The following is an 89195-nucleotide window of genomic DNA, read 5'->3' as shown; positions in this document are numbered from 1 at the left end:
GGGCGCGGCGCCAGGCGCCACAGCGAGGTGATCTCCACCGCCCGGGCCAGGTGCAGGGGGTCGTCCGGGTGGTGGGCGCGGGGGTGACGGGGTGGGGTGTCCAGTCGGGCGCGGACGTGCAGGCCGGACGCGGTGAAGGCGGCCAGCAGCTCGGCGCGGGTGCGCAGACCCAGGTGTTCGGCCAGGTCGGACAGGATCAGCCAGCCTTCCCCGGCCGGGGTCAGCCGGTCCCGCAGGCCGGTCATGAAGCCGTGCAGCATCGCGCCGTCCTCGTCGTAGACGCCCTGTTCCAGCACGGAGGTCGGGCGGGCCGGGAGCCAGGGCGGGTTGCAAACGATCAGGTCGGCCCGGCCCCCGGGGTGCCCCGGGGGGTAGAGGGTGGGGCCGGTCACCTCGATGCGGTCGGCCAGGCCCAGCCGGCGCGCGTTGGCGCGGGCGCAGGTGAGGGCGCGCGGGTTGCGGTCGGTGGCCACCACCCGCCGCACGCCCCGGCGGGCCAGCACGGCGGCCAGCACGCCGGTGCCGGTGCCCAGGTCGAAGGCCGTGCGCACCGGGCCCGGCAGGGGTGCCTGTGCCACCAGGTCGACATACTCCCCCCGGACCGGCGAGAACACCCCGTAGTGCGGGTGGACGCGGGCCCCCAGGGCCGGAACCTGGACACCCTTGCGGCGCCACTCGTGCGCGCCGATCACGCCCAGAAGCTCCCGGAGCGAGACCAGCCAGGGGCCGAGGCCGAGCCCGGGGCGGGAGCCGGCGGACGGGGGCGGGCCGTACGCCTCGGTGCAGGCCGCGCGGACGTCCGGCGCCCGGCGCAGGTCCAGGGACCGGCCGTCCGGCAGCAGCACCAGCACCCGCCCCAGCACGCGGGCGCGGTGCGCCCGGGCGCGGCGGTGTTCGGCGAAGGTACGCGCCGGTGGCGCCGTCCGGTCGATGTGGCGGGCCATCGCCCGCAGCAGCTGCCGCGCCTGTGGGAAGTCGCCGCGCCACAGCAGTGCGGTGCCCTCGCGGGCCAGCCGGTGGGCGGTGGCGGCGTTCATGCGGTCGCCGTCACCATGGCCGTCACCATCGCCCGTGACGACGATGCGGTGCGGCGGCGGGGTGGCGTTCTCGGAGTGCCAGTGGGCGCTCCGGGTGATGTGGTGCTCGGTCCAGTGGATGATCGTGGACACGGCTGGGGAACTCCTCGTGATCGAACGTGCGATGGCCTGCACGAAGAGCACTTCGACGAGGAGGGGGAGGGGTGACCTCGGTTCGGAGTGGGCTACCGCTCCCGCGTCGAAGTGCGGGAGTCCATGTCGCCCAGAACCATGCCCATCATCATTCTTCTTCTGTTTCCTTTCAGCTGTTCCGGCCGCTTCAGCCGGTGATCCACAGGATCAGCAGGCCGACCACACCCAGCGCGAGCGGGGCGAGGGTCTCGTAGGACCAGCGGACCGTGACCTCGCCCTGTGCGCCCGCGTCGCCCGCGTGCCGCTCGGCCAGGTCGCGCAGCTCCGCCACCGCCACATCGGAAGGGGCGGTACGGGGCCGGTCCGCGTCCTGGCCGATCCGGTCCCGGCCGCCGCCCATGCCGAGCAGGCCACCGCGCGGCTGCTCGCCCGCGGCAAGGCGCTCGTTGTGACGCGTGGCCTTGCCGCGGGCGCGCAGGGAGACCGGGATCGCCCACAGCTGGTACGTGGCGCCGCCCGCCGTCAGCTCGCAGGAGTAGGCCGCCTTCACGCTCTCCACCGTGGCCCAGGGGGCCACGATGGTGCGGAACGGGTTGCGCACCCGCAGCCGCTCGTCACCGGCGTAAACGGCCGGGCGGAAGGTGAACGCGCTGACCAGCGGCACCACCAGCAGCAGCGCGGCCACGGCGATCACCGGCGTACGGCCGTCGCCCCGCAGGATGGCGTCCCCGCCCAGCCAGGCGGCCAGACCGGTCAGCAGCACACCGGCGGCGAGTGCCGAGCCGGAGCGGTAGACGCGGTCGGCGTACTTCTGGGGCTCACTCGTCATGGCCCCGATTGTGCCGGACTCATCCCCCGACCGGTCCTGTGAGGTGTTCGCTCTGCGGGAATCCGCCTTACGGGAGGTCGATGGTCTGTGAGTCGAAGATCAGCTCACCGTCCTCGTCGTACCCCTTGATCACCGGATCGCCCGTCGGCGCATCCTCGGCGATGCCCGCGACCACGAAGTATCCGGAGTCGAGGATCGCGTCGTGGGTGGCGCCGGCGTAGGTCATGGTGACCCGCCCGACCTGCGGGTCGATCATCCCGTAGTTAGCCCAGCGGAACGGCGGGGCCCACTCGTCACTGGCGTAGTGCCGGCCGGCATTGACATCCGGGGCGACGAGCCAGCCCAGCTCGTCCATCTCCACCGACCGGCCGACGCTGTGCTGCACGTTCTGGAATGCCCCCGCGCTGTCGGTGGCGCAGGTCAGCTGGTGGTGCTCCTCGGCCGTGGGATCGTCCGTCACGGCGAGCACCTGCCGCCGCGCCTCCGGGCCACGGTTGGCGTCGCCCTCGCCCTGCCAGGCGAGCAGGATCCGCAGGCTGTCGATGGCGGGAACGGGCCTGGACCACTCCGTGTCGGGGTCCAGGTTCGCGCCGAGGCCCTCGGCGAGGCAGGCTTCCAGGCTCTCGGTCGCCTGCTCCAGGGTGATGCCGTCGAGCAGTTGCCGCTCCGGGTCGGACGGGGGCAGCGGGTGGTCCGCGTCATCCGGATCGGCGGTCACCTCGTGCGATTCCTCGTCGGTCGTCCCGCCGGTCGCCCCGCCGGTCGCCCCGCCGGTCGCCCCATCGGTCGCCCCGGGGGCCTCCGCCGGGGGTGCCGCGGGCAGTACGCCGGTGGCGCCCGCCCCGGGATCGCTGTCGCCGCCCGCCTGCGCGGCGATCGCGAAGCCGGGCACGGCCACCAACACGGCCAGGCCCGCGCCCAGCACCACCCTTCCGCGCCGCTGGGAGGCCCGGCCCTGCTGGGCGATCCGCTCGACGGGGGCCTCGGGCGGCACCATCCCCTCCGCCCGCTCGGCCAGCAGCTCACGCAGCCGACGTTCGACCTCGGTCTCGTTCTGGTTGGTCATCTCCAGCTCACTCTCTTCTTTCGCCCTGCCCACTTCTTGGCCCCGGCCTTGGTCCTGGCCGTGGCCTCGATCTCTCTCCCGGCACCGCCCACCCTCCGTCCGGGCGGTGCCGGCCGGCCCTCACCGCAGGGCGGCCACCGGGCTGTGCTGGACCAGCTGCCGCAGCTTCGCCAGCGCCTTGGCCGACTGGCTCTTGACCGTCCCTTTCGAACAGCCGAGCGCCACGGCCACCTCGGCCTCCGACAGGTCCTCCCAGTACCGCAGCACCACCACGGCCCGCTGCCGCTTCGGCAGCTTCAGCAGGGCCGCCTCCAGCAGTGCCCGCTGATCCGCGCGGGCCAGGTCGTCGGGCGCGGTCAGCACATCCGGTGGGATGTCGGTCAGGTGCTCACGGACTCGCCGTTTGCGGAACCGGTCGTGGTGGCAGCTCACCAGCACCCGCCGGACATAGGCGTCCGGATTGTCGCTGGCTCGCACCCGCCGCCAGGAGCGGTACACCTTGGTGAGCGCGCTCTGTGCGACGTCCTCGGCCAGGTGTGCGTCACCCGTCAGCAGGTAGGCCGTGCGCACCAGCCTGGGCCAGCGACTGCGCACAAACCCCTGGAACTCTTCCTCGTCCTCGGGCTTCATCTCCGCACCACCTCTTCAACCCTTCACCCCCTCGACCACCACTTCTCGCGATTCGGTTGCCCACCCGGAGCAGCGAATCCGGCGGATCCGGGGGTGGCCTCCCACTACGCGCGTAGATATGCTCGGCTCGTGAGCATGCCACCCACTGCCCCGGCCCCCGCCGCCCTCGCGGACGTCACCGCCTCCGACGCGGCCCTGCGCCGCTACCTCCACGGCCTCCCCGGCGTCGACGCGGTCGGCCTTGAGGCCCGTGCCGCCACCCTCGGCACCCGCTCGATCAAGACCACCGCCAAGGCGGCGGCCATCGATCTGGCCATCTCCATGATCGATCTGACCACCCTGGAGGGCGCGGACACCCCCGGGAAGGTGCGCTCGCTGTGCGCCAAGGGCGTGCGGCCCGACCCGACCGCCCCCGGCGTGCCTCATGTCGCCGCCATCTGCGTCTATCCCGACATGGTGGCAACCGCCAAGGAAGCGCTGGCCGGCACGCCCCTGAAGGTCGCCTCCGTCGCCACCGCCTTCCCGGCCGGCCGCGCCGCCCGCCCCGTCAAGCTCGCCGACACCCGCGACGCCGTGGCCGCCGGCGCGGACGAGGTCGACATGGTCATCGACCGGGGCGCGTTCCTCGCCGGGCGCTACCTGCATGTCTTCGAGGAGATCGCCGCCGTCCGCGAGGCCGCCGGACCCGCCCATCTGAAGGTCATCCTCGAAAACGGCGAGTTGTCGACCTACGACAACATCCGCCGCGCCTCCTGGCTGGCGATGCTGGCCGGCGCGGACTTCATCAAGACCTCCACGGGGAAGGTATCCGTCAACGCGACCCTCCCCAACACCCTCCTCATGCTGGAGGCCGTGCGCGACTTCCGCGCCGCCACCGGCCGCCAGATCGGCGTGAAGCCGGCCGGCGGCATCCGTACCACCAAGGACGCCATCAAGTACCTCGTGGTGGTCAACGAGACCGCGGGCCCCGACTGGCTGTCCCCCGACTGGTTCCGGATCGGCGCCTCCAGCCTGCTGAACGATCTGCTGATGCAGCGGCAGAAGCTGGCCACCGGCCGCTACAGCGGCCCCGACTACGTCACCGTCGACTGACAGCATCCGAGGACGCAAGGACACCACGAGACTGATGAGCATCTTCGCGTACGCACCCGCGCCCGAGTCGCGCGCCGTCGTCGACATCGCCCCCTCCTACGGCCTGTTCATCGACGGCGAGTTCCGACCCGCCGCCGAGGACAAGGTCTTCCCCACCCACTCCCCCGCCACCGAGGAGCAGTTGTCCGAGGTCGCCCACGCCGGGGCGGCGGACGTGGACGCGGCGGTCCGGGCGGCCCGTACCGCCTTCGGCCCCTGGTCGGCGCTGCCCGGCGCCGAGCGCGCCAAGTACCTCTTCCGGATAGCGCGCCTCCTCCAGGAGCGCTCCCGCGAGCTGGCCGTGCTCGAAACCCTCGACAACGGCAAGCCGATCCGCGAGTCCCGCGACACCGATCTGCCGCTGGCCGCCGCGCACTTCTTCTACTACGCGGGCTGGGCCGACAAGCTGGCGTACGCCGGTTTCGGCCCGGAGCCGCGCCCGCTGGGGGTGGCCGCCCAGGTCATCCCGTGGAACTTCCCGCTGCTCATGCTCGCCTGGAAGGTCGCCCCGGCGCTGGCCACCGGCAACACGGTCGTCCTCAAGCCCGCCGAGACCACCCCGCTGTCGGCGCTGTTCTTCGCCGACATCTGCCGCCAGGCCGGACTGCCGCGCGGCGTCGTCAACATCCTCACCGGGGACGGCTCCACCGGCGCCGAGCTGGTCGCCCACCCGGGCGTCGACAAGGTGGCCTTCACCGGCTCGACGGAGGTCGGCCGGGCCATCGCCCGTACGGTCGCGGGCACCCACAAGCGGCTCACCCTCGAACTGGGCGGCAAGGCCGCGAACATCGTCTTCGACGACGCGCCCATCGATCAGGCCGTCGAGGGCATCGTCAACGGCATCTTCTTCAACCAGGGCCATGTGTGCTGCGCCGGATCGCGGCTGCTGGTCCAGGAGTCGGTGCGCGACGAGCTGCTGGACGCGCTCAAGCGGCGCATGGAGACGCTGCGGGTGGGCGATCCGCTGGACAAGAACACCGACGTCGGCGCCATCAACTCCGCCGAGCAGCTGGGCCGCATCCAGGAGCTGGCGGCGGCCGGTGAGGCGGAGGGTGCCGCGCGCTGGTCACCTGCCTCGTGCGAACTGCCCGCCCAGGGGTACTGGTTCGCGCCGACCCTGTTCACCGATGTGCAGCAGTCGCACCGCATCGCCCGGGAGGAGATCTTCGGCCCGGTGCTGTCGGTGCTGACGTTCCGTACCCCGGAGGAGGCGGTGGCCAAGGCGAACAACACGCCGTACGGCCTGTCCGCCGGCATCTGGACGGAGAAGGGCTCGCGAATCCTGTCGGTGGCGGACAAGCTGCGGGCGGGCGTGGTGTGGGCCAATACGTTCAACAAGTTCGATCCCACGTCGCCGTTCGGCGGCTACAAGGAGTCCGGCTTCGGGCGCGAGGGCGGCCGGCACGGTCTGGAGGCGTACCTCAATGTCTGAGAAGAAGAAGACCGTGCAGACGGCGCCGACCGTGCAGACGGCCCCGACCGCCGCGCGCCTCAGCGTGCTGAAGACCTACAAGCTGTACGTCGGGGGCAAGTTCCCCCGCTCCGAGAGCGGACGGGTGTACGAGGTGACCGACTCCCGGGGCGGCTGGCTGGCCAACGCGCCCCTCTCCTCCCGCAAGGACGCCCGTGACGCGGTGGTCGCCGCCCGCAAGGCGTTCCCCGGCTGGTCGGGCGCGACCGCGTACAACCGGGGCCAGGTGCTGTACCGGGTCGCCGAGATGCTCACCGGCCGCCGCGAGCAGTTCGCCGCCGAGGTCGCCGACGCCGAGGGGCTGCCGGCGGACGCCGCGCTGGCGGCGGTGGACGCGGCCGTCGACCGCTGGGTCTGGTACGCGGGCTGGACCGACAAGATCGCGCAGATCGCGGGCGGCGCCAACCCGGTGGCCGGACCGTTCTTCAACCTGTCGGTGCCCGAGCCGACCGGCGTGGTCGCGGTACTGGCGCCGCAGCGCTCCTCGCTGCTCGGCCTCGTCTCCGTCCTGGCGCCGGTCATCGCCGGCGGCAACACGGCGGTGGTGGTGACGAGCGCGAAGGCGCCGCTGCCCGGGCTGTCGTTCGCCGAGGTGCTGGCCACCTCCGACGTGCCGGGCGGGGTCGTCAACATCCTCTCCGGCGACACGGCGGAGCTGGGCCTTCCGCTGGCGGCGCACCAGGACGTCAACGCGCTCGATCTGGCGGGCACGGTCGGCGATCCGGAGCTGGCGGTACGGCTGGAGACGGCCGCCGCCGACAACCTCAAGCGGGTGCTGCGGCCCACGCCCCCCGAGGACTGGACGGCCGACCCGGGCACCGGCCGGCTGCTGGCGTTCCTGGAAACAAAGACCGTCTGGCACCCCATCGGCGTCTGAACGGCGCGCATACGGGACAATGGGGTCCCGTGACCGTTACGCCGCGCACCCCGCCGATACCACCCACGTCGCAGGCGGACCCGGAGCCCGGACCCCGGGCCCGGGTCATCCTGCTGACCGGCCCCTCCGGTTCCGGGAAGTCAAGGCTCGCCGTACGCTCCGGGCTGCCGGTGCTGCGGCTCGACGACTTCTACAAGGAGGGCACGGACCCCACCCTGCCCCCGCTGCCGGACGGCTCCGGTGACACGGACTGGGACCACCCGGCCTCCTGGAACGCGGCGGCGGCGCTCGACGCGGTCCGGCGGCTGTGCGTGGAGGGCAGGGCCACCGTTCCCGTGTACGACATCTCCACCTCCGCCATCACCGGCAGCGCGCCGCTCGACCTGGGCGGGGCTCCGCTGTTCGTCGCGGAGGGCATCTTCGCGGCCGAGATCAGCGCGGAGTGCGGGCGGGAGGGCCTGGCGGCGGACACGCTGTGTCTGCGCAACCGGCCGCTGACCACCTTCCGGCGGCGGCTGGTGCGCGATGTGCGCGAGTCGCGGAAGTCGCTGACGTTCCTGCTGCGGCGGGGGTGGAAGCTCATGCGCGCGGAGGGGCGGATCGTGGCGCGGCACGAGGCGCTGGGCGCGTACGCGTGCGGCCGGGACGAGGCGCGGGCGCGGATCGCCGATCTGGTCGGAGGCAGCCGTCGTTGAGTAGGCGATCGGCGTACGCGAGTGTCAAGTTTTGTACACTACTCAGCAGAGTTATGTACTCTGCTCGACATGAGTGACACCTATGCGATGACGGAAGCCCGCGCGAAGTTCGGCACGCTCATCCGCCGGGCTGCGCATTCCCACGAGCGCATCACCATCACCGACCACGGCCATGCTGCCGCCATACTGATCAACCCGCAGGATCTGGCGGATCTGGAAGAAGCCCTGGCCGTGTCCGAGTACCAGCGCCAGAAGGCCGAGGGCACATTGGTGCTCATCCCCCACGAAGAGGCCCGTCGCAGGCTCGGGTTGGATCAGGACAGCAGCGAGTGAACTACCGAGTGGACTGGAGTCCGGGAGCACTCAACTCAGCCGCCCGTTTCCTCAAGGAAGATCCCGAAGGCCTCAGGCAGGTCTTCGCCTCTGTCGACCTCCTGGCAGCTGATCCCCGGCCCGAAGGCAGTGCCCCCTACGGGTCCAACGACCTGCGACGCATCAAGATCGGCCGCTACCGCGTCATCTATGAGGTCCAGGAGCTGACCATCAGCATCGGGGTCATGACCCTCGGCTGGGTGCCCTGACCCGACCGTGCAGACTTCAGCGGGGTCCGGTGCCCCCCAGGCGCCGGACCCCGCTCGGTTCCCCCGTGTTTCCCCCGTTTCCCCTTTCCCTCGGGTTTCCCCGCGTTCCCCCGTTTCCCCTGTTTCCCCCGATCCCTCAGGCCACCAGCTCGCCGAAGGACTCCTCCTGGTCCCGCCCCATGCTCAGGGAGCGGTCCTCGCGCAGCCGGCGCAGGGTGCGCCAGATGCTGCTCTTCACGGTGCCGACGCTGATGTTCAGCGTGTCCGCGATCTCCGGGTCGGTCTGGCCCTCGTAGTAGCGCAGCACCAGCATCGTGCGCTGCTGTTCGGGCAGCCGCGCCAGCGCCTGCCACAGCACGGTGCGCAGCTCCGTGCCGCGCATCGTGTCGTACTCGCCCGGCGCCTCGGGCAGTTCCTCGGTCGGGTACTCGTTCAGCTTGCGGCGGCGCCACGCGCTGATGTGCAGGTTGGTCATGGTGCGGCGCAGATAGCCGCCGACCGCCGCCTTGTCGGTGATCCGCTCCCAGGCGCGGTACGTGGACAGCAGCGCGCTCTGGAGCAGGTCCTCCGCCTCGTGCCGGTCACCGGTGAGGTGGTAGGCGGTTGCGTACAGGGAGGCGCGGCGCTCTTGCACGTAGGCGGTGAACTCCGCCTCCGTGACCCCCTCGCGCCGCGCTCCCCGCACGGTTCCCCCGGTTCCCCCGATCCCCCCGTTCTCCCCCGTCTTCCCCCCCACCGTGTCCACCGCGCTGAGGTGCGCCGGACGCGGATGACCGATGCCGCGATGACCCCCAAGCCTGTTCGCGACGCCGGACGATGCGGTCGACGACGTGTTCCCCGTCACGTCGCACCGCACGGGAACCACGGAGGTGCGAGCGCGCGTCGTACCGATGACTGCCGTGTTGCTGATGCTGTGCAGTGCGCTCATCCCGCTGCCCCCATCGTGTTGCCGTGCCGTACTCGGTGCGTCGGGGAATACATTGCCCGGCCAGTTTCATGGGCCCGTCCCCCAACTGTCACAGCGGTGTCACAGGGCCGCCGGCTCCGTTCCGGGAACGCACGGTCGAACTCCCCGGGGTCCATAGGCCACAATGAGCCGCGTGGCTTTCCTGTTGCTGATCGAGGACGACGAGGCGGTACGTACCGCCCTGGAGATGAGCCTGTCTCGCCAGGGGCACCGCGTGGTGACCGCCGCTACCGGCGAGGACGGTCTGACGCTGCTGCGCGAGCAGCGGCCCGATCTCATCGTTCTGGACGTCAACCTGCCCGGAATCGACGGATTTGAGGTCTGCCGTCGCATTCGTCGCACGGACCAGCTGCCGATCATCCTCCTCACCGCCCGCAGCGACGACATCGATGTCGTCGTCGGCCTCGAATCCGGCGCCGACGACTACGTCGTCAAACCCGTACAGGGCCGGGTCCTGGACGCCCGCATCCGCGCCGTCATGCGGCGCGGCGAGCGCGAGTCGCACGACGCCGCCACCTTCGGCGCCATCACCATCGACCGCGCCGCCATGACCGTCACCAAGAACGGCGAGGACCTCCAGCTCACCCCCACCGAACTGCGCCTGCTGCTCGAACTCAGCCGCCGCCCCGGCCAGGCACTGTCCCGGCAGCAGCTGCTGCGCCTGGTGTGGGAGCACGACTACCTCGGCGACTCCCGCCTGGTGGACGCCTGCGTCCAGCGGCTGCGCGCCAAGGTCGAGGACGTGCCCTCCTCCCCCAAGCTGATCCGTACGGTGCGCGGCGTGGGCTACCGGCTGGACGCCCCTTCGTGACCCGCACCCCGACCGGAACCCGGCGCTGGGGCCGGCTCATACGCCGCGCGCTGCGCCTCACCTCGCTGCGGCTGCGCCTGGTCACCGTCTTCGCCCTGGTCGCGCTGGTCGCCGCCGTCTCGGTGTCGGGGATCGCGTACTGGCTCAACCGCGACGCCGTCCTCACCCGCGCGCAGAACTCGGCGCTCAAGGACTTCAGCCAGGCGCTCGGCGACGGCGCGGGCGGCCTCCCCGAGCACGCCGCCTGCGAAATGCTGCGCGACATGGGCACGATCATGACCAGCGGCAACCAGACGTACCAGGTGGTGCTGGTCGACGAGGGCGGCCCGGACGGCGACTGCGTCATAGAGACCGCCCCCAAGAGCTTCCGGCTCGACATGATCCCCGTCTCGCTCAGGGACGCCGTGCACCAGGAGCGCGACGACACCGACGCCCCCTACCACCTGTACTGGCAGCGGGTGGAGATCGACGGCGACCCGTATCTCATCGGCGGCGCCCAGGTCATCGACGGCGGCCCCACCGGCTACCTGCTCGCCTCCCTCATACCGGAGCGCGACGACCTCAACTCCCTGGCCTGGTCGCTCGGCATCGCCACCGCGCTCGCGGTGATCGGCTCCGCGCTGCTCGCCCAGGCCGCCGCCACCATGGTGCTGCGGCCGGTCGCCCGGCTGTCGAACGCGGCGCGGCGGCTCGGCGAGGGCAAGCTGCACACCCGCCTTGAGGAGCGCGGCGCGGACGAGCTGGCGCAGCTGTCCCGTACGTTCAACGCCGCCGCGGCCTCCCTGGAGCACCGGGTCGAGGATCTGCGGGCCCGGGAGGCGGCCAGCCGGCGCTTCGTCGCCGACATGTCGCACGAGCTGCGTACCCCGATGACCGCGATCACCGCCGTGACGGATGTGCTGGAGGAGGAGGCCGACAGCCTCGACCCGATGATCGCGCCCGCCGTCCAGCTGGTGGTGAGCGAGACCCGGCGGCTGAACAGCCTGGTGGAGAATCTGATGGAGGTCACCCGCTTCGACGCGGGCACCGCCAAGATGGTCGTGGACGATGTCAACATCGCCGACCAGCTCACCCACTGCATCGACGCCCGCGCCTGGCTGGACGCGGTCGAGCTGGACGCCGACCGTACGATCACCGCCCGGCTGGACCCGCGCCGCCTCGATGTCATCCTGGCGAATCTGATCGGCAACGCCCTCAAGCACGGCGGTGGCCGGTCGGTACGGGTCTCGGTGCGCGAGGAGAGCGACCCGGCGACGGGGCGGGACGACGTGGTGGTGGAGGTCGCCGACCAGGGGCCCGGCATCCCGGAGGAGGTGCTGCCGCACGTCTTCGACCGCTTCTACAAGGCGAGCGCGTCGCGGCCCCGCTCCGAGGGCAGCGGTCTCGGCCTGTCCATCGCCCTGGAGAACGCCCATCTGCACGGCGGCGAGATCTCGGCGGCCAACGCCCCGGGCGGCGGCGCGGTGTTCACCCTGCGGCTGCCGCGCGAGGCGCCCGGGGAGCGCGGCGACGACGGAGAGGAGCGGACCCCGTGAGGGCACGTACGGGCCGGGCGGGACGGCCTGCGGTACGGATACGGGTGCGGGCGCTGGCGCAGTCACGGGTACGGTCGCGGTCGCGGGTGCGGGTACGGTCCGGGGCGCTGCTGGCCGCGGCGGCGATCGTCGCGCTGGCCGGCACCGCCGGGTGCGGTATCCGCCCCACCAATGTGCCCGTGGACGCCGGGCCCGCCCCGTCCCGGGCCAGCTGCGACACCACGATGAACGCGACCGGCGAGAGCGGCGCCCCCGGCACCGCCACCGACACCACCTCGGTGTATCTGGTGTGCGGCACCCGGGTGGAGGCCGTAGCGCGCGCCGTCGACACCGCCGCGGCCGGCCAGGACCGGGTGGCGCTGGCCGCCGCCCTGCTGACGGAGTTGCAGAACGACCCCGGCGAGAACGAGCGGGCGGCCGGCTTCACCAGCGCCGTACCCCTGGGCCTCACGGTGAGCGGACCGGTCGGGGACGACCCCGGCACGGTGCTGCGGCTGAGCGAACGCCCCAGCGAACTGTCGGCGTTCGCACTCGCACAGATCATCTGCACTTTCGCGCAACTGGAGCAGCTGGGCAACGGCCACGCCGTGGTACTCGGCGGCCCCGCCGACTCGCCCGATCCGCGCCCGCAGACCTACCCGTGCAGCGCGGCGATGCGGCACAGCCCCGAGTCGGCTCCCTCGGTGGGCCGCTCCCTGTAGGAGCCGCCCGTGCGGCCCATCACACTCGCCCGGAACCGGAACCGCTGCGGGGGGCAGTGGCGTCCTGAGATCCGTGCACCGTCATCACGGCGGCCCGGCCGGGCCCGCCAAGCGCGAAAGCGGTCATCGCGGCGAGGCCCGCGACCAGAAGGTCGACCCGAGGGTACGGGTGACGGCCTTCCTGCTGCTCACCTGCTACCTCGCCGTCGTCGGCTGGCTGATGCTGCGGCCCCGCACCGTGATGTGGGTCTCACCGCCCAACCTGGAGCCGTTCGCGACCATCCGGGCCGACCTCGCGGCCGGTCCGGGGCAGGCGCTGCGCACCATCGGGGCAGGGCTGGCGGTCTTCGCCCCGCTGGGGGTGCTGCTGCCGCTGCTGGGCCAGCGGCTGGGCGGCTCGCGCTTTGTCTCGCTCTTCCGCACCGTGTTCGCGGCTGCGATGATCTCGCTCGGGATCGAACTCATGCAGTCGCTGGAACCCACCCGGGTCGCGGATGTGGACTCGCTGCTGCTGAACGCCTGCGGGGTCACCCTCACGCATCTGCTGTGCTACGGGAAGCTGCGGGACCTGCTGCTGCGCGACACCCGGCCGCCGTCGCCGTCCCCGCGCGCGGAGCCCGACACCGTGCCCGCGCCGATCGGCTCGGCGGCCCCGTTCCGCCGTCCGGAGGCCCGCCGCAGCACCCACCGGGTCGCCCTGACCAGGGCGCCGGCCACGGCCACGGCCACGGGCGGCGCGGGGATCGCCGCCCGCTGATGAGAGCCGGTGCCGAGCCGGTGCCGAGCCGGTGCCGACCGGGTCCCGAGCCAGTGGTGCTGTCGGGGCCGGCTGTGTGTCAGTGCCGGCTGCCATGATGCGCCCGTGAAGCCGATAAAGACTGTTCAGGGCCTGTGGGACCGCATGCAAGCGCGGGACTGGGCCGGGGTGCGTGAAGCGCTGGCCGAGGATGTGGTCGTGGAGTGGCCCGTCAGCGGCGAGCGGATCGTGGGGCGGGAGAACTTCGTGCGCATCAACGCGGAGTATCCGGAGGGGTGGTCGATCCGGGTGCTGCGCATCGTGGCGGACGGCGCGGAAGTCGTCTCCGAGGTGGAGGTCCCGCACGAGACCATGGGCGTGCACCGGGTGGCCTCGTTCTGGACGGTCCGGGACGGGCGGATCGTCCGGGGCCGTGAGTACTGGAGCGAGGTGGGCTCCGATCCGGCGCCGCAGTGGCGGGCCGGGTATGTGGAGCGCGTCTGACCTGCCCGGGGACAGCGGAAAGGGCCGCGCCCCGCGTGCGTACACGCGCCGGGGTGCGGCCCTTTCGCCGGGTGGATCAGAGCAGGCCGCTGCCGCTGAGGGCGCCGGCGGGGAGGCCGCCCAGCAGGCCGCTGGTGGCCTGGTTCAGCACATCGCCGTTGCTGCCCAGCAGGGCGCTGGGGTCGGTGGCGCCGTTCAGCGGCTTGGTGACTTCCTGGAGGCCCGCGGCGGCGTTGTCGCCGTTACCAGTGAGACCACCGGCCACATCGCCCAGCGGCACGGCCTTCACGACCTGGCCGGTGGTCCCGGCCACCAGCTGCTCGCCCAGCGCGTGGGCGGAACCGGCACCGGTGGCGGCGAGCGCGGCACCGACGGCGGCGGCGCCCAGGGTCTTCACGGTTGTGTGCTTCATGAGTCACTACGTCCTTGCGTGGGGTGGGATGTCAGCGGCGAGGGCCCGAGGGCGAACGTAGCCACTGAAAGCCCGCGCCGCAAAGGATCGAAATGTCTCGCGCGTCCCGCCCGCCGGTCGGATCAACTGCCTTTTCCGGTACGTCCATCCGCCGCACCGCCCCGTCATCCGACCAGGTCAGGCGGGGTTTTCCGACACGGATGGGAACAGCCACTCGGAGCGTAGTGCGGCATATCCCGGCTTGATCACCTCATTGATCATGGCGAGACGTTCATCAAAAGGAATGAACGCCGACTTCATCGCATTCACCGTGAACCACTGAAGATCATCGAGGGAATACCGGAACGTCCGTACGAGATGCTCGAATTCACGGCTCATGCTCGTGTCGCTCATGAGCCGGTTGTCGGTGTTGACCGTCACCCGGAACCGGAGCCGCCGCAGCAGTCCGATGGGATGCTCGGCGTACGAGGGCGCCGCACCCGTCTGGAGGTTGGAGGTCGGGCACATCTCCAGCGGAATCCGCTTGTCGCGCACGTACGCCGCCAGCCGCCCCAGCCGCACCGTACCGTCCTCCGCCACCTCGATGTCGTCGATGATCCGCACCCCGTGGCCCAGCCGGTCGGCGCCGCACCACTGGAGGGCCTGCCAGATCGACGGGAGCCCGAACGCCTCGCCCGCGTGGATGGTGAAGTGGTTGTTCTCGCGCTTGAGGAACTCGAACGCGTCCAGGTGCCGGGTGGGCGGGAAGCCCGCCTCGGCACCGGCGATGTCGAAGCCGGCGACGCCTCGATCGCGGTAGCGGTTGGCGAGTTCGGCGATCTCGAAGGCCCGCGCGGCGTGCCGCATGGCGGTGAGCAGGGCCGCGGTACGGATCCGGTGGCCGGTCAGCGCGGCCCGCCGTTCGCCTTCGCGGAAGCCCTCGTTGACGGCCTCGACCACCTGCTCCAGGGTGAGCCCGTCCTCCAGATGCTGCTCGGGGGCGTAGCGGATCTCCGCGTACACCACCCCGTCCGCCGCCAGGTCCTCCACGCACTCGGCGGCCACCCGTACGAGCGCGTCGCGGCGCTGCATCACGGCGCAGGTGTGCGCGAACGTCTCCAGATAGCGCGGCAGCGAACCGGAGTCGGCGGCCTCGCGGAACCAGGCGCCCAGCTTGCCGGCGTCGGTGGCCGGCAGCCGGTCGTAGCCCTGCTCGGCGGCCAGTTCGACGATGGTGGCGGGGCGCAGCCCGCCGTCGAGGTGATCGTGCAGCAGGACCTTGGGGGCGCGCCGGATCTGTTCCCGGTCCGGCGGGGTGGTCTGAGTCATCCCGGCACTGTAGCGCCTACGCGCGTAGATGGGGTGGACGGACGCCGTCACCCGGGCGCCGCGTGATCCGCTCCGGCCCGGCCCGGGTCCGTACCGGCCGGGTCCGTACCGGCCGGCTCCGTACCGCCCGGCTCCGTGCGGCCCGAACCGGCGAACCGGCCGCGCCGCCCCAGCAGGAACCGTTTGAAGTCGGCGACCGGCCGGGTGTCCGGGTGCCCGGCCAGCCAGGCGACGCCGATCTCGCGCACCGCGCGCGGCGCCGTCACCGCCAGATCCCGCGCGCCGGGGCGCGGCACCATCGGCGGCGGCAGCAGCGCCACCCCCAGCCCGGCGGCCACCAGCCCGCGCAGCGTCTCCGGCTCCTCCCCCTCGAACGCGATCTTCGGTATGAACCCGGCCCGCGCGCACAGCACATCCGTCAGCTTCCGCAGCCCGTACCCCGGTTCGAGGGTGACGAACGCCTCGTCCGCCGCCTCCGCCAGCCGCACCCGCTTGCGCCCCGCGAGCCGGTGCCCGGCCGGCACCACCAGGAACAGCCGCTGCTCGTCCAGGCGCCGGGTCACCAGGTCGGGGGCCTCGGGGATCGGCGAGGTGAGACACAGGTCGAGCTGGCCCAGCCGCATCCGTTCGATCATGTCCTCGCCGTAGCTCTGGACGAGCGCGAACCGGACCCGGGGGTGGTCCTGGCGGAACTCCCGGATCAGGGCGGGTACGGTCTCCGGGCCCATGGTGTGCAGAAAGCCGAACGCCACCTTGCCGGCCGCCGGATCGGCGTCGGCCCGTACCGCCTCCGCCGCCCGGCCGATCTCGCCGAGCGAGCGCTCCACCGAGCGGGCGAAGGCCCGGCCCGCCGGGGTGAGGCTGACATTGCGGCCGTGCCGGGCCAGCAGCGCCACCCCGAGATCGGCCTCCAGGCGGGCCATGGCGCGGCTGAGGGTGGACTGGGGCACGCCCAGCTCGCGGGCGGCCTGGGTGATGTGCTCGTGGCGGGCGACGGCGGCGAACTGGGCGAGGCGCGGGCTGAGCAGCGCGGCCCACGCCTCGGGCGGGACTTCGGCGCCCGGGCCTGTTACGTGGATGTCTTTTCCGTTGCCCGGATATGACATGGACCCCCACCACCTGTACTGATGCACTGGAGCATCAATCATCGCAGCTTTGTGCATTGGACGCATGAAAGGCGGCGTCCTAATTTTGACGACATGCCCACCGCAGCAGCCACCAAGGCGTCGGCCACCGCCGACCCCGCCCTATCCCCGACTCCCCCGGCCACCGCGACCACCCCGGCCACCCCGGCCCGTGTCTCCCACGTGCGCGTCAACCTCGCACTGTTCGCACTCGGCGTGGCCACCTTCGCGCTGCTGTTCTCCACCCAGGCACTCCTGCCCGACCTCGCCACCGCCTTCTCGGTGGCCCCCGGACAGGCCAGCTGGACCATCTCGGCCACCACCATCGCCCTGGCCGCCGCCGTCCTGCCGCTGAGCGCGCTCAGCGAACGCTTCGGCCGGCAACAGCTGATGACCCTCTCCGTGACCGTGGCGGTGGCGCTCGCCCTCGTCATCCCCTTCGCCCCCGACCTCACCACCCTGATCGCGCTGCGCGCCCTCCAGGGCGCGGCCATCGCCGGCATCCCGGCCTCCGCCGTCGCCTACCTGTCGGAGGAACTCGACGCCCGCTCCACGGTCGGCTCGGTCGGCCTGTTCATCGCGGGCAACAGCGTCGGCGGCATGCTCGGCCGTATCCTCACCGGCTGGGTCGCGGAGGGCTGGGGCTGGCGTACGGCGCTGGGCGCGGTCGCCGTCCTCGCGCTCGCCGCCGCCGTGCTGTACCGGCTGCTGCTGCCCCGGGCCCGCCACTTCACCCCCACCCCGCTGCGGCCCCGCGCGCTGCTGGGCACCGTACGCGCCCACCTCTCCCAGCCGCTGCTGGTCCGGCTCTTCTCGATCGGGCTGCTGCTGATGGCGGCCTTCAGCGCCGTGTACACGGTGATCGGCTTCCGGCTGGTGGCCGAACCGTTCGGCCTGTCCGCCGGGCTGATCGGCTCGGTCTTCGTGATCTACCTGGTGGGCACCGGGTCCTCGTCCATGACCGGCCCGATGGTCGAACGGCTGGGCCGGCGCGGCGCGCTGTACCTGGCCATCACCACCGTGACCGGCGGACTGCTGCTGAGCCTGGTCGACAACCTGGTGACCGTACTGCTGTCCCTGGTGCTGATCACCGGCGGCTTCTTCTTCGGCCACGCGGTGGCGTCCGGCTCGGTGAGCCGGGCCGTGACCCACGGGCGGGCCCAGGCGTCCGCGCTGTACCAGGTGGCGTACTACCTGGGCAACAGCGTCGGCGGCACCGTCGGCGCGGTGATCTTCCACCAGGCGGGCTGGCAGGGCGTGGTGGCCTTCGGCCTGGCCGCGCTGGTCACCACGGGCGGCATCACGCTGTACGCCACCGGCCGCGCCCGGGTGGTACGCCGGCGCACGGCGGCGGCCCTGACCGTCTGAGGACGGGACGGCGCGCCCTCCGGTCTGCTAGCGTTCCCGTCATGAAGCGCGCTGCGATGACGACGACGCCGGAGAGTGTCCCGGCGCGCTGACCGATGTCTGAGTCCGAAGCCCCGGGGCGAGTGCCCCGGGGCTTCGCCGTGTGGTCACTCGCCTCCCTCACTGGAGGAGACCACCGATGCCCAGCCCGCTGCCCAGCCCGCTGCACGACCACCGCACACTCGGCCGCGAGCTGAACCTGTTCGACTCCGACCCCCTCATGGGCGCGGGCCTGCCGTACTGGCTGCCGGACGGGGCGGCCGTACGGCACGCGCTGGAGCGGTACATCCACGACGCCGAACGCCGGGCCGGCTACCGGCACGTGTACTCGCCGGTGCTCGGCAAGCGCGAGCTGTACGAGATCTCAGGACACTGGGCGCACTACCGGGAGGACATGTTCCCGCCGATGGAACTGAGCGGCGGTGAGGAGGTGGTGCTGCGCCCCAGCCTGTGCCCGCACCACGCGCTCATCTTCCGCTCCCGCTCGCACAGTTACCGCGAGCTGCCGCTGCGGATGGCGGAGCTGGGCGGGATGTACCGCGCCGAACTGTCCGGCGTGCTGGGCGGACTGACCCGGGTCCGGGCGATCACCCTCAACGACGCGCACATCTTCTGCACCGTCGACCAGGTCGCGGGCGAGGCGCGGGCCGCGCTGGAGATGATCCGCCGGGCGTACGAGGCGCTGGGCATCCGGCCGGTACGGTACCGGCTGTCGCTGCCGGGCGAGGGCGGCAAGTACGTGGCGGCACCGGAGATGTGGCGCCGGTCGGTGGCCCTGCTGCGGGACACCCTGGACGGGCTGGGCCTCCCCTACGAGGAGGCGGAGGGCGAAGCGGCGTTCTACGGCCCGAAGATCGACGTCCAGATCGCCGACCCGGCCGGCCGGGAGTCCACCCTGTCGACCGTGCAGGTCGACTTCCACCAGCCGGAACAGTTCGATCTGCACTACACCGGCCCGGACGGGGCCAGGCACCGCCCGGTGATGGTCCACCGCAGCATCATCGGCAGCGTGGAACGCGCGGTGGCCCACCTGATCGAACACCACGGCGGGGCGTTCCCGGCCTGGCTGGCCCCGGTCCAGCTGTCGGTCCTGCCGGTGAGCGACGCCCAACTCCCGGCCGCCCAGGCACTGCTGGCGCGGGCCCGGGACCACGACCTGCGCGCGGAACTGGCGCCCCCGTCCCGGGGCACCCTCTCCGCCCGCATCCGTGAGGGCCGCCTGATCCCCTACCAGGCCATCATCGGCCCGAAGGAGGCGGCGGCCCACCAGATCTCCCTGCGCCTGCGCGACGGCACCCGCCTCCCCCCGGAACCTGCGGCGGAGGCGGTCAGGCTCCTGGCGGCGGGCTGTGCCGGTGCCGGTGCCGGTGCCGGTGTGTAGCGGCACCCGCTGCCGCGATGCGGTGACGGTAGGGGCGAAAACGCGGGAGATGACCCTCCCACCGGCGTGTCGCGCGCATTGACGTACACAAACGAGAAGCGAAGCCCCACCGATCACCAAGCCGACACAACGAGTGGGAAGTGATCGGTATCAATCAATGCTGTTCAAGTCCCCGACACGCTCTCGATGGGAGTGCCGAAAAACTGTCATTGGGGGCCTCTAGCCTGGGGGCGTTGCTGCTGAGTGCCCGGAAGGTGGGTGTGACCGTGGAACCAAGCGAGATCGCCGAGGTTCTGAACCGTCCGATGAGCCAGGAACTCCTGGCTCGCGACCTGACCCGGCTGGCCTACACCGCCAGGGACGGCACGCCCCGGGTCATCCCGATCGGCTTCGTCTGGAACGGCTCGGAGATCGTCATGTGCACATCGACGAACGCCCCGAAGCTGCCTGCCCTGCGCCACGATCCGGCCGTCGCCCTGACGATCGACACCGAGGTGCACCCGCCCAGGATTCTGCTCATTCGCGGTCGGGCCGAGCTGGATGTCGTCGAGGGCATCCCGGACGAATACCTCCAGTCCAGCGGCACCTACACGATGACACCCGAGCAGCGGGTCGAGTGGGAGGCCGGCGTGCGCTCGCTCTACGACGGCATGGTCCGGATCGTGGTGACTCCGACCTGGGCAAAGCTCATCGACTTCGAGACGACCCTCCCGAGTGCGGTTGAAGAACTGATCCGGCGGCGGGACGAACGGCAACAAGACTGAACACCACAAGATCATCGCGGCAGCGGGTGCCGCTGCACACCCGCGTCGACCGGCGGCCCCGGGCGTCGGCGGCGAAACGGTGAGCGGCCCGCGTCAGGCCGGGCCGGTGTCATCCGGTCACAGTCGGCGCAGCGAAACACCAGTCCCCCGCCGCCGCCTTGTCGTGACACCAACCACGAACCGGCGGACAGGGCATGGGGGAGCGAGACACCAACACACAACGGACCCGTGCCGCGCGCACCCGCAGCCGCCAACCCCACCAGGAGTGACCTCGGCACCCGCCGCACAGAGCAGCCGCCCGCGATGCGCCCGCGTCAGTGCGCGGCCTTGAGCCCCACCACTCCCCCGACGATCATCGTCAGAAACACAATCTTCGGCACGCTCACCGATTCCCCGCCGGTGGCCATGGCGTACGTGACCGTGAGGACCGCGCCGATGCCCACCCACACCGCGTAGGCCGTCCCGATGGGAAGGTCGCGCATCGCGTACGCGAGGCCCGCCATGCTGCCGACGAGCCCAACCCCGAAGACCAGGGACGGACCGAGTCTGCCGAAGCCCTCGGACTTACCCAGGGCGGTGGCCCACACCGCTTCCAGCACACCCGAGATCACCAGAATCAGCCATGCCATGACGAGCCCTCCTGCGGGCCGTCTTGTCGCACACCGGGTACGGCACCCCTCGTCCGGAAGCCGCCTGATCGGCGGCTCCCTGCCAACGTCTCACACCCGGCATGACCGGGCAACCATCACCCCTCACCGAGAGCCGCGAGCAGTTCCCGCTCCCGGGCGGCGCTGAGGCCGGCCCGGCGCGGGCGGTCAAGGCCCTGTTCGCGTTCCCAGCGCAGCACGTCGGCCAGCAGCTCGGCCCGGGGCCGGTGCCGGAGCCCGGCCGCCCGCGCGGCGGCACCGCTGCGGGCCGAGAACCCTTCCCAACCCGCCGCCACCAGCCACATCGGCAGCGACTCGTCCCCCATGTACTCGGACACACCCTTCGCGAGCAGCCACTCCGAATCGGCGGTGACGACCCGCCCGGTGTGCCCGCCCACGGCGCGGGAGAGTTCGATCCACTCGCTGAACGGCAGCACCGGACCGACCGCGTCGTACGTTCCGGTGGTCCCGGCCGCCGCCGAGTCGAGCAGCCAGCCGGCCAGGTCCCGGACGTCCACCGTCTGCGTCGGCAGGCCGGGGGTGTCGGGCACGAGCATCGGCCCGCTCCGATCGCGCGCGGCGCGGGCCGCCCAGTAGCCGGAGCGTCCGGTGTGGTCACCGGGGCCGCCGATGAGTCCGGCGCGGGCGGTGAGCAGCCGGTCCCCGACTGCGGCGGTCGACGCCTGCTCGCAGGCCACCTTCGACTCACCGTACAGCGAACGGTCGGTCTCGTCCCGGTCGGTCGGCGGCAGCAGGGCGGCCCGCTCGTCCGCGCCAAACGCGGCGTGGGAGGCATACGCGCTGCCGGAGGAGACGTACGTCCAGTGCCGGGCCCGGCCGCCCAGGGCGTCGAGCGCCCCGCGCACGAACCCCGGCTGCCAGGACACCTCGATGACCGCGTCCCAGTCCCGGCCCAGCAGCGGCCCGTACGCCGAAGGCTTCCGCCGGTCGCCGGCCACCAGCCGGGCCCCGGCGGCCACGCCCCCGCTCTCCCCCCGCGCGAGGCACGTCACCCGATGCCCGCGCTCGACCGCCTGCCGCGCCACTTCCCGCCCCACCCAGGCGGTTCCGCCCAACACCAAGATCTCCATGCGATGCAGCCAACCAGGGCGCTTGCCGCGAATCCAGGTCCTTAGCTGTCAGCAGAGGCGGCGCCGGGAGCCACGGCACGCCGGACGGCATCGTGCAGCAGGGCGCGGCGCTGTTCGTGGAGTTGGTCCGCTTCGCCGGCGGTCGCCGCGCAGACGTTGCTGACCGGCGACCAGGCCATCGACATGGCGATGGCCATGGCCATCAGGTCGAACGGTTCCCCCTGCCGTACGAGGCCGGCGGCCTGGGCGTCGGTGATGCCGTACTGGGCGAACTTTTCGGTGGCCACGTCGAGGATGCGCTGGTACGTGGCGGCTCCGCGCGTGGTCAGGGCCTGCTCGGGCATGTGGCCGGCCCCGACGTCACCCGCTTCCGGGCGGGCGACCCGGTCGCTGTGGGCAACGTCGTCGATTCATGCGGCGAGTGCGCGATGTGCCGGCCGGTCAGGAGAACTACTGTCACGCGTTCCCCGTCCTGACCTACGGCGGAACGGACCGGCAGGACGGAACGACCACCCAGGGCGCGTACGCCCGTGAGTACGTGGTCCGGGAAGCGTTCGCCTATCCGCTCCCGGAGGGCCTGGACCCGGCCGGCGCGGCGCCGCTGCTGTGCGCGGGGATCACCGTCTGGGAGCCGCTGGACGCGCTCGGGGTCGGCCCCGGCAGCCGGGTCGCGGTGGCCGGGCTCGGCGGCCTCGGCCGCCTCGCGGTCAGACTGGCCGTGGCCCGTGGCACGGAGACCACGGTCATCAGCCGCACCCCCGCACGACGTCGACCCCTACCTGCGGCTGGTCGCCATGGACGGCACCCTCAGCCACCTCGGCGACCTCGGCACGGTCACGGTGGAGGTCATGGACCTGCTGACCGGCCGCAAGCGCCTCAGCTCCTCCGGCAGCGGAGGCCGCCCCGCGACGGCCGTGCTCCTGGAGTTCTGCGCGGAACACGGAGCCACCGCCGAAATCGAACTCCCCCCTCCACCAAGGTGAACGAGGCCCTGACCCGCCTCCAGGCCAACGACGTCCGCCACCGCTTCGTCCTGGACATGTCCGACCTGGACACCACGGCCAACCAGACCTGAGAACGTCCCTCCCGGCCTCGTCTCAAACCGCCGTGATCTGGAGGATGTACACCCGTTCATGCCGCGGAACTACCTGGTAAACGAACATCCCGCCGAGGACGATGGCGTCGCCGCCCTTGACAGTTCCGCCCTGATAGCTGGTGCCGTCCAAGTAGAAGGCGGCTGCCGCGTCGACCAGCTCCCCCGCCTTCTTCTCCACCTCGATCACCAGCGCCGGCGGAACCCCCTCCACCACGTACTCCTCCGTGGGATCGTACTCCCAGGCCCAGCTCACTCGGCCGACTCGCGTGCCTCGTTGATGACCGCGCGCAGCTCGGTCATCGCGGCCCGCCATTCCGGGTCGTCCCGATCCCGGGTCTGCACCGTACGCTCAGCGGCCTGACGGCGAGCAGCCAGTTCGGGGCGGCGCTCGATTTCCACCTCGCCGGCCCAGATCGTCAGCCAGCTCTGGATGGGACCAATGGCCCCATGCTCTGCTGCCAAGCTGAACGCCTCGTTCTTCTGCCGCTCCATCTCCACCAGCCGATGCGGCGCGATACGGGCCAGCGCCACTCTCAGGGCATCCGGCGTCCGAGGCGGGCGCGAGATCAGTTCGCCGTCGGAGAAGGAATCCGACTGTGCGCTCATGGCATCTCCTTGCGTGACGACGTGCCGGTCGAAGCGTAGCGGTATCGGCGAAGGCGATCAGTGATCGATCTTGAGACCGCTGAGGAACGCCTGCCAGGCGGTCGGCAGAAAGGTGAGGTACGGACCGGTCGGGGTCTTGCTGTCACGGACGGGGATGGTGTCGGGGAAGTCCGCCGTTACCTCGACGCAGGACCCGCCCGTTGAGTCGCTGTAGCTGCTTCTGTGCCAACCGGCGGCGCTGAGCCGCCGTTGGGAGATGTGCGGCACGGTAGCGGCCCTCCATCACGGATCGGATCAGTTCGAGCGATTGATGAGGCGGCAACGCCTGCGCCCGAATCCGATCGTAGCCCCTGGCAAAGGACACCACTTCTTCTCGCTTTTCGATCAGACGGCCAAATCCGTGCCCCTCTTGGTAGGCCGTGTCCTTCCCGTTGGGCAACGTCAGCATCATGAGTGAGCACTCCATCGATGGATGCCCGCCCGAGCTGAAGGGCAGCACCTGAATGGTGAACCTGGGGTCCTCCACAACCTCCAGCAGCCGGGCGAGCTGTCCGCGCATGACCGGCGCGCCTCCAAGGCCCCGGGCCAGAATGGCTTCGTCCAGCACCATGGTGAACTCCACAAGATCCTGGTCCTTGAGCCTCGGCTGCCGTTCGATGCGGGCCGTGACGCGCTCCTCCAGTTGTTCCTCCGACTCCAGATTCGGGTCGAGGCTCAACAGCGCCCTTGCATAGTCCTCGGTCTGCAACAGACCGTGGACCACCCCCGGCATGTACACGCGGATGCGGGTGGCGACGGCCTCTTGCTCGATGTGCCTCCGCACCCAGTCCGGGAACGCCTCCCGTCGTACGTGCGGGGTGAGGTCGGTCAGCAGGCCGTCCGTCTCCAGGAGTTCGTCGAGCCTCGCGGACAGCTCAAGCGTCGGCTTCGCGCCCGACGCGAGTTCGAGCTGGGCGATGCGGGAGGCGACCACCGGGATCTGGGCGCCGAGCCAGCGTTGGGTCCAGCCGTGGTCCAGGCGGGAGCGGCGCAGGCGGTGGGCGTACAGGTTGCTCATTGACTCGTTGGGGTCAATTGCTTTGGCCATGGCGTCACTTCCCTTGTTTACGGCTGCCCGCCGTTATGCCCTCGACTCTGTCGAGGCTAGCCGTCGCGCGTTGATGCTTCACAGGAAAGTGAAGCGAAATGCCCCTGGAGGGTGATTACTTCTCATGGCGGTAAAGTCCGAGATTCATCAACTGTGCGCGGAGCTAAGGAATGAGCTGACGCGGGTGGGGGTACATCTGCCCGCTGTGATGCCCATGGCTGAGCTGAACATCGACTCCCGCGACGACGGCGGGCCGGTCACGCTGATCTGGCTGGGGACCTGCCGTCCCCACACCGCGCGGCGGCTGATCGAGGTGCTTCGTGGCGGAGAGTGAGCAGCAGCGGCGCTGGCAGGAACTCCTGCGAAAGCTCAGGGAGGCGAATGTGCGCAGTGTGCTCCACCGGACGTTCAAGAGCGGAGGTACGCGGTGAGTGTGCGGCGGTTGCTGCGGTATATGAACTGGACGCTGGAGCCGGATGTGGAGCCGGACTCCGAGCCGACCAAGTTCGCGATGCGGTGCGCGGTATGCCGTAAGAAATCACCGGTGTCGGTGGAATTCGAGGCGCTCAGCCGCTGGGTTTTTCAGCATGTGGGGCGGAATCCGTCCCATCACACTTATCAGGAGATCATCGTCCGCCCGTGGCGGGCGTGGATGGGGCAGCCGCCGGTGCGGTAGCGGCGTCGGCGGCGTCGGCGGTGGCGGCCCGGTCGTACGCGGTGCGGGCCGCCGCGATCGCGTCCTGGTGGGTTTCGGTCCAGATGACGAGGGACTGGATCGCCTCGTGGAGGGTGCGGCCGAGCGTGGTCAGCTCGTACTCGACGCGGGGCGGCACCACCGGGTACACCGTCCGGTTGACCAGGCCGTCGCGCTCCAGTTGACGCAGGGTGACGGTGAGCATGCGCTGGCTGATGCCGTCGATGTCGCGGCGCAGCTCCATGAAGCGCATGGTGCGGTGTTCCAGGAGCGCGACAACCATCAGGGACCACTTGTCGGCGACCCGGTCGAGGATCTGCCGCACCTCGCAGTCCTCCCGGCGGTCCCACTGGAGTGCCTGGTCAGGGAGGGTGCACCGGGTTTCTTCTGCCATAGTTCCCCAGGGTGCCGCAGCCCCGGCCGGGGATCAAGAATCGGCCGGTTCCAGCAGCAGCCGCGCGTAGCCGGCCATGGACCGCTGGTAGCGGGGCAGGTGGGGAGCCAGGGCGGTCAGGGCGATCGAGACGGCCTCCCGTTCGCGGCCGACGCTGGTCAGGGCGAGGGCCAGGGTGGCCCGTACCGCGTCGTCCAGGTGGTCGGAGCCGGCCGCCAGTTCGGCGGTCAGCAGATCCACGCTCTCCTGCGGCCGGCCCAGGTTGCGCAGCGAGCTGGCGAGCTGGATCACCGCGCGGCGGCGGCGTTCGCCGGGGAGGGCGCCGGTGGCCAGGGCCCGGCGGTAGAACTCCACGGCGCGGTCGGGGTGGCCGGTGGAGTCGTACGAGCAGCCGCGTTCGAAGTCGGCCACGGCGCTGCCGGGCGGCAGCTCGGCCGCCAGCGATTCGACCGCGGCGCGGAACGCGGCCGGATCGTCCTCGTAGCGGTCGATCTCCGCCCACAGCTGCGTGCTGCGGCGTTCCCAGTCGGGGTGCAGGGTCTCGGTCACGGGGTCGGTCATGGGGTCGGTCATGGGGTCGGTCATGCGTTCATATTCGCTGGTCGACGGGTTGAGCGGTACTGATAATCGGGGACATGGATGGCTATGAGATCTCCACCGACCCGGCGCGCATCGATGCCGCGCTCGTGCACCGCTGGCTGTCGACCGACGCGTACTGGGCGCTGGGGCGCGCCCGGGAGAAGCAGGACGCGGCGATCGCCGGGTCGCTCAACTTCGGGGTGTACGACGGCGCTTCCGGGGCCCAGGTCGGCTACGCCCGGGTCGTCACCGACCGCGCCACGTTCGCCTGGCTGTGCGATGTGTACGTGGCCCCGCCGGCGCGCGGCAAGGGCCTGGGGACGGAACTGGCGCGGGCCGTACGGGACCACCTGGCCCCGTACGGCCTGCGCCGGATCATGCTGTGCACCGAGGACGCCCACGGCGTCTACCAGCGGGTCGGCTTCGCGCCGCTCGCGCAGCCCGAGCGGTGGATGAGCCTCGGGCTGCAATAGCCCCGGCCCCGGCCGCCGCTGTCAGGCGATGGCGAAGATGGCGCTCGCCAGCGTGAAGCCCATGAGGCCGAAGATGGTCTGGAGCACCGTCCAGGTCTTCAGTGTGGTCTTCACGTCCATGCCCATGAACCGGCCGACCAGCCAGAAGCCCGAGTCGTTGACGTGGCTGGCGACGACCGAGCCGGCCGCCAGGGCCAGCACGATGGCGGCGACCTGGACGGAGTTGAAGTCCCCGGCCAGGACGACCCCCTGGATGAGGCTGGCCGCCGTGATGAGGGCCACCGTCGCCGAGCCCTGCGCGATCCGCAGCGCGGTGGCGACCAGGAAGCCGACGACGATCACCGGCAGGCCGAGGTCCGAGAGCGAGTCGGAGAGCGCGCCGCCGATGCCGCTGGCGCGCAGCACCCCGCCGAACATGCCGCCGGCTCCGGTGATCAGGACGATCGAGGCGATCGGGCCCAGTGCGGAGTCCGCGAGCTTCTCGATGACGTCGCCGCCGCGCCCGCGCCGGGTGCCGAGCACGTAGCTGGCCACGAAGACGGTGACGAGCAGCGCGATCGGGGTGGAGCCGATGGCGCGGGAGAACTGGTACCAGCCGGCGTCGCCGTCGACCCAGCCGGCGGCCCGGGCCATGTCCAGGCCGGTGTTGGCGAAGATCATGACGAGCGGCAGCATCAGCAGGCCGATGACAGTGCCCGGGGAGGGCGGGTTGGTGTCGTGTTCGGCCTGCTCGCCACCGGTCAGCAGGTCCGGCACCGGCAGCACGATGCGCTTGCCGACCCACAGGCCGAACAGGTAGCTGCCCACGTACCAGGTGGGGATGGCGATGACCAGGCCGAGCAGGATGACCACGCCGATGTCGGCGCCCATGAGTTCGGAGGCGGAGACCGGTCCGGGGTGCGGCGGCACGAAGATGTGCATCGCGGAGAACGCGCCGGCCACCGGCAGTCCGTACCGCAGGATGCCGCCGCCGAGCCGGCGGGCGACGGTGAAGACGATCGGCAGCATGACGACAAGGCCGGCGTCGAAGAAGATCGGGAAGCCGAAGAGGAGGGAGGCGAGGCTGAGCGCGAGCGGGGCTCGCTCCTCGCCGAAGCGGCGGATGAGCGCTTCGGCCAGCGCCTGGGCGCCGCCGCTGACCTCGATCAGCCGGCCGAGGATGGCGCCGAGCCCGACGAGCAGGGCGACGCCGCCGAGGGTGGAGCCGAAGCCCTGGACGAGGGTGTCGACCACGTATGCGGAGGGGATGCCGGTGGCGAACGCGGTCACCAGGCTGACCACGATCAGGGCCAGCAGGGCGTGCACCCTCAGCTTCATGATGAGGAAGAGCAGCACGCCGATCGCGCCGGCGGCTATCGCCAGCAGGGGGCCGGCGCCCATGGTTTGCGTCCAGGTGTCCATGCGGAAGCTCCGTTGCCTTCGGGACGGGGAGGGGGAGGGGTGGAGGGAAGGGGGTTACGGGTGGTGGCGCAGGCCGAGGGCGGCCAGCGCGTCGTCGGTGATCTGTTCCGGGGTGCGGTTCAGGTCGACGGTGACGCCGTCCTCGTCGTCCTGGAGCGGCTCCAGGTCGGCGAACTGGGAGTCGAGCAGGGTGGGCGGCATGAAGTGGCCGGTACGCAGGTGCAGCCGTCCGGCGATCAGCTCGCGGGAGCCGGCGACGTGGACGAAGCGGACGTGGGCGTTCGCCTCGCGCAGCAGGTCGCGGTAGCCGCGTTTGAGGGCGGAGCAGGCGACGACGGCCGATTCGCCCTGGTCGGCGCGGACGGTGATCCAGTCGCGGATGATGCCCAGCCACGGCAGCCGGTCGGCGTCGGTGAGCGGGGTGCCGGCCGCCATCTTGTCGATGTTGGACTGGGGGTGGAGCAGATCGGCCTCCGCCATGGGCCAGCCGAGGCGCTCGGCGAGCAGTCCCGCGACGGTCGTCTTGCCCGCGCCGGAGACCCCCATGACCACGAGTGCGGTCGGTGCGGTCGGCGACATCGGCCTCTCCTCACTGAAAGGTGCTACCAATTGACGGGAAAGGTAACACCAATGTTGACGGCGAGAAAAGACTCCGCGACGTACCTCACAACAGCACCTCGGTGCGTATCCCCGCGCCTGCGGTCAGTCACCGGCCGCGCCGGGCAGCGGGATAGGCTTCCGGGGTGGGGAGCGACAGCGTGAACGGCGACAGCGGCCAGGGCCTGGGCCTCGGTCCGGGCCAGGGTCAGGGTCAGGGTCAGGGCGAGTCCAAACACCATTCGGTACTGGACACCCTCGGCCTGGAGATCACCTCCGGCCTGCTCGCCGAAGGGCATGTGCTCACGCTGGACGCCATCCAGGAACGGTTCTGCGTATCCCGCACCGTGGCCCGCGAGACCATGCGGGCGCTGGAGTCCAAGGGCCTGGTCGTCTCCCGCCGCCGGGTGGGGATCATCGTGCAGCCGGCCGCCGGCTGGCAGGTCTACGACCCCAGCGTCATCTGGTGGCGGCTGGCCGGACCCGGCCGCGACTCCCAGTTGCGCTCGCTCACCGAACTGCGCATCGCCGTCGAACCGCTGGCCGCCGCCGCGGCGGCCCGGCACGCGGGGGCCGCCGAACGCGCCCGGCTGGTCGAACTCGCCGCCGCCATGCGGCTGCACGGCGAGGCCGGACGGCTCGACCCGTTCATGGACCTCGACGTGGAGATGCACTCCCTGGTGCTGCGGGCCAGCGGCAACGAGATGTTCGCCGCGCTCACCGACGTCGTCGCCGCCGTACTGCTCGGGCGCACCCAGCTCGGCCTCATGCCGGACCACCCGGTGCCCGAGGCGCTCGACCTGCACGAGGCCGTCGCCCTCGCCGTCGCCGACGCCCGGCACGAGGACGCCGAGGAAGCCATGCGATTGCTGCTCTCGGAGGTGCGCAGCACGATGGTCCCGCTCGGCGCCCCGGCCGGCACCCCGGCCGGCGGCCGGTGAACACCGCGCCGGCTCAGCTGCCGTACACCGTCATGCAGAGGGTGTCGCCGGTGCTGCCGTCCAGGTTCTGGTACCAGTACGTGTTGTAGTCGTTCTCCCCCTGCCGGCAGACATCGCCGCTGTAGTCACCGTTCGAGGAGGGCACCCCGGAGACCTGCATGATCTGGTTGTACGGGGCGGGCACCTGGGCCGCCGAGCAGTTGATCGCGGACATCAGCCCGGTGCGCATGGTCGCGCTGTCGCCGTCGCCGTTCTGCTCCGACATGAGGCACTCGCCGACCCGGTACTGCCGCTCCACGCACAGGCTGGTGAAGGTCGTCTCCCAGCTCTCCTCGTCGGTGAACGAGTGGCTCCAGGTGGTGGCGTTGAGCGCGAAGCTGTCGCAGAAGGTGATCTCGTCGATGGCCTCGGTGACCTTGAGGTACGCGTCGTCCGCCGCGCAGTCGACCCGCTCCGGGGTCTCCGTGTTCCAGGTGCCGTTGCTGTCGGTCTGGTAGTTGGCAAGGCAGTCGCCGGTCCGCACGGCGGCGAACGCCTCCGCGACCGGATCCGGCGGGGCGGTGTCCAGGTCGGTGCCGGAGCCGGAGCCGCCGTCGCCTCCGCCGCCGCCCGGAAGTTCCAGTCCCGACGCGTCCGGCGGCGGCGCGCCGATGCCGCCGTCGCCGCCCTTGTCGCCGCTGTTCATCCCCAGCGGAATGACGACCGCCGCCAGCACCACAAAGGCCGCCGCCGTACCGAGCGTTCCCTTCAGGGTGTTGTCCTGCCTCGGGTAGGGCTGGGGCGGGGGCTGAGGATGCGGGACTTGAGGGGGACCGTATCCGCCGCCGTAACCGCCGTATCCCCCGTAGCCGTTGTTCATGAGCGGGCTCCTTCTTCTGCCCTGTCATGACGCCGCCAACCCGCCCCCCGGTTCCGCCCGCCCGGGCCATCCAGGCCGTCCGGGCCGTCAGGCGGGCGGCAGCAGCGGCCGGACCACGGCGGCGGCGAGGGCTTCGGCCCGCTCGCGGGGTGCGGGGGCGGCCTCGGGGCCTTCGGCGTAGCCGCGCAGAAACGCCTCGTGGAAGCAGGCGCCGACGAGCAGGGCGGCGGCGGCCTCGGGGTCGGCGGCGGGGGCGACGCGGCCCAGGCGCTGTTCGGCCCGCAGGTAGGCGGCGAAGCCGATCACCGCCTTGTCGGGGCCGCCGCCGTGCCGCTCCATCGCCTCCCGGTGCGCGGCCATCCGCCGGGGGTCGGCGAGGAGGGCGCCGAGCATGGGGATCGACTGCTGGTAGAAGGCCAGTGCGGCGTGGGCCAGGCCGGCGAGATTGTCCTCGACCGCGCCGTCTCCCGGCCGGACGGTGGCCCCCGACAGCCCGGGCAGCCGCTCCTGGAGGACGGCGAGGAGCAGGCGTTCCTTGTCGCCGAAGTACTTGTACAGCGTGGGCTCCGAGACCCCGGTGGCCTGCGCGATCTCCTTGGTGGTGGCGTGGACGACGCCCCGCCGGCGCAGGAGGTCCGCCGCCGCGTCGAGGATCCGCTCCCTGGTGCTGGTGGTCGTGGTCACTGCCCTGTTCTCCCTCGCCCGTCCTGGTCCGTTTGACAGGTTAGCGGACACTAGCCCAGAGTGGAGCAGGGGTTAGTAATCACTAGCCCCCGCCCCCACCCCCTCCCCCGCTCTGACCGGAGACCCGCATGCCCACACCCCGCACCGCCAGGAAGCTGTTCACGAGGAAGCGGATACTCCTCGCCCTGGGCGCCCTGCTCACCGTCACCCTCGGCGCCGGCGGGCTCGTCGGCTACCTCACCTTCGTACGGGCCCCCGTCAACCCGCCGGCCGAAGCCTGCGCCCACGGGCGGCCGGAGGGCACCGGCACCGTCGTCGTCACGGCCGGTGCCAGCATGACCGCGGGCACCCTCGGCCATGACTGGGTCGGCGATCTGCGCAACACCCCCGAGTTCGAGGACACCGAATTCGTCAACGCCGGGGTCAACGGCGACACCAGCGCCGGCCTCCGCGACCGCGCGGACAGCGACATCGTCGCGTGCGACCCGGACGCCGTCGTCCTCCTCATCGGCACCAACGACGTACGGAACGAGGTGCCCGTGGCCGACTACCGGGACAACCTGACCGCGCTCGTCGACCTGCTCCAGCGGCAGACCTCGGCCCGGATCTCCCTCATGTCCCTGCCCCCGCTCGGCGAGGACCTCGACGCGCCGATCAACTACCGGCTGCGCGACTACAACAACGCGATACGGGAAACCGCCGACGCCACCGGCATCGACTACGTGCCTGTCCACGAGGAGTTCGCCGGATACCTCAGTACCCGCACCGACCGGCCCGGCTACGACTTCGGCTTCACCACCGCCTACTTCGCCGCCGCCGAGCACTATCTGCTCGGCCGCAGCTGGGACGCGGTGGCCCACGGCAACGGGCTCGACCTCTTCGTCGACCACATCCATCTCAGCGATCGCGGCGGCGCCCTCGTCACCGGCCTCGCCACCCGATGGCTCGCCGGCGGGGCCTGACCCATGACGGCCGGCCCACGCCCACGCCCGGGCCCGCGTTCAGATGCCCAGGATCACCTTGGCGATCGAGAAGTAGATGACCAGGCCCGTCGCGTCCACCAGAGTCGTCACCATCGGGGCCGAGACCACCGCCGGATCGATCTTCAGGCGCTTCGCCAGCAGCGGCATCGTGCCGCCCACCGTCGAGGCCCAGCCGCAGATCACGATCAGGGTCAGGGCGATCACCGCCGCCACGTCCCACCCCACGAACAGCGAGCCCACGACGAAGCCCAGCACCGCCAGCATCGACCCCAGCAGCAGCCCGGTGCGGCATTCGCGCCAGATCACCTTCAGCAGGTCCGTCACCCGCACCTCGCCGACCGCCAGGGCGCGTACCGCCGCCGTGGCCGCCTGGGCGCCCGCGTTGCCGCCCGCGCCGATCAGCAGCGGGATGAACAGCGCCAGTTGGGTGGCGGCCTCCAGCTCGCCCTCGAACGCCCGGGTCACCATCACCGTCAGGATTGCCGCCACCAGCAGCAGCATCAGCCACAGCACCCGGGTGCGGGACAGTTGGAAGACGCTCGCCGACATGTAGTGCCGCTCCAGCGGTTCGGCACCCGCCTGCCGGGCCACGTCCTCGGTGTCCGCCGCCTCGATCACCTCGAACGCGTCGTCACTGGTCAGCAGGCCCACCAGCCGGTCCTCGCTGTCCACCACCGGCAGGTCGAGCACGTTCGTCTCGCGCATCAGCCGGGCCGCGTCCTCGGCGCGCTCGGTGGCCTTCGCCATCGGCGGCTCGGTCACCACCAGCGCCGAGACCATCGTCTCCGGCTCGCTCAGCACCAGTTCGCGCAGTTCCACGATCCCGGTCAGCCGGCGCCCCGCGTCCACCACCGGCAGCGTGTAGATGGTCTCCGCCCGCGCGCCCCGCCGCCGTACCGTCTCCAGCGCCTGGGCCACCGTCAGATCCTGCTGGAGCGCCACCGTCTCCGGCGTCATGTACCGGCCGACCGAGCCCTCGGGGTAGCCGAGCAGCGCGGCCGTCATCTGCCGTTCGTGGGCGCTGAGTCCGGCCAGCACCCGCTGGGCGACCTTGGCCGGGGCCTCCTTGAGCATCCGGGCCCGGTCGTCCGGGTCCATGTTCTCCACCAGGTCGCGGAACGCCTGGTCCCGCAGCCCTTGCAGAATCTGCTGCTGGTCGACCGGGTCCAGCTCCTCGAAGACCTCCAGCGCCCGGTCCTTGTCGAGCAGCCGGAAGCTGATGACGGAGTTGACGGCGTCCATCCGCGCGAGTTCGTCGGCGATGGCGTACGGCGGCTGGGTCTCCAGCCACTCCAGGGCGCCCGCGAGGTTGTGGTCCTCCAGCAGGGCAGGCAGATGAGTCATGACGGGAGGTCCCCCAGGGAACGGTCGGCGCGTACGGGCGGCAGCAGGCTCGGGGCGCGCACACGCCAGTCGTCCCAGGGGAGTACGTGGCTACCTGGGCTGCGGACCGGCGCGGCGCGGCGGATGGTGACTGGGGGGTTCACTGCGCATCGCAGCCACACCTCCCGCCGTGCCGTTCCGTCAAGACCGTCATTCAGGGTACACACCATCGATGACGATGATGGCAAAGGGTTGACCACATCCCGGTGAAGTGTTAAACGGCGATTCGGTCCAGGATCGTCGCCGGTACGGTCGCCCGCGCCCCGTTCACCTCGATCGCGTCGCCGGCCAGCGCCTCCAGCGCCGCCGCGAACCGCTCCGGGGTGTCGGTGTGCAGGGTCAGCAGCGGCTGGCCCTCCCGTACGGACTGGCCCGGCTTGGCGTGCAGTTCGATGCCCGCGCCCGCCTGCACCGGGTCCTCCTTGCGGGCCCGGCCCGCGCCGAGCCGCCACGCCGCCACGCCCACCGCGTACGCGTCGAGCCTGGTCAGCGTGCCCGTCGCCGGGGCGGTGACCACATGCTGCTCGCGGGCCACCGGCAGCGGCGCGTCCGGGTCGCCGCCCTGCGCCTTGATCATGCGGCGCCAGTGGTCCATCGCCGTGCCGTCCGCCAGCGCCCGTGCCGGGTCGGCGTCCGTCAGCCCGGCGGCGTCCAGCATCTCCCGGGCCAGCGCCAGGGTCAGCTCGACGACGTCGGCCGGGCCGCCGCCCGCCAGCACCTCCACCGACTCCCGTACCTCCAGGGCGTTGCCCGCCGTCAGCCCCAGCGGCGTGGACATGTCGGTGAGCAGCGCCACCGTACGCACCCCGTGGTCGGTGCCCAGGCCCACCATCGTCTCCGCCAGCTCGCGGGCGTCGGCCGCCGTCTTCATGAACGCGCCGGAGCCGACCTTCACATCCAGGACCAGCGCCCCGGTCCCCTCCGCGATCTTCTTCGACATGATCGAGGAGGCGATCAGCGGGATCGACTCCACCGTCCCCGTCACATCGCGCAGCGCGTACAGCTTGCGGTCCGCCGGGGCCAGCCCGTCGCCCGCCGCGCAGATCACCGCGCCGGCGTCCCGCAGCACGCCCAGCATCTCCTCGTTCGACAGCCTCGCCCGCCAGCCGGGGATGGACTCCAGCTTGTCCAGGGTGCCGCCGGTGTGGCCGAGCCCCCGCCCGGACAGCTGGGGCACGGCCGCGCCGCAGGCCGCCACCAGCGGGGCCAGCGGCAGGGTGATCTTGTCGCCGACGCCGCCCGTGGAGTGCTTGTCGGTGGTGGGCAGCGGCAGCGAGGAGAAGTCCATCCGCTCCCCGGAGGCGATCATCGCCGCCGTCCAGCGGGCGATCTCGGCCCGGTCCATGCCGTTGAGCAGGATCGCCATCGCCAGCGCCGACATCTGCTCGTCGGCCACCTCACCGCGGGTGTAGGCGTCGATGATCCAGTCGATCTGGGCAGGGGTCAGCGTGCCGCCGTCCCGCTTGGCGCGGATGACGGTGATGGCGTCGTGGCTCATGGGGTCAGACGTTCCTGTTCAGAAGTTCCAGGTCTCGGGGAGCAGATCGGACAGCGGACGGATGCCGCCGCCCGGGGTGTCCACCAGCAGCTCGGGGCCGCCGTGTTCCATCAGCAGCTGCCGGCAGCGCCCGCACGGGGTGATGATCGCGCCGGTGCCGTTGACGCAGGTGAAGTGGGTGAGCCGGCCGCCGCCGCCGGCGTGCAGGGCGGAGATCAGGCCGCACTCGGCGCACAGGGTCACGCCGTAGGAGGCGTTCTCCACGTTGCAGCCGACCACGGTGCGGCCGTCGTCCACCAGCGCGGCGGCGCCCACCTGGTAGTGGGAGTACGGGGCGTACGCCCGGCTCATCGCGTCGCGGGCCGCGCCGCGCAGCGCCTCCCAGTCCACCGCCACCGCCACCGCCTTCTCGGGTGCGTCCGCCATCTAGCCGCCCTCGCCTCTCCGGTAGGGCTTGCCCACCGCCTTCGGGGTTCGCAGCCGCTGGGCGAACAGCGTCAGTACCAGCAGCGTCGTCAGATACGGGCTGGCGCTGACCAGCTCAAGCGGCATCGTGTCAGTGGTGGCGTACCAGATCCACAGCGCCGCTCCGACCACCGCCACGATCAGCGCGGTGAGCCGCTTGCCGCGCCACAGCTGCCAGATCGCGACGCCCGCCAGGACGAGGGCGAACAGCAGCAGCGTGGCGTGCACGGTGGCGCCGCCGTCGCGGGTCTGGAGGGCGTCCATGAAGCCGAACAGGCCGGCGCCGGCCGCGACGCCGCCGGGGCGCCAGTTGCCGAAGATCATGGTGGCCAGGCCCAGATAGCCGCGCCCGCCGGTCTGGCCGTCCTGGTACATGCGGATCAGCACCGCCAGGTAGGCGCCGCCGAGGCCGGCCAGGCCGCCGGAGACGAGCAGGGCGACGTACTTGTACGCGTACACGTTGACGCCGAGCGACTCGGTGGCCCGCGGGTTCTCGCCGCAGGAGCGCAGCCGCAGCCCGAAGGACGTCTTCCACAGCACCACATAGGTGCCGGCGAACAGCACCACGGCCAGCAGGGTGAGCCAGGAGACGTTGTTGACGCCCGCGCGCAGGATGCCGGCCAGGTCGGAGACCAGGAACCAGTGCTTGTCGGAGATGTCGCCGAGCCAGTCGGCGATGCCGGGCACCGAGAACGGCTCAAGACGTTCCATCTGCGGCGACTGCTTGTCGTTGCCGCCGCTCATCTTGGCCGCGCTGCCGTCCGCGCCGAACCACAGCTTGGCGAGGAACTGCACGACACCCAGCGCCAGGATGTTGATGGCGACACCGGAGACGATGTGGTCCACGCCGAAGGTGACGGTGGCCACCGCGTGCACCAGGCCGCCCAGCATGCCGCCGATGATGCCCGCCAGCACGGCGGCCCACGGCCCGTGCTGCCAGCCGATCCAGCCGGCCGCGAACAGGCCGAGCATCATCATGCCCTCAAGGCCGATGTTGACCACGCCGGCCCGTTCGGCCCACAGGCCGCCGAGCCCGGCCAGCCCGATCGGCACCGCGAAGCTGAGCGCGCTGGACCACTGGCTGGTGGCGGTCAGCGAGTCGGCGCCGGTCGCGGCCCGGGCGATGGACAGCAGGATGAGGCCGCCCGCTATCAGCAGCAGCACCATGGGGTAGGTGAGCCGGCGGCGCGGCGCGCCGCTGCCGGTCGCGCCCTTGCCCTTGCTCTTGCCCTGGTCGCTCTTGGGTTCTCCGGCGGGGTTCGCCACGGTGGTGGTCACGCCGTCACCTCCGTGTCGTTGTCCACGGTCTTACGGGCCTTGGCCTGGGCGGCGAGCTGTTCGCCGACGAACCGCTGCTGGCGCTTGATGCCCCAGCGGCGGACGAGTTCGTAGGCGACGACGACGGACAGCACGATGACGCCCTGCATCACGCCGACGATCTCCTGGGCGTACCCCTCGAACTCCAGCTGGTTGCCGGTGCGCTCCAGGAAGCCCCACAGCAGCGCGGCGAAGGCCATGCCCACCGCGCTGTTGCGGCCGAGCAGCGCGATGGCGATGCCGGTGAAGCCGATGCCGGTGGGGAAGTCGTTGCCGTAGTTGCCGGAGACGTTCAGCAGGGTGGGCATGCCCACCAGGCCGGCCATCGCGCCGGACAGCAGCATGGCGGTGATGACGGTGCGCTTGACGGACACCCCGGACGCCTCGGCGGCGGACTCGGAGGCGCCGACCGCCCGCAGGTCGTAGCCGAAGCGGGTGCGGCTGAGCAGGAACCAGTAGCCGATGCCGACGGCCACGGCGATCACGATGGTGCCGTAGATCGGCTGGACGCTGGTGGGGATCTCGAAGAAGTGGCTGGAGTCGGGGATGTTGGTGGTGTGGACGAGGTTGCCCTCGCGCTCGGCGAGCCGGCCCTCTTTGAGGAAGTACGCGATGAACGAGCCGCCGATGAAGTTCAGCATGATCGTGGTGATCACTTCGCTGACGCCCCGGGTGGCCTTGAGGTAGCCGGCGATGCCCGCCCACGCCGCGCCGACCACCATGGCGGTGAGCAGGATGACGGGGATCTGCACGATGCCCGGCAGGGTCAGCGCGCCGCCGACCGCGGCGGCGAAGAAGGCGGCGACCCGGTACTGGCCGTCGACGCCGATGTTGAACAGGTTCATCCGGAAGCCGATGGCCACCGCGACGGCGGACAGGTAGTACGGGATCGCCTTGTTGATGATCCATACCTGGCTGTCGCTCTTGGAGCCGAAGTCCAGCATCACGGAGAACGCCTGGAACGGGTTCTGTCCGGTGGTCATCATCACCACGGAGGTGATGACGACGGCGGTGACGATCGCCAGCAGGGGGGCGGCGACGCCCAGGACGATCTTCTCCCGGTCGATGTTCTTGATCCGGGTGGTCACGGCGGTCACGGCGCTCATGACGGGGTCTCCGTCTCGGCGTCGCCCGTCAGGTGGCCGGTGGCGGCGCCGGTCATGGCGGTGCCCAACTCCTCGGGGGTGATGGTGGCGGGATCGGCGTCGGCGACCAGCCGGCCCCGGTACATGACGCGGAGGCTGTCGGACAGGCCGATCAGCTCATCCAGGTCGGCGGAGATCAGCAGCACCGCGAGTCCTTCGCGGCGGGCGGCGCGGATCTGGTCCCAGATCTGGGACTGGGCGCCGACGTCCACACCCCGGGTGGGGTGGGCGGCGATCAACACCTTCGGCGCGTGGCTCATCTCGCGGCCGAAGATCAGCTTCTGCTGGTTGCCACCGGACAGCGAGCCGGCGGTGACCTCGATGCCGGGGGTACGGACGTCGTACTCGCGCACGATCCGCTCGGTGTCGGCCCGGGCGTCGCGGGCGGTCAGCCAGGGGCCCTTGCTGTTGGGGCGCTGGGTGACGTGGCCGAGCATCCGGTTCTCCCACAGCGGGGCTTCCAGCAGCAGTCCGTGCCGGTGCCGGTCCTCGGGGATGTAGCCGATGCCGTCCTCGCGGCGGCGCCGGGTGGGGTGCCCGGTGATCTCGGTGCCGTCCAGGGTGATGGTGCCCTCGTCGGGCTTGCGGATGCCCATGATGGCCTCGACGAGTTCGGCCTGGCCGTTGCCCTCGACGCCGGCGATGCCCAGCACCTCTCCGGCGTGGATGGTGAAGGCGATCTCCGCCAGCACGTCGCGCCGTACCCCGTCCGAGTCGGTGCCGGACAGCCGCAGTCCCTCGGCGGTGAGCACGGGGCGGTCGGTGACGGTGGACTCGCGGGTCTCGGGGGTGGGCAGTTCGGAGCCGACCATCAGTTCGGCGAGCTGCTTGGGGGTGGTGGCGGCCGGTTCGACGGCGGCGACCGTCGTACCGCGCCGGATGACGGTGATGTCGTCGGCGACCGACAGCACCTCGCCCAGCTTGTGGGAGATGAAGATGACGGTGAGGCCCTCGGTGGTCAGCTCGCGGAGGTTGCCGAAGAGGGCGTCCACCTCCTGCGGGACCAGGACGGCGGTGGGCTCGTCCAGGATGAGGGTCCTGGCGCCCCGGTAGAGGACCTTGAGGATCTCCACCCGCTGCCGGTCGGCGACACCGATCTCCTCGACCAGCAGGTCGGGGCGCACCCCGAGCCCGTAGGCGTCGGATATCTCCTTGATGCGGGCGCGGGCGGCGGCGCCGATGCCGTGCAGCTTCTCGGCGCCCAGGACGACGTTCTCCAGGACGGTGAGGTTGTCGGCGAGCATGAAGTGCTGGTGCACCATGCCGATGCCGCGCGCGATGGCGTCGCCGGGGGTGGCGAAGGTGACCTGCTCGCCGTCGATGGTGATGGTGCCCTCGTCCGGCTTCTGCATGCCGTAGAGGATCTTCATCAGCGTGGACTTGCCGGCGCCGTTCTCGCCCACGAGGGCGTGCACGGTGCCCTTGCGCACGGTGATGTCGATGTCGTGGTTGGCCACGACGCCGGGGAAGCGTTTGGTGATCCCGCGCAGCTCAACGGCCGGGGTGGTGCCGCTGGGCTCGGGGGAGCTGCTGGAGGCTTGGATGGCGCACTCTCCTCGCGCGGGATGTGAAGCGAGCGGGGGGCCGGCGGGGGGACAGACTCCCCCACCGGCCCCGTTACGGCCACCTCGCGGTGGCCGTCACTGTGTTACGGGGTCTCCTTGACGGTGACCTCACCGGAGACGATACGGGCCTTGGCCGCCTCGATCTGCTCGGAGATGTCATCGATGAAACCACCGGAGGTGGCGAGCGAGACGCCGCCCTCGGCGAGGTTGTAGGCGTGCGGGCCGGTCAGCGGCTCACCGTCCTGGACGGACTTGATGAGGTCGAAGACGGCCACGTCCACACCCTTGACCACGGAGGTGAGGATGGACTCCTTGTACTCGGCGAGGCCGGGCTGCATGTAGCCGTCGGAGTCGACGCCGATCGCCCAGGCGCCCTCGACACCGGCGACGGTCTCGATGGAGCCCTGGCCGGACTGGCCGGCGGCGGTGTAGATGATGTCGGCGCCACGGCCCAGGATGCCGTCGGCGGTCTCGCGGGCCTTGGCGACGTCGTTGAAGCCGGCGTCGTTGTCCTCGTAGAGGTACTGGACGTCAATGGTGACGTCGGTGCCCTCGGCGGTGTTGGTGTCGTTGACGCCCTGGACGAAGCCGGCCTCGAACTTGTTGATCAGCGGGTTGTTGACACCGCCGATGAAGCCGACCTTGCCGGTCTCGGTCTTCAGGGCGGCGGCGACACCGGCGAGGTAGGAGCCCTCCTGCTCGGTGAAGATCATGCTGTAGACGTTGTCGCCCTCGGCGACCGAGTCGACGACACCGAAGGTGGTGTCGGGGAACTGGGCGGCGACCTTCTGTATGGAGTTGCCGTAGAGGTAGCCGACACCGATGACCGGGTTGTAGCCCTCGTTGGCCAGCGCGGTCAGGCGCTGCTCGCGGTCGGCGTCGGTCTCGTCGTTCTTGGCGGTCATCTCCTTGAAGGAGACGCCCAGCTCTTCCGCGGCCTTGTCCAGGCCGCGGGCGGCGGACTCGTTGAAGGAGTGGTCGTCCCGGCCGCCGACGTCGAAGGCGAGGCCCACGCCCTTGTCGCCCTTGTCGCCGGATCCGGAGGAGGAGGTGCTGCTCTCGCCACACGCGGTGGCGGTCAGCGCGAGGGCCGCCGTGACGGCGACCGATGCGGCAAGCTTGGATACGCGGCGCAAGAGGATCGATCCCTTCGATCTGAAAGCGCCTCTTACGGCGCTGTTGCCAGGATCGTAACGCGCGTAGATGAGGGGTAAAGCCGGGCTAAGGACCCGTTATCAGATCGTCGTGAACGCAACCGGTACGCAACATTGCTGGGTGTGTCGGCTCCGGTACCCGGGGCTGCGGAGCCCCGGGTACGGCCAGGTCACCGGGGGTGCGTACGGCGACGCTCAGGGGCGCTCGGCGGCGTCCAGCAGCGCGGCGGTGGTGAGCAGTTCCACGCCCACCCCGATCGCGGACTCGTCCACGTCGAAGTCGCCCTGGTGGATGTCGCGCGGCGGGGCGCCGGGCCGGTCGCCGTCGCCGGGCGGCCGGACGCCGAGCCGGGCCATGGCGCCGGGGACCTGCTCCAGGTACCAGGAGAAGTCCTCGCCGCCCAGCGACTGCTCGGTGGGCTCGACCGCGCCCGCCCCGAAGCGGTCGGTCATGGCCGCCGCCAGCAGGGAGGTGGCCTGCCCCTCGTTGACCACCGGGGGGACGCCGCGAATGTAGTCGATCTCGTACTTGGCCTGGTGCAGCCGCGCGACCTCGCCGACCGCCTCCTCGACCAGGTCCTTGGCGGCCCGCCAGGCGGACAGCTCCAGGCAGCGCATGGTGCCGGAGATCTCGGCGGTCTGCGGGATGACGTTGGGCGCGTGCCCGGTGGTGAGCTTGCCCCAGGTGACGGCGAGCCCGGCGCGGGTGTCGACGCGGCGGGCGAGCAGCGCGGGGACATCGGTGATGACCCGGGCGGCGGCGGTCACCAGATCGGTGGTCAGGTGCGGGCGGGCGGTGTGGCCGCCGTCCCCGGCCAGCCGGATCTCCAGCCGGTCGCAGGCGGAGGTGATGGGGCCGGTCTTCAGCCCGATCTTCCCGGCGTCGACCTTGGGGTCGCAGTGCAGCGCGAGGATGCGGCCCACCCCGTCCAGCACGCGGGATGCGATGGCGTCGGTGGCGCCGCCGGGCAGCACCTCCTCGGCGGGCTGGAAGATCAGCCGCACCGGGTGCGGCAGCTCGCCGCGCGCCGCCAGTTCGGCGAGCACCAGGCCGGCGCCGAGCACCACGGTGGTGTGCACGTCGTGGCCGCAGGCGTGCGCGCGGCCGGGGACGGTGGAGCGGTACGGCACGGTCTTGGTGTCGGGGATCGGCAGCGCGTCGAGGTCGGCGCGCAGCGCCAGCATCGGCCGGCGCCCGGCGCCACCGGAGGGGAGAATGTCGCATACCAGGCCGGTGCCGCTGTCGAGTACGCGGGGTGCGAGCCCCGCGCGCTCCAGGCGCTCCTTGATGACGGCGGTGGTACGGACCTCCTGGTGGCCCAGCTCGGGGTGCATGTGGAGATCCCGGCGGACGGCGATCAGCTCGCGCCGCAGGGCATCGCTCAGCACACCGGCGGACTCCGGTGACAGCTGTTGACTCACGCCCCCGACACTATCTCTGTTTCACCGCTCAACCGGCGCCGCTCACGCAGATTTCACATGCCGGGAACGCGTACGGTCGCAACTGACTGGGTATGACTGTTTTTTATTTCTTCTGATCCTGACTGGCCGCCGGTGCCGGGCGGAGCGTGGGGTAATCGGTGTAGCCGGTGGCGCCGCCGACGTACATCGCGTACCGGTCGCGCACGGGATTGACCGGCGCCCGGACCCGCAGCCGCTCGACGAGGTCGGGGTTGGCGAGGAAGGGACGGCCGAGCGCGATGAGGTCGGCGCCGGCGGCCAGCAGTTCCTCGGCGGCCGACCGGCCGCCGTCCGCCGGGATCCGGTCGGGGGGCAGCACCGGGTTGGCGATGAGGGTGCCGGGCCACAGCGCGCGCAGCCGGCCGAAGAGCGGGCGCCCGGGATCGGCGTAGGCGAGGTGGAGGTACGCCAGGCCCTGGCCCGCGGTGGCCTCCAGCAGGGCCGGGTAGAGCAGGGCCGCGTCCTCCTCGGTCTCCTCGATGCCGTTGACGGCGTGCAGCGGCGAGAGGCGCAGCCCGGTGCGCTCGGGGCCGATGGCCTCGGCGACGGCGGCGACCACCTCGGTGGTGAAGCGGATCCGGGCCTCGATCGTTCCGCCGTAGCGGTCGGTGCGCCGGTTGGTGCCGGTGGCGAGGAATTGGTGCAGCAGGTAGCCGTTGGCGCTGTGCACCTCGACCCCGGCGAATCCGGCGTGCCGGGCGCGGCGGGCGGTGGCGGCGAACTCGCGGACGGTGCGGCGGATGTCGGCGGTGGTCATCTCGCGCGGGGTGACGGCGGGCCGGCGGCCGGCCGGGGTGTGGATGGTCCCGGGGAGCGGGACCGGCGAGGGCGCGATCGGGGTGTGGCCGGAGGTGTCGGGGTGGCCGACCCGGCCGCCGTGCTGGATCTGGAGGAACATCGGTCCGCCGCCGGCCGCCGCGACGGCCTCGGTGACGCCGCGCCAGCCCTCGGTGTGCCGGTCGGTGTGCAGGGCGGTGATGTTCGGGTAGGTCCGGCCGACGGGGCTGGGGGTGGACGCCTCGGCGATGATCATTCCGGCGGAGGCGCGCTGGGCGTAGTACGCGGCCATCAGCGCGGTGGGGGTGCCGTCGGGTGCGGCGCGGTTGCGGGTCAGCGGCGCCATGACGAGGCGGTTGGCCAGCTGGTGCGGCCCGATCCTGGCGGGGGCGAACAGGTCGGTCGATGCGGGGGTGGTGTCCGGGTCAGCGATCATGCCGGTACCGTAAAACGTGCCACCCATGTCAGGTTCAAGTCCGGAAGGTGTGACCCGCGTCATGCGCATCGGAGAACTGGCCCGCCGTACGGGAGTGAGCGAACGCTCGCTGCGCTACTACGAGCAGCAGGGCCTGCTGACCGCCGGGCGTACCCCCGGCGGGCACCGGGAGTACGCCGAGGGCGCGGTGGCGCGCGTGGCGCGGATCCAGACGCTGTACGCGGCGGGTCTGTGCAGCGAGAAGATCGCCAGGCTGCTGCCCTGCATGCGCGACAGCGACGGCCGGCCGTCCGCCGTCGCGGATGGCTCCCTCATGACCGAGCTGACCTGGGAACGGGCCCGCATCGACGGCCTGATCGAGGACCTTCAGCGGTCCCGCTCGCTGCTGGACGAGGTGATCGCCGCCGCGGCGCTGCCGGCGGACGGGCAGCCGTAGGGGGTGTCGGTACGGCCCGTACCCCGCAAGCCGCAGCGCGCCGGTACCCGCGGCCGGGGAGGGTGTCGGGTCGCCGGACACCCCGTTGGCTAGGGCGAACTCTCGGGCTCTTCGGGGCGCCCCTCACTGAGGGGCGGGGAGAAAGCTCAGCCCGTGGGTGCCGCGCGCGGTGCTGGTGACGGCGGACAGGAAGCCGCTGGCGCGCTCCGTGACCCGGTCGGTGAACCAGCCCGGCGACACGTCGCACACCACGATCTCGGCGGCGGTGTCCGACAGCACCAGGGGCAGGGTGTGGACCACCGTGGAGGGGAAGCTGAGGATCTTGGCGCCGACCGGTCCGCGCCGGGCCACCAGTTCCAGCGGCAGGTCGGGCCGTACGATCTCCAGACCGGCCTCGCGCTCCACCCGGCGCAGCTTCTCGGCGCTCTCCTTGCGGTGCGCGTAGTAGCGGGCCACCGCGTGCCGTTCGGCCAGTTCGGCCACGGCCGCCAGATAGCGGTCCTCGTGCAGTACCCCGGTCTCCACCAGCGAGGTGCCGACCAGGTCGGCGCCCTCGGCGACCCGGGGCGGGCCGAACCGCTCGCGGGTCCAGGCCAGGGTGTTGGCGGTGACGGCCACGCCCTCCGGAGGGTCCACCGGCATCGCGGTGAAGACCTCCACCCCCACGCCGGTGGCCGGGGTGAGCCGCCGTACCGCGCGCTTCGCCACCGGCGCGAACAGGGCGGCGCGCGCGCCGGAGGGTGCGGCGCGGTGCCAGCGCACCAGCCGCTCGCCGCGCGCCAGCTGGGCGGTGAACTCCATGGTGGCGGTGCCGTCGTCCACCACGACCACGTCGCAGCGTTTGGCCATCGACAGCAGCAGCTGGAGATAGCGGGAGAACGGGTCGCCGATCAGCAGCAGCTTCGCCCGGCGCAGCGGCCCGGCGAGCGCCGCCAGCGCGCGGGAGGGCTTGAGCGCCCCGCCGCGCGCCTCCTGCCACAGCACCCGGTGCCCCTCGTCCCGGGCCAGCTGCGCCATCCGGCGCAGCTGGCCCCGGGAGGTGGGGTCGTGCGGGGGGAGGATGACGACCGTGCGGGCGCCGGGGTGGATGTGCGCCCACTCCAGTATGTTCAGCAGCTGGACCGGGCTCTCGGCGAACGCCAGCGTCTCGTCGGTCGTCATCTTCGTCTCACCCTTCGGTTGAGGTGTCGCGGCCGGTCAGGCGTTCGCGGGCTCGCGCTCGCCGGACTCGGCCACCACACCGGCCACCCGGCGCAGCTTCTTCATCGGGGCCAGCTCGCTGTCGTACACCTTCTTGACGCCGTCGCCCAGGGACTCCTCGATGGTGCGGATGTCGCGCACCATGCGGGTCAGGCCCTGCGGCTCGACGGAGGCGGCCTGGTCCGAGCCCCACATGGCGCGGTCCAGGGTGATGTGCCGCTCGACGAAGACGGCGCCGAGCGCGACGGCGGCCAGCGTGGTCTGGAGGCCGGTCTCGTGGCCGGAGTAGCCGATCGGGACGTTGGGGTACTCGGCCTGGAGGGTGTTGATGACCCGCAGGTTCAGCTCGTCGGCCTTGGCCGGGTAGGTGCTGGTGGCGTGGCACAGCAGGATGTTCTGCGAGCCCAGGACCTCCACCGCGTGCCGGATCTGCGCCGGGGTGGACATGCCGGTGGACAGGATGACGGTCTTGCCGGTGGCGCGCAGCGCGCGCAGCAGCTCGTCGTCCGTGAGGGAGGCGGAGGCCACCTTGTGGGCCGGCACGTCGAACTTCTCCAGGAAGTCGACGGCCTCGGTGTCCCACGGGGAGGCGAACCAGTGGATGCCGTGCTTCTTGCAGTACGCGTCGATGGCGGCGTAGTCGTCGGCGTCGAACTCGACCCGGTGCCGGTAGTCGATGTAGGTCATCCGGCCCCAGGGGGTGTCGCGCTCGATGTCCCACTGGTCGCGCGGGGTGCAGATCTCCGGGGTGCGCTTCTGGAACTTCACGGCGTCGCAGCCGGCTTCGACGGCGGCGTCGATCAGGGCGAAGGCGTTGTCCAGGTCGCCGTTGTGGTTGATGCCGATCTCGCCGGTGACGTACACGGGGCGGCCGGGGCCCACGACGCGGTCGCCGAGCTGACGGAGGCGGTTGCTGGAGGTCATGCGGTCAGTTCCTTTCCAAGGATCCACGAGGCGATCTCGCGGATCGCGCCGTAGCCACCGGGTGTGGTGGTGACGGCGCGGGCGGCGGCGGTGACGACGTCATGGGCGCCGGCCACGGCCACCGGCCAGCCGACGAGGCCGAAGCAGGGCAGATCATTGACGTCGTTGCCCGCGTAGAGCACGCGTTCGGGGTTGATGCCGTGCTCCTCGCACCACTGCTTGAGTGCGAGGTCCTTGCGGTCGATGCCGTGCAGCACCGGGATGCGCAGCTTGCGCGCCCGGGCGGCGACGACCGGGTTCTGTTCCGTGGACAGGATCAGCAGCGGCAGCCCGGCGCGGCGCAGGGCGGCGATGCCGAGGCCGTCGCCGCGGTGCACGGCGACCAGCTCCCGTCCTTCGGAGTCGATCAGCACCCGGTCATCGGTCTGGGTGCCGTCGAAGTCGATGACCACCGCGTCGATGTCGTCGCGGGTGGGCAGCCGGCCGGCGGTGCCGTCCAGCAGCGGGGCCAGCGCGCGGGCCCGGTCGAGGTCGTGCGGGTCGTCGATCTCCAGGACCCGGGCCGGGTCGGCGGGCACCAGCGCGGTGCGGCCGAAGAAGCGGTGCCGTTCGGCGCGGAAGCCGGGGGCGCGCATGGCGTAGGCGGCGCCGGTCTCCAGCCAGTCCTGCGGGCGGTCCTGGCGGCGCGGCCGGTACGCCTTGTCGTGGTTGACGCCGTGCCCGCCCTGGTCGCTCTCGCGCCACACGAAGCCGTGGAAGGGGGCGGCGGTGAAGGCGGAGTCGGCGCCGCCGAGCACCGCGCCGGCGACGCCGTCGAGGTCGTCGGGGGTGATGAAGGGGCTGGTGCACTGGACGAGGAGGACCACGTCCAGGGGGGTGCCGTCGCGCTGTTCGACGGTGTCCATGGCGTGCAGGACGGCGGCCTCGCTGGTGGCGGTGTCGCCGGATATCCGCGCGGGGCGCTCCACGATGCCGGCGCCGGCGGCGCGGGCGAGGGCGGCGATGCCCGGGTCGTCGGTGGAGACGACGACCTGTCCGATCAGCCGCGCGGCACGGGCGGCGCGTACGGCGCGGACCACCAGCGGGGCGTCGGCGATGGGCGCGAGGTTCTTCCCCGGCACCCCCTTGGAGCCGCCGCGCGCGGGTATGACGGCCAGGACTTGGGGCATGGCGTCGCTTTCGTAGGTGTCGGTCACGGCTCTGTTCTCGTGCGCCCGCGCGCCCACCGGGCGGGCGTCGCTCACAGCTGGCCCCAGCGCCGGATGACCGGCGCGATCCGCTGGGCCGCCGTGCGGTAGGTGGCGCGGGCGGCCTGGCGCAGCAGGCGGTTGGTGGAGGCGGGGGCCGCCACCTCGTGGCGGGCGAGGATGCCCGGCAGATAGCCGGGGGCGGTGCGCCGCGTGTAGTACGGGGTGAGCGGCGGGCGGTCCGCGTCCAGCAGGGCGGCGAGCCGCTCGCGGGCCGGCCCGTACGCGGCGTCCGGGTCGGCGGTCAGGCCCTGGTCGGCCAGCCAGTCCTGGTCCGGCTCGGGCCGGTGCCCGGCGTCCAGTTCGTCCCAGGAGGCGAAGCAGCCGGAGCCGGTGAAGTAGTGGTTGCCCAGCGGCTCACGGATGCCGAGATCGGTGAGGATCGCGGTGGGGATGCCCCGGTGCAGGGACTCCAGGGCGGCGGTGGAGGAGACGGTCACCAGCAGATCGGTGGTGTCCAGAACCTCGCCCATGTTGCCGTAGGCCAGCGAGAAGTTGCCGGGCCGCCGGTCGCGGGCGCGTTCGGCCAGCCGCTGGTAGGGCAGTTCCTCCACGTGTGTGGTCTGCTCCCCCGGCTTGCTGCGCAGCTTGACGACCACCTCGCGGTCCGGGTGCCGGCGGGCGTGTGCCATGGCCCGTTCCAGCAGGTAGGAGCGGTCGGCGCGGCTGCCGGGAACGGACGGCTGGACGGCGAACACCACCCGGTACGGGCGGCCCTCCGGGTCCGGCCGGTAGCGCTCGCCGGCCAGGAACGGCAGCGCGCACCCGGTGACGGCGGAGGCATCCGCCCGTACCCCCTCGTACACCGCCCGGAACCGCCGCACGTCGTACGGGCTGTTGGCCAGCACCACATCGGCGCCGTGCCGCAGCAGCAGACCGTCGGTGAGCTTCTCGTACACCACGCCGACGTAGCCGGTGACGACCACCGGGCGGCGCCGGTCGCCCTTCCACATGTCGGCGAGGGCGTGCAGCAGCGCCTGGACGGTGCCGCCCACGCAGGCCAGGATCAGCACCTGGTGGGTGCCACGGCCCAGTTCGGTCAGGAAGTCGGCGGCCGTGATCTCGCGGGGTGCCTCGCCCGCGTCCGCGCCGCTCTCCGCCAGCTGCCGGGCGGTGGGGGTGGCCCGGCCGCGCAGCAGGAAGCCCTGCGGGGCCGCGCCGGGGACCAGCCGGCGGGCGGTGTGGGCGCCCCATTTCCACCGGGTGTCGGAGTCCGCGAGGACGGCGACGCGGGGCGGGTCGTGGGGGGAAGGATCTGGCACATGAGGGAACCTAGGCAGCGCGCCCCAGGAAGGGGCCAACTGATACCCAACAGGGGGTGAACGAATCGGCACCGCCCGGCCAACTGGGTTACGGGACGCTCCGTGTTCACCTTGCTCTCAGCCCGTGTTCACCCCGCCCGCCGGAAGGTGACCCGCGCGAGCGGGATGACGACGCGCTCGGCGATGTCCGGGGGCCAGGGGAGGGCCGGGGAGACGATCCGCTGGTGGGCCAGTCCGTGCAGGGCCACCCACAGCGCCGTGGCGTCGGCGGGCACATCGGTGCTGGTGGCCACGCCCGCGGCGACACAGTCGGAGAGCGCTTCGACGAGCAGCAGCATGGCGGACGCGCCGAGCAGCGCCAGGTCCGTCTCGGTCACCGAGCTGTCGCCGGGGGTCGGTGTCCACAGGCCGCCGAACATCGTGCGATAGCGCTGGGGGTGGCGCGCGGCGAAGGACAGGTAGGTGTCGCAGATGGCCAGCAGCCGTCGCCGGGGGCTGTCGCCCGCCTGTTCCACCGCCGCGCCCAGTATCCGCTCCAGCGCGGTGAACTCCCGTTGTGCGACGGCCAGCATGATGGCCGGCTGGTCCGGGAAGTGCGGGTAGATGGAGGGGGTGGCGATCCCGACCCGGCGGGCCACCGATCGCAGGGTGACGGCGTGCTGGTCGCCGGTCTCGTCGAGGAGTCCGGCCGCCGCGTCCACGATCTCGGTACGCAGCCGGCCGCCCTCGCCCCGGGGGTTGCGCGGGCGGGGGCGGAGCGGTCCCACTGATCCCGGTGCCTTCATGGTGTCGTCCTCCGCGGGTGCGGCCGGTGGTCGGGGTGCGTGTCGGCCGCGGCGGGCCGGTCGCCGAAGGAGGCGGCCGGCCCGCCGCGGCGGGTTGCCCGTTCGGTTCAGTGCGCGACGGTGGTGAGCCGGCGGCGTTCGAGCAGCGTGGCGAGGGCGTAGGCGCCGCCGCCGGCGAGGGTGAGGACCCAGTAGAAGGCGGGATCGCCGAGGAGGAGGGCGCCGGTTGAGGTCAGGGCGAGCCAGGTACCGAGGCTGTAGTGGAGCCGGTTGCGGCGTGCGGCGCCCTCGGCGACGTAGAGCAGTCCGACGACGAAGCCGGAGCCGGTGGGCCACAGCAGGGTCTGGATGTCGGGGTTGTCGATGGTGGCGGCCAGTCCGGTGATGGCGAGGAAGAGCGCGGCGAAGGCGGTGACCCAGGCGGCGCCGAGGAGTTGACCGGTGCGGACGGTGCCGGGGTCGGTGGTGGCGCGCTGGGCGCGCAGGGCGGCGCGGGTGGCCACCGTGGTGCCCACGGCGAGCCCGGTGCCCAGGAGCGCCATGGGCAGCCAGCCGGGCAGTTCGAGCAGGGGGGTGTCGCCCCGGGAGAGGGCGGCGGAGCCGTGGCCGAGCACGTAGGCGAGTCCGAAGCTGAGGTACGTGGCGAGGTTGTCGACATCGCCGGTCGAGGGGCCGGCCGGGGCCGTGGGGTGGGCGGAGACCGGGGCGGCGGTGGCCGCGGTGGCTGCGGTGGCGAGGGACATGGGAAATACCTCCGGGGGTGGGTGACGGGGCGTGTGATGGTGGTGCGCGGGCGGGAGTTGCCGGGTAGGCGGCCGTCACACCTGGGGGAGGATGACGACCTTGCCGGCCACGGTGCGGGACTCGGCGAGCTTGACGGCGGCGACGGTGTCGGCCAGGGCGAACCGCGCGGCGATCTGCGGAACGAGGCGGCCCTCGGCGACCAGGCGCAGGACCTGGGTCAGGTCGTCGGTCATGCGGCGCTGCCAGGAGGCCCGGCAGCGGCGCTTGCCGGCCCACAGGTTGTAGAAGTGGGCGCTCTTGCCGTTGGGCAGGGAGTTCCAGGCGCTGAGGCGGGCGAAGAGCTTGAGAACGGGCAGCTGCGAGTTGCCCTCCTCGTCCTTGGTGGCGGCGGTGCCGTAGGAGACGAGGGTGCCGCCGCGCCGCAGGAGCTGCCAGGAGCTCTCGATGCCTGGGCCGCCGACGTGGTCGAAGACGGCGTCCACACCGTCGGGGGCGAGTTCGCGGATGCGGGCGTACATGTCCGGGTCGCGGTAGTCGACCGGGGTGGCGCCGAGTTCGCGCACGGTGTCGTGGTGGCGGGGTGAGGCGCTGCCGATCACGGTGATGCCGGCGTGCCGGGCGAGCTGGACGAGGGTGGAGCCGACGCCGCCGTTGGCGCCCAGCACCACGATGGTCTGGCCGGTGCGGACCTTGGCGGTGCGGTGCAGCAGTTGCCAGGCGGTGACGCCGTTGACGATCACCGTCTCGGCGGCGGCCGGGTCGATCTCGTCGGGGACGGGCATCAGGTCGGCGGCGTCGACCAGCAGGTGGCTGGCCCAGGCGCCGATCTTGGTGATGGCGGCGAACCGGCGCCCGGTGAGGGCGGCGTCGACCTGCCGGCCGGTGGCGACGACGGTGCCGACCAGGTCGTAGCCGGGGACGAAGGGGAACGGCGGCTGGTCGTAGTACTTGCCGCGGCGCATCTGCTGCTCGGCGAAGCAGACCCCGGTCGCCTCCATGCGCAGGACGACCTGTCCCGCGCCCGGGGCCGGCAGGTCGCGGCTCCGCGGCTCCAGGCCCTCGGGCTCGACCTTCCCCGGCAGAACGATCTCGGTGGTGGTGATGGCGGGGGTGGCGGGGGTGCTGCTCATGGCGTGACTCCTTGGGCTTCCTGCCGTGTACTTACGGCCGTAAGGCTATACGCGTTAGGTCAAGAGAGGCAAGGGGATACGCTCATAAACTTACGCTCGTAATCTCATGGCCCGACGGCGAGCCGGTGGGCGCCCGAAGGCGAGGGGTACGGCACCGGCCCTGACGTTATGCATGTAAGGCTACGGACGTTAAGCGATCGCGGGGAGGGAATTGCGACCATAAGGTTTTGCACGTAAGGTTACGCGGATGAACGGGACAACTCCGGACGCACCGCAGCCGAAGCCGGAACGCGCGACCCGGGTACGCAACCGGCGCGGCGAAGGCAGCCGACTGCGGGAAGACATCGTGGACGCCGCCGCCGCCCTGCTGGACAAGACCGGCGACGAGCGGTCGATCACCCTGCGCTCCGTCGCCCGCGAGGTCGGCATCGCCGCCCCGTCGATCTACCCGCACTTCCCCGACCAGCCCGCCATCATGCTGGCCGTCGTCCAGCGTGAGTTCGCCGCACTCGAAACACATCTGCGCGCCGCCGTGGCAGCCGCCGGCGAGGTGCCGCGCGACCGGCTGTTCGCCCTCAGCCGCGCCTACCTCGGCTACGCCCGCGAGCACCCCGCGCGCTACCGCACCATGTTCGGCGGCCTGTGGATGCCGACCCTGGGCGACAACTCCCTCACCGAACAGGAGCTGACCAGCCTCGGCGACACGGCCCTGCACGTCCTCGTCGAAACCCTGGCCGACTGCGTCACCGCCGGACAGTCATCGGCCGCCGATCCGCAGCTGGACGCCGTCACCCTGTGGGTCTCCCTGCACGGCCTCGCCCACCAGCAGGCCGCCACCCGCGTCTTCCCCTGGCCCGGCGACACCATCGCCGACGCCATCGTCACCAGAGTCGCCCAACTGACCGACGCCGCATAGGACCCGTCGGACCGATCCCGCCCGGCCCGCCACGCCTGCGGCCGGGGGCATCTCCCGGGCCCCCAAGGGCCTGGGGGAACCTCGCCGCACTCCCCCGGGGCCCGACCGGCGCCATCCATCGCACCGGCCCCAGCCGTTACCCGCCGCCGAGGTGAAGAGGCGCGGCGGTGGCGGTGAACTCCACCGGGAGGGCCGCGGGGGTGCGCATCCACGGGGAGGGACGCCAGCCGGTCTCCCCCGGCGCCACCGTCAGCCGGACGGCCGGCAGCAGATTCAGCGCGGTGGCCACCGCGGTCCGGGTGATCAGCCGGGCCGGCACCTGCCCCGGGCAGGCGTGCGGGCCGGTGGAGAAGGACAGATGAGCCCGGTTGCCGGTCTCCATCACATCGCCGTCACCGCCACGTATCGCCGGATCGGCGTTGGCGGCGGCCAGCCCCAGGACCAGCACATCGCCACGCCGGACCAGCCGCCCGCCCAGCTCCGTGTCGCGCAGCGCGTACCGCGCCGGCAGATGGAACATCGGCGGCTCCAGCCACAGCACCTCATCCAGCGCGTCGTCCACGCCGAGCCGCCCGCCGTGCATCCGGGCGGCGAACCGGGAGTCGGTGAGCATCAGCCGCAGCGCCGAGCCGATCCAGCTGGTGGTGGCCCCGTTGCCGGCGAAGATCGTCACCATCACCGAGTGGATGATCTCGCTCTCGCTGCGCAGATTCGGGTGGTTGATGAACGCGCTGGTCAGATCGTCGGTGGGGCGCCGCCACCGGTGCCGTACGGCCTGCCGGACGATCTCCTGGAACCGCAGATGGGCGGCCCGGGCATCGGCGTTCGAGTCGAACATCGCCATCCCCGCCTGTTGCAGCTCCCGGCCCCGCTCCGCGTCGAACCCGAAGAGCGCGGCGATGGAGAGCATCGGAACGGCGACGGCGTACTCCGAGATCAGCTCGGCGCTGCCCCGGGCCACGAACTCCTCGATCAGCCCGGCGCACAGCTCCTCCACCGAACGCCGCAGCCGGCGCTGGTCGATCCGGCTCATGCCGTGGTCCAGCGGCTCGCGCAGCCGGCGGTGCTCGGGCCCGTCGAAGCCGATCACACCCCCGCGCCGGCCCAACATCGTGACGAGCCCGGAGTCCGGCGGGACCAGACCGTCGTTCAGGTCACGCCAGTTACGGCTGTCCCCGGAGAACAGCTGCTCCTGCCGCAGGACCGTGCGCACCTCCGGATAGCCCAGCACCAGCCAGCCCGGTACGCCGGGCTCCAGCTCCACCGGGGCCACCGGACCGTACCTCTCGCGCAGCCGCCGGTACACGGCGTGGTGGTCGGGAGCGGTGATGGCGTCCGGCAGCGGGAAGCGGTCACCCGCGGACGCGTGGCCGGGCCCGGGGCCGGTCGCGGGCAGGTGCGCCGGACAGCCGGGTGGCGGGGTGAGGGTCATCAGACAGTGGCCCGCTGGGAGTTCGCGGGCCGGGATATGTACTCCACGAGGGTGATGAGCGCGTCCATGGCCGAATCCCGGTCCCGGGCATCGAAGTTGATGACGGGGGTGTCCTCCGTCAGATCGAGCGCGCCGCGCAGCTCCTCGCTCCCGTACACCTCGCTGTCCGGGAACTGGTTGACCGCCACCGCGAACGGCATTCCCCGCAGCTCCAGCTGGGCGAGCACTTCGAAGCTGTCGGCGAGCCGCCGGGTGTCGACGACGGCCAGCGCGCCGAGCGCGCCCTCGGCCAGCCCCTCCCACAGCTCCCAGAACCGCTGCTGTCCGGGGGTGCCGAACACATACATCACCAAGTGCGAGTTGAGCGTGAGCCGGCCGAAGTCCATGGCGACCGTGGTGGTCGTCTTGCTGTGCAGCCCGGCCAGTTCGTCGACTCCGACGCTCGCCTGGGTCAGCGCCTCCTCGGTACGCAGCGGTTCGATCTCGCTGACCGAACCGACCAGCGTCGTCTTTCCGACTCCGAAGGCGCCCACCACCAGGACCTTCACCGCCTGCCGTACCGAGTCCGGCAGATAACGGTCGCCTGCGGGCGCGGACTCAGCGGAGTCTGCGGAGACCATCCAAAACCTCCTGTAGCAATTCCATGTCGGGCCGGGCGGCCTGGGGGATTCCCGAGCGCGCGATGAGATAGCCGCCGTCCACCAGTTCGGAGGCCAGCACCTTCACCAGGCTGAGCGGCAGCTGGAGATGGGCGGCGGCCTCCGCGAGGGACAGCAGCCGCCCACACATCCGCACCAGGGCCCGGGTCTCCCGGGTGGCCGTCACCGGCAGCGGGCCGGCCGTCTCCACCCGCACCAGGAGCGTCTCGACTCCTATGGTGTTGCGGCTCGGACGGGACTTCCCCCCGGTGATCACATAGGGCCGCAGCGCCCGGTCGCGGTATCCGCCGTCTTCGCGCATCCGCGATCAGGGCTTCCGCCGGGGCGGGCTGCTCAGATTCATGGCACCGATCTTGATGATCTGGGCCTGCATCTGCTGGGCCACCAGCTTGGGGTCCACCACCGGTCCGGTGACGGCCGCGAGATGGGCGCCGCCCGCGCTGCGCATGAAGAGGAAGCCGCCCTTGAAATCGACCATCTGCTGGTTGACGGTGCCGTCCTCGTCGCCGAACTCCCGGCCCAGGCTGCGGCCCAGCGACTGGAGTCCCGAGCAGTTCGCCGACAGCCGGTCGGCGGTGTCGCGGTCGATGTCACCGGAGCTGGCGAGCAGCAGTCCGTCCGAGCTGAAGACGATCACATGTCTCACGCCGGGCACGGCGGCCACCTCGGAGATCATCCAGCCCTGCTGTTCGGGGCTTTCGACGTACGTCATGTGCGTTCAGCCTTTCGGGTGTGAGGTGTCGCCGCCCGCGAAGAAGTTCGCCATCCAGTCCCCCGCCTCTTCGGGGGTCTGCTGCGCTTCCGGCCGCGGTTCTGGCTGCGGTTCTGGCCGCGGTACGGCCTGGCTCGGTGACAGCGACTCCCCGCGGCGGGAGGAGCGCTGGGGCAGCCCGGAGGGGCGTACGGGGGGCGGCGCCGCCCCGTCCGTCGCGGGGCCGGCCTCGTCCGGGGTACGGGCGTGCCGCGGGCTGCCGCCGGAACGTTCCGGCCGGGGCTGCGGTACGGCCTGGGGCGCCGCGTCCGCTTCCGGGTCCGCCTCCGCCCCCTGGACCGGGCCCTGGTCCGGTCCCGGGCTCTGGCCTGTCGCCGGCGGGCTGGGCAGCGGCGCCAGCTCCTGGCGGACCCGCACCGGGACCGGCACCGTACCCAGCGGCTCCACGGTGGCCAGATCGTCGCGGCTGATGAGGATCACCACCCGCACCCCGCCGTACGGGGACGGCGACAGATCGACCTGGAAGCCGTGCCGGGCGGCGAACTGGCCCACCACCGCGAACCCGGTCTGCGGGATCTCCCCCACATCGGCCAGCGCGATCAGCCGCTTGCCGGAAGCGATCTCCCGCGCCCGGTCCATGCGGTACTCGTCCATGCCGAGCCCGCCGTCGTCGATCTCGATGACCGCACCGCGCTGCACGGTACGCACCATCACCGGCACCACCGTCTTGGGCGGGGAGTACTCGGTGGCGTTCGCGAGGAGTTCGGCGATCAGATGGATGAGCGGCTCGACCACCCGGGGCGCCGCGCCCACATCCTGCTCACCCGCCACCTCCACCCGCCGGTAGGCGACGATCCGGCCCGAGGCGGCGCGTACCACGTCCACCAGGGCCATCGGCTCGTCCCACTGCTGGCCCGGCCACTCGCCGCTGAGCACCTTCACGCTCTGCGCGTGCCGGGCCTGCTGGGTGGCGGCGTGGTCCACCCACATCGCCGACTGGAGGACGTCCGGGTCGTGGCCGTGCCGCTCGGAGAGCGTGGTGACGGCCGCCTGGATGCGATGCGCGGAGGTCTGCACCCGGCCGGCCAGCGCCACCATCGCCAGGCGCTGCGACTCGGAGCGGTCCGCGAGCCGCTCGCCGACCTCGGTCACCACCCGGTCGAAGGCGGCCACCGCGATATCGGGCAGCCGGGTGCGGTACTTGGCGGGCGGTACGGTCGCGCCCGCGCCCTTGAAGACCGCCGGCATCCGTACCGCCAGCAGATGGTCGCACTCCTCGCGCAGCAGCGTGGACTGCTTCTCGGTGTACGCCCGCCACTGCTTGTCCCGCCGGGCCAGCTCGGCCAGCCGCTGCGCCATCTCGGCTTCCTTGCGGGCCAGTTGGGCGGCGGTGGCGCGGTGGGCGCGCCACAGCGCCAGCAGCAGGCCCACGACCAGCAGGGAGCCCGTACCCCACACCAGCACCATCGCCCAGGGCTGCCAGCCCACGATCAGGCCGACGGGTGCGGCCAGCGTGCACGGCGTGACGGCCATGGCGACGGGCCACAGTGCCGAAGTGGACGGAGGACGTGCCATGGAGAGCCTTCACGGTCGGGCGGGAGCGGGGTCGCGGCTGCGCGCGGCGGTGCGCGGAGCTGCGAAGTCACCTTTCGTGAGCGGGTGTCAGCTGTCGGATCCTACCGACCGGCACGCTACCGTCCCACTCGGCGCGGCCGGACCGCGCACCCGCAACTTCCGTACCACTCACACCTTCTGTCACAGCGACAGCGCCGCACAGACCGCCCGCGCCCTCAGAACCGCTCCGAGGGGACGTACGCGCCCCACACCTCCCGCAGGGTGTCGCAGACCTCGCCCACCGTGGCGCGGGCCCGCAGCGCGTCCTTCATCGGGTAGAGCACGTTCGCGCTCGGGTCGCCGGCCGCCGCCCGCAGCTGCGCCAGCGCCGCGTCCACCGCCGGCTGGTCACGGCCGGCCCGCAGCGCGGCGAGCCTGGCCGCCTGCCGCTCCTCGATCGCCGGATCGACGCGCAGCGGCTCGTACGGCTCCTCCTCGGCGAGCTGGAAGCGGTTGACACCGACCACCACCCGCTCCCCCGCGTCGGTCTCCAGCGCGACCCGGTAGGCGCTGCGCTCGATCTCGGTCTTCTGGAAGCCCTCCTCGATGGCGGCGACGGCGCCGCCGCGCTCCTCGATCCGCTCCATGAGTTCCACCGCCGCGCTCTCCACGTCGTCGGTCATCGACTCCATGACGTAGGAGCCGGCGAACGGGTCGACGGTGGCGGTCACATCGGTCTCGTACGCGAGCACCTGCTGGGTACGCAGCGCGAGGCGCGCCGACTTGTCGGTGGGCAGCGCGATGGCCTCGTCGTAGGAGTTGGTGTGCAGCGACTGGGTGCCGCCGAACACCGCGCCCAGCGCCTGGACGGCCACCCGTACCAGGTTCACCTCCGGCTGCTGGGCGGTGAGCTGGACCCCGGCGGTCTGGGTGTGGAAGCGCAGCATGAGCGACTTGGGGTTGGTGGCGCCGAACTCCTCGCGCATCACCCGGGCCCAGATCCGGCGCGCGGCACGGAACTTGGCGATCTCCTCCAGGATGGTGGTGCGTGCCACGAAGAAGAACGACAGCCGGGGCGCGAAGTCGTCCACGGCCATCCCGGCGGCGACGGCGGTGCGGACGTACTCGATGCCGTCCGCGAGGGTGAAGGCGATCTCCTGCGCGGGGGTCGCGCCCGCCTCGGCCATGTGGTAGCCGGAGATGGAGATGGTGTTCCACTTGGGGAGTTCGGCCTTGCAGTAGCGGAAGATGTCGGACACCAGGCGCAGCGAGGGCTTGGGCGGGAAGATGTAGGTGCCGCGCGCGATGTACTCCTTGAGCACATCGTTCTGGATGGTGCCGGTCAGCCGCTCCGGGGAGACCCCCTGCTCCTCCGCGACCAGCTGGTAGAGCAGGAGCAGCAGCGCGGCGGGGGCGTTGATGGTCATCGAGGTGGAGACCTCGCCCAGCGGGATGCCGTCGAAGAGCACCCGCATGTCGTCGATGGAGTCGATGGCGACCCCCACCTTGCCGACCTCGCCGTGCGCGATCGGCGCGTCCGAGTCGTGCCCCATCTGGGTGGGCAGATCGAAGGCGACGGACAGGCCCATGGTGCCGTTGGCGATCAGCTGCCGATAGCGGGCGTTGGACTCGGTGGCGGTCCCGAACCCGGCGTACTGCCGCATCGTCCAGGGCCGGCCGGTGTACATGGAGGGATAGACACCACGGGTGTACGGATAGCCGCCCGGGGTGCCGAGTTTTTCGGCTGGATCCCAGCCTTTGAGAGCTTCCGGGCCGTATACCGGATCGATCGGCCTGCCCGACTCGGACTCACGCGTCATGCGACGGACTGTATCGAGCGGTGAGCGGCGCGGGGAAGGAGCGTAGGCGCGCGGGAGGCAGGGCGGCGCGGAGGGAAGTCCGGAGGAGGTCCGGCAGGAGGTCCGGAGGGGGGTGCGCGGGCGGGGCTAGGGGGAAAGCTGCTCCGCCCGCGCGATGGGCCTACCCAGAGGTACGGGGGGGACCTCGGGTCGGCCCGGGGCCGATGACCAGTCGGCCTGTCTCTTACTGCGCCGCGCGCCCCGTTTTCGTTACCGGGACCGGTACGGCGCGGGTCGCGGCGGGCGCGGGGGCCGTCGCGGGCGGCTTCGCGCGGGCCGTCACCGGCGGCGTCGCCTCGTACTCGCGGCGCTCGTCGACCAGTTGGGCGAGCCTGCGCAGCCCCCGGTGGGTGGCGGTACGTACCGCGCCCGGACGGCAGCCGAGCACCAGGGCCGCCCGCTTGGCGTCAAGACCCAGCATGGCGCGCAGCACGACGGCGCCCGCCTGCTCCCTGGGGAGGGTGGCGACCAGGTCGAAGACCCGGGAGGTGGCGACGGCCTCCATGGCGGCCTCGGCGGTGTCCACGCCCGCCGGCAGCTCGACCAGCCCGGCGTCCTCGACGCCGCACTCCTGGGGGCGGCGCCCGCGGGCCCGCAGATGGTCCAGGGCGCGGTTGCGGGCGATCCGGTGGGTCCAGCCGCGGAACCGGTCGGCGTCGCCGCTGAAGCGGGGCAGATCCCGGGATATGTGCAGCCATGCCTCGGCGGTCACATCCTCGGCGTCGGGACCGGTGACCATGGTCCTGACGTAGCCGAGTAACCGTGGATGGACCGCGTGGAAGACCTGGCGGAAGGCGCTCTCGTCGCCCTCCCGCGCCGCTTGCAGCGCGGCGGTGAGCCGGCGGTCCGCCACCGCCGTACGGTCCACCGGGCGCCGCCTCGGCTCCCGGACCTGCTCGGGTGTCCGGGCCTGCTCGTGAGCCCGGGCCGGAACCTGGGCCGGAACCTGGGCCTGAACCTGCTCGTGAAAGTGAACCTGCGCCTGCACTCCGGCCCCCCTCAGCGGCCTCCACGCCGCACTCTTCGCCGTTCTGTTTCCAGAGCTGGTAACTGTGCGCTGTGGATAACGAACGCTACGCGTCCCGCGCTGTCGAGTCCATGGCGCATCTGTACGTATCCGCTCGGTAACAGAAACCGGCCGTTGCACGCTGTACGAGATGCGGACCCGAGCCCCGCCAGGCGTGGGTCCGCCGTGGCAGCCGGGGCCTCTCCTGTGGGGGGTGGCGGCCCTGGCTGCCCTTGGGCCGTCCCGGGCGGTCGGCCCGGCGCACCCATCATGATCATCTTCTGGTCCGGGCCGAGACTAGCCCACCCTCATCCGACGCTGTCCACCCGCTGGGTGAACTCCTGCCAGCTGCCGGCGGGGGTCCCCGCGTGCCAGGTCTTCTGCGCCACGGCGGCCAGCGGGAGCCGGATGCCGTCGGCGACCTGCTCGGGGGTCTGGGCATCGGCGAGGTCGCACCAGACGGCGAACCGGGCGCCGAGCACGTGCTCCGGGCCGCCGTCACCGTCCGGCAGCGGGCTGGAGCCGCGCACCACGTCGGGGGTCCACTCGTTGTAGATGGCCTCGCCGGTGGGGTAGACGAAGTCGTTGGGCTCGCCGAGCACGTAGTAGAGATAGGCGGAGTTGAGGTTGATCAGCGGGTAGCCCTGGGCGAGGTACTCCTGGGGCTCGCGGGCCCCGATCTCGCGGCCGGTCCAGTACGTGACCTGGCGTTCCTTGTCGGGCTGCACCTTGCCGCCGGCGTGCATGCCGTCGTTCCACACCTGCGGGGTCTTGCCGGCGTCGCGGGCGGTGGCGGCGCGGTCGTTGATCCAGCCGGTGGCCAGGTCGCGCACCGTCGCCCCGGCCCCGTACTTCTGTACCGCCGCCTGGGCGAGACCCGGGTAGGTGGCCTCGGGGTTGGACGCGAACAGCGCCGGGTATTCGTCGCCGCCGATGTGGAAGTACGGGCCGGGGAAGAGGTCCGCGTACTCGCGCAGCAGGTCGTCGATGAGGGGGCCGGCGTCCGGGTTGGAGATGTCGATGGCGCCCTGCGAGACCGTGCCGTCGGCGCGCTTGAGCTGGAGCTCGGGGTGGGCGGCGAGGACCGCGCCGAGGTGGCCCGGGGAGTCGATCTCGGGGATGACGGTGATGTGCAGGGAGTCGGCCAGTTCCAGGATCGAGGTGACCTCGGCCTTGGTGAGGTGCTCCTGGGAGACCACCTCGGGGTGGCTCTCGCTCTCGACGCGGAAGCCCTGGTCGTCGCTGAAGTGCAGGTGGAACTCGTTGAGTTTGAGGTCGGCCAGCTCACGCAGCCGGTTCTCGATCCAGTCGGCGGTGTAGAACTTCCGGGCGGTGTCGACCAGCAGGCCGCGCTGGGCGCGGTCGGGGGCGTCGTGGACGGTGCCCTCGGGGAGGCCGCCGTCCGCGCGGAAGGACTGGAGGAGGGTGCGGGTGCCGTAGAAGGCGCCGGCGCCGGTCTCGGCGGTGATCGTGACCTGGTGATCACGGGTGGTGAGGGAATATCCCTCGGGCCCCGTTCCTGCGTTCGGGTCAATGGTGAGGAGTACGTCGGAGGCGCGGGCGCCGCCGTCGGCGCGGTCCACGGAGAGCTCGCCGGCCAGCTGGTCGGCGGCGCCGGTGGCGTCGGAGCCGGCCTCGGTGACGACGCGGGTGGTGTCGGAGGGGGCCCAGCCGGGGCCGTCGGCGGGCTGCCAGGTGGTGACCTGGGGGACGGTCTGCGGGTCGCCGCTGGGGCCGTCGGCCAGTACCGGCTCGGTGCTGGGGGTCGGGGTGGGGGCCGCTGAGGTGTGGGTGGGGTCCGGATTGGCCGCGACGGGGCTGCCGCCGCTGGACCGCTGTGTGACGAGGAGCACCGTGGCAGCGCCTATCAGAGCCACGACGGCGACAATCGCCCATATCCGCCATACCGCGCTATTCATACACACGACGGTAGCCGGATAATCAGATGACTCACGCGAAAGGATGAGATCAATGCGCGATTGATCACACCCTAGACCCCGCGTCAGGGAAGGGGTCAACCCGTCGATACCATGGCGGGCGGCCGGTTGGACCGTACCCGGCCGGGCCCGACGGAGACCCTTGACAGACAGGAGCGCCGCCGCAGGCCCCGAATCGTTTCGGAGGGTTCTTCCGTGCCGGCAGGAACGCTGTACCGCGGCCGGGAAGGCATGTGGTCATGGGTGGCTCATCGAGTCACCGGTGTCCTGGTGTTCTTCTTCCTGTTCGTTCATGTCCTCGACACCGCACTCGTGCGCGTCTCCCCCGACGCCTACGACGACACCATCGCCGTGTACAAGACGCCGATCGTCGCCTTCATGGAATACGGACTGGTCGCCGCCGTCCTCTTCCACGCCCTCAACGGCCTGCGCGTCATCGCCGTCGACTTCTGGAACAAGGGCGCCCGCTACCAGAAGCACATGCTGTACACCGTGGTGGGCGTCTGGGTCGTGCTGATGGCCGGGGCCGCCTACCCCGTGCTCTCCCACGCCTTCCGTGAGCTGTTCGGGAGCTGATGAAAATGTCCACCGACTCCACCACCGCCTCGGGCATCACCATCGACGGCGCCGGCGACGGCCCCTACGACGTGGACCACCCCGCCCCGGTCATCGAGCCGCCCCGCGCCCGGACCGGCAAGACGCCCAAGACCACCCGCACCAACTTCGAGCTGTACGGCTGGCTGTTCATGCGGCTGTCCGGCATCCTGCTCGTCGTCCTGGTGCTCGGCCACCTGCTGATCCAGCTGGTGCTCGACGGCGGCGTCTCCAAGGTCAGCTTCGCCTTCGTGGCCGGCCGCTGGGCCTCCCCGTTCTGGCAGGCATGGGACCTCATCATGCTGTGGCTCGCCATGCTGCACGGCGCCAACGGCCTGCGGACGGTCATCAACGACTACGCGCAGCGGGACAACACCCGCTTCTGGCTGAAGATGCTGCTCTACACGGCCACCATCTTCACCGTCCTGCTGGGCACGCTGGTGATCTTCACCTTCGACCCGAACATCACCTGACCGCACCGGGGCTGACGAACACATGCAGATCCACAAGTACGACACCGTCATCGTCGGTGCGGGCGGCGCCGGAATGCGCGCGGCCATCGAGGCCACCAAGCGCAGCCGTACCGCCGTACTGACCAAGCTCTACCCCACCCGCTCCCACACCGGCGCGGCCCAGGGCGGCATGGCCGCCGCCCTCGCCAACGTCGAGGAGGACAACTGGGAGTGGCACACCTTCGACACCATCAAGGGCGGCGACTACCTGGTTGACCAGGACGCCGCCGAAATCCTGGCGAAGGAGGCCATCGACTCCGTCCTCGACCTGGAGAAGATGGGCCTGCCCTTCAACCGGACCCCCGAAGGCCGCATCGACCAGCGGCGGTTCGGCGGCCACAGCCGCAACCACGGCGAGGCGCCGGTACGCCGCTCCTGCTACGCGGCCGACCGCACCGGCCACATGATCCTCCAGACGCTGTACCAGAACTGCGTCAAGGAGGGCGTGGAGTTCTACAACGAGTTCTACGTCCTGGACCTGCTGCTCAACGAGGTCGACGGGGTCAAGAAGACCGCCGGCGTCGTCGCGTACGAACTCGCCACCGGCGAGCTGCACATCTTCCAGGCCAAGGCCGTCGTCTTCGCCTCCGGCGGCAACGGCAAGTTCTACAAGGTGTCCTCCAACGCCCACACCCTCACCGGCGACGGCCAGGCGGCGGCGTGGCGGCGCGGACTGCCCCTGGAGGACATGGAGTTCTTCCAGTTCCACCCCACCGGCATCTGGAAGATGGGCATCCTGCTCACCGAGGGCGCGCGCGGCGAGGGCGGCATCCTGCGGAACAAGGACGGCGAGCGCTTCATGGAGAAGTACGCGCCGGTGATGAAGGACCTGGCGTCGCGCGACGTCGTGTCCCGGTCGATCTACACCGAGATCCGGGAAGGCCGCGGCTGCGGCCCCGACGGCGACCACGTGTACCTGGACCTCACCCACCTGCCGCCGGAGCAGCTGGACGCCAAGCTGCCCGACATCACCGAGTTCGCGCGCACCTACCTGGGCATCGAGCCGTACACCGACCCGATCCCGATCCAGCCCACCGCGCACTACGCCATGGGCGGCATCCCCACCAATGTGGCGGGCGAGGTCCTGTCCAACAACACCGACGTGGTCCCCGGCCTGTACGCGGCCGGCGAGGTCGCCTGCGTATCGGTGCACGGCGCCAACCGGCTGGGCACCAACTCGCTGCTGGACATCAACGTCTTCGGCCGCCGGGCCGGCATCGCCGCCGCCGAGTACGCGGCGACCGCCGACTTCGTGGACCTCCCGGAGAACCCCGAGGTGTTCGTGTCGTCCGAGGTGGAGCGGATGCGCGAGTCCACGGGCACGGAGCGCGTCACCGACATCCGGCGCGAACTCCAGGAGACCATGGACAAGAACGCCATGGTCTTCCGCACCGAGCAAACGCTCAAGGAAGCCGTCGAGACCATCGCGGTCCTGCGCGAGCGCTACAAGAACGTCTCGGTCCAGGACAAGGGCAAGCGGTTCAACACCGACCTGCTGGAGGCCCTGGAGCTGGGCAACCTCCTGGAACTCGCCGAGGTCCTGGCCGTCTCCGCACTGGCCCGCAAGGAGTCCCGCGGCGGCCACTACCGGGAGGACTACCCCACCCGCGACGACGTCAACTTCATGCGGCACACGATGGCTTACCGCGAGGTCGACGCCGAGGGCAATGAGTCGATCCGGCTGGACTACAAGCCGGTCGTCGTCACCCGCTACCAGCCGATGGAGCGTAAGTACTGATGGCCACCCCGACACTGGACAAGGTCTCCTCCCCCGGGCAGGACGCCAGTCACCTCGTCACCGTCACCTTCCGGATCCGCCGCTTCAACCCGGAGATCTCGGCCGAGGCGTCCTGGCAGGACTTCGAGATCCGCATCGATCCCAAGGAGCGCGTCCTGGACGCCCTCCACCAGATCAAGTGGGAGGTGGACGGCACCCTCACCTTCCGCCGGTCCTGCGCCCACGGCATCTGCGGCTCGGACGCGATGCGCATCAACGGCCGCAACCGGCTGGCCTGCAAGACCCTGATCAAGGACATCACCGAGATCAAGGAGGGCGTCGCCACCAAGCCGATCCTGGTCGAGGCCATCAAGGGTCTGACGGTGCTGAAGGACCTCGTGGTCGACATGGACCCGTTCTTCCAGGCGTACCGCGACGTGATGCCGTTCCTGATCACCACCGGCAACGAGCCCACCCGCGAGCGGCTCCAGTCGGCGGAGGACCGCGAGCGGTTCGACGACACCACCAAGTGCATCCTGTGCGCGGCGTGCACGTCCTCGTGCCCGGTCTTCTGGAACGACGGCCAGTACTTCGGCCCGGCGGCGATCGTCAACGCCCACCGCTTCATCTTCGACTCGCGGGACGAGGGCGGCGAGCAGCGCCTGGAGATCCTGAACGACCGCGATGGTGTGTGGCGCTGCCGCACCACCTTCAACTGCACGGACGCCTGTCCGCGCGGCATCGAGGTCACCAAGGCGATCCAGGAAGTGAAGAAGGCCCTGATCACCCGCCGCTTCTGAGCGGAACCCGCATTGCGGTACGAGCCGAACCAGCGCTGCCGCACGGCGAGAGCGGCCTGAACCTGCGGAAGGGTCGCCGGCCGCAGCGCGCCCGGCGGCGCATGAAACGGCAGCCCATCGGCGACGGCCTGCAACCGAACCAGCCGATCCTCCCGCGCCAGCACCACCCCCACCCGCCGCTGCTTGCGACACCACAGCAGGCTCCCGGCGGCGTAGAGCCGTCCGCTCCCGGCGAGGCTCCGCACCAGCCGGTCGGCGGCAGCCACGGAAAGTGCGACGGTGACGATCTGCCGCCCCGGCGGTCCCACGAAGGACACCCGCGCCCCGGCGACAAGATCACCGAGCGCCCGCGCGACCACCGCCACCGGTACCGCCCTCCTCACCGCGCCCCCAACCAGAGCCCGGCGGCAACGGAGGTGAGCGACAGCACCCCGGCGATGGTGACGGCGGCAACGGAGTTGATCGCGGTGTCGTACCGCCGCTCAAGTGTGGAACTCCCCGAGGTGTACCCGGTGGGCCCACACGGCTCCGGCTCGGCACCCCGCACCCACCGCGCCAGCCGCACCGCGCACGGCTCACACGCGTTGAACGGCCGGCTCCGCCCGAACCCCACCACCGGCCCCAGCCACATCACCCGCACCCCGACCCGCCCGCACATCAGACACTCCCCCTCCTCCGCCCACCCGGAGATCACATCGGCCTGCACCCACACCTGCGTCACCCGGTTCACAGCGCACACCGAAACCAAACGATCTTCCCGGCACACCGCCGAGTCCGCTCGCACCCGAAGGCATCGGCCATCTCCCGCAACATGAACAACCCCCGCCCACCCTCGGCGTCCCAGTCCGGCACCTGGTCCACAACAGGCAACCGCCGCGACCGGTCAAACACCTGCACCGTCACCTCCACCCCGATCCGCGTCATCCGCAGATAACAGCGCGGATTGTCCACGTGCTTGACCACATTGCTCAGCAACTCGGAGACCCCCAACCGCACCAACTCGACGGCCGACGACGACGCCCCCCACATCCGCAACACCTCGGCAGCAACGGCACGCCAGTGCTCGATCTCTATGGGGTGAGCCATCACGGACTGTCCATACACGCTCTGGCCGTACGCGGCCCGCACCAGATTTCTCAACGCACCTCCAGTTGCCATGGAGCGGGCTGAGCGCGGGGCGATGGCTAACACCAGGCAGCACGCATGGCCCTGACGCCGTGTTATTCGGCGACTACAGGAACGGTAGACTTGCCCGTGGCCGATTGGCAAGTGGGCGATCTGCACATGTGCAGATCGATAGGATGGCTACAGTGGCCACCGACGCTGACCGACATGGCAGGGAGGACGCATGCCCAGTACATTCCGCAGCCGCAGGCTCGGGGTAGATCTCCGGGAGCTCCGTGAGAAGTCGAAGCTCGGCGCCGAGGCGGTGGCGAAGGAGATGGGATTCTCCCGGCCGAAGCTCAGCCGCATAGAGGCGGGCGAAGTTCGCGTCTCGCAGAACGACATGAAGGCCCTGCTGAGCCTGTACGGGGTTGATGACGAGCAACAGCGAAACGACTATGTCCAGGCAGCGCGAGACGCACACAAGTCCGGCTGGTGGCAGGCGTTTCAGGACACTCTGCCGCGCAGTTACGCCGACTACATCGCGCTGGAGTCCGAAGCCGTCGAGATCAAGAACTTCGAACCGATCCTGGTCCCGGGCCTGCTCCAGACCGAGGCATACATGCGGGCGGTCATCCTCGCCAACCCCGCGATCCTCCCCCTGGCCGACGTTGATCGGCTGGTCAACGTCCTGCGTGAACGCCAGGCCCTCCTGACGAGTGAACGTCCGCCCCGGATGTGGGTGATCGTCGGCGAATCAGCCATCCGCCAGACCATCGGCGGCCCGGCCGTCATGCGGGAGCAGCTTGCCGCCCTCGAATCGTCGGCGAAGGACCAGCACACCGTGATCCAAGTGCTTCCCCACAGCGCGGGAGCGCACACAGGACTGGCGGGAGCCTTCGTAATCTTCAGTCTGCCCCGCGACCCCGACGTGGTCTGCGTGGAGAATATGACGGGGACGCTCTACATGGACCGTCCCGGGGAACAACAGAGCTACAACGAGGCGTACAACCACTTGAGAGCAGCAGCGTTGAACCCCGCCGACTCGCTCGCATTGATTCAGCGGGTCGCACAGGAGATGCGAGAGTAGAGGAAGAGCAAGCGATGATATCCCGAGACATCATCGGGCCATGGCGGACAAGCAGTTACAGCGCTGGCAACGGAAACTGCGTCGAGGTCGCCGCGACCCCGAACGCCTCGGCGGTGGCGGTCCGGGACACCAAGGACCGGACCGCGCCGGCCGCCCTCATCTCCGGCCCGGCCTGGACCGCGTTCGTCAACCACCTCAAGCGCTGATCGGCCACTGATCGAGGAAGCTTCGTTCGGTGGGTGGCGAGGTTGCTCCTGGTGGAGATGGCGAGTGCGGGTTACGGCGGCACGGCCGGTCCTGGTGCCCGCCGGGATGTGACCGCTGACGCGCTGGCCGCGCCGGCGGCCGAGTTCCTTGGCGAAGGGCCGGACAGCGGGCCGGCCCGTGGCTTCGTCGTCCCGCCCAACGGCGGGTAGCCACCGGCCGGCTGCCCTCATCCGCGCCCCCGCCGGGTCCGGGGTTGATCCGGTGGGCGGGGGCGGCTCCGAGGGGCTGGTTTCCCCATGCCCGGCGCGGGCGCGCTCCGTGTTCTAGGCGCGGAGGGTGGCGACCGCCTCGTCGAAGAGGCGCTCGGGGTCGTCGGCTCCGCCCGAGCGGTACCACGCGTCGAGGGCGGCGTCGAGACAGGCCAGCGCGGCGGCGACGAAGGCCAGGGCGCGGGGATCCGGGGTCGGGGTGGCGGGCAGGCCGAGGCGGCGCTGTACGTCGGGGGCGAGCAGTTCCTGCCAGCGCAGGTGTTTCTCCAGATGCCTGGCGCGCAGGGAGGGCGCCTCGTGCTGGATGCGGGCGAGGATCAGCTGTTCCTCCAGGGTGCCCGCCTTCTGCTGGAGCACCAGGAACGCCTCCTTGATGGCGGTCCACGCCGACTCGTCGGCCGGACGGGCTTCCAGCGCGGCTCGCACCGACTCCCCCAGCGCCTCGGTGTCGCCCAGGACGACGTCTTCCTTGCTGCCGAAGTAGTGGAAGAACGAACGGCGGGAAATGCCGACCGCGGCGGTGATCTGGTCGATCGTCGTCGCCTCGAAGCCGTTCTCCGCGAAGAGCCGTACCGCGCTGGCGGTGATTTCCATGCGAGCCGCGCGGCGCGCGCGCTCGCGGAGCGTGGGGGTGTCGGCCATGCACTCAGTCTAGATCTCTGCATCGAATGCATTGTCTTGCACTGAGTGCAAGGTATTGCGTACGGTGCAGCCATGACTCCGATCAGCTTCTCCGGGCAGACCACGATCGTCACTGGTGCCAGCTCCGGCATCGGTGCCGCCTTCGCCCGCGAACTCGCCCGCCGCGGTTCCGACGTCGTCCTCGTCGCCCGGCGGCAGGACCGCCTGGAAGAACTCGCCTCCGAACTGCGGACGCGGCACGGCGTGCGTGCCACCGCGATACCCCTCGACCTGAGTGAGCCGGGCGCGGGCCGGCGGCTGGCCGCCGAGCTGGCCCGGCGGGACATCACGGTGGACGGGCTGGTGAACAACGCCGGTTTCGGTACCGACGGCCCCTTCCACGAGGAGGACCCGGACCGCCTCACCGACGAGATGAACGTCAATGTCGCCAACCTCGTCGATCTCACCCGCGCGTTCATCGGACCGCTCCGCGACTCCGGCCGGGGCGTACTCGTGAACGTCGCGAGCATGGCGGCGTACACCCCCATGCCGGCGATGGCGGTCTACGGCGCCTGCAAGGCGTTCGTCCTCAGCTTCACCGAGGCGCTGTGGCACGAGTCGCGCGGTACCGGCCTGCGGGTGCTGTCGCTCGCCCCTGGCCTCACCCGCACCGAGTTCTTCGACGGCCTGGGCAGCGGCGCCCACCAGGGTTCGTACGAGACCCCCGAACAGGTGGTCGCGACCGCGATGCGCGCGCTCGACCGCGGCCGGCGACCGAGCGTGCAGTCGGGCCGCCTGAACGCGCTCGTGGTGAGGCTGCCCCGTTTCACCACCCGCCGACGTGCGGTCCTGCTCAGCGGGGCGATCTCGGCCCGGTCCTCCGGGGCCGGGGCGTAGGGTCGGGCGGGTGACCAAGGTACTGATCTCTGTGGACATGGAAGGCGTCTCGGGGGTCGTGCACGCCTCCGAGACGCACACGGACGGCTACGACTACACGCGGGCCCGTACGACGATGACGGCCGAGGTCAACGCCGTGATCGACGGGGTACTGGAGGGCGAGCCCGGCGCGGAGGTGTGGGTGGCCGACGCGCACGGGTCGTTCCGCAATCTGCTGCCGGAGGAACTCGACCGGCGGGCGCGGCTGGTGCGGGGGAAGCCGCGGCCGTTCGGGATGCTGGGTGGAATCGATGCGCAGACCGATGCCGCGCTGTTCGTGGGGTATCACGCGCGGGCCGGGGCTGGTCCCGCCGTGCTCGCGCACACCATGAACGGCATCATCCTCGACGTACGGGTGGCGGGGCGTTCCCTCGGGGAGATCGGGCTGAACGCCGCCATGGCCGGGCACTTCGGGGTGCCGGTGGTGCTGCTCAGCGGTGACGACGTGGCCTGCGCCGAGGTGCGTGAGCTGGTGCCCGAGACCGTCACCGTCGAGGTGAAGCGGGCGCTGGCGCAGGGGGCGGCCGTCGCGCTGCATCCGCAGGAGGCGCGGGAGCGGCTGCGGGCCGCCGCCGCCGGGGCCGTGGCGCGGCGGGAGGGGGTGGCGCCGTTCACCGTGCCGGGGCCGGTCGAGGTCGAGATCGATCTGGCCCGGGCGTACGTCGTGGACCTGGCCATGCTGGTGCCGGGCGTCTCGCGGGTCGGCGGCGGCCGTACGATCGCGTACTCCGCCGCCGACTACGCCGACGCGTACCGGCTGGCGCTGCTGGTCGCCCAGCTCGGCAACATCACGCCCGCCTAGCGCCGCTCCCCGGTTACGGGCGGGGCTGGAACTCCCACACGGCCTGGTTCCTGGGGCCGATGTAGAGGGTGGAGCGGCCGATCTCCACCGTGAACCGGTCGAGGGTCGGCCCGTTCATCGACATGGTGATGCTGCGCAGGCCGGCCTCCTCGCGCGGCACCGGGTCCAGCTGGATCCGGGTGAGGCCGTCGTCCACCACGACCCCGCCGTTCGCCAGGGTCTGGATGTCGTAGCCGCCCGCCTCCAGCAGCGGGATGGTGATGGCCAGGTCCGCGGCCGGCACCCCGAGGTGGATGCCGGTCACGTCGCGCATCATGCGGCTCTGGTACGTGTCGGGGAGGTAGCGGTTCCGGCTGACGTCGCCGGGGTACGCCTCGGGGCCGGTGTTGCCGCGCGGGTCGGCGAAGTACTCGGGGAGGTACTCCAGCGCGAACGGGTCGAACGCCTCGTAATCGCCGTGGAAGGTGCGGACGGTGTCGAACCACGGCACCCGGACGCCGTCGCCGAAGTCCCGGGTCTGGCGGTAGTGGGCCGGGTTCGCGATCCGCTCGGTGACGGTGGCGAGATCGCCGGCGTTCTCGGTGGACAGGGCCAGGCCGGCGGAGCCGAACTCGGCGTCCGGGCCGGGGAGGTCGTCCTCGCCGAAGAACTCGATGTAGGTCTCGCGGCCGTAGAGGTAGCGGCCGGTCCAGCTGAAGCTGCCGCCGGTGGTGGTGCGGACCTCGAAGTTGGCGAATCTCTGGAGGTAGTCGGAGTGTTCGATGGCGTCGGCCGTCTCGCGGTCGATCACGGCGTAGGCGTGGTTGTAGTGGAGCAGTTGCTCCTCGGCCGCCGCTCGTGCGTCGGTCTGCGCGCCGGCCTGGGCGCCGGCCTGGGCGCCGGCCTGGGCCGTCCCGGTGAAGGCGACCGTAGCGGTGAGGGCAAGGCCCAGCGTGGCCTGCAACATCCTGCGAACTGACATGTTCGCGATCCTAGGATCGGCTCACCCGGCAGCAACAGCCTTCGGATATTGCCAGTTCAGGCACCATCCATCAGCCCCGCGCCCCAGGCCCAGGCGGCGGCGCCGACCCGGTTGCGGACGCCAAGCTTGCGCTGGGCGGCGGCCACATGGGTTTTGACCGTGCCGAGGCCGATGGTGAGGGTGGCGGCGATCTCCGCGTTGGTCCGTCCCCGCGCGACCAGCCGGACCACCTCGGTCTCGCGGGCGGTCAGTACGGACGGGTCGGGGACGGCGGGGCCGTTGCCCGGGAGGCCACGCAGGAGGCGGGTGGTCAGGGAGGGACTGATCAGGGTGTCGCCGGCCATGGCCGCGCGGACCGCCTCCACCAGCAGCGTGGGGCCGGAGCGCTTGAGCAGATAGCCGGCGGCGCCGCCGCGCAGCGCCGGGCCCAGACAGGCGTCGTCGTCGAACGTCGTCACCACGATCACCCGGTGGCCCTCGGGAGCGAGCCGCCGGACCACCTCGATGCCGTCGATCCCCGGCATCCGGATATCGGCCAGTACCACATCCGGCCGCAGCTCGCGGGCCGCCGCCACGGCGGCCAGTCCGTCGGCGGCTTCCCCCGCCACCGCCATGTCGGGCTGCGCGTCGAGCACCATCCGGAAGCCGTGGCGGACGAGTTCCTGGTCGTCGGCGATCAGCACCCGGATCTGGGGCGGGGGCGGGGGCGTCATGTGTCGCTCCAGGCGGCGGTGGTGTGCCAGCCGCCGTACGGGGTCGGGCCGGTGGTGAGGGTGGCGTCCTCGGTGGCCAGCCGGCGGCGCAGGGTGGTCAGGCCGGTGCCGCTGCCGGGCGTGGCACGGTACGGGGCGGGCGGGGCGGCGTTGGTGACGCGCACCGTCAGTCCCGCGCCGGTACGCAGCACCGCCACCCGGACCTCGGGCGTGCCGGGGGCGTGCCGCCGTACGTTGGTCAGCGCCTCCACCACCAGCCGGTGCGCGGACAGCGGTACGTCGCGGACCGCCGGGTCGAGGTCCAGGGTGGCGGTGCCGTACCGCCGTACGGCCGCGGCCAGTTCGGCGAGCGCCGCGCCCGGCGGGCGGCTCCGGCCGATATCGGCGTCGGCGTCGGCGTCGAGCATGCGTACGGTCTCGTCCAGGGTCTCCATCGCGCGCTGCCCGGCCGCCTCGATGCGGCGCAGGGTGGCGACGGCCTCGGCCGGCCGGTCGGCCGCGACCAGCTGGCCGGCCTGCGCCTGGACCAGCATGCCGCTCACCTCGTGCGCGACGAAGTCGTGCAGGTCGCGGGCGAGCGCGAGGCGCTGCGCCCGGCGGGCATCGCGGACGGCCCGCGCGCGGCGGGCGTCCAGGGCGCGCAGATAGCGGCCCGCGCCCAGCGCGGCGGCGCCCGCCAGCGCGGCCAGCAGGCAGATGACGGCCAGTTCGGCGGGCGGTGAGGGGGGTTCGAGGCGGGGGCCGATGCGCAGCGGCAGCGCCGTCAGAGCCACCGCCGGCAGTGCGGCCCGCCACCAGCCCCGGCGGGCGGCCGGCACGGTCAGGGTCAGCAGGGCGGCCGTCTCGATCAGCCACCAGGGCCCGACCGCGTTGCCCGCCGGCCCCTGATACCCGGCCGTCGCCGCCAGCGAGGCCAACGCGGCGCCGGGCGCGGCACATCCGTGCTGCCGGGCGAGCAGCGCCGCGCCCGCCGCCACTGCGGCGGGCAGAGTGATCAGCGGTCCGGCCGAGGGCAGCGCCAGGACGGCCGCCGCCGCCAGCGAGGCGGCGAGCAGCCGGGGTACCACCGTCCGCCAGCGCATCCGGCCAGCCTACGGCCGGGCGCCGGGCGCCGCCTCTGCCGAAAGACAGAGGCCGGGGGGCGCTGGTCTCCGTCCTCCGGCTGATCCGCCGGGCCGCCGCCCCGCCAAGGCTGGAGGGCATGAACCTCACCACCCGGCTGGCCGCCATCACCGTCGCCGCCGCCGTCCTGATCCCGCTCACCGGCTGCCGGAGCGCCGGCGCGTCCGCCGCCGCGACCTTGACCGCCGCCGTCCCGTACGTCATCCCCAACCTGGACGACAGCGGCGGCCGCTGTCCCACCCTCGGCGCGGACAGCGCCCGGCTCACCGACGACGCGCTCGCCGCCTGCCACGACGCCGCCGACGAGGAGGTGAACGGAGCCGACGACGCGCTCGATCTGGCGCCGCTGCGGGTCGGGGCGCTGCCGGGGCTCGGCGCCGACGCGTACGCGACCGTCACCGTCGACGAGGCGTCCGCCCCGTACACCCGGCTGTTCGTGAAGGACGGTGATACGGCGTACTCCCTGCTTCCCCCGGACGCCCGGCTGACCGCCGACCAGCTGCGCGGCGGTGTCGAACTCGCCCTGGAGGCGACCGATCTGGTACGCGACCCCGCCGTCTGGGACGGCGAGATCGACGTACGCCTCGACGTCGTGGACGGCGACCGTACGGACACGGCCCGGGCGCGGCTGCGGGTCGCGCCGCTGATCCTCACCCACGATCTGCTGCCGATCGACCGGCTGATGACGAGCGACAACGGGACAACCCCCGAGGAGGCCGAACGCGACGGCTACGACCCGGATGTGCCGGCCCGGCCGGTCGAGGAGGGCGAGGAGGTCTTCCGCGCCGAGCTGACCGCCGCGCTGGAAGCCGCCGGTGTCAGCGGGCAGTTGCTGGAGTACCCGACCGGCGGGGACCGCTGGATGCGGGACCAGTTCATCACTGGCTACTTCGCCGCCCCGGGCCCGGACGGCGGGGAGGTGCGGCGGATGAGCGTGCTGCTGCGCTCCGCCGATGTGATGCCCGAGGGGAGCACGGCCGACTTTCCGCTGCGGGACGCCGGGCGTTCCGCGTACACCGTGCTGGCCGGCCCCGGCACGGCGGTCGTCCAGGAGTACGACCGCGACCGGGTCGGGGACAGTGAACACAGCCAGCTGTGGGGGTCGTTCAGCTCGACCGGCAACTTCCTGGTCGCGCCGCCGTACGCGGGGTGGCCGGCCGGCCGGGTGCTGTACGGCTCGGACGGCGGGGACGCGGCGCCGGACGCCGCCTTCGTCACGCTGCTGGAGGCGCAGCGCGAGCAGCGGCCGCTCGCGGTGGACACCAGCTGGCTGGCGGTGGGCCACATCGACGAGTTCCTGTCCTTCGTACCGGCGGACAGCGAGCGCGGCTGGGCGGCCGTGGTCGCCGATCCCGAACTGGGGCTGGAGCTCAGCGGCTCGGCGGAGCCGGCGGAGCCGGCGGTCGAGGAGGGTACGCGGCTGGCCGTCGCCGGCATCGACGCGGCGCTCGATGTGCTCACCCGCGAACTGGGGCTGACGGACGAGGACATCATCCGGGTCCCGGCCCTGTTCGAGCGGCTGGCGGTCCCCGGCTACCCCCGCCAGGACATCGTGGCCAACGCCCTCCCCGCCGTCGTCAACGGCGTCGCCACCGGGGCCGACACCGGGGCCGACACCGGCACCTTCCTGGCCGCCGACCCGCACGACGACGCCTTCAGGGCGGCGACCGAGGAGGCGTTCGCGGCGGCCGGCGCCGGCCCCGTGGCCTGGGTGGAGGAGTGGGACTACGGCCACACCGTGGGCACGGTGGGCGGCGAACTCCACTGCGTCACCAACGCGTTGCGCGATCTGTCCGCCGCCGAGCCGTGGTGGACCACGGAGGGGTGAGGCGTACGGCCCCGCGCCACGGGCCGGCCCCGGGGTCCGGTCACTTGCGCCAGAAGAGGTGGTGCGTCATGCCGCTCGGGCTGGGCACGACCTCCAGGTGGAACCGGTCGAGCAGCTCATCGGGTGACTCCCACAGTCGTAGTCCGGAGCCGAGTTCCATCGGCGAGACCGCCACATGCAGGGTGTCGACGAGGTCGGCGTCCAGGAACTCCCGGATGGTGGCGACCCCGCCGCCGAGCCGGACGTCCTTGCCCCGCGCCGCCTGCCGTGCCTGCTCCAGGACCGCGGCCGGGTCGCCGTCGACGAAGTGGAACGTGGTGTCGGAGAGCGTGAACGAAGGACGCGGGTGGTGCGTCAGGACGAACACCGGCGTGTGGAACGGGGGTTCCTCTCCCCACCAGCCGCGCCACTCGTGGTCCTTCCAGGGTCCGCGCTGAGGCCCGAACTTGTTGCGGCCCATGATCTCGGCACCGATGTGGTGTGCGAAGTCCCGCGTGAAGTAGTCGTCCAGGCCCCTGCTTCCTCCGGGGTCGGTGCGGTTGGGCCAGCTCGCCGTGGCACCGGCCCAGGCAAACAGCGTCGCCGGGTCGACGGCATGCCCGAACGGATGTTCAAGGCTCTGGTCCTCGCCGGCCCCGATCCCGTCACGTGAGACGGTGAAGTTCTGGACTCTCAGCAGCTGAGCCATGTGTTCCTCCTGTGTGGTCGGACAACGATGGTGAGACAACCCGTGAGGCCATGGTCGGCCGCCGACCGGCGCCCGTATCGATGGACACGCGTGCCAGGATCAGGGCATGCCGATCGATCCGCCGCCGCTCGCCGGTGCCCGTGCCGTCTGGACGGCGCTGGCCGGTGTGCCGGTGGCGTTCCGTCCCGCCGAGGGACCTCAGGTGGTCGTCTCCCCCGGGTCGGGCCTCTGCCCGCCCGGCTGGGCCGGGGTGGTGGCGCTCGGTGGGGCGGTGATCGCGACCGTTCCGGAGGAGGCGCTGGCCGCGCCGGTACGGGCCGCCCTCGCGTCGCTGTCCGCCGAGGCCGCCGTGGACGCGGAGGCGGTACGCCGCGTCCTGCCGGTGCGCGACATCCTCGGGCCGGCCGCGCTGGCGTACCTCAGCCCTGACCGCTTCCGGCCGGTGGGCCCGGGCCCCGGCGGCCCGGCCGTCGAGCAACTGCCCGGCCGGCACCCCGGGGTACGGGAGCTGGAGCGGCGCAGTGGTGCGCGGGACGCGGGCGAGGCCGGTCTGGAACCGATCACCTCACCGGCGTTCGTCGTCCGGGACGGCGGCGCGGTGCTGGCCGCCGCCGGCTATCAGGTGTGGCCGGGCGGGGCCGCGCACATCAGCGTGCTGACCGCGCCGGGCCACCGGCGCCGGGGCCTGGCCGGAGCGACGGGTTCGGCGGCCGCCGCGCACGCGCTGGCGGCCGGACTGCTGCCGCAGTGGCGCGCCCGCCCCACCGCCTCGCGGCGGCTCGCCGCCACCCTCGGCTTCCAGGAACTGGGCGCCCAGCTCAGCTTCCGTCCGGAGTGAGGTGAGTGGCGGGCCCGGGTTCGGGGGATGCCGCATGAGTGACACTGGGGGCGCACGACAAGCACGGCAAGGGGGCTGGGCAGCGGTGGCGGAACGGCGTCTGACGCGGCAGGAATTGAACCGGCTGAAGCGGCGCGGCGGCTTCATCGGGCGGCACGGCGAGCTGGACGCGTTCCGCGCCAATCTGGCCCGGGACCCGCAGAGCACCGACTTCCAGTTCCAGTATCTGTTCCATGTCCGGGGCCACAGCGGGGTGGGGAAGACCTCGCTGATCCGGCAGTGGGAGCAGCAGGCCCGGGAACGCGGCGCCGTCACCGTGGTGGTCGGCGACGAGATACACGATCCGGTCGACGCGATGGAGGCGGTGGCCAGGGGTCTGCTGCGCGACGGGGCGCCCTTGAAGAGTTTCGATCGCAAGCTCACTGATTTCCGCAAGAGTCTTCAGGAGGCCGAACGCACCCAGGCCGATGCCGCGACGGGCATGGCGGACGGTGGGGAGACCTCGGCGTCCCCCGGTGCGCTGCTCGCCGCCCAGGCGACGCTGTTCGGCGTGGGAGCGATCCCCGGGGTGGGGGCGGTCGCCGGGGCGGTCGCCGGGGCGGTCGATCCGGCGTCGGTGGCGGCGGGCATGGACCGCCTGCGCCACCGGGTCTCCGGCCGGCTGCGGCACGAGGACGCCCAGGTGCTGCTGTCACCGGCGCGGTCCCTGACCCCGGTGTTCCTGGAGGACCTGGCCGACATCGCCCGGAAGCGGGCCCTGGTGGTGCTGTTCTTCGACGTGTACGAACGGACCGGGCCGGTCCTGGACGCGTGGCTGCACGAAATGATCTGCAAGGACACCTACGGGTCGCTGGAAGCGAACGTCGTGGTCGTGCTGTCCGGCCAGGGAGGTCTCGACGAGCGGTACTGGGCCGACTGGCGGGCGGAGATCAGCGAAGTGCCGCTGGAGGTCTTCACCGAGGAGGAGGCCCGCGAACTGCTGCGGGCACGCGGGGTGACCGACCCCGACACGGTCGAGGTCATCCTGCGGCTGTCGGGCCGGCTGCCGGTCCTGGTCGACATGCTCGCCCACCCCCGGCCGTCCGCTCCCGGTGAGGTGCCCGACCCGGCCGAGACGGCCGTTGAACGGTTCCTGAAGTGGGAGACCGACCCCGACCGGCGGGCGGTCACCCTGGCCTGCGCCCTGCCGCTCCATCTGAACGAGGACATCTACCGGACCGTCGCCCCCGGGGCGGCAGCCGGCCAGTACGGCTGGCTGCGGGGACTGCCGTTCGTGGGAAGCCACGACGGCCGCTACCGATACCACGACACGGTCCGTACCCTCATGCTCCGCCACCAGCGCAACCACTTCCCCACCACCTGGTCCGAACAGCACATCGCCCTGGCCGGTTTCCACGCGTCCCGCCGGACGGCCATCGAGAACACCCTCACCCCGGACCGGGATCACGGCTACTGGGGCGATGCGGGCTGGCGCCAGTGCCGGGTGGACGAGACCTACCACCTGCTGTGCGCACACCCCGGGGCAGCCCTCACCGAGGTCCTGGCCGACACCGTCCACGCCTGCGAACGCGGACCGGGCGTCCAGCGGCAGTGGATCCACCTCCTGGACCAGGCGGCGGCGGACACCGGGGACGCCGGCCTGACCCGGTGGAGCGACCGGCTCACTTCCGCCGCCGGGGCCGCCGAGGCCGACGAGGCCGTCCTTGGCGTGGTGACGGCCCTGCTGACTGCTCCCGCGCTGGACCCGGCCACTCGTGCGGTGGCCCATGTCGCCCGTGGACGGGTGCACGAGCGCCGCGAGGAGTGGGACCGGGCGTTGACCGACTATGACGAAGCCGTCCGCCTCGCGCCGGACAGCGTTCTCGCCCGGTACCGGCGAGGAGAAGTCCGCAGGGTCACACGCCGGGACGATGACGCCCTCGCCGACTTCAGCCGCGTCATGGACATCGACCCCGGCCACAGTCGTGCCATCGCCAGCAGGGGCGAAATCCACCGGCGGGCCGGACGGTACGACCAGGCACTCACCGACCTCGACCACGCCACCGACATCGACCCCACCTACGCCTGGGCCATCGCCCTCCGGGGCGATGTCCACCGACGGGCCGGACGGTACGACCAGGCACTCACCGACCTCGACCACGCCACCGACATCGACCCCACCTACGCCTGGGCCATCACCGGCCGAGCCGAGATCCACCGCGAGGCCGGACGGTACGACCAGGCACTCACCGACCTCGACCGCGCCACCGACATCGACCCCACCTACGCCTGGGCCATCCTCCTCCGGGGCGATGTCCACCGACGGGCCGGACGGTACGACCAGGCACTCACCGACCTCGACCGCGCCATCGACATGAGTCCCGCCTACGTCTGGGCCATCACCGGCCGAGCCGAGATCCACCGCGAGATGGGGAAGTACGACCACGCACTCACCGACTACGACCACCTCATCCGGATCAACCCCGACGACGCCTCGGCCATCGCCGGCCGGGGCCATACCTGCCTGGCGGCGGGCCGGTACGAGGACGCCGTGCCGGCCTATGACGCGTTCTTCGCGCTGGAGCCGTCTTCGCGGCCGACGGGTGACAGTGCCGGTGGAAGTGTCTGGGTGCTGATCAAGCGCGGGGAAGCCCGCCTGCTCTCCGGCGCTGCCGAAGGTGCTCGTGGTGATCTGTCCCGGGCGCTGGCGGAGTCCCCCGGCACCGCCTGGGGGCATCTGATGCTGGCGCTGGTGGCCCGGCGGTTGGGCGAGGCCGAGGACGAACACTGGGATCGCGCCACCGCCCTCCTCGCCGCCGACGAGGACAAGGTGGCCATGGGCAACCTCTTCCTTCTGCACTGTCTGCGACCGGACGAGGCCGCCGCCGCGCGGGCGCTCGGTGACTTTCTGGCGCTGGGCCCCACGTTGTGGATGTTCGCCGAGTCGCTGAACATCCTCCACCGGTTCACCGCTGCCGGTCTGACGGATGCCGCGCTCATCGCCCCACTGCGGCAGCGCCTGCGGCAGGCGTACGAGGCGCGGCTGCCCGCCTCCGGTCCGTGAGCGGTCACTCCCGCCCCGCCCGGCCGAGGAGGAAGGCGCGTTCCTGCTCGTTACGGGCCAGGGCCACCGCGCGTTCGAACTCCGCGCGGGCTTCTTCCGTACGGCCCAGCCGCGCGAGCAGGTCGGCGCGGACGCTCGGCAACAGGCGGTAGTCGCGCAGGGGCGGGCCCGGCGGTGTCCGGCATGACGCCGGCGTTGGTGATCTCCTCCAGCAGCGCGCCCATGCGCTCGGTGACGTTCTGCTCATCGATGCGGATCAGGCTCATGAAACGGGGCATAGTGGATCCTCGGTGATGGTCGGGACAGGACGGGACGGGGTTTTTCCGTCTCTCACCACTTACGTCGAACGGGGACCGGCCGGATCGACAACGCGCCCGCGCTTTCCGGCCGGGGAAAACTTCTGGGCAGGGAAGAGGAGAGGGTGGTGTCCGTGGACGAGTTGCTCGGGGTCATCGCGGGGCCGGCGGCCGGGGTGGGCGGCGTGCTGGAGTGGCTGGGGGCGCGGCTCGGCGGGCAGGTGGCCGTGGTGGGCGGGGACGGTGCGGTCGAACGGGCCACGGACGGTTTTCCCGGTGCCGCGACAGCCGGGCTGGCGCCGCTCATCGGGCAGTTGGCCACCGGGCGGCTGGCCTCCGCCGCCACCGGGAGCGGCGGCTGGTGGCTGCGGCTGGAGCGGATCGGGGACCGGCCGCCGCACCGGGTGCTGGTGGTGGCCCGCGCCCTGCCGCCCCAGCCCCTGAGCCGCCCGGATTCGGCGCTCGCCTCGCAGGTGTGCGGGGTGCTGGATCTGCTGTTCCGGGCCGGGGAGACGGACGCGGTGCGGGCGGGCTATCAGCGCAAGGCCGGGCAGCTGCGGCTGGCGCTGTTCCAGGCGCTGATGGCGGGGAACACCGTACTGGCCCGGCGGATGTCGGCGGGCGACCCGGCGGCGGTGCTGGACAGCGACCGGGCGCGGATCCATCTGCTGCGCTGCGCGCCGGCGGACCGGGACCGGCTGGCGCGCTCGTACCAGGATCCGTCCGGCTTTCACGGCCGCGCGCTGATGGTGCGCTGCCCGGTGTACGACGAACATCTGATCTGTCTGATACCGGAGGGCGAGCCGCTGGCCGGCGAACTGCGCGACCTGGTCGGCGAGAACCGTACGTACACCCTGGGCATCAGCGGCGCCCAGCCGCTGGCCGCGACCGCCGAGGCGTACGAGCAGGCCCGGCACGCGCTGGCCGTGGCCCGCAACAGCCCGGACCGGATCGCCGGCTACGAGGGGCGCGAACCGCTGGCCCGGCTGCTGCCACCCGGCCCGGCGGGCCGCTGGGCCGCCGGGCTGCTGCGGCCCCTGGACGGCGTGCCACGGCTGGCCGTGGACATCACCGGGCTCGCGCTGGGGCTGCCCCGGGCGGGGGTGGCCCGGTTTCTGAACCTCAGCAGGACCACCGTCACCGCCCATCTGCGGCAGGTGGAGTCGGCGCTGGGGCTGGATCTGCGCGATGTACGGGACCGGGCCGTCCTGAATCTGGCACTCGCGGTCCGCCGCCCCGGGGACAGCGACCCCGGACCCGGTGCCGGACCCGACCCCGGACCCGACCCCGGACCCGGTGCCGCGCCCGGCCTCGACGAGTTGCTCGGCTCCGACGAGGCGCGGCGCTGGGCGCACACCTTCCTCAGCCCGCTGGCCGCCGACGGACACCAGCGGCTCCGTACCACTTTGCGCGCCTGGATCGACGCCAACGCCGACGCCCGCCGGGCGGCCGCGGCCCTGGGGATCAGCCGCGCCACGGTCACCGCCCATCTGCGGATCGTGGAACGGCTGCTGCACCGCGATCTGAGTGCGCAGGGCGCCGGGGTGCACGATCCGGTGCTGGCGCTGCTGATCACCGTGCCAGGGCGGGCGGCCGATTCTGGACACCGTGCGCGATGAGCGGCCCTTGTGTCCGGTACGGCCCGGGCGGTCTACTCGCATAGGTACAACGGGGGGCGAGGGGTCCGCGGCCACGCGTCGTTCAGCGCGGTCGCGGACCCCTCGGCCGACACTGCGGACGGCACTGCGGCCGCCCGCTCAGGGTGTCCCTCAGGACGCCCGGCGCAGCACCAGCGTCACAAAGCCCAGGGTCCGCCGGTAGCCGTGCAGCCAGGCGGTACGGTGCGCGGCGGCCGCCGCGGCGGCCTCCTTCGCCCGCGGGTGGCCGGGGTGGTCCAGCGCCCACTCGGTGAGCGAGCCGGTCCAGGACCACTCGTAGTCGTCCCACTCGTCCAGCGTGCTGGTGTGCCCGTAGACCGGGGCCCAGCCGGCGGCGATGACGCTGTCCACGGTGTCCGGCAGATCGGCGTAGTCCTCCGCTGCCACGCCGAGCTCCGCCAGGACGGTGGGGGACGGCTCGTACTCCCAGAAGCCGTCGCCGATCAGCGCCCGGCCGCCCGGGGCGAGGTGGGTGCGGGCCGCCTCCAGGGTGGCCGGCAGGCCGCCGAGGGCGTGGGTGGAGCCCACGCACAGCACCACGTCGAACGGCTCGGCGCTCGTATAGTCGGCCGCGCTCATCTCGTGCAGTTCCAGCCGGTCGGCGACGCCCAGCGCCCGCGCCTGCTCGGCGGCGCGGGCGAGGCCAGGGCCACTTATGTCGACGCCGACCGCCCGCAGCCCGGGGAAGTGCGCCAGCGCCTCCAGCAGCCAGCCGCCCTCGCCGCAGCCGAGGTCGAGGACGCGCAGGTCGGCGGTGTCGTCGTCGCCCAGGGCCCGTTCCAGCAGTTCCAGGACCGAGTGCGGGTGGAGCGGGGCCGCGATCGGGTGGCGGGCATGGGTGATCGCGTGTCTGTCGTATGGCTGCATCCGGCCAAGATCTCACCGCCCCCCTGCCCCGGCCAGCGAATTTCCGGTTGCGCGCGTGGCCTTCCCAGCTTCCGGGGCCGGTGCCAGGATGCGGGACATGAGCGATCTTGTGTCCCGGCTTGTGTCCCGGCTGCGGGCGGGTCTGCCGGCGGAGGCCGTGTTGACCGACGCCGATGTCATCGCCTCCTACGCCCACGACATGGCGAGCTTCTGCCCGGCCGGCGCCCCGGCGGTGGTGGTGCTGCCGCGCGAGACGGAGCAGGTACGGCATGTCCTGCGGGTCGCGAGCGAACTGCGGGTGCCCGTGGTGCCGCAGGGCGCCCGCTCCGGGCTGTCGGGGGCGGCCAACGCCGTGGACGGGTGCGTCCTGCTGTCACTGGTACGGATGAACCGCATCCTCGACATCGACCCGGTCAACCGGGTCGCGGTGGTGGAGCCCGGGGTGATCAACGCCGAGCTGTCCAAGGCGGCGGCCGGGCACGGGCTGACGTACCCACCGGATCCGTCCAGCTGGGAGCAGTGCACGATCGGCGGGAACATCGGTACCGGGGCCGGCGGCCTGTGCTGTGTGAAGTACGGGGTGACCGCCGAGTACGTCCTCGGGCTCGATGTGGTGCTGGCCGACGGCCGGCTGCTCTCCACCGGGCGGGCCACCGCCAAGGGGGTGGCCGGCTACGACCTGACCCGGCTGTTCGTCGGCTCGGAGGGCACGCTGGGGGTGGTGGTACGTGCGGTGCTGGGGCTGCGGCCCGCGCCGCCGCCCCGGCTGGTGCTGGCCGCCGAGTTCGGTTCGACGGCCGCCGCCGGGGACGCGGTGTGCCGGATCATGGCGGCCGGCCACACCCCGTCGCTGCTGGAACTCATGGACCGCACCTCCGTACAGGCCGTCAACCGGCTGATGCGGATGGGGCTGCCGGAGTCCACCGAGGCGCTGCTGCTGGCCGGTTTCGACACTCCGGAGCCGGGCCCGGAGCTGGCGGCGGTCGGCGAGCTGTGCCGGGCGGCCGGGGCCACCGAGGTCGTACCGGCGGAGGACGCCGCCGAGTCCGACATGCTCATGGCGGCGCGGCGGGCCGGTCTTTCGGCGCTGGAGGCGGTCAAGGGCACCACGATGATCGACGATGTGTGCGTGCCGCGCGCCCGGCTGGCGGACATGCTGGAAGGGGTGGCGGAGATCGCCGACCGCTACCGGCTGACCATCGGGGTGATCGCGCACGCGGGGGACGGCAATACCCATCCCACGGTGTGTTTCGACGCGGCGGACGAGGACGAGGCGCGGCGGGCGCGGGAGTCGTTCGACGCGATCATGGCGCTGGGGCTCGATCTGGGCGGCACGATCACCGGCGAGCACGGGGTGGGGGTGCTGAAGCGGGACTGGCTGGCCCGTGAACTGGGGCCGGATTCACTGGAGTTGCAGCGCGGGATCAAGGCGGTCTTCGACCCGCTGGGGATTCTCAATCCGGGGAAGGTGTTCTGATCCGCCGGCCGGCCCGGCGGACAGGAGTTGACTTCAAGCTTCCTTGAAGTATCAGCATGGCGATGCCCGGCCGAACCCGGCCGGGCCGGACTCCGGACCGCGTCCCCAGAACAGGACAGGACACGACATCGCCATGTTCAGCAGCCCCCACGATCCGCTCCAGCTCGCCATCATCGTCGGCAGCGTCCGGGCCGGCCGCACCGGACCCACCATCGCCCGCTGGTTCGCCGAACACGCCGCCGCCCGTACCGACATGACCGTCGATGTCATCGACCTCGCCGAGTACCCGCTGCCGTTCGACATGGCGGGCGACCGGACCCCCGGCGCCGAGCGGCTCGCCGAACGGCTGGCGGCGGCCGACGCGTTCACCGTCGTCACCCCCGAGTACAACCACAGCTTCCCCGCCGGGCTCAAGCACGCCATCGACCTGCACCACAAGGAATGGCACGCCAAGCCGGTCGGCTTCGTCTCCTACGGCGGCATCTCGGGCGGCCTGCGCGCCGTCGAACAGTTGCGGCAGGTCTTCGCCGAACTGCACGCCGTCTCCGTCCGCGACACCGTCAGCTTCCACGGGGTGTGGGGCAGCTTCGACGACACCGGGCGCCCGGTGGACCCGGAGGGCTGCGGCGGGGCGGCGAAGACGATGCTCGACCAACTCGCCTGGTGGGGATGCGCGTTGCGCGAGGCCCGCCGCGTGGCGCCGTACGGGGCCCGCTGATGAGCAGCGGACCGATAGCCGCGGCCGGGGGCGGGGCCGGAGCCGGAGCCGGGGGCGGGGCCACCACCACCGCCGCCGCCGCCGGGCCGGCCACTCCCCCGGCCGCGCCGCCACCACGGCTCGGCGCGCTCGCCACCGTCATCATCCTCGGCTCGGTGATGATCGTCCTCGACACCACCATCATCGCCATCGCGTACCCCACCCTCGCCGAGGAGTTCGGGGCCGCCATCACCACCGTGCAGTGGATCTCCTCCGGCTACACGCTGGCGCTGGCCGCCGTCATCCCCACCGCCGGCTGGGCGATGGCCCGGTTCGGCGCCCGCCGCGTCTACCTCACCGCCATCGCCGCCTTCACCCTCGGCTCCACGCTGGCCGGGCTGGCCTGGAACATGGAGTCGCTCATCGCCTTCCGGGTGCTCCAGGGGCTGGCCGGCGGGCTGGTGTCGCCGGTGGGCATGGCCGTAATGCTCCAGGCCGCGGCCCGCAGCGGCGACAACAACGGCAAGGTGATGAGCCTGCTCGGCATCCCCATCCTGATCGCCCCGCTCACCGGCCCGGTGCTGGGCGGGCTGCTCATCGACAGCTTCTCCTGGCGCTGGATGTTCCTCATGAATGTGCCGGTCGGCACGCTCGCCGTGCTGCTGGCGCTCCGGCTGCTGCCGCACACCGCGCCCCAGCCCGGGCGCCGCCTCGACCTGCCCGGGCTGCTGATGCTCTCCCCCGGCCTGGCCGCGCTCATCTACGGGCTCACCCGGGCCGCCGAGGGCGGGGCAGGACCGACCTCGGCGGAGGCCGTCGTCCCGGCCGCGGCCGGTCTGGTGCTGACCGTCTCCTTCGCGGTACGCGCCCTCCGTACGACCACACCGCTGGTGCACTTGCGCCTGCTGGGGCAGCGGCGACTCGCCGTCGGGGTGGCGACGGTATTCCTGTTCGCGACGGGTTACTTCGGCTCGATGATGCTGGCGCCGATCTACTTCCAGCAGGTGCGCGAGGCGTCCGTGCTGGCCGCCGGGCTGATGGCCGCGCCGCTGGCGCTGACCTCGGGCACGGTGATGCAGTTCGCGACCCGGCTGACCGACACGGTCGCCCCGCGTTACATCGTGGCGCCCGGAGTGCTGCTGGGCGGCGCCGGGTTCGCGAGCTTCGCGCTCCAGGCCGGGCCCGGCACCCCGTACTGGCGGCTGGCGATCTCGATGATCCTCATCGGCGCGGGCGGCGGCATGACCCTGATGCCCAGCATCGCCGCCGCCACCCGGGGGCTCCCCCCGGACCAGGCCCCGGCGGCGTCCACCCTGATCGCGATCTGCTCCCAGATCGCCGCCTCGCTGGGCGCGGCGGCGGTGTCCCTGCTGATGTCGCAACGGCTGACGGAGTCCTTCACGACAGCGGACCCCGCGACGATGACCGAGGCCCTGCGGCACGCCTACCTGTGGCCGGTGTCGGTGGTCCTGCTGGCCCTGGTTCCGGCACTGCTGGCCTCGCGCCGGCGGCCCGAACGGACCGGCTGACGGCCGACCGCCGACCGCCGACGGCTTCACCCGGAGGCTTCACCCGGCGCTGTTCTGCTTCTCCGTATCGGGCCCATGGAGGATGCCCGACAGATAGGCGCTCAGGAGTTCCTGCGGAGTGCGGGGGAACCGGCTGAAGCCCTCGTCCCGCAGGATGGCCGCCACCTGGTCGAGCGCTTCCCGGAAGCTCCGGCGGATTCTCTTCCGGGCCAGCAACAGGCCCACTCCCACCAGCGGGCGCCAGATGCCCCGGCCCCGCAGCCGTACGGTGATGTCCAGCAGCAAGTCGCCGTCCGCGCCCGGGCGTGGGGTGACCGTCGCGGTGGCGCGGGCCGGGCCGCCGGCGGCCTGCGCCGTCAGCGGCGGCGGGCCGTCCGCCCCGGTGGTCGCCGCCTGCCACCAGCGGGGCCAGTCCAGGTGCCCCTGGCCCGCCACCCGCCGTATCCAGCGGTTCACCACCCCTCGTCCCGACACCTCAAGGCGGCCCGGGTGCTCCGCGCTGCGGAACCTCACTTCCGCCGTGCCCTCGGGCCCGGCCATGTCGGGGCGGGCGGGTGCCAGTTCCAGCCGCAGCGCGCTCTCCGCCCGGCGGTCCCACGCCAGGACGGTGGTGGTCAGCGGGGCCACCCCGTCCAGCAGCGCCGTGAACCGCTCGCCCTGCCGCAGCCGCCGGGGCAGCGCCAGTTCGCCGCGTTCGGCGTACCGGCGGATCTCCTCGTCGGGCACCTCGTCGGCCTGGCACACCAGTTGGCTCTCGGCGATCTCGTGCACGGTCGGCAGCAGTCCTTCCCACTGCCTCCGGTCCATGGCCGGCAGGGTGATCGTATGGCGCAGACGTGTCATGTACGCCATCCTCCCGCAGCCGCAACCGCAACCGAACACGCCGCCGCCCGCCCGAATGGGGTATCCCCTGCTCGAAGAGCTTGGGGAGGGATCCGGGCGGGCGGCGGCGGCGTGACGTACGGGGGCGGGCGGCAGCCGCTACAGGCGGCTCAGTTCCCACAGCCGCCAGACGCCCGAGCTGCCCTGGAGGTGCTGGAGCCCGGTGATGTCCGGGGCGGCCACGACCAGCCGCTTCTCCTGCCAGATCGGCACGATCGTCGCGGCGTCCGCCGCCAGTTGGTGGATCGCGCGGAAGTTCTCATCGGTACGGCCCCGGTCGGACTCGGCCTGGGTCTCCTCGATCAGCCCGTAGATCTCGTCGTTGACGTACCCGGTCCGCATGCTGTCACCGGGGCCCAGCAGTGAGTCGGTGAACGTCGCCGGGTCCGGGTAGTCGGGGCGCCAGCCGATCAGATACGCCTCGAACTCCCCGGCGTTCTTCTTCTTGATGAACTCCTGCCATTCGAAGTACTGGAGCTCCACATCGAACAGCCCGTCGGCCTCCAGCTGCTGCTCGATCAGCTCGGCCTCCTCGTGGTTGGCCGCACCACGCGAGTAGGCGAGGGTGACGGGGATCGGCAGCTCGTAGCCGGCCGACTCCAGCCGGTCCGTCAGGTCCTGCGGGTCCGGGTCGTCGCCGTACAGGTCGTGGTACGGGGTGCCGTGCCCGGTGAAGCCCACGGGTATCAGGGAGTACAGCGGCTCCACCGTGTTGCGCTGCACCTGCCGGGCGATCGCCTGCCGGTCCAGGGTGGCCGCCGCCACCTGCCGCACCGTCTCGTCCGCCATCGGCGAGTCCGCGATGTGGGTGCTGAGCGTCATCACGCGGATCGAACCACCGGTGGACTCGTACACCCGGTAGTCGGGCGAGGCCGAGTTGATCTCGGCGACGACGTTGGGCGGCAGCTTGCCGTCCGCGACGTCGATCTCGCCCTTGTCCCACGCCTCCGCCAGCAGGTCCTCGGCCGAGGTGCCGTCCTCGTCCTGCACGAAGTACCGGATGTGGATGGGGAAGTCGGAGACCTGGTACGGGCCCTTGTAGTCCGGGTTGGGCACCAGTTCGGCGCTCACATCGGGGGTGAAGGACTTCAGCAGGTACGGCCCGGAGCCGTCCACCTTGCCGTCCGTGCGGACGTCCAGTTCCTCGTACTTCTCCCGGTCCACGATGGCGCCGGTCGTACCGGCCACGATGAACGGGAAGGTGGCGTCGGTGTGGCTCAGCTCGAAGATGATGTCCTGGCCGTCGACCCGGACCGCTTCCAGGCTGCTGAGCAGGGTGATCGGCCCGGAGTAGTTGAACTTGTCGTCCTCGGCGATGTTGTCGTCGTTCTCCTCGCGCGCGGCCCGGGCGCCCATGGCCAGGATCCGGTCGTAGGAGAACTTCACATCGTCCGGGGTGATCGTCCGCCCGTTGCTGAAGGTCAGGCCCTCGCGCAGGGTGCAGCGGTAGACGGTCAGTTCGGTGTCGGTGAACCCGCAGCTCTCGGCCGCGTCCGGCTCCGGCTCCTCCTTCCCCGGCACGAAGGTCAGCAGCGACTGGTACACATTGCTCATCAGATACCAGGCGGCGGCGTCGGTGGCCGCTCCCGGATCCACACTGGTGGGCGGGGATGTGCTGCCCACCACGATCGGGTCCTTGTTGCTCCCGCTCGGCCCGAACAGCAACCAACCGCCAAAGGCGCCCATGACCAGCACAGCTGCCAGCCCAATGCCTATGGCCCCTTTGGCTCTGATCCCTCGCACCCGCCGCGCCCTTCATCGGAAGACATGTCGCCGGCCAAGCCAATCACAGGGGCATATCCCTTGCACCACGCGGGAGACAACGGACCGGCCACAACTCGCCCCGTGATCAAGCGGCTACGGCCACCACATCTTCACATCCACCGCCCCCGCTACGGCGCCGCGGTGCCCGGCACATCGATCCGGAACTCCACCTCGACCGCCCGGCCGTCGAGGCTCACCGTAACGCTCTGCTGGCCCAGTTGGGGCGAGAACGCCGCCAGCAGATAGTCCCCCTCGGCGGGGGCGGTCACCCGGAAGCCGCCGTCCGCCGCGCTGCGGGTCTTCTCCAGCTGTCTGCCCCCGACCACGGCCAGCGTGACCACGGCCCGCGGCAGCGCCACCCCGAGCGAGTCGCGGACCGTGCCCCGGATGACCAGAGCGTCCCCCATGGCGGCCCCGGACTCCGATTTGCTCACTTTGCCCTCCTATGTCGATGCGCATCGTAGCTGTTGCGCACTCCATCTGTTCCCATGTCGTTATCCAAGACATCAGAGTGGGCCGAATAGTTGACCGACAGAAGAGGATGAGACGAAATTCGGACGGATGTCCGGTCCGGGCGCCGCCCCGCGAGCCGCTACGCGCCGGTCGCGGCCAGCTCGATGACCGTGATGTCCGGATCCGCCCCGACCCGTACCGGCGGGCCCCACGCCCCCGCGCCGCGCGACACATACAGCTGGGTGTCGCCGTACCGCTCCAGACCCGCCAGCGTCGGGTTGGCCAGATCCGCGAGGTAGGTCACCGGCCACATCTGCCCGCCGTGGGTGTGCCCCGACAACTGGAGATCGACGCCCGCGTCCACCGCGTCATGGATGAGCACCGGCTGGTGCGCCATCAGCACGCTCGCCCGCCGCTGATCCCGGTCGCCCAGCGCCGCCGCGAAGTCCGGGCCGCCGTGCGCCGTACCCTCGCCCTGGACGTCGTTCACCC

Annotated in this window: 92 protein-coding genes, 4 pseudogenes and 1 riboswitch (1 of these 97 running past the window's edge); of the genes and pseudogenes, 37 read left to right on the top strand and 59 right to left on the bottom strand. The window is 71.7% G+C overall.

The annotated features are described in order from the left end of the window. From AC5WRL_RS09860 to AC5WRL_RS09845, 4 genes are all read right to left on the bottom strand, one after another. Positions 1 to 1169 (bottom strand): methyltransferase (locus AC5WRL_RS09860; RefSeq protein WP_496087986.1); only part of this gene is annotated, 1169 nt, incomplete at its 3' end. 187 nt (positions 1170 to 1356) lie between these two features. Then, entirely contained in the window at positions 1357 to 1998 is a 642-nt protein-coding gene (locus AC5WRL_RS09855) for a PH domain-containing protein (RefSeq protein ID WP_496087985.1), read from the bottom strand. Between the two features lie 67 nt (positions 1999 to 2065). Continuing rightward, positions 2066 to 3064: a hypothetical protein gene (locus AC5WRL_RS09850; RefSeq protein WP_496087984.1), complete on the bottom strand. Its 999-nt coding sequence runs from the start codon at positions 3062 to 3064 to the stop codon at positions 2066 to 2068. A 120-nt stretch (positions 3065 to 3184) separates the two neighbouring features. Beyond that, the gene (locus tag AC5WRL_RS09845) at positions 3185 to 3694 is read right to left on the bottom strand and encodes a SigE family RNA polymerase sigma factor (protein WP_496087983.1); all 510 of its coding nucleotides are present in this window, start codon (positions 3692 to 3694) and stop codon (positions 3185 to 3187) included. Positions 3695 to 3829: 135 nt separating this feature from the next. Here AC5WRL_RS09845 and deoC point away from each other — a divergent pair, with 135 nt between their 5' ends. From deoC to AC5WRL_RS09815, 6 genes are all read left to right on the top strand, one after another. Continuing rightward, positions 3830 to 4786, top strand: coding sequence for a deoxyribose-phosphate aldolase (gene deoC / locus AC5WRL_RS09840; RefSeq protein ID WP_496088014.1), 957 nt, complete (start codon positions 3830 to 3832; stop codon positions 4784 to 4786). Positions 4787 to 4820: 34 nt separating this feature from the next. Beyond that, a complete protein-coding gene (locus AC5WRL_RS09835; protein WP_496087982.1) occupies positions 4821 to 6257 on the top strand; it encodes an aldehyde dehydrogenase family protein in 1437 nt (478 codons plus the stop codon). Continuing rightward, entirely contained in the window at positions 6250 to 7173 is a 924-nt protein-coding gene (locus AC5WRL_RS09830; RefSeq protein ID WP_496087981.1) for an aldehyde dehydrogenase family protein, read from the top strand. The genes AC5WRL_RS09835 and AC5WRL_RS09830 overlap by 8 nt, the downstream gene beginning before the upstream one ends. A 29-nt stretch (positions 7174 to 7202) precedes the next feature. Then, positions 7203 to 7868 (top strand): uridine kinase family protein, encoded by a 666-nt coding sequence (locus AC5WRL_RS09825; protein WP_496087980.1) that lies wholly within the window; start codon positions 7203 to 7205, stop codon positions 7866 to 7868. Between the two features lie 69 nt (positions 7869 to 7937). Further along, positions 7938 to 8201 carry a type II toxin-antitoxin system Phd/YefM family antitoxin gene (locus AC5WRL_RS09820; protein ID WP_496087979.1) on the top strand — a complete coding sequence of 88 codons (264 nt, stop codon included), beginning with the start codon at positions 7938 to 7940 and terminating at the stop codon, positions 8199 to 8201. Further along, positions 8198 to 8449 carry a type II toxin-antitoxin system RelE family toxin gene (locus AC5WRL_RS09815; RefSeq protein ID WP_496087978.1) on the top strand — a complete coding sequence of 84 codons (252 nt, stop codon included), beginning with the start codon at positions 8198 to 8200 and terminating at the stop codon, positions 8447 to 8449. The genes AC5WRL_RS09820 and AC5WRL_RS09815 overlap by 4 nt, the downstream gene beginning before the upstream one ends. Positions 8450 to 8585: 136 nt before the next feature. Here the strand turns inward: AC5WRL_RS09815 and AC5WRL_RS09810 are convergent, their stop codons facing one another. Next, complete coding sequence (locus AC5WRL_RS09810) at positions 8586 to 9377, bottom strand: SigE family RNA polymerase sigma factor (protein WP_496087977.1); 792 nt, start codon at positions 9375 to 9377, stop codon at positions 8586 to 8588. 172 nt (positions 9378 to 9549) lie between these two features. Between AC5WRL_RS09810 and AC5WRL_RS09805 the strand changes: the two genes are divergently transcribed. The 5 genes from AC5WRL_RS09805 to AC5WRL_RS09785 all read left to right on the top strand — a co-directional run bounded on the left by AC5WRL_RS09805 (position 9550) and on the right by AC5WRL_RS09785 (position 13703). After that, positions 9550 to 10227, top strand: coding sequence for a response regulator (locus AC5WRL_RS09805; RefSeq protein WP_496087976.1), 678 nt, complete (start codon positions 9550 to 9552; stop codon positions 10225 to 10227). Continuing rightward, positions 10125 to 11762: an ATP-binding protein gene (locus AC5WRL_RS09800; RefSeq protein WP_496088013.1), complete on the top strand. Its 1638-nt coding sequence runs from the start codon at positions 10125 to 10127 to the stop codon at positions 11760 to 11762. The genes AC5WRL_RS09805 and AC5WRL_RS09800 overlap by 103 nt, the downstream gene beginning before the upstream one ends. Next, the gene (locus tag AC5WRL_RS09795; protein ID WP_496087975.1) at positions 11759 to 12463 is read left to right on the top strand and encodes a hypothetical protein; all 705 of its coding nucleotides are present in this window, start codon (positions 11759 to 11761) and stop codon (positions 12461 to 12463) included. The genes AC5WRL_RS09800 and AC5WRL_RS09795 overlap by 4 nt, the downstream gene beginning before the upstream one ends. A gap of 73 nt (positions 12464 to 12536) precedes the next feature. Further along, complete coding sequence (locus tag AC5WRL_RS09790) at positions 12537 to 13220, top strand: VanZ family protein (RefSeq protein WP_496087974.1); 684 nt, start codon at positions 12537 to 12539, stop codon at positions 13218 to 13220. Positions 13221 to 13325: 105 nt separating this feature from the next. Next, positions 13326 to 13703, top strand: coding sequence for a nuclear transport factor 2 family protein (locus tag AC5WRL_RS09785; protein WP_496087973.1), 378 nt, complete (start codon positions 13326 to 13328; stop codon positions 13701 to 13703). A 76-nt stretch (positions 13704 to 13779) separates the two neighbouring features. Here the strand turns inward: AC5WRL_RS09785 and AC5WRL_RS09780 are convergent, their stop codons facing one another. The 3 genes from AC5WRL_RS09780 to AC5WRL_RS09770 form a co-directional block, all read right to left on the bottom strand. Next, positions 13780 to 14115, bottom strand: coding sequence for a hypothetical protein (locus AC5WRL_RS09780; protein WP_496087972.1), 336 nt, complete (start codon positions 14113 to 14115; stop codon positions 13780 to 13782). Positions 14116 to 14292: 177 nt separating this feature from the next. Continuing rightward, complete coding sequence (locus tag AC5WRL_RS09775) at positions 14293 to 15423, bottom strand: adenosine deaminase (protein ID WP_496087971.1); 1131 nt, start codon at positions 15421 to 15423, stop codon at positions 14293 to 14295. Between the two features lie 47 nt (positions 15424 to 15470). Beyond that, a complete protein-coding gene (locus AC5WRL_RS09770) occupies positions 15471 to 16529 on the bottom strand; it encodes a LysR family transcriptional regulator (protein ID WP_496087970.1) in 1059 nt (352 codons plus the stop codon). A 93-nt stretch (positions 16530 to 16622) separates the two neighbouring features. Here AC5WRL_RS09770 and AC5WRL_RS09765 point away from each other — a divergent pair, with 93 nt between their 5' ends. The 3 genes from AC5WRL_RS09765 (at position 16623) to AC5WRL_RS09755 (ending at position 20099) form a co-directional block, all read left to right on the top strand. Beyond that, complete coding sequence (locus AC5WRL_RS09765) at positions 16623 to 17915, top strand: MFS transporter (protein ID WP_496087969.1); 1293 nt, start codon at positions 16623 to 16625, stop codon at positions 17913 to 17915. Between the two features lie 202 nt (positions 17916 to 18117). Further along, entirely contained in the window at positions 18118 to 19335 is a 1218-nt protein-coding gene (gene thrS, locus AC5WRL_RS09760; RefSeq protein ID WP_496088012.1) for a threonine--tRNA ligase, read from the top strand. Between the two features lie 266 nt (positions 19336 to 19601). Beyond that, positions 19602 to 20099: a pyridoxamine 5'-phosphate oxidase family protein gene (locus tag AC5WRL_RS09755; RefSeq protein WP_496088011.1), complete on the top strand. Its 498-nt coding sequence runs from the start codon at positions 19602 to 19604 to the stop codon at positions 20097 to 20099. Between the two features lie 314 nt (positions 20100 to 20413). Here the strand turns inward: AC5WRL_RS09755 and AC5WRL_RS09750 are convergent, their stop codons facing one another. The 3 genes from AC5WRL_RS09750 to AC5WRL_RS09740 all read right to left on the bottom strand — a co-directional run bounded on the left by AC5WRL_RS09750 (position 20414) and on the right by AC5WRL_RS09740 (position 22181). Continuing rightward, the gene (locus tag AC5WRL_RS09750) at positions 20414 to 20728 is read right to left on the bottom strand and encodes a DMT family transporter (RefSeq protein WP_496087968.1); all 315 of its coding nucleotides are present in this window, start codon (positions 20726 to 20728) and stop codon (positions 20414 to 20416) included. 12 nt (positions 20729 to 20740) lie between these two features. Continuing rightward, positions 20741 to 20809, bottom strand: a riboswitch (guanidine-III (ykkC-III) riboswitch). Positions 20810 to 20844: 35 nt separating this feature from the next. Then, positions 20845 to 21837 (bottom strand): NAD-dependent epimerase/dehydratase family protein, encoded by a 993-nt coding sequence (locus tag AC5WRL_RS09745; protein ID WP_496087967.1) that lies wholly within the window; start codon positions 21835 to 21837, stop codon positions 20845 to 20847. 41 nt (positions 21838 to 21878) lie between these two features. Continuing rightward, positions 21879 to 22181 (bottom strand): hypothetical protein, encoded by a 303-nt coding sequence (locus AC5WRL_RS09740; RefSeq protein WP_496087966.1) that lies wholly within the window; start codon positions 22179 to 22181, stop codon positions 21879 to 21881. 6 nt (positions 22182 to 22187) lie between these two features. On the opposite strand from AC5WRL_RS09740, the pseudogene AC5WRL_RS09735 reads away from it, so the two are divergent. Then, positions 22188 to 22912 (top strand): annotated as a pseudogene (locus AC5WRL_RS09735) (alcohol dehydrogenase catalytic domain-containing protein); the annotation flags it as partial. Positions 22913 to 22934: 22 nt separating this feature from the next. Here AC5WRL_RS09735 and AC5WRL_RS09730 read toward each other — a convergent pair. From AC5WRL_RS09730 to AC5WRL_RS09715, 4 genes and pseudogenes are all read right to left on the bottom strand, one after another. Beyond that, a complete protein-coding gene (locus tag AC5WRL_RS09730; RefSeq protein ID WP_496087965.1) occupies positions 22935 to 23186 on the bottom strand; it encodes a hypothetical protein in 252 nt (83 codons plus the stop codon). Then, entirely contained in the window at positions 23183 to 23539 is a 357-nt protein-coding gene (locus tag AC5WRL_RS09725) for a hypothetical protein (RefSeq protein WP_496087964.1), read from the bottom strand. Before AC5WRL_RS09725 ends, AC5WRL_RS09730 begins: the two co-directional genes overlap by 4 nt. A gap of 57 nt (positions 23540 to 23596) precedes the next feature. Next, a pseudogene (locus AC5WRL_RS09720) lies at positions 23597 to 23713 on the bottom strand (DUF397 domain-containing protein); the annotation flags it as partial. Further along, positions 23682 to 24626, bottom strand: coding sequence for a helix-turn-helix domain-containing protein (locus AC5WRL_RS09715; protein ID WP_496087963.1), 945 nt, complete (start codon positions 24624 to 24626; stop codon positions 23682 to 23684). The pseudogene AC5WRL_RS09720 and the gene AC5WRL_RS09715, both read right to left, overlap by 32 nt. Before the next feature lie 454 nt (positions 24627 to 25080). Here AC5WRL_RS09715 and AC5WRL_RS09710 point away from each other — a divergent pair, with 454 nt between their 5' ends. After that, positions 25081 to 25302, top strand: coding sequence for a DUF7848 domain-containing protein (locus AC5WRL_RS09710; protein ID WP_496087962.1), 222 nt, complete (start codon positions 25081 to 25083; stop codon positions 25300 to 25302). On the opposite strand, the gene AC5WRL_RS09705 is transcribed toward AC5WRL_RS09710, so the two are convergent. Then, positions 25253 to 25714: a winged helix-turn-helix transcriptional regulator gene (locus AC5WRL_RS09705; protein WP_496087961.1), complete on the bottom strand. Its 462-nt coding sequence runs from the start codon at positions 25712 to 25714 to the stop codon at positions 25253 to 25255. The two genes, AC5WRL_RS09710 and AC5WRL_RS09705, sit on opposite strands and share 50 nt — an antisense overlap. A 33-nt stretch (positions 25715 to 25747) precedes the next feature. Then, the gene (locus tag AC5WRL_RS09700) at positions 25748 to 26299 is read right to left on the bottom strand and encodes a tetratricopeptide repeat protein (protein ID WP_496087960.1); all 552 of its coding nucleotides are present in this window, start codon (positions 26297 to 26299) and stop codon (positions 25748 to 25750) included. Between the two features lie 50 nt (positions 26300 to 26349). Between AC5WRL_RS09700 and AC5WRL_RS09695 the strand changes: the two genes are divergently transcribed. Then, complete coding sequence (locus AC5WRL_RS09695; protein ID WP_496087959.1) at positions 26350 to 26766, top strand: GNAT family N-acetyltransferase; 417 nt, start codon at positions 26350 to 26352, stop codon at positions 26764 to 26766. Between the two features lie 21 nt (positions 26767 to 26787). Here AC5WRL_RS09695 and AC5WRL_RS09690 read toward each other — a convergent pair whose 3' ends face one another. Both AC5WRL_RS09690 and AC5WRL_RS09685 read right to left on the bottom strand, forming a co-directional pair. Beyond that, entirely contained in the window at positions 26788 to 28167 is a 1380-nt protein-coding gene (locus AC5WRL_RS09690) for a GntP family permease (protein ID WP_496087958.1), read from the bottom strand. Between the two features lie 54 nt (positions 28168 to 28221). Further along, a complete protein-coding gene (locus AC5WRL_RS09685; RefSeq protein WP_496087957.1) occupies positions 28222 to 28746 on the bottom strand; it encodes a gluconokinase in 525 nt (174 codons plus the stop codon). A gap of 203 nt (positions 28747 to 28949) precedes the next feature. Here AC5WRL_RS09685 and AC5WRL_RS09680 point away from each other — a divergent pair, with 203 nt between their 5' ends. Continuing rightward, entirely contained in the window at positions 28950 to 29705 is a 756-nt protein-coding gene (locus AC5WRL_RS09680; protein ID WP_496088010.1) for a FadR/GntR family transcriptional regulator, read from the top strand. 13 nt (positions 29706 to 29718) lie between these two features. On the opposite strand, the gene AC5WRL_RS09675 is transcribed toward AC5WRL_RS09680, so the two are convergent. Both AC5WRL_RS09675 and AC5WRL_RS09670 read right to left on the bottom strand, forming a co-directional pair. After that, a complete protein-coding gene (locus tag AC5WRL_RS09675; protein ID WP_496087956.1) occupies positions 29719 to 30564 on the bottom strand; it encodes an LppU/SCO3897 family protein in 846 nt (281 codons plus the stop codon). Between the two features lie 87 nt (positions 30565 to 30651). Further along, positions 30652 to 31248, bottom strand: a complete 597-nt coding sequence (locus tag AC5WRL_RS09670) for a TetR/AcrR family transcriptional regulator (RefSeq protein WP_496087955.1) — start codon at positions 31246 to 31248, stop codon at positions 30652 to 30654. Positions 31249 to 31376: 128 nt separating this feature from the next. On the opposite strand from AC5WRL_RS09670, the gene AC5WRL_RS09665 reads away from it, so the two are divergent. Continuing rightward, positions 31377 to 32210, top strand: coding sequence for an SGNH/GDSL hydrolase family protein (locus tag AC5WRL_RS09665; protein WP_496087954.1), 834 nt, complete (start codon positions 31377 to 31379; stop codon positions 32208 to 32210). 39 nt (positions 32211 to 32249) lie between these two features. Here the strand turns inward: AC5WRL_RS09665 and mgtE are convergent, their stop codons facing one another. The 9 genes from mgtE to AC5WRL_RS09620 form a co-directional block, all read right to left on the bottom strand. Beyond that, positions 32250 to 33575, bottom strand: coding sequence for a magnesium transporter (mgtE, locus tag AC5WRL_RS09660; RefSeq protein ID WP_496087953.1), 1326 nt, complete (start codon positions 33573 to 33575; stop codon positions 32250 to 32252). 253 nt (positions 33576 to 33828) lie between these two features. After that, entirely contained in the window at positions 33829 to 35112 is a 1284-nt protein-coding gene (locus AC5WRL_RS09655; protein ID WP_496087952.1) for a thymidine phosphorylase, read from the bottom strand. An 18-nt stretch (positions 35113 to 35130) separates the two neighbouring features. Then, on the bottom strand, positions 35131 to 35538 hold the full coding sequence (locus tag AC5WRL_RS09650) for a cytidine deaminase (RefSeq protein ID WP_496087951.1): 408 nt from the start codon (positions 35536 to 35538) through the stop codon (positions 35131 to 35133). Next, the gene (locus tag AC5WRL_RS09645) at positions 35539 to 36855 is read right to left on the bottom strand and encodes an ABC transporter permease (protein ID WP_496087950.1); all 1317 of its coding nucleotides are present in this window, start codon (positions 36853 to 36855) and stop codon (positions 35539 to 35541) included. Then, the gene (locus AC5WRL_RS09640) at positions 36852 to 38000 is read right to left on the bottom strand and encodes an ABC transporter permease (RefSeq protein WP_496087949.1); all 1149 of its coding nucleotides are present in this window, start codon (positions 37998 to 38000) and stop codon (positions 36852 to 36854) included. Before AC5WRL_RS09640 ends, AC5WRL_RS09645 begins: the two co-directional genes overlap by 4 nt. Beyond that, positions 37997 to 39583 (bottom strand): ABC transporter ATP-binding protein, encoded by a 1587-nt coding sequence (locus tag AC5WRL_RS09635; RefSeq protein WP_496088009.1) that lies wholly within the window; start codon positions 39581 to 39583, stop codon positions 37997 to 37999. The genes AC5WRL_RS09640 and AC5WRL_RS09635 overlap by 4 nt, the downstream gene beginning before the upstream one ends. Before the next feature lie 104 nt (positions 39584 to 39687). Continuing rightward, complete coding sequence (locus tag AC5WRL_RS09630; RefSeq protein ID WP_496087948.1) at positions 39688 to 40740, bottom strand: BMP family lipoprotein; 1053 nt, start codon at positions 40738 to 40740, stop codon at positions 39688 to 39690. Between the two features lie 213 nt (positions 40741 to 40953). Beyond that, the gene (locus AC5WRL_RS09625; RefSeq protein WP_496087947.1) at positions 40954 to 42180 is read right to left on the bottom strand and encodes an amidohydrolase; all 1227 of its coding nucleotides are present in this window, start codon (positions 42178 to 42180) and stop codon (positions 40954 to 40956) included. A gap of 103 nt (positions 42181 to 42283) precedes the next feature. Further along, the gene (locus AC5WRL_RS09620; RefSeq protein WP_496087946.1) at positions 42284 to 43432 is read right to left on the bottom strand and encodes an alkene reductase; all 1149 of its coding nucleotides are present in this window, start codon (positions 43430 to 43432) and stop codon (positions 42284 to 42286) included. Between the two features lie 61 nt (positions 43433 to 43493). Here AC5WRL_RS09620 and AC5WRL_RS09615 point away from each other — a divergent pair, with 61 nt between their 5' ends. Continuing rightward, the gene (locus AC5WRL_RS09615) at positions 43494 to 43868 is read left to right on the top strand and encodes a MerR family transcriptional regulator (protein ID WP_496087945.1); all 375 of its coding nucleotides are present in this window, start codon (positions 43494 to 43496) and stop codon (positions 43866 to 43868) included. A gap of 123 nt (positions 43869 to 43991) precedes the next feature. Here the strand turns inward: AC5WRL_RS09615 and AC5WRL_RS09610 are convergent, their stop codons facing one another. From AC5WRL_RS09610 to AC5WRL_RS09580, 7 genes are all read right to left on the bottom strand, one after another. Beyond that, a complete protein-coding gene (locus AC5WRL_RS09610) occupies positions 43992 to 45029 on the bottom strand; it encodes a hypothetical protein (protein ID WP_496087944.1) in 1038 nt (345 codons plus the stop codon). A gap of 36 nt (positions 45030 to 45065) precedes the next feature. Beyond that, on the bottom strand, positions 45066 to 45992 hold the full coding sequence (locus tag AC5WRL_RS09605; protein ID WP_496087943.1) for an N-acetylneuraminate synthase family protein: 927 nt from the start codon (positions 45990 to 45992) through the stop codon (positions 45066 to 45068). Then, positions 45989 to 47161, bottom strand: a complete 1173-nt coding sequence (locus AC5WRL_RS09600) for a cytidylyltransferase domain-containing protein (protein ID WP_496088008.1) — start codon at positions 47159 to 47161, stop codon at positions 45989 to 45991. The genes AC5WRL_RS09605 and AC5WRL_RS09600 overlap by 4 nt, the downstream gene beginning before the upstream one ends. Positions 47162 to 47232: 71 nt before the next feature. Further along, the gene (locus tag AC5WRL_RS09595; protein WP_496087942.1) at positions 47233 to 48501 is read right to left on the bottom strand and encodes a DUF6716 putative glycosyltransferase; all 1269 of its coding nucleotides are present in this window, start codon (positions 48499 to 48501) and stop codon (positions 47233 to 47235) included. Between the two features lie 128 nt (positions 48502 to 48629). Then, positions 48630 to 49268 (bottom strand): TetR/AcrR family transcriptional regulator, encoded by a 639-nt coding sequence (locus tag AC5WRL_RS09590; protein WP_496087941.1) that lies wholly within the window; start codon positions 49266 to 49268, stop codon positions 48630 to 48632. 125 nt (positions 49269 to 49393) lie between these two features. After that, positions 49394 to 50029 carry an ABC transporter permease gene (locus AC5WRL_RS09585; RefSeq protein ID WP_496087940.1) on the bottom strand — a complete coding sequence of 212 codons (636 nt, stop codon included), beginning with the start codon at positions 50027 to 50029 and terminating at the stop codon, positions 49394 to 49396. A gap of 75 nt (positions 50030 to 50104) precedes the next feature. Beyond that, positions 50105 to 51160 carry a medium chain dehydrogenase/reductase family protein gene (locus AC5WRL_RS09580; RefSeq protein ID WP_496087939.1) on the bottom strand — a complete coding sequence of 352 codons (1056 nt, stop codon included), beginning with the start codon at positions 51158 to 51160 and terminating at the stop codon, positions 50105 to 50107. Positions 51161 to 51407: 247 nt separating this feature from the next. Between AC5WRL_RS09580 and AC5WRL_RS09575 the strand changes: the two genes are divergently transcribed. After that, positions 51408 to 52076 carry a TetR/AcrR family transcriptional regulator gene (locus tag AC5WRL_RS09575; protein WP_496087938.1) on the top strand — a complete coding sequence of 223 codons (669 nt, stop codon included), beginning with the start codon at positions 51408 to 51410 and terminating at the stop codon, positions 52074 to 52076. 136 nt (positions 52077 to 52212) lie between these two features. Here AC5WRL_RS09575 and AC5WRL_RS09570 read toward each other — a convergent pair whose 3' ends face one another. The 8 genes from AC5WRL_RS09570 to AC5WRL_RS09535 all read right to left on the bottom strand — a co-directional run bounded on the left by AC5WRL_RS09570 (position 52213) and on the right by AC5WRL_RS09535 (position 61217). Further along, positions 52213 to 53508, bottom strand: a complete 1296-nt coding sequence (locus AC5WRL_RS09570; RefSeq protein WP_496087937.1) for a cytochrome P450 — start codon at positions 53506 to 53508, stop codon at positions 52213 to 52215. Then, the gene (locus AC5WRL_RS09565) at positions 53508 to 54128 is read right to left on the bottom strand and encodes a GTP-binding protein (protein ID WP_496087936.1); all 621 of its coding nucleotides are present in this window, start codon (positions 54126 to 54128) and stop codon (positions 53508 to 53510) included. The genes AC5WRL_RS09570 and AC5WRL_RS09565 overlap by 1 nt, the downstream gene beginning before the upstream one ends. Beyond that, positions 54106 to 54468 carry a DUF742 domain-containing protein gene (locus AC5WRL_RS09560; RefSeq protein WP_496087935.1) on the bottom strand — a complete coding sequence of 121 codons (363 nt, stop codon included), beginning with the start codon at positions 54466 to 54468 and terminating at the stop codon, positions 54106 to 54108. Before AC5WRL_RS09560 ends, AC5WRL_RS09565 begins: the two co-directional genes overlap by 23 nt. Before the next feature lie 6 nt (positions 54469 to 54474). Further along, on the bottom strand, positions 54475 to 54879 hold the full coding sequence (locus tag AC5WRL_RS09555) for a roadblock/LC7 domain-containing protein (protein WP_496087934.1): 405 nt from the start codon (positions 54877 to 54879) through the stop codon (positions 54475 to 54477). 6 nt (positions 54880 to 54885) lie between these two features. Beyond that, a complete protein-coding gene (locus tag AC5WRL_RS09550) occupies positions 54886 to 56412 on the bottom strand; it encodes an ATP-binding protein (RefSeq protein ID WP_496087933.1) in 1527 nt (508 codons plus the stop codon). A gap of 257 nt (positions 56413 to 56669) precedes the next feature. Further along, complete coding sequence (locus AC5WRL_RS09545; RefSeq protein WP_496087932.1) at positions 56670 to 58253, bottom strand: acyl-CoA mutase large subunit family protein; 1584 nt, start codon at positions 58251 to 58253, stop codon at positions 56670 to 56672. Positions 58254 to 58476: 223 nt separating this feature from the next. Next, a complete protein-coding gene (locus AC5WRL_RS09540) occupies positions 58477 to 59160 on the bottom strand; it encodes an RNA polymerase sigma factor (RefSeq protein ID WP_496087931.1) in 684 nt (227 codons plus the stop codon). Positions 59161 to 59606: 446 nt separating this feature from the next. Beyond that, a complete protein-coding gene (locus AC5WRL_RS09535; protein WP_496087930.1) occupies positions 59607 to 61217 on the bottom strand; it encodes a beta-N-acetylhexosaminidase in 1611 nt (536 codons plus the stop codon). A 213-nt stretch (positions 61218 to 61430) separates the two neighbouring features. Here AC5WRL_RS09535 and sdhC point away from each other — a divergent pair, with 213 nt between their 5' ends. From sdhC to AC5WRL_RS09515, 4 genes are read left to right on the top strand one after another with little or no spacing between them, the layout of a single operon-like run. After that, positions 61431 to 61811: a succinate dehydrogenase, cytochrome b556 subunit gene (sdhC, locus tag AC5WRL_RS09530; protein WP_496087929.1), complete on the top strand. Its 381-nt coding sequence runs from the start codon at positions 61431 to 61433 to the stop codon at positions 61809 to 61811. Between the two features lie 5 nt (positions 61812 to 61816). After that, positions 61817 to 62302 (top strand): succinate dehydrogenase hydrophobic membrane anchor subunit, encoded by a 486-nt coding sequence (locus tag AC5WRL_RS09525; protein WP_496087928.1) that lies wholly within the window; start codon positions 61817 to 61819, stop codon positions 62300 to 62302. Between the two features lie 22 nt (positions 62303 to 62324). Further along, entirely contained in the window at positions 62325 to 64079 is a 1755-nt protein-coding gene (gene sdhA, locus AC5WRL_RS09520) for a succinate dehydrogenase flavoprotein subunit (protein ID WP_496087927.1), read from the top strand. Then, positions 64079 to 64858: a succinate dehydrogenase iron-sulfur subunit gene (locus AC5WRL_RS09515; RefSeq protein WP_496087926.1), complete on the top strand. Its 780-nt coding sequence runs from the start codon at positions 64079 to 64081 to the stop codon at positions 64856 to 64858. The genes sdhA and AC5WRL_RS09515 overlap by 1 nt, the downstream gene beginning before the upstream one ends. Before the next feature lie 379 nt (positions 64859 to 65237). Here the strand turns inward: AC5WRL_RS09515 and AC5WRL_RS09510 are convergent, their stop codons facing one another. Both AC5WRL_RS09510 and AC5WRL_RS09505 read right to left on the bottom strand, forming a co-directional pair. Next, positions 65238 to 65588, bottom strand: a complete 351-nt coding sequence (locus tag AC5WRL_RS09510; protein WP_496087925.1) for a hypothetical protein — start codon at positions 65586 to 65588, stop codon at positions 65238 to 65240. Further along, positions 65585 to 65944, bottom strand: coding sequence for an ATP-binding protein (locus AC5WRL_RS09505; RefSeq protein WP_496087924.1), 360 nt, complete (start codon positions 65942 to 65944; stop codon positions 65585 to 65587). Before AC5WRL_RS09505 ends, AC5WRL_RS09510 begins: the two co-directional genes overlap by 4 nt. A gap of 262 nt (positions 65945 to 66206) precedes the next feature. On the opposite strand from AC5WRL_RS09505, the gene AC5WRL_RS09500 reads away from it, so the two are divergent. From AC5WRL_RS09500 to AC5WRL_RS09490, 3 genes are read left to right on the top strand one after another with little or no spacing between them, the layout of a single operon-like run. Beyond that, positions 66207 to 67052, top strand: a complete 846-nt coding sequence (locus AC5WRL_RS09500) for a helix-turn-helix domain-containing protein (RefSeq protein WP_496087923.1) — start codon at positions 66207 to 66209, stop codon at positions 67050 to 67052. Between the two features lie 14 nt (positions 67053 to 67066). Next, positions 67067 to 67258, top strand: coding sequence for a DUF397 domain-containing protein (locus AC5WRL_RS09495; protein WP_496087922.1), 192 nt, complete (start codon positions 67067 to 67069; stop codon positions 67256 to 67258). Positions 67259 to 67291: 33 nt separating this feature from the next. Continuing rightward, positions 67292 to 67468, top strand: a complete 177-nt coding sequence (locus AC5WRL_RS09490; protein ID WP_496087921.1) for a hypothetical protein — start codon at positions 67292 to 67294, stop codon at positions 67466 to 67468. A 114-nt stretch (positions 67469 to 67582) separates the two neighbouring features. On the opposite strand, the gene AC5WRL_RS09485 is transcribed toward AC5WRL_RS09490, so the two are convergent. Then, on the bottom strand, positions 67583 to 68170 hold the full coding sequence (locus tag AC5WRL_RS09485; RefSeq protein ID WP_496087920.1) for a TetR/AcrR family transcriptional regulator: 588 nt from the start codon (positions 68168 to 68170) through the stop codon (positions 67583 to 67585). A 72-nt stretch (positions 68171 to 68242) separates the two neighbouring features. Here AC5WRL_RS09485 and AC5WRL_RS09480 point away from each other — a divergent pair, with 72 nt between their 5' ends. Together AC5WRL_RS09480 and AC5WRL_RS09475 are read left to right on the top strand one after the other, a co-directional pair. Then, positions 68243 to 69046 (top strand): SDR family NAD(P)-dependent oxidoreductase, encoded by an 804-nt coding sequence (locus AC5WRL_RS09480; protein WP_496087919.1) that lies wholly within the window; start codon positions 68243 to 68245, stop codon positions 69044 to 69046. Between the two features lie 10 nt (positions 69047 to 69056). Further along, complete coding sequence (locus AC5WRL_RS09475; protein WP_496087918.1) at positions 69057 to 69887, top strand: M55 family metallopeptidase; 831 nt, start codon at positions 69057 to 69059, stop codon at positions 69885 to 69887. Between the two features lie 13 nt (positions 69888 to 69900). On the opposite strand, the gene AC5WRL_RS09470 is transcribed toward AC5WRL_RS09475, so the two are convergent. Genes AC5WRL_RS09470 through AC5WRL_RS09460 form a run of 3 tightly spaced genes read right to left on the bottom strand, consistent with a single transcriptional unit; the run spans position 69901 to position 72643 of the window. After that, positions 69901 to 70848: a DUF5829 family protein gene (locus AC5WRL_RS09470; protein WP_496087917.1), complete on the bottom strand. Its 948-nt coding sequence runs from the start codon at positions 70846 to 70848 to the stop codon at positions 69901 to 69903. Positions 70849 to 70904: 56 nt separating this feature from the next. Then, positions 70905 to 71561: a response regulator gene (locus tag AC5WRL_RS09465; RefSeq protein WP_496087916.1), complete on the bottom strand. Its 657-nt coding sequence runs from the start codon at positions 71559 to 71561 to the stop codon at positions 70905 to 70907. Then, the gene (locus tag AC5WRL_RS09460; protein ID WP_496087915.1) at positions 71558 to 72643 is read right to left on the bottom strand and encodes a sensor histidine kinase; all 1086 of its coding nucleotides are present in this window, start codon (positions 72641 to 72643) and stop codon (positions 71558 to 71560) included. Before AC5WRL_RS09460 ends, AC5WRL_RS09465 begins: the two co-directional genes overlap by 4 nt. 119 nt (positions 72644 to 72762) lie before the next feature. Between AC5WRL_RS09460 and AC5WRL_RS09455 the strand changes: the two genes are divergently transcribed. Further along, the gene (locus tag AC5WRL_RS09455; RefSeq protein WP_496087914.1) at positions 72763 to 74511 is read left to right on the top strand and encodes a protein-arginine deiminase family protein; all 1749 of its coding nucleotides are present in this window, start codon (positions 72763 to 72765) and stop codon (positions 74509 to 74511) included. 40 nt (positions 74512 to 74551) lie between these two features. On the opposite strand, the gene AC5WRL_RS09450 is transcribed toward AC5WRL_RS09455, so the two are convergent. Then, the gene (locus AC5WRL_RS09450; RefSeq protein ID WP_496087913.1) at positions 74552 to 75199 is read right to left on the bottom strand and encodes a dihydrofolate reductase family protein; all 648 of its coding nucleotides are present in this window, start codon (positions 75197 to 75199) and stop codon (positions 74552 to 74554) included. Positions 75200 to 75305: 106 nt separating this feature from the next. Between AC5WRL_RS09450 and AC5WRL_RS09445 the strand changes: the two genes are divergently transcribed. Together AC5WRL_RS09445 and AC5WRL_RS09440 are read left to right on the top strand one after the other, a co-directional pair. Continuing rightward, entirely contained in the window at positions 75306 to 76037 is a 732-nt protein-coding gene (locus AC5WRL_RS09445; protein ID WP_496087912.1) for a GNAT family N-acetyltransferase, read from the top strand. 85 nt (positions 76038 to 76122) lie between these two features. After that, positions 76123 to 79080, top strand: coding sequence for a tetratricopeptide repeat protein (locus AC5WRL_RS09440; RefSeq protein ID WP_496087911.1), 2958 nt, complete (start codon positions 76123 to 76125; stop codon positions 79078 to 79080). A gap of 4 nt (positions 79081 to 79084) precedes the next feature. Here the strand turns inward: AC5WRL_RS09440 and AC5WRL_RS09435 are convergent. Continuing rightward, a pseudogene (locus AC5WRL_RS09435) lies at positions 79085 to 79246 on the bottom strand (RNA polymerase subunit sigma-24); the annotation flags it as partial. After that, positions 79239 to 79358 (bottom strand): annotated as a pseudogene (locus tag AC5WRL_RS09430) (YciI family protein); the annotation flags it as partial. The pseudogenes AC5WRL_RS09430 and AC5WRL_RS09435, both read right to left, overlap by 8 nt. Positions 79359 to 79504: 146 nt before the next feature. Between AC5WRL_RS09430 and AC5WRL_RS09425 the strand changes: the two are divergent. Continuing rightward, entirely contained in the window at positions 79505 to 80995 is a 1491-nt protein-coding gene (locus tag AC5WRL_RS09425; RefSeq protein WP_496087910.1) for a helix-turn-helix domain-containing protein, read from the top strand. Between the two features lie 150 nt (positions 80996 to 81145). Here AC5WRL_RS09425 and AC5WRL_RS09420 read toward each other — a convergent pair whose 3' ends face one another. Then, positions 81146 to 81901 (bottom strand): SAM-dependent methyltransferase, encoded by a 756-nt coding sequence (locus tag AC5WRL_RS09420; protein WP_496087909.1) that lies wholly within the window; start codon positions 81899 to 81901, stop codon positions 81146 to 81148. 88 nt (positions 81902 to 81989) lie between these two features. On the opposite strand from AC5WRL_RS09420, the gene AC5WRL_RS09415 reads away from it, so the two are divergent. From AC5WRL_RS09415 to AC5WRL_RS09405, 3 genes are all read left to right on the top strand, one after another. Beyond that, positions 81990 to 83378 carry an FAD-binding oxidoreductase gene (locus AC5WRL_RS09415; RefSeq protein WP_496088007.1) on the top strand — a complete coding sequence of 463 codons (1389 nt, stop codon included), beginning with the start codon at positions 81990 to 81992 and terminating at the stop codon, positions 83376 to 83378. Positions 83379 to 83511: 133 nt separating this feature from the next. Beyond that, the gene (locus AC5WRL_RS09410; protein ID WP_496087908.1) at positions 83512 to 84096 is read left to right on the top strand and encodes an NADPH-dependent FMN reductase; all 585 of its coding nucleotides are present in this window, start codon (positions 83512 to 83514) and stop codon (positions 84094 to 84096) included. After that, positions 84096 to 85604 (top strand): DHA2 family efflux MFS transporter permease subunit, encoded by a 1509-nt coding sequence (locus tag AC5WRL_RS09405; RefSeq protein ID WP_496087907.1) that lies wholly within the window; start codon positions 84096 to 84098, stop codon positions 85602 to 85604. Before AC5WRL_RS09410 ends, AC5WRL_RS09405 begins: the two co-directional genes overlap by 1 nt. 39 nt (positions 85605 to 85643) lie before the next feature. Here the strand turns inward: AC5WRL_RS09405 and AC5WRL_RS09400 are convergent, their stop codons facing one another. From AC5WRL_RS09400 to AC5WRL_RS09385, 4 genes are all read right to left on the bottom strand, one after another. Beyond that, a complete protein-coding gene (locus AC5WRL_RS09400) occupies positions 85644 to 86447 on the bottom strand; it encodes a hypothetical protein (protein WP_496087906.1) in 804 nt (267 codons plus the stop codon). 138 nt (positions 86448 to 86585) lie between these two features. Next, on the bottom strand, positions 86586 to 88112 hold the full coding sequence (locus AC5WRL_RS09395) for an ABC transporter substrate-binding protein (protein ID WP_496087905.1): 1527 nt from the start codon (positions 88110 to 88112) through the stop codon (positions 86586 to 86588). Positions 88113 to 88378: 266 nt separating this feature from the next. Next, on the bottom strand, positions 88379 to 88684 hold the full coding sequence (locus AC5WRL_RS09390) for a carboxypeptidase-like regulatory domain-containing protein (protein ID WP_496087904.1): 306 nt from the start codon (positions 88682 to 88684) through the stop codon (positions 88379 to 88381). A gap of 158 nt (positions 88685 to 88842) precedes the next feature. Beyond that, positions 88843 to 89195: the 3' end of a metallophosphoesterase gene (locus tag AC5WRL_RS09385; RefSeq protein WP_496087903.1), read on the bottom strand. 1018 nt of this gene lie beyond the right edge of the window; only the last 353 of its 1371 coding nucleotides appear in the window; its start codon lies off the right edge, out of view — the gene reads right to left on this strand; the stop codon is at positions 88843 to 88845.

Source organism: Streptomyces sp. NTD107 (assembly GCF_059510435.1).
The sequence above is the reverse complement of the archived record's forward strand: the minus strand, read 5'-3'. Positions and strand labels throughout refer to the sequence as shown.

Coding starts and splice junctions, on each gene's coding strand:
- AC5WRL_RS09405 (WP_496087907.1), top strand. CDS start 84,096: ATGAGCAGCGGACCGATAGCCGCGGCCGGGGGCGGGGCCGGAGCCGGA.
- AC5WRL_RS09495 (WP_496087922.1), top strand. CDS start 67,067: ATGATATCCCGAGACATCATCGGGCCATGGCGGACAAGCAGTTACAGC.
- AC5WRL_RS09400 (WP_496087906.1), bottom strand. CDS start 86,447: ATGACACGTCTGCGCCATACGATCACCCTGCCGGCCATGGACCGGAGG.
- AC5WRL_RS09740 (WP_496087966.1), bottom strand. CDS start 22,181: ATGCCCGAGCAGGCCCTGACCACGCGCGGAGCCGCCACGTACCAGCGC.
- AC5WRL_RS09550 (WP_496087933.1), bottom strand. CDS start 56,412: ATGGCCGTCACGCCGTGCACGCTGGCCGCACCCGTCGGCCTGATCGTG.
- AC5WRL_RS09525 (WP_496087928.1), top strand. CDS start 61,817: ATGTCCACCGACTCCACCACCGCCTCGGGCATCACCATCGACGGCGCC.
- AC5WRL_RS09845 (WP_496087983.1), bottom strand. CDS start 3,694: ATGAAGCCCGAGGACGAGGAAGAGTTCCAGGGGTTTGTGCGCAGTCGC.
- AC5WRL_RS09640 (WP_496087949.1), bottom strand. CDS start 38,000: ATGAGCGCCGTGACCGCCGTGACCACCCGGATCAAGAACATCGACCGG.
- AC5WRL_RS09545 (WP_496087932.1), bottom strand. CDS start 58,253: ATGACGCGTGAGTCCGAGTCGGGCAGGCCGATCGATCCGGTATACGGC.
- AC5WRL_RS09565 (WP_496087936.1), bottom strand. CDS start 54,128: ATGGTCTCCGCAGACTCCGCTGAGTCCGCGCCCGCAGGCGACCGTTAT.
- AC5WRL_RS09835 (WP_496087982.1), top strand. CDS start 4,821: ATGAGCATCTTCGCGTACGCACCCGCGCCCGAGTCGCGCGCCGTCGTC.
- AC5WRL_RS09665 (WP_496087954.1), top strand. CDS start 31,377: ATGCCCACACCCCGCACCGCCAGGAAGCTGTTCACGAGGAAGCGGATA.
- AC5WRL_RS09710 (WP_496087962.1), top strand. CDS start 25,081: ATGAACTGGACGCTGGAGCCGGATGTGGAGCCGGACTCCGAGCCGACC.
- deoC (WP_496088014.1), top strand. CDS start 3,830: ATGCCACCCACTGCCCCGGCCCCCGCCGCCCTCGCGGACGTCACCGCC.
- AC5WRL_RS09410 (WP_496087908.1), top strand. CDS start 83,512: ATGTTCAGCAGCCCCCACGATCCGCTCCAGCTCGCCATCATCGTCGGC.
- AC5WRL_RS09700 (WP_496087960.1), bottom strand. CDS start 26,299: ATGACCGACCCCATGACCGACCCCATGACCGACCCCGTGACCGAGACC.
- AC5WRL_RS09695 (WP_496087959.1), top strand. CDS start 26,350: ATGGATGGCTATGAGATCTCCACCGACCCGGCGCGCATCGATGCCGCG.
- AC5WRL_RS09690 (WP_496087958.1), bottom strand. CDS start 28,167: ATGGACACCTGGACGCAAACCATGGGCGCCGGCCCCCTGCTGGCGATA.
- AC5WRL_RS09745 (WP_496087967.1), bottom strand. CDS start 21,837: ATGGAGATCTTGGTGTTGGGCGGAACCGCCTGGGTGGGGCGGGAAGTG.
- AC5WRL_RS09655 (WP_496087952.1), bottom strand. CDS start 35,112: ATGAGCCACGACGCCATCACCGTCATCCGCGCCAAGCGGGACGGCGGC.
- AC5WRL_RS09810 (WP_496087977.1), bottom strand. CDS start 9,377: ATGAGCGCACTGCACAGCATCAGCAACACGGCAGTCATCGGTACGACG.
- AC5WRL_RS09460 (WP_496087915.1), bottom strand. CDS start 72,643: ATGCGCTGGCGGACGGTGGTACCCCGGCTGCTCGCCGCCTCGCTGGCG.
- AC5WRL_RS09620 (WP_496087946.1), bottom strand. CDS start 43,432: ATGATCGCTGACCCGGACACCACCCCCGCATCGACCGACCTGTTCGCC.
- AC5WRL_RS09615 (WP_496087945.1), top strand. CDS start 43,494: ATGCGCATCGGAGAACTGGCCCGCCGTACGGGAGTGAGCGAACGCTCG.
- AC5WRL_RS09580 (WP_496087939.1), bottom strand. CDS start 51,160: ATGAGCAGCACCCCCGCCACCCCCGCCATCACCACCACCGAGATCGTT.
- AC5WRL_RS09450 (WP_496087913.1), bottom strand. CDS start 75,199: ATGGCTCAGCTGCTGAGAGTCCAGAACTTCACCGTCTCACGTGACGGG.
- AC5WRL_RS09725 (WP_496087964.1), bottom strand. CDS start 23,539: ATGAGCGCACAGTCGGATTCCTTCTCCGACGGCGAACTGATCTCGCGC.
- AC5WRL_RS09455 (WP_496087914.1), top strand. CDS start 72,763: ATGAACCTCACCACCCGGCTGGCCGCCATCACCGTCGCCGCCGCCGTC.
- AC5WRL_RS09445 (WP_496087912.1), top strand. CDS start 75,306: ATGCCGATCGATCCGCCGCCGCTCGCCGGTGCCCGTGCCGTCTGGACG.
- sdhA (WP_496087927.1), top strand. CDS start 62,325: ATGCAGATCCACAAGTACGACACCGTCATCGTCGGTGCGGGCGGCGCC.
- AC5WRL_RS09715 (WP_496087963.1), bottom strand. CDS start 24,626: ATGGCCAAAGCAATTGACCCCAACGAGTCAATGAGCAACCTGTACGCC.
- AC5WRL_RS09610 (WP_496087944.1), bottom strand. CDS start 45,029: ATGACGACCGACGAGACGCTGGCGTTCGCCGAGAGCCCGGTCCAGCTG.
- AC5WRL_RS09575 (WP_496087938.1), top strand. CDS start 51,408: ATGAACGGGACAACTCCGGACGCACCGCAGCCGAAGCCGGAACGCGCG.
- AC5WRL_RS09560 (WP_496087935.1), bottom strand. CDS start 54,468: ATGCGCGAAGACGGCGGATACCGCGACCGGGCGCTGCGGCCCTATGTG.
- AC5WRL_RS09415 (WP_496088007.1), top strand. CDS start 81,990: ATGCGGGACATGAGCGATCTTGTGTCCCGGCTTGTGTCCCGGCTGCGG.
- AC5WRL_RS09830 (WP_496087981.1), top strand. CDS start 6,250: ATGTCTGAGAAGAAGAAGACCGTGCAGACGGCGCCGACCGTGCAGACG.
- AC5WRL_RS09420 (WP_496087909.1), bottom strand. CDS start 81,901: ATGCAGCCATACGACAGACACGCGATCACCCATGCCCGCCACCCGATC.
- AC5WRL_RS09585 (WP_496087940.1), bottom strand. CDS start 50,029: ATGTCCCTCGCCACCGCAGCCACCGCGGCCACCGCCGCCCCGGTCTCC.
- mgtE (WP_496087953.1), bottom strand. CDS start 33,575: ATGACTCATCTGCCTGCCCTGCTGGAGGACCACAACCTCGCGGGCGCC.
- AC5WRL_RS09500 (WP_496087923.1), top strand. CDS start 66,207: ATGCCCAGTACATTCCGCAGCCGCAGGCTCGGGGTAGATCTCCGGGAG.
- AC5WRL_RS09705 (WP_496087961.1), bottom strand. CDS start 25,714: ATGGCAGAAGAAACCCGGTGCACCCTCCCTGACCAGGCACTCCAGTGG.
- AC5WRL_RS09505 (WP_496087924.1), bottom strand. CDS start 65,944: ATGGCTCACCCCATAGAGATCGAGCACTGGCGTGCCGTTGCTGCCGAG.
- AC5WRL_RS09570 (WP_496087937.1), bottom strand. CDS start 53,508: ATGACCCTCACCCCGCCACCCGGCTGTCCGGCGCACCTGCCCGCGACC.
- AC5WRL_RS09685 (WP_496087957.1), bottom strand. CDS start 28,746: ATGTCGCCGACCGCACCGACCGCACTCGTGGTCATGGGGGTCTCCGGC.
- AC5WRL_RS09855 (WP_496087985.1), bottom strand. CDS start 1,998: ATGACGAGTGAGCCCCAGAAGTACGCCGACCGCGTCTACCGCTCCGGC.
- AC5WRL_RS09600 (WP_496088008.1), bottom strand. CDS start 47,161: ATGCCCCAAGTCCTGGCCGTCATACCCGCGCGCGGCGGCTCCAAGGGG.
- AC5WRL_RS09750 (WP_496087968.1), bottom strand. CDS start 20,728: ATGGCATGGCTGATTCTGGTGATCTCGGGTGTGCTGGAAGCGGTGTGG.
- AC5WRL_RS09770 (WP_496087970.1), bottom strand. CDS start 16,529: ATGTCATATCCGGGCAACGGAAAAGACATCCACGTAACAGGCCCGGGC.
- AC5WRL_RS09485 (WP_496087920.1), bottom strand. CDS start 68,170: ATGGCCGACACCCCCACGCTCCGCGAGCGCGCGCGCCGCGCGGCTCGC.
- AC5WRL_RS09765 (WP_496087969.1), top strand. CDS start 16,623: ATGCCCACCGCAGCAGCCACCAAGGCGTCGGCCACCGCCGACCCCGCC.
- AC5WRL_RS09775 (WP_496087971.1), bottom strand. CDS start 15,423: ATGACTCAGACCACCCCGCCGGACCGGGAACAGATCCGGCGCGCCCCC.
- AC5WRL_RS09555 (WP_496087934.1), bottom strand. CDS start 54,879: ATGACGTACGTCGAAAGCCCCGAACAGCAGGGCTGGATGATCTCCGAG.
- AC5WRL_RS09850 (WP_496087984.1), bottom strand. CDS start 3,064: ATGACCAACCAGAACGAGACCGAGGTCGAACGTCGGCTGCGTGAGCTG.
- AC5WRL_RS09780 (WP_496087972.1), bottom strand. CDS start 14,115: ATGAAGCACACAACCGTGAAGACCCTGGGCGCCGCCGCCGTCGGTGCC.
- AC5WRL_RS09535 (WP_496087930.1), bottom strand. CDS start 61,217: ATGAATAGCGCGGTATGGCGGATATGGGCGATTGTCGCCGTCGTGGCT.
- AC5WRL_RS09650 (WP_496087951.1), bottom strand. CDS start 35,538: ATGGCGGACGCACCCGAGAAGGCGGTGGCGGTGGCGGTGGACTGGGAG.
- AC5WRL_RS09515 (WP_496087926.1), top strand. CDS start 64,079: ATGGCCACCCCGACACTGGACAAGGTCTCCTCCCCCGGGCAGGACGCC.
- AC5WRL_RS09605 (WP_496087943.1), bottom strand. CDS start 45,992: ATGACCTCCAGCAACCGCCTCCGTCAGCTCGGCGACCGCGTCGTGGGC.
- AC5WRL_RS09465 (WP_496087916.1), bottom strand. CDS start 71,561: ATGACGCCCCCGCCCCCGCCCCAGATCCGGGTGCTGATCGCCGACGAC.
- AC5WRL_RS09470 (WP_496087917.1), bottom strand. CDS start 70,848: ATGTCAGTTCGCAGGATGTTGCAGGCCACGCTGGGCCTTGCCCTCACC.
- AC5WRL_RS09675 (WP_496087956.1), bottom strand. CDS start 30,564: ATGAACAACGGCTACGGGGGATACGGCGGTTACGGCGGCGGATACGGT.
- AC5WRL_RS09820 (WP_496087979.1), top strand. CDS start 7,938: ATGAGTGACACCTATGCGATGACGGAAGCCCGCGCGAAGTTCGGCACG.
- AC5WRL_RS09480 (WP_496087919.1), top strand. CDS start 68,243: ATGACTCCGATCAGCTTCTCCGGGCAGACCACGATCGTCACTGGTGCC.